103 protein-coding genes and 1 pseudogene (2 of these 104 running past the window's edge) are annotated in these 115,343 nt (G+C 48.7%); 61 read left to right on the plus strand and 43 right to left on the minus strand.

The window, feature by feature from the left end; genetic code table 11:
• The 3 genes in view from GO755_RS27850 to GO755_RS27860 are tightly spaced (at most 18 nt apart) and all read left to right on the plus strand, a layout consistent with a single transcriptional unit that may run on beyond the window.
• Window positions 1-1,020, plus strand: the 3' portion of a protein-coding gene (locus tag GO755_RS27850) for a GNAT family N-acetyltransferase (protein WP_157588596.1). It extends 54 nt beyond the left edge of the window; 1,020 of the gene's 1,074 nt are visible here — the last part of the coding sequence; its start codon lies off the left edge, out of view; it ends in the stop codon at window positions 1,018-1,020.
• Entirely contained in the window at window positions 1,013-2,479 is a 1,467-nt protein-coding gene (locus tag GO755_RS27855) for a sensor histidine kinase (RefSeq protein ID WP_227687112.1), read from the plus strand. Before GO755_RS27850 ends, GO755_RS27855 begins: the two co-directional genes overlap by 8 nt.
• A gap of 18 nt (window positions 2,480-2,497) precedes the next feature.
• Window positions 2,498-3,220 (plus strand): LytR/AlgR family response regulator transcription factor, encoded by a 723-nt coding sequence (locus GO755_RS27860; RefSeq protein WP_157588597.1) that lies wholly within the window; start codon window positions 2,498-2,500, stop codon window positions 3,218-3,220.
• Window positions 3,221-3,364: 144 nt separating this feature from the next.
• Here GO755_RS27860 and GO755_RS27865 read toward each other — a convergent pair whose 3' ends face one another.
• The 8 genes from GO755_RS27865 to GO755_RS27900 all read right to left on the minus strand — a co-directional run bounded on the left by GO755_RS27865 (window position 3,365) and on the right by GO755_RS27900 (window position 10,997).
• Window positions 3,365-3,568: a hypothetical protein gene (locus GO755_RS27865; protein ID WP_157588598.1), complete on the minus strand. Its 204-nt coding sequence runs from the start codon at window positions 3,566-3,568 to the stop codon at window positions 3,365-3,367.
• 52 nt (window positions 3,569-3,620) lie between these two features.
• Window positions 3,621-3,857 (minus strand): hypothetical protein, encoded by a 237-nt coding sequence (locus tag GO755_RS27870; RefSeq protein ID WP_157588599.1) that lies wholly within the window; start codon window positions 3,855-3,857, stop codon window positions 3,621-3,623.
• Between the two features lie 56 nt (window positions 3,858-3,913).
• Window positions 3,914-5,626 (minus strand): toprim domain-containing protein, encoded by a 1,713-nt coding sequence (locus GO755_RS27875; RefSeq protein WP_157588600.1) that lies wholly within the window; start codon window positions 5,624-5,626, stop codon window positions 3,914-3,916.
• Window positions 5,627-5,648: 22 nt separating this feature from the next.
• Window positions 5,649-6,581, minus strand: coding sequence for a DUF3945 domain-containing protein (locus GO755_RS27880; protein ID WP_157588601.1), 933 nt, complete (start codon window positions 6,579-6,581; stop codon window positions 5,649-5,651).
• 225 nt (window positions 6,582-6,806) lie between these two features.
• Complete coding sequence (locus tag GO755_RS27885; RefSeq protein WP_157588602.1) at window positions 6,807-7,238, minus strand: hypothetical protein; 432 nt, start codon at window positions 7,236-7,238, stop codon at window positions 6,807-6,809.
• Window positions 7,222-9,249, minus strand: coding sequence for a YWFCY domain-containing protein (locus GO755_RS27890; RefSeq protein WP_157588603.1), 2,028 nt, complete (start codon window positions 9,247-9,249; stop codon window positions 7,222-7,224). Before GO755_RS27890 ends, GO755_RS27885 begins: the two co-directional genes overlap by 17 nt.
• A gap of 34 nt (window positions 9,250-9,283) precedes the next feature.
• Window positions 9,284-10,570, minus strand: coding sequence for a relaxase/mobilization nuclease domain-containing protein (locus tag GO755_RS27895; protein WP_157588604.1), 1,287 nt, complete (start codon window positions 10,568-10,570; stop codon window positions 9,284-9,286).
• A gap of 7 nt (window positions 10,571-10,577) precedes the next feature.
• Complete coding sequence (locus GO755_RS27900) at window positions 10,578-10,997, minus strand: hypothetical protein (protein ID WP_157588605.1); 420 nt, start codon at window positions 10,995-10,997, stop codon at window positions 10,578-10,580.
• A gap of 482 nt (window positions 10,998-11,479) precedes the next feature.
• Between GO755_RS27900 and GO755_RS27905 the strand changes: the two genes are divergently transcribed.
• The 15 genes from GO755_RS27905 (at window position 11,480) to GO755_RS27975 (ending at window position 24,055) form a co-directional block, all read left to right on the plus strand.
• Window positions 11,480-12,256, plus strand: a complete 777-nt coding sequence (locus GO755_RS27905; RefSeq protein WP_157588606.1) for a ParA family protein — start codon at window positions 11,480-11,482, stop codon at window positions 12,254-12,256.
• The gene (locus GO755_RS27910; RefSeq protein WP_157588607.1) at window positions 12,246-12,701 is read left to right on the plus strand and encodes a hypothetical protein; all 456 of its coding nucleotides are present in this window, start codon (window positions 12,246-12,248) and stop codon (window positions 12,699-12,701) included. Before GO755_RS27905 ends, GO755_RS27910 begins: the two co-directional genes overlap by 11 nt.
• A complete protein-coding gene (locus GO755_RS27915) occupies window positions 12,694-13,227 on the plus strand; it encodes a hypothetical protein (RefSeq protein ID WP_157588608.1) in 534 nt (177 codons plus the stop codon). The genes GO755_RS27910 and GO755_RS27915 overlap by 8 nt, the downstream gene beginning before the upstream one ends.
• A gap of 456 nt (window positions 13,228-13,683) precedes the next feature.
• Entirely contained in the window at window positions 13,684-14,007 is a 324-nt protein-coding gene (locus GO755_RS27920) for a DUF4134 family protein (protein WP_198174955.1), read from the plus strand.
• Window positions 14,007-14,363: a DUF4133 domain-containing protein gene (locus tag GO755_RS27925; RefSeq protein ID WP_157588609.1), complete on the plus strand. Its 357-nt coding sequence runs from the start codon at window positions 14,007-14,009 to the stop codon at window positions 14,361-14,363. Before GO755_RS27920 ends, GO755_RS27925 begins: the two co-directional genes overlap by 1 nt.
• Window positions 14,311-16,812 (plus strand): TraG family conjugative transposon ATPase, encoded by a 2,502-nt coding sequence (locus tag GO755_RS27930; RefSeq protein WP_317165970.1) that lies wholly within the window; start codon window positions 14,311-14,313, stop codon window positions 16,810-16,812. The genes GO755_RS27925 and GO755_RS27930 overlap by 53 nt, the downstream gene beginning before the upstream one ends.
• A 172-nt stretch (window positions 16,813-16,984) precedes the next feature.
• Window positions 16,985-18,142 (plus strand): hypothetical protein, encoded by a 1,158-nt coding sequence (locus tag GO755_RS27935; protein ID WP_157588610.1) that lies wholly within the window; start codon window positions 16,985-16,987, stop codon window positions 18,140-18,142.
• A 2-nt stretch (window positions 18,143-18,144) separates the two neighbouring features.
• The gene (traK, locus tag GO755_RS27940; protein ID WP_157588611.1) at window positions 18,145-18,789 is read left to right on the plus strand and encodes a conjugative transposon protein TraK; all 645 of its coding nucleotides are present in this window, start codon (window positions 18,145-18,147) and stop codon (window positions 18,787-18,789) included.
• Complete coding sequence (locus tag GO755_RS27945; RefSeq protein ID WP_157588612.1) at window positions 18,786-19,103, plus strand: hypothetical protein; 318 nt, start codon at window positions 18,786-18,788, stop codon at window positions 19,101-19,103. Before traK ends, GO755_RS27945 begins: the two co-directional genes overlap by 4 nt.
• Complete coding sequence (gene traM / locus GO755_RS27950) at window positions 19,100-20,350, plus strand: conjugative transposon protein TraM (RefSeq protein ID WP_157588613.1); 1,251 nt, start codon at window positions 19,100-19,102, stop codon at window positions 20,348-20,350. The genes GO755_RS27945 and traM overlap by 4 nt, the downstream gene beginning before the upstream one ends.
• Window positions 20,351-20,402: 52 nt before the next feature.
• On the plus strand, window positions 20,403-21,263 hold the full coding sequence (gene traN, locus GO755_RS27955; protein WP_157588614.1) for a conjugative transposon protein TraN: 861 nt from the start codon (window positions 20,403-20,405) through the stop codon (window positions 21,261-21,263).
• A gap of 39 nt (window positions 21,264-21,302) precedes the next feature.
• Window positions 21,303-21,923: a conjugal transfer protein TraO gene (locus GO755_RS27960; protein ID WP_157588615.1), complete on the plus strand. Its 621-nt coding sequence runs from the start codon at window positions 21,303-21,305 to the stop codon at window positions 21,921-21,923.
• Window positions 21,920-22,336: a hypothetical protein gene (locus GO755_RS27965; RefSeq protein WP_157588616.1), complete on the plus strand. Its 417-nt coding sequence runs from the start codon at window positions 21,920-21,922 to the stop codon at window positions 22,334-22,336. The genes GO755_RS27960 and GO755_RS27965 overlap by 4 nt, the downstream gene beginning before the upstream one ends.
• 18 nt (window positions 22,337-22,354) lie before the next feature.
• Complete coding sequence (locus GO755_RS27970; protein WP_157588617.1) at window positions 22,355-23,374, plus strand: hypothetical protein; 1,020 nt, start codon at window positions 22,355-22,357, stop codon at window positions 23,372-23,374.
• A 51-nt stretch (window positions 23,375-23,425) separates the two neighbouring features.
• Window positions 23,426-24,055 carry a hypothetical protein gene (locus GO755_RS27975; protein WP_157588618.1) on the plus strand — a complete coding sequence of 210 codons (630 nt, stop codon included), beginning with the start codon at window positions 23,426-23,428 and terminating at the stop codon, window positions 24,053-24,055.
• 196 nt (window positions 24,056-24,251) lie between these two features.
• On the opposite strand, the gene GO755_RS27980 is transcribed toward GO755_RS27975, so the two are convergent.
• Window positions 24,252-25,346, minus strand: a complete 1,095-nt coding sequence (locus GO755_RS27980; RefSeq protein WP_157588619.1) for a Fic family protein — start codon at window positions 25,344-25,346, stop codon at window positions 24,252-24,254.
• Window positions 25,347-25,765: 419 nt separating this feature from the next.
• Between GO755_RS27980 and GO755_RS27985 the strand changes: the two genes are divergently transcribed.
• The 5 genes from GO755_RS27985 to GO755_RS28005 are packed head-to-tail and all read left to right on the plus strand — an operon-like array spanning window position 25,766 to window position 34,767.
• The gene (locus GO755_RS27985; RefSeq protein WP_157588620.1) at window positions 25,766-26,092 is read left to right on the plus strand and encodes a PadR family transcriptional regulator; all 327 of its coding nucleotides are present in this window, start codon (window positions 25,766-25,768) and stop codon (window positions 26,090-26,092) included.
• A 3-nt stretch (window positions 26,093-26,095) separates the two neighbouring features.
• A complete protein-coding gene (locus GO755_RS27990; protein ID WP_227687113.1) occupies window positions 26,096-28,816 on the plus strand; it encodes an ABC transporter permease in 2,721 nt (906 codons plus the stop codon).
• Window positions 28,817-28,820: 4 nt separating this feature from the next.
• The gene (locus GO755_RS27995; protein ID WP_157588621.1) at window positions 28,821-31,571 is read left to right on the plus strand and encodes an ABC transporter permease; all 2,751 of its coding nucleotides are present in this window, start codon (window positions 28,821-28,823) and stop codon (window positions 31,569-31,571) included.
• Window positions 31,572-31,585: 14 nt separating this feature from the next.
• Window positions 31,586-32,113 (plus strand): hypothetical protein, encoded by a 528-nt coding sequence (locus tag GO755_RS28000; RefSeq protein ID WP_157588622.1) that lies wholly within the window; start codon window positions 31,586-31,588, stop codon window positions 32,111-32,113.
• A 23-nt stretch (window positions 32,114-32,136) separates the two neighbouring features.
• Window positions 32,137-34,767: an ABC transporter permease gene (locus GO755_RS28005; RefSeq protein ID WP_227687114.1), complete on the plus strand. Its 2,631-nt coding sequence runs from the start codon at window positions 32,137-32,139 to the stop codon at window positions 34,765-34,767.
• A 320-nt stretch (window positions 34,768-35,087) separates the two neighbouring features.
• Here GO755_RS28005 and GO755_RS28010 read toward each other — a convergent pair whose 3' ends face one another.
• Window positions 35,088-35,381, minus strand: coding sequence for a cupin domain-containing protein (locus GO755_RS28010; protein WP_157588623.1), 294 nt, complete (start codon window positions 35,379-35,381; stop codon window positions 35,088-35,090).
• 116 nt (window positions 35,382-35,497) lie between these two features.
• Here GO755_RS28010 and GO755_RS41010 point away from each other — a divergent pair, with 116 nt between their 5' ends.
• Window positions 35,498-35,770, plus strand: coding sequence for a hypothetical protein (locus GO755_RS41010; RefSeq protein WP_198174956.1), 273 nt, complete (start codon window positions 35,498-35,500; stop codon window positions 35,768-35,770).
• Here the strand turns inward: GO755_RS41010 and GO755_RS28020 are convergent.
• Both GO755_RS28020 and GO755_RS28025 read right to left on the minus strand, forming a co-directional pair.
• A complete protein-coding gene (locus GO755_RS28020) occupies window positions 35,746-37,215 on the minus strand; it encodes a hypothetical protein (protein ID WP_157588625.1) in 1,470 nt (489 codons plus the stop codon). The genes GO755_RS41010 and GO755_RS28020 overlap by 25 nt on opposite strands.
• A 45-nt stretch (window positions 37,216-37,260) precedes the next feature.
• Window positions 37,261-38,241 (minus strand): alpha/beta hydrolase, encoded by a 981-nt coding sequence (locus GO755_RS28025; RefSeq protein ID WP_157588626.1) that lies wholly within the window; start codon window positions 38,239-38,241, stop codon window positions 37,261-37,263.
• Between the two features lie 236 nt (window positions 38,242-38,477).
• On the opposite strand from GO755_RS28025, the gene GO755_RS28030 reads away from it, so the two are divergent.
• Window positions 38,478-39,329 carry a helix-turn-helix domain-containing protein gene (locus GO755_RS28030; protein ID WP_157588627.1) on the plus strand — a complete coding sequence of 284 codons (852 nt, stop codon included), beginning with the start codon at window positions 38,478-38,480 and terminating at the stop codon, window positions 39,327-39,329.
• 584 nt (window positions 39,330-39,913) lie between these two features.
• Here the strand turns inward: GO755_RS28030 and GO755_RS28035 are convergent.
• The 3 genes and pseudogenes from GO755_RS28035 to GO755_RS28045 all read right to left on the minus strand — a co-directional run bounded on the left by GO755_RS28035 (window position 39,914) and on the right by GO755_RS28045 (window position 43,876).
• Window positions 39,914-40,976, minus strand: a pseudogene (locus tag GO755_RS28035) (acetate/propionate family kinase).
• A 32-nt stretch (window positions 40,977-41,008) separates the two neighbouring features.
• Window positions 41,009-43,390: a phosphoketolase family protein gene (locus GO755_RS28040; RefSeq protein ID WP_157588628.1), complete on the minus strand. Its 2,382-nt coding sequence runs from the start codon at window positions 43,388-43,390 to the stop codon at window positions 41,009-41,011.
• 36 nt (window positions 43,391-43,426) lie between these two features.
• Window positions 43,427-43,876, minus strand: a complete 450-nt coding sequence (locus GO755_RS28045; protein WP_157588629.1) for a pyridoxamine 5'-phosphate oxidase family protein — start codon at window positions 43,874-43,876, stop codon at window positions 43,427-43,429.
• Between the two features lie 204 nt (window positions 43,877-44,080).
• Between GO755_RS28045 and GO755_RS28050 the strand changes: the two genes are divergently transcribed.
• From GO755_RS28050 to mgtA, 3 genes are all read left to right on the plus strand, one after another.
• Window positions 44,081-44,899, plus strand: a complete 819-nt coding sequence (locus GO755_RS28050; protein ID WP_157588630.1) for a universal stress protein — start codon at window positions 44,081-44,083, stop codon at window positions 44,897-44,899.
• Window positions 44,900-44,921: 22 nt separating this feature from the next.
• On the plus strand, window positions 44,922-45,917 hold the full coding sequence (locus GO755_RS28055) for a 2-hydroxyacid dehydrogenase (protein ID WP_157588631.1): 996 nt from the start codon (window positions 44,922-44,924) through the stop codon (window positions 45,915-45,917).
• Window positions 45,918-45,996: 79 nt separating this feature from the next.
• Entirely contained in the window at window positions 45,997-48,555 is a 2,559-nt protein-coding gene (gene mgtA / locus GO755_RS28060) for a magnesium-translocating P-type ATPase (protein ID WP_157588632.1), read from the plus strand.
• A gap of 13 nt (window positions 48,556-48,568) precedes the next feature.
• Here mgtA and glgP read toward each other — a convergent pair whose 3' ends face one another.
• Complete coding sequence (gene glgP / locus GO755_RS28065; RefSeq protein WP_157588633.1) at window positions 48,569-50,242, minus strand: alpha-glucan family phosphorylase; 1,674 nt, start codon at window positions 50,240-50,242, stop codon at window positions 48,569-48,571.
• A 321-nt stretch (window positions 50,243-50,563) separates the two neighbouring features.
• Here glgP and GO755_RS28070 point away from each other — a divergent pair, with 321 nt between their 5' ends.
• Window positions 50,564-52,687 carry a heavy metal translocating P-type ATPase gene (locus GO755_RS28070; RefSeq protein ID WP_157588634.1) on the plus strand — a complete coding sequence of 708 codons (2,124 nt, stop codon included), beginning with the start codon at window positions 50,564-50,566 and terminating at the stop codon, window positions 52,685-52,687.
• Between the two features lie 43 nt (window positions 52,688-52,730).
• Here the strand turns inward: GO755_RS28070 and GO755_RS28075 are convergent, their stop codons facing one another.
• The 3 genes from GO755_RS28075 to GO755_RS28085 all read right to left on the minus strand — a co-directional run bounded on the left by GO755_RS28075 (window position 52,731) and on the right by GO755_RS28085 (window position 57,242).
• Entirely contained in the window at window positions 52,731-53,375 is a 645-nt protein-coding gene (locus GO755_RS28075) for a hypothetical protein (protein ID WP_157588635.1), read from the minus strand.
• Window positions 53,376-53,461: 86 nt separating this feature from the next.
• Window positions 53,462-56,098 (minus strand): cation-translocating P-type ATPase, encoded by a 2,637-nt coding sequence (locus tag GO755_RS28080; RefSeq protein ID WP_157588636.1) that lies wholly within the window; start codon window positions 56,096-56,098, stop codon window positions 53,462-53,464.
• Between the two features lie 22 nt (window positions 56,099-56,120).
• A complete protein-coding gene (locus GO755_RS28085) occupies window positions 56,121-57,242 on the minus strand; it encodes a L,D-transpeptidase family protein (RefSeq protein ID WP_157588637.1) in 1,122 nt (373 codons plus the stop codon).
• Window positions 57,243-57,443: 201 nt separating this feature from the next.
• On the opposite strand from GO755_RS28085, the gene GO755_RS28090 reads away from it, so the two are divergent.
• From GO755_RS28090 to adhP, 5 genes are all read left to right on the plus strand, one after another.
• The gene (locus GO755_RS28090; protein ID WP_157588638.1) at window positions 57,444-57,689 is read left to right on the plus strand and encodes a hypothetical protein; all 246 of its coding nucleotides are present in this window, start codon (window positions 57,444-57,446) and stop codon (window positions 57,687-57,689) included.
• A 30-nt stretch (window positions 57,690-57,719) separates the two neighbouring features.
• Window positions 57,720-58,238: a hypothetical protein gene (locus GO755_RS28095; RefSeq protein WP_157588639.1), complete on the plus strand. Its 519-nt coding sequence runs from the start codon at window positions 57,720-57,722 to the stop codon at window positions 58,236-58,238.
• 19 nt (window positions 58,239-58,257) lie between these two features.
• Window positions 58,258-58,599 (plus strand): hypothetical protein, encoded by a 342-nt coding sequence (locus GO755_RS28100; RefSeq protein WP_227687115.1) that lies wholly within the window; start codon window positions 58,258-58,260, stop codon window positions 58,597-58,599.
• Between the two features lie 10 nt (window positions 58,600-58,609).
• Complete coding sequence (locus GO755_RS28105; RefSeq protein WP_157588641.1) at window positions 58,610-59,491, plus strand: universal stress protein; 882 nt, start codon at window positions 58,610-58,612, stop codon at window positions 59,489-59,491.
• Window positions 59,492-59,557: 66 nt separating this feature from the next.
• Window positions 59,558-60,571, plus strand: coding sequence for an alcohol dehydrogenase AdhP (gene adhP, locus GO755_RS28110; protein ID WP_227687116.1), 1,014 nt, complete (start codon window positions 59,558-59,560; stop codon window positions 60,569-60,571).
• Window positions 60,572-60,574: 3 nt separating this feature from the next.
• On the opposite strand, the gene GO755_RS28115 is transcribed toward adhP, so the two are convergent.
• From GO755_RS28115 to GO755_RS28125, 3 genes are read right to left on the minus strand one after another with little or no spacing between them, the layout of a single operon-like run.
• Entirely contained in the window at window positions 60,575-61,078 is a 504-nt protein-coding gene (locus tag GO755_RS28115) for a hypothetical protein (protein ID WP_157588643.1), read from the minus strand.
• 14 nt (window positions 61,079-61,092) lie between these two features.
• Window positions 61,093-62,199, minus strand: a complete 1,107-nt coding sequence (locus GO755_RS28120; protein WP_157588644.1) for an Acg family FMN-binding oxidoreductase — start codon at window positions 62,197-62,199, stop codon at window positions 61,093-61,095.
• 10 nt (window positions 62,200-62,209) lie between these two features.
• A complete protein-coding gene (locus GO755_RS28125; RefSeq protein ID WP_157588645.1) occupies window positions 62,210-63,031 on the minus strand; it encodes a universal stress protein in 822 nt (273 codons plus the stop codon).
• Window positions 63,032-63,270: 239 nt separating this feature from the next.
• On the opposite strand from GO755_RS28125, the gene GO755_RS28130 reads away from it, so the two are divergent.
• From GO755_RS28130 to GO755_RS28140, 3 genes are all read left to right on the plus strand, one after another.
• Window positions 63,271-63,726 carry a 5-fold beta-flower protein gene (locus GO755_RS28130; RefSeq protein WP_157588646.1) on the plus strand — a complete coding sequence of 152 codons (456 nt, stop codon included), beginning with the start codon at window positions 63,271-63,273 and terminating at the stop codon, window positions 63,724-63,726.
• A gap of 409 nt (window positions 63,727-64,135) precedes the next feature.
• Window positions 64,136-64,534, plus strand: coding sequence for a DUF1016 N-terminal domain-containing protein (locus GO755_RS28135; protein WP_157588647.1), 399 nt, complete (start codon window positions 64,136-64,138; stop codon window positions 64,532-64,534).
• Window positions 64,518-64,754 carry a PDDEXK nuclease domain-containing protein gene (locus GO755_RS28140; RefSeq protein ID WP_198174957.1) on the plus strand — a complete coding sequence of 79 codons (237 nt, stop codon included), beginning with the start codon at window positions 64,518-64,520 and terminating at the stop codon, window positions 64,752-64,754. Before GO755_RS28135 ends, GO755_RS28140 begins: the two co-directional genes overlap by 17 nt.
• Window positions 64,755-64,985: 231 nt before the next feature.
• Here GO755_RS28140 and GO755_RS28145 read toward each other — a convergent pair whose 3' ends face one another.
• From GO755_RS28145 to GO755_RS28200, 13 genes are all read right to left on the minus strand, one after another.
• Window positions 64,986-66,167: an FAD-dependent monooxygenase gene (locus tag GO755_RS28145; protein ID WP_157588649.1), complete on the minus strand. Its 1,182-nt coding sequence runs from the start codon at window positions 66,165-66,167 to the stop codon at window positions 64,986-64,988.
• A gap of 80 nt (window positions 66,168-66,247) precedes the next feature.
• Window positions 66,248-67,129: a helix-turn-helix domain-containing protein gene (locus GO755_RS28150; RefSeq protein ID WP_157588650.1), complete on the minus strand. Its 882-nt coding sequence runs from the start codon at window positions 67,127-67,129 to the stop codon at window positions 66,248-66,250.
• Window positions 67,130-67,577: 448 nt separating this feature from the next.
• Complete coding sequence (locus tag GO755_RS28155) at window positions 67,578-67,847, minus strand: transcriptional repressor (protein ID WP_157588651.1); 270 nt, start codon at window positions 67,845-67,847, stop codon at window positions 67,578-67,580.
• A 477-nt stretch (window positions 67,848-68,324) separates the two neighbouring features.
• The gene (locus tag GO755_RS28160) at window positions 68,325-69,224 is read right to left on the minus strand and encodes an AraC family transcriptional regulator (RefSeq protein WP_157588652.1); all 900 of its coding nucleotides are present in this window, start codon (window positions 69,222-69,224) and stop codon (window positions 68,325-68,327) included.
• On the minus strand, window positions 69,202-69,510 hold the full coding sequence (locus GO755_RS41015) for a hypothetical protein (protein WP_198174958.1): 309 nt from the start codon (window positions 69,508-69,510) through the stop codon (window positions 69,202-69,204). Before GO755_RS41015 ends, GO755_RS28160 begins: the two co-directional genes overlap by 23 nt.
• Before the next feature lie 180 nt (window positions 69,511-69,690).
• Window positions 69,691-69,906: a hypothetical protein gene (locus GO755_RS41020; RefSeq protein ID WP_198174959.1), complete on the minus strand. Its 216-nt coding sequence runs from the start codon at window positions 69,904-69,906 to the stop codon at window positions 69,691-69,693.
• A gap of 231 nt (window positions 69,907-70,137) precedes the next feature.
• Complete coding sequence (locus tag GO755_RS28170; protein WP_157588653.1) at window positions 70,138-70,542, minus strand: carboxypeptidase-like regulatory domain-containing protein; 405 nt, start codon at window positions 70,540-70,542, stop codon at window positions 70,138-70,140.
• A gap of 64 nt (window positions 70,543-70,606) precedes the next feature.
• On the minus strand, window positions 70,607-71,317 hold the full coding sequence (locus GO755_RS28175) for a DUF4198 domain-containing protein (RefSeq protein WP_157588654.1): 711 nt from the start codon (window positions 71,315-71,317) through the stop codon (window positions 70,607-70,609).
• Between the two features lie 72 nt (window positions 71,318-71,389).
• On the minus strand, window positions 71,390-73,075 hold the full coding sequence (locus tag GO755_RS28180; RefSeq protein WP_157588655.1) for a PepSY-associated TM helix domain-containing protein: 1,686 nt from the start codon (window positions 73,073-73,075) through the stop codon (window positions 71,390-71,392).
• Between the two features lie 14 nt (window positions 73,076-73,089).
• Complete coding sequence (locus tag GO755_RS28185) at window positions 73,090-73,365, minus strand: hypothetical protein (RefSeq protein ID WP_157588656.1); 276 nt, start codon at window positions 73,363-73,365, stop codon at window positions 73,090-73,092.
• Between the two features lie 2 nt (window positions 73,366-73,367).
• Entirely contained in the window at window positions 73,368-73,691 is a 324-nt protein-coding gene (locus GO755_RS28190; protein ID WP_157588657.1) for a hypothetical protein, read from the minus strand.
• An 89-nt stretch (window positions 73,692-73,780) separates the two neighbouring features.
• Window positions 73,781-74,989, minus strand: a complete 1,209-nt coding sequence (locus GO755_RS28195) for a DUF4374 domain-containing protein (protein ID WP_157588658.1) — start codon at window positions 74,987-74,989, stop codon at window positions 73,781-73,783.
• Window positions 74,990-74,994: 5 nt separating this feature from the next.
• Window positions 74,995-77,328: a TonB-dependent receptor gene (locus GO755_RS28200; RefSeq protein ID WP_157588659.1), complete on the minus strand. Its 2,334-nt coding sequence runs from the start codon at window positions 77,326-77,328 to the stop codon at window positions 74,995-74,997.
• 710 nt (window positions 77,329-78,038) lie between these two features.
• Here GO755_RS28200 and GO755_RS28205 point away from each other — a divergent pair.
• The 8 genes from GO755_RS28205 to GO755_RS28240 all read left to right on the plus strand — a co-directional run bounded on the left by GO755_RS28205 (window position 78,039) and on the right by GO755_RS28240 (window position 83,315).
• A complete protein-coding gene (locus tag GO755_RS28205; RefSeq protein ID WP_157588660.1) occupies window positions 78,039-78,392 on the plus strand; it encodes a hypothetical protein in 354 nt (117 codons plus the stop codon).
• A 6-nt stretch (window positions 78,393-78,398) separates the two neighbouring features.
• Complete coding sequence (locus tag GO755_RS28210; RefSeq protein WP_157588661.1) at window positions 78,399-78,620, plus strand: hypothetical protein; 222 nt, start codon at window positions 78,399-78,401, stop codon at window positions 78,618-78,620.
• A 33-nt stretch (window positions 78,621-78,653) separates the two neighbouring features.
• Complete coding sequence (locus GO755_RS28215; RefSeq protein WP_157588662.1) at window positions 78,654-79,007, plus strand: hypothetical protein; 354 nt, start codon at window positions 78,654-78,656, stop codon at window positions 79,005-79,007.
• Complete coding sequence (locus GO755_RS28220; protein ID WP_198174960.1) at window positions 78,974-79,243, plus strand: isoprenylcysteine carboxylmethyltransferase family protein; 270 nt, start codon at window positions 78,974-78,976, stop codon at window positions 79,241-79,243. Before GO755_RS28215 ends, GO755_RS28220 begins: the two co-directional genes overlap by 34 nt.
• A 77-nt stretch (window positions 79,244-79,320) precedes the next feature.
• Entirely contained in the window at window positions 79,321-80,310 is a 990-nt protein-coding gene (locus tag GO755_RS28225; protein ID WP_157588664.1) for an alpha/beta fold hydrolase, read from the plus strand.
• 94 nt (window positions 80,311-80,404) lie between these two features.
• The gene (locus GO755_RS28230) at window positions 80,405-82,759 is read left to right on the plus strand and encodes an outer membrane beta-barrel protein (protein WP_198174961.1); all 2,355 of its coding nucleotides are present in this window, start codon (window positions 80,405-80,407) and stop codon (window positions 82,757-82,759) included.
• A 62-nt stretch (window positions 82,760-82,821) separates the two neighbouring features.
• On the plus strand, window positions 82,822-83,025 hold the full coding sequence (locus GO755_RS28235; RefSeq protein ID WP_157588666.1) for a hypothetical protein: 204 nt from the start codon (window positions 82,822-82,824) through the stop codon (window positions 83,023-83,025).
• 23 nt (window positions 83,026-83,048) lie between these two features.
• Window positions 83,049-83,315: a class I SAM-dependent methyltransferase gene (locus GO755_RS28240; RefSeq protein ID WP_157588667.1), complete on the plus strand. Its 267-nt coding sequence runs from the start codon at window positions 83,049-83,051 to the stop codon at window positions 83,313-83,315.
• Window positions 83,316-83,320: 5 nt separating this feature from the next.
• Here GO755_RS28240 and GO755_RS28245 read toward each other — a convergent pair whose 3' ends face one another.
• Both GO755_RS28245 and GO755_RS28250 read right to left on the minus strand, forming a co-directional pair.
• Window positions 83,321-83,836 (minus strand): transposase, encoded by a 516-nt coding sequence (locus GO755_RS28245; RefSeq protein WP_157588668.1) that lies wholly within the window; start codon window positions 83,834-83,836, stop codon window positions 83,321-83,323.
• Window positions 83,837-83,845: 9 nt separating this feature from the next.
• The gene (locus tag GO755_RS28250; RefSeq protein WP_157588669.1) at window positions 83,846-84,328 is read right to left on the minus strand and encodes a helix-turn-helix domain-containing protein; all 483 of its coding nucleotides are present in this window, start codon (window positions 84,326-84,328) and stop codon (window positions 83,846-83,848) included.
• A 501-nt stretch (window positions 84,329-84,829) separates the two neighbouring features.
• On the opposite strand from GO755_RS28250, the gene GO755_RS28255 reads away from it, so the two are divergent.
• From GO755_RS28255 to GO755_RS28285, 7 genes are all read left to right on the plus strand, one after another.
• Entirely contained in the window at window positions 84,830-85,555 is a 726-nt protein-coding gene (locus tag GO755_RS28255) for a Fe(II)-2OG oxygenase family protein (RefSeq protein ID WP_157588670.1), read from the plus strand.
• Between the two features lie 339 nt (window positions 85,556-85,894).
• Entirely contained in the window at window positions 85,895-86,443 is a 549-nt protein-coding gene (locus tag GO755_RS28260) for a hypothetical protein (RefSeq protein WP_157588671.1), read from the plus strand.
• 126 nt (window positions 86,444-86,569) lie between these two features.
• Complete coding sequence (gene chrA, locus GO755_RS28265; protein ID WP_157588672.1) at window positions 86,570-87,694, plus strand: chromate efflux transporter; 1,125 nt, start codon at window positions 86,570-86,572, stop codon at window positions 87,692-87,694.
• A gap of 150 nt (window positions 87,695-87,844) precedes the next feature.
• Complete coding sequence (locus GO755_RS28270) at window positions 87,845-90,115, plus strand: TonB-dependent receptor (protein ID WP_198174963.1); 2,271 nt, start codon at window positions 87,845-87,847, stop codon at window positions 90,113-90,115.
• 70 nt (window positions 90,116-90,185) lie between these two features.
• The gene (locus GO755_RS28275; protein ID WP_157588674.1) at window positions 90,186-91,265 is read left to right on the plus strand and encodes a FecCD family ABC transporter permease; all 1,080 of its coding nucleotides are present in this window, start codon (window positions 90,186-90,188) and stop codon (window positions 91,263-91,265) included.
• Window positions 91,265-92,047 carry an ABC transporter ATP-binding protein gene (locus GO755_RS28280; protein ID WP_157588675.1) on the plus strand — a complete coding sequence of 261 codons (783 nt, stop codon included), beginning with the start codon at window positions 91,265-91,267 and terminating at the stop codon, window positions 92,045-92,047. The genes GO755_RS28275 and GO755_RS28280 overlap by 1 nt, the downstream gene beginning before the upstream one ends.
• 7 nt (window positions 92,048-92,054) lie before the next feature.
• Window positions 92,055-93,008 (plus strand): sucrase ferredoxin, encoded by a 954-nt coding sequence (locus GO755_RS28285; RefSeq protein WP_157588676.1) that lies wholly within the window; start codon window positions 92,055-92,057, stop codon window positions 93,006-93,008.
• On the opposite strand, the gene GO755_RS28290 is transcribed toward GO755_RS28285, so the two are convergent.
• The gene (locus GO755_RS28290) at window positions 92,962-94,125 is read right to left on the minus strand and encodes an ABC transporter substrate-binding protein (RefSeq protein WP_157588677.1); all 1,164 of its coding nucleotides are present in this window, start codon (window positions 94,123-94,125) and stop codon (window positions 92,962-92,964) included. The two genes, GO755_RS28285 and GO755_RS28290, sit on opposite strands and share 47 nt — an antisense overlap.
• A gap of 161 nt (window positions 94,126-94,286) precedes the next feature.
• Window positions 94,287-95,276: a helix-turn-helix transcriptional regulator gene (locus tag GO755_RS42055; protein WP_157588678.1), complete on the minus strand. Its 990-nt coding sequence runs from the start codon at window positions 95,274-95,276 to the stop codon at window positions 94,287-94,289.
• A gap of 379 nt (window positions 95,277-95,655) precedes the next feature.
• Here GO755_RS42055 and GO755_RS28300 point away from each other — a divergent pair, with 379 nt between their 5' ends.
• Window positions 95,656-97,959: a TonB-dependent receptor gene (locus GO755_RS28300; protein WP_227687117.1), complete on the plus strand. Its 2,304-nt coding sequence runs from the start codon at window positions 95,656-95,658 to the stop codon at window positions 97,957-97,959.
• Between the two features lie 93 nt (window positions 97,960-98,052).
• A complete protein-coding gene (locus GO755_RS28305; protein ID WP_157588680.1) occupies window positions 98,053-99,270 on the plus strand; it encodes a PepSY-associated TM helix domain-containing protein in 1,218 nt (405 codons plus the stop codon).
• 450 nt (window positions 99,271-99,720) lie between these two features.
• Here the strand turns inward: GO755_RS28305 and GO755_RS28310 are convergent, their stop codons facing one another.
• The 3 genes from GO755_RS28310 to GO755_RS28320 are packed head-to-tail and all read right to left on the minus strand — an operon-like array spanning window position 99,721 to window position 102,814.
• The gene (locus GO755_RS28310; protein WP_157588681.1) at window positions 99,721-100,896 is read right to left on the minus strand and encodes an AGE family epimerase/isomerase; all 1,176 of its coding nucleotides are present in this window, start codon (window positions 100,894-100,896) and stop codon (window positions 99,721-99,723) included.
• Window positions 100,897-100,908: 12 nt separating this feature from the next.
• Window positions 100,909-102,102, minus strand: a complete 1,194-nt coding sequence (locus GO755_RS28315; RefSeq protein ID WP_157588682.1) for a sialidase family protein — start codon at window positions 102,100-102,102, stop codon at window positions 100,909-100,911.
• Window positions 102,103-102,109: 7 nt separating this feature from the next.
• On the minus strand, window positions 102,110-102,814 hold the full coding sequence (locus GO755_RS28320; protein ID WP_157588683.1) for a FadR/GntR family transcriptional regulator: 705 nt from the start codon (window positions 102,812-102,814) through the stop codon (window positions 102,110-102,112).
• Window positions 102,815-102,970: 156 nt separating this feature from the next.
• On the opposite strand from GO755_RS28320, the gene GO755_RS28325 reads away from it, so the two are divergent.
• The 7 genes from GO755_RS28325 to GO755_RS28355 all read left to right on the plus strand — a co-directional run bounded on the left by GO755_RS28325 (window position 102,971) and on the right by GO755_RS28355 (window position 114,975).
• The gene (locus GO755_RS28325) at window positions 102,971-106,324 is read left to right on the plus strand and encodes a SusC/RagA family TonB-linked outer membrane protein (protein WP_157588684.1); all 3,354 of its coding nucleotides are present in this window, start codon (window positions 102,971-102,973) and stop codon (window positions 106,322-106,324) included.
• 17 nt (window positions 106,325-106,341) lie between these two features.
• A complete protein-coding gene (locus tag GO755_RS28330; protein ID WP_157588685.1) occupies window positions 106,342-107,865 on the plus strand; it encodes a RagB/SusD family nutrient uptake outer membrane protein in 1,524 nt (507 codons plus the stop codon).
• Window positions 107,866-107,988: 123 nt separating this feature from the next.
• The gene (locus tag GO755_RS28335) at window positions 107,989-108,936 is read left to right on the plus strand and encodes a dihydrodipicolinate synthase family protein (RefSeq protein ID WP_157588686.1); all 948 of its coding nucleotides are present in this window, start codon (window positions 107,989-107,991) and stop codon (window positions 108,934-108,936) included.
• Window positions 108,893-110,059 (plus strand): Kelch repeat-containing protein, encoded by a 1,167-nt coding sequence (locus GO755_RS28340; RefSeq protein WP_227687118.1) that lies wholly within the window; start codon window positions 108,893-108,895, stop codon window positions 110,057-110,059. Before GO755_RS28335 ends, GO755_RS28340 begins: the two co-directional genes overlap by 44 nt.
• 104 nt (window positions 110,060-110,163) lie before the next feature.
• The gene (locus GO755_RS28345) at window positions 110,164-111,432 is read left to right on the plus strand and encodes an MFS transporter (protein WP_157588687.1); all 1,269 of its coding nucleotides are present in this window, start codon (window positions 110,164-110,166) and stop codon (window positions 111,430-111,432) included.
• Window positions 111,407-112,972 carry a sialate O-acetylesterase gene (locus tag GO755_RS28350; RefSeq protein WP_157588688.1) on the plus strand — a complete coding sequence of 522 codons (1,566 nt, stop codon included), beginning with the start codon at window positions 111,407-111,409 and terminating at the stop codon, window positions 112,970-112,972. The genes GO755_RS28345 and GO755_RS28350 overlap by 26 nt, the downstream gene beginning before the upstream one ends.
• On the plus strand, window positions 112,969-114,975 hold the full coding sequence (locus GO755_RS28355) for a family 20 glycosylhydrolase (RefSeq protein ID WP_157588689.1): 2,007 nt from the start codon (window positions 112,969-112,971) through the stop codon (window positions 114,973-114,975). The genes GO755_RS28350 and GO755_RS28355 overlap by 4 nt, the downstream gene beginning before the upstream one ends.
• Before the next feature lie 297 nt (window positions 114,976-115,272).
• On the opposite strand, the gene GO755_RS42220 is transcribed toward GO755_RS28355, so the two are convergent.
• Window positions 115,273-115,343 carry the final stretch of an integrase core domain-containing protein gene (locus GO755_RS42220; protein ID WP_394351049.1) on the minus strand. 100 nt of this gene lie beyond the right edge of the window, so 71 of the gene's 171 nt are visible here — the last part of the coding sequence; the start codon falls outside the window, past its right edge; it ends in the stop codon at window positions 115,273-115,275.

Here is a 115,343-nt window from a genome sequence, read left to right on the forward strand (position 1 = left end):
GGGGATTTGGTCCTGACTGTGGGGCATAGGATCGATCCAGCGGCTGTTGATCTGCTAAAGCGTACCATTTATGGTACACGTGGGGTCCGATATCAGCACACCAACCAGGAAACCAAAATCAATGATTTAGTGAAGCCCCTGTTCTTTCACTTGCGTCAGGCTGATCGGCTGATTGGCACGTACTGCCTGGATGAACGAACGCTTGAGATGGGATCGGTACAAACAACCGGTTTCTATGGGCGTTACCTGGCTGTTGAGGAGACCTATTCTGGTAAAGGGTATGGCAGGTTGCTTAAGCAACAGGCAATGACCTATGTGGAACAGCAAACCCCCTCCCCTTTCCTATTTTATTCCTATATCGAAGCTAAAAATGTTCGTTCGGTAGCAATTTCTCAAAAGGAAGGATTTCAGTCAGTGGCCACGCTGAAAACCTACTTTTTTCGACGCTATTCACCTGTGCAGGATAAGCGATTCAGTGTGGCCACTGCTAATGATCTCCATCATATTCAACCGGTACTGAATCAAGTTTACCGATCCTACCGGTTTAAGACATTTGCCCACATTGGCTATCAGAATCAGTATTTTGTACTAAAGGAACAAGGCCAGATTGTGGCTGGCGTTCAGGCCAATCCCGTTTGCTGGCGATTTTATCAGATGCCTGGCGTAATGGGCTGGGTATTAATGAACCTGGTTCCCCTAGTTTCGGCAACCCGGCGCTTTTTTAATCCAGCCCGGAACGAGTTTGTGGTCATGGAAGGCCTGTATTATCAGAAAGGTCGACCTGAGTTGCTTCGAATCCTACTCGAAAGTGTGCTGGCTCATTTTGGCCTTCATTCGGCCATGTGTGAAATCGATCAGAGCGATCCGCTGGTGCCGCAGCTGCTGCACTCATCCATGGGCGCCTTAAGTGGCTTTGAAAAGGGTGTCAACACGTATGTTCTGGTAAAAGCTACAGGCTTATCCGAGCATCACGTGCAGGCAAAATCACCTGTCTACGTTTCCTGCTTCGACTATGCCTAAATCCACAGACCAAATGAGAACGGATGAGATTGGCCTTCAGGCCTTACTGGAGAGCTCCCGGCAGAAGCTGACCAAACCGTTTGCCCGAACGCAGCGAACGTTGCTGGTGATGCTCAATGCCAGCTATATCATACTGACGCCCATTTTTCTGATCATGGAGAAGCTGGCCAGCGGCCACTTTGTTCCGCACCCGATTTTAGGTTATATCTACGCAGCCGTCGGATTGGCTAACCTGGCTTCTTTTCTCTACAATGGCTTACTCTTGATGGGTATTCAGTCCATAAACCTGTTGGGCTGGAAAGGATCAATAACTAATGATCGTAAGCTGGATATTATTCTGAGGTGGGCAAGTCTACTTTCAATTATGCTGATGAGCGTCTGCCATATGTTGGGTGTTGGCAATCCAAGTAGCGACGCGATTTTAACCGACTTTGCCCTGGCTCATTCGCTCATTGTACTGTCAGCTATGCTGATTGGTCGTCAGGCCTCGTTCGTTTGGTTCCTGCTGGTGATCGGTCTGCTCGTTTACGTATCATTCGTACAAAAAGGCTATTCGTACCAATTTAATTATCTGACTCCCCGTGAATCGGTGCGTTATGAACTAGCCCTCAAGCAGCGTCAGCCCTGGGCTTTGGCCCGGCAGCAGGAGCTTAAAGTCAATGCGCTTAATCCGCCAACCGTCTCCCGTTATTTTAATACCTGGCTGGTTTTTATTCTGATTGCTTTTTTTACGGCCTATTTCTTCATGAGTATCACGCTCGACGTGTTCAACGTGATTCCGACCGTAACGGAAGATATCAAAGAGGCTATCAACGCTTCCAAACGACAGGAGATGGCTATCGAGCGGGAACGGAGTCAGGCCGAAGAGCAGCGGCTTCAGCTCAGGGAGCAGACTCTTCAGGCAGAGTTAAGAGCACTAAAATCTCAGATCAACCCGCATTTCCTCTACAACACCCTTTATCACTTCTACATTAAAAGTTCGGATGCATTACCCGATCTGAGCCAGGCTATTCTGAAACTATCGGACATTATGCGCTACAGCATGCAGGATGATTTGCACCTAGTCAATCTGGATGGTGAAATCAATTACATGAATCACTTCATTGCTCTTCACCAGGAGCGCAATAACAACAAACTTTATATTGATTTTACAGTCAAGGGCATGACGGCCGAGAAAATGATTCCACCCTTTGTGTTCATTAGCTTGGTGGAGAATGCCTTTAAACATGGTAAAATGAATGAAGCTGCTCACCCGCTAATTATTCGCATTGAGACGACCGAAACCAGCATACTTTTTTATTGTAGCAATCGGAAGAATCAAAAAAACCGGCCAGAATCCAATAACATCGGCCTAACGAACCTGATTCGTCGACTGGAGTTAACCTATGAGGGTCGATACGAATACTCCGTTAATCAGGATGAGCTTCAGTACAGTTGTCAGTTAATTATACATACCTAACCATTTATTCCCTTTTTTATGGCAGCGCTCTCCTGCATTGTTGTCGATGATGAAGAAATGGCCATCGAGCACCTAAAAGGCTACATTGCCAAAGTCCCCTTTTTAATAGTCGAGGGATCGTTTACGGATCCGACCCAGGCCCTTGCCTTTCTGGAGAACCACGCCGTCGAACTGGTATTTCTGGACATTGAGATGCCTAATTTTGCTATTGATGGCCTGGATTTCATGAAGATCAGGGGCAATAAACTGAATTACATCCTCACAACCTCCTACCCCAAATACGCGCTCCCCAGCTATGATTATGATGTGGTTGACTTTCTCTGTAAGCCCTACCCGTTTGATCGGTTTTTGAAGGCCGTCAACAAGGCCCGTGCACTGAATGAAGTCTCGTCAGAGGTGTCCGAATCAGAGGACCATACGTATGTTCGGGTTGATGGCAAGCTGCAACGCATCGACTTTACCGAAATACTCTGGATTGAAAGTGAGCGAACGTACGTTTCCATTTATACGCTGACCGATCGCATCAACCTACATCTTTCGATGAGTGAATTGGAGGTCATACTACCTACCAAGCTTTTTGTCCGGGTTCATAAATCATACATCGTCGCCAAAAAGAAAATTGACTTGGTAGAGAAAGAGCAGCTGGGCATCAAAAAAGAAAGCCAGACTAAGCTCATACCGATCGGAGAGGCTTACAGAAAAAACCTGATGAAGGCGATTTTCCCGAATCGTAAGAAGTAGGGTAAAGACAAAGAAATAAGTGATTATATCAACTTAATCACGTTAAAAATTAAAAGGGCCTATAAATCAAGACCAGCGAAACAGAAACATAGAGTAGTGGTAATACCCACCTCTTTAGCATATGCAAAGTATCTTGTGAGCCTCTTAACCGACCACTGATAAAAAAGCAATGGCTGTTACAATAATCAACGAACCCATTACCCAATCAGCCCATCGAATAGCCTGGTTAATGGTTTCAACTTGAAAGTTGACCAAAACTATTGTAACAAAAAGCAAAAACATCGTTATCACTTTTGCAACTACCTGAATCTTAAATTCTGTACTGACTTCTGACTGATTAGCATTCATGCTATTAAAATCTAAAGATTACTACCTAGCTAGGTGGAGGTTCCATTTAGGATTACGTCTTTTGAAGGATCTGACGACGATTATTAAATTCACCAATTTCCAGTGCATAAATCCGGCAGATTGGTGGATACTTGGGACGTAATTCCTCTCGTTTTTTGAGTGCTTGCCTAAGTATTTTGAACTCCTGGGGTTGTTCATTACCCGGATCCGTTAGACCAATAAGCTTGCCATCTGCCGATAAGAAGAACTCTTTCCCGCCACCGTCTTCAAGGTTAATTACGTAATTCATTTCTGTAGTGAGCCAATGTATAGTGGATATAAATGGGGTGTTAGCGTCGAACAAAACTAGCTATTTCTCTTTGATTGGCCGTTACCTTTCGCCTGATCGTCTCCAGCTAACCGCTGGACCCGGGCGTTCTCCTTTTCCTTTTGAATCAAATCTTTTAGAGCAGGCAGTTGGCTCGCTTCCAGACAAATTCCATTTTCTAGCTTCACCTGGGCTAAGGGGTTTAAAAAACCATATTGACCTCGTTGATTGAGGGTTAGTGACATTGTAGCGCCCTGTTCTTCGGCCTGTTGACGAAACTGCTGTAAGGAGCGGTTCATCTGGGTTGCAGAGTTGCCATAAAGTAGCTCCACACCCTGTTCATCCTTGATGGTGAAGCCAAACTTCTCCCCTAGCTTTACTTCTCGAACCAGCTCCTGATTAAAATCCTTGCTATTCGACTTTTTAATTTGAATCCGTTGGTCTAATTGCGTTAACTCCAAAAGCGTCTGACTAACCAGTTGAAGCGAGCCCGAAGCTTCCGGAATATTCAGAACAAACTGCTTCTGATTGTGCCCCACTGTAATCAGTTGACCATTCAACTCCTTTTTTTCCAGCGGATCGGCATCAGTTGAAAACTGAGCTTGTACGCTTTTGTTGAAGGCTTCTATTCGGTCCAGTAACGCTTCCCACATCGATCGGTATTCCTCTTGCTCTGGCAAGAGGTAGCCAATCCGGTTAATACCCGCTACCGTTGGCGTTAATGGGAATTTCGTAGCTGATAGCTGCTGAATGAATTGCAGATCAAACAAATGACCTTTCGAGTCATTATCAAACGCTAAGTTGATTTTCCAGTCGACCGCTTTGTCAAATGAAGCGATATACCGACTAATCGTATTCACTTGTTGAGCCGTAAGCTGGCCACCGGTGGAAAAGTAAACGGCATCAAAATTCTCATCTCCTCGAATGGTCCGCAGCTGCTTATGTGAAAGCGCATCAATGCCACTTTCCAGAATAAAGAATCGCGCTGGTTTCGGTGGTGGATTGGAAATAAATACACTGCTGTAGCGATCACTGCCCGGCGCGTGCAACTTCACATTTTCGTTACGAAGCTCCAGACCTGTCACTTCAGTTGACAACCCGTTGTAATAGGGGAAGGCTACGTTGTTAAAGGTGATGTATTTACGCTCCGGGTGTTCCTTGGCCACTAAAAAGCTTTCCGACTCTCCTTTTTGCGGATCAAAATACGATACCTGAGAAACGACCTTGTTGGCAAATTCAGGGCTCAAAATCGTCTGGGGAGCAATTTCACGTTTGTTCAGGTAATTATCAGCTTCGAGGGGCCTGATATCAAAGATATCTTTAGCAAAGGCTTGCTTTGGCTTATCGTCGGTTAGTCTGGCCGTTGCCTGGCGATTCTGTGAAACAACTGATGGATCCACCCGCAGGTAATCATAGATCACGTTGGTTATGTTCTTGAATTCATGCTCCGAAGGCCGATTAAAAGTGGAAAAAACGGTCGTCAGTCGGTTACGAATGAAATCAATGATGGTACCCGAGTCAGTAAAATCACCAGCGCGCTGGTACACTTGCTGAGCGGCATCCTGAGGGTTTTTGATGATAATGGTATCATCATATAAGGCGTTCTCTAGTACCGGTCGACTCTTGCCTTTGCGCAGCTGGATTTCATAGCCATACTGCACAGCCAACTCACCAATGGAGACGTTAGCCCGTAATTCCTGAACTGGGATCAAGTTGGGAAAGCGCTCCTTGAGTTCATCAAACTTTGTCATTTTATGTAGTGGTAGGTAAGAATTAGCTAATCTTTTTAGCCTGCCGCTTTATTGGTTCTCCCGATGTTGGCTCAGGCAGATCTTTGATCGTTTCTAGCTGCTTGTGGGTGGGAATTGTTGTCCCCGCAGTCGTTTCCTGATTGAGGGTTTGATCGGTCTTGGCACCTTCGTTATTGTGGGCAATCTGCTGATGAAATTGCCGATCAGGTGTTATCTGAACATCTAACCGGTTAACATCAGAAAATTGTAGGGCTTGGCGCGCGGCCGATACAGATACCGTCGCGGTGAACGGTTCCCCCTGTTGATCGAGTAGGCCAGCTAATTGTACCGAATGGCCACTAATCAACTGTAACTGCTGCTCTTTGGTCAGATCAATCCCCAGAAGATTTGTCGGTAGCTGCTCGGTTCGAACCTGCCACAATTCAACCGTATTGGTCTGATCATCCACCCGTAGAAAGGTTGGAACTAAACTACCATTCTCAGCCATCAGTAAAGGCCTCGCCAAAGCGCCCTCCTGCAGGAGTTGATTCCGTTCGTCGGAGCTTAAGCGAATACCGCCGATTTCTTCGGGGATGGTTAGGGATTGTAGAATCGGAGTTACCCGAATGTCCGGTCCGGCCTCCGTCATCACAATGCGTAAACTACCTTCCAGTTTCAAATCGGGGGTTAGATAAATAATCAGAGGTACGGTCTGTTTGCCGGAAAAGAGTGCTTCAGCTACCTGAGGCCAGGCTGATAGCCGCTCGGGACCCCATCCGATCTGTTCCAGATTTTTCTCCAGCTGCAACTGGTAAGGCTCAAGTTGCTTTCGTAGCACAGCCGATTGCTCCTCAGGGCTTAAAAAATTATCGGTTAAAGCGTATTGCCAGGCCGCTTGTCCCTGACTAAGACTGGGAGCAATATTGTCGAGGCCATCTGCTTGTGTACGCGCATAATTGATGGATTCGGCTTCCATAAAATGGGCGTTTTGAAGGTTTTAAGATTGATATTTTAGTAAAGGTATAAATTATACCTATGGCAAAAATAGAATCTGTAAAATAGTAAGGGGAAAGTTACACTATCTGTAATGGGCTAGTTTTCTTTTGAATCGTTTCACCAGAAAATGAACCTTATTTTAAACCAACAAGACATAAAAAAACGGGTCATTTTAACCCGTTTTCGTTGATTGGCTGAAATAACCTTATAAGCTCAGCAGTTCAGCAGCCTGGGGTAATTCAGTTTCCGAACCGTAAAGGTCTTTATCTTCCAGAGGCTCATACCCTAGCTGGCGCAACTGATTCGTCAAATCCTCATACCCTTTGTTCAGCAACCGGCTTAACTGGTGAATCTGATTACTGATCTTCAGAAGTTCATTCCCCGATGAAAGCATCATGGGTATTCGGCTATTGTCCTCAAACAGAATCCAATCCAGGTTATAGCCGTATCCCCGGTAAAATAGAAGTAAGGCAACCAGGGCGTGCGTTGTGCCTCCTAAGCCATTTTCGAGCCGGTAAACCTTATGTTTTTCCAGTCCGCATTTATCCCCCACATCCTGCGTGTTGAGCTTAGTACCCAGCCGATCGCTGAGGTGTTTCCGTAGGCTGACCAGTCGGTCGCTAATTACGTCTGTCATTCGTAGTTTGCAGTTTGGGCGTTTTGGGTAGGAATTTAGTTTTTTCTACGAGTCTGGAAAGTTCCGTCTCGACCAATGCCCCGATATCAGCTTTGATCTGTTTGTAATTTTCCAACACACTGTCTTCAGGACTCTGCTGAGCAAAAATAGAAAAGTCCGGTAATTCCTTTGCTTTTTGTTCTTTCTCAAACTCAGCCACATCAATCGCCAGTCGGGCATGAAACGCTTTTTTATCGCTTTCCTGACCAACGTTATCCGAGAGAACCCCCGCAAACCAGCCCTGACTGAGCTGAGCCATTTTAGCGGCTGGTACCATCCAGTTCAACTCGGTTGAAAAACCGTGTGTGGTATCCTCCGACTGAACATTGATATTTTCTTTTCGCTGCACGTTTTTACCAATCCGGTTCTGCATGGCCTCCGCCGTTTTGTCAAACACTTGCCCCGAAATGATATTACCACAGGTGTTTTTTATCGACTCCGCTTCTTTGGTACCATAATCTTTCTCCAACTGCGAAAAGTCCTGCATCCCAATCGTAACAGCTACCCGGTTACTACGTGCCGTTTGGATAAGCTCACCGATGCCTTTAAAATAAATGGTGGGTAGTTCGTCGACGACGAGTGAGGACGGATGTTGACCCGATTTGTTGATCAGGCTCATAATCCTGTAGTTATACAAACCCAATGCCGCTCCGTAGGTATCTTTCACGGTCTGATTGTTGCCTAAACATACGATTTTGGGTTCGTCCGGATCATTTATTTCGAGCGAGAAATCATGCGCGCTCATCGTCCAGTAAAGCGCCGGGCTGGCCACCCTGGCTAATGCGATCTGCGCGGTTGATATCTGGCCTTCCAACTGATCGACCGCCCCCCCTTGTGCTGCCGACGCAAACGGAACTGTCAGGGTGGCCAGGTCAGGATGGTCCATCAGAATGGGGATGATTTCCCGGTAGTTGCGCGTAGCCAGCTCGATCAGGTGCGGAAATGTGCAGTACTGGCCCTGATCATAGGTGCGCAGATACCAGATCAGCGTAGCCACGTAGTTGATGGGGGATTCAACAAAGTACTCCCCTTGCCGCTCGACCCACTTTCGGTTGAGATTCATCAGCATCATACGAGCGGTTTCAACCGCATGCGATATCGTGGGTATATAGCCGGGATGGATTGGATTGCTGCGGTGCGACTTTCGGGGATCATCAAAATTGATGCAATAGAATCTCATCTTTTTAGGGAGCACCTTTCTGTGCTTAATCATCGCATTATAGGTGACCATGGTAAGCGACGGGTATTTGAAATCATAGACGTACATCGACAGCCCTTTCTCGATGTGCTGCCGGATGACCGAATGAATAACCCCATAGGTTTTACCGGATCCGGGCGATCCCATCAGCAGCAAGGCCCGGAAGGCCGCTGATATATTGAGCCAGCCTTTTCGCTTTCCCTCAAATTCGTACTCAGTTGGAATGTTAACCGAATAAGGATTCGTTAGTAACCTTTCTTCCTGGGGAAAGGTCTCATTGGCTTTGTTGAATTTATCCTTTCCCAGCGTCGAGCCTAATAACCGGTTAATGCCCTGCGTCCCTTTGAGCAGGTAAAGCACTCCAACTATGGTCGTTACCAGGTAGACAATACTGAGTGTAGGTACATCCAGCCGCCGAAGGATCCAGTCACTATTTTCCCGAAGCAGAAACGTAGAGCCGATGTAAAGCAGAATGCCAAAAAGTATCGTTTTAACAACCTGGCTGACCTGTAGCGTAGCGGACTTGACGCCACGACTGCTAATTCCGTAGCCGCCAATGCACAAACCAGCTGCCATCTTACACGGCCACGGACTTCCGAACAAAGTAGGATTAGCGGCAAATTTTCCAATAATGGTATCGACTAAGGGATTGGATACGCCAAGCTCCACAAAGAAATTATGCAGCTCTACGTACAAATGGATGGCTAAGGCACCTAACCCAAACCATAGTACGATTTCGGCATTGTGATTGAGTTGTTTTCGGTCTTCTCTCATTGGATTGACGAGTAAATGTTAATATTAGGTCCATTCAGGATAATCGGGGTTTGTGGGCTCGTTTAAGCATTTTCTTTAATTCATATTCACTGGTTTGCTCATCACCACCTCTGCCGATGGCGTTCAGCAACTGCCGTATTAATTCTACATTTTGCATGGATTCCTGGTCTTGAATTTGATTGGTTGGCGTGCTGGTAAAATCGGTTTCCTCCGGCTTGGGAGTAAGCTTAGGGGTAAGTTTAGGAGTGAGTTCGGAGTCAGTCTCACGGATATTGGGAGGCCTGTATGTTTCCCCCAGCGAAGCTTTTAAAGCCCCTGCGGTAAATTGCTTTCCTAATTCACTACCGGTGTATATGGCTCGCTGCTGAACATCGATAAATGAGATACCAAACAGGATACCATCTTTACCCACATGGGGAAGTACTTCAACGCCAGCTTTGGAGAGATTCTGTTGAAAGCTATCCCATGATCGACTTTCGTTCAGCAGGGGTTCGGTTTTGGCCCTGAGCCTCGCAACCCGGTCCCCTTTCACTTTCTTACCGACTTTCATTCGACGGTTAACCGTGTCCATAGTTGGCTGATAGGGGAGGCTACTGGCTTTAAATGCAGTTCCCTGGGTGATTTTATGGCTGTCGATGGCTGAATACACCAGACCAGGACTTTTACCCTTCAGCTTTACTTCTGTGGCTTTGACGTTGTAGATACTGAGCAGCTGGTTGAACTGCGAAAAGCTACTGAAGGTAAAGTCCCTCAAAATACCATTGACTATGGTAGATACATCCCGTTTTAGGTCCCCCCTCCCATAGTCAATCGGCTCAAGTTTGGTCCGCTCTGGACGCAACGCTGTCCGTTCTGCGATTTGTAAGCCAAATTCGATTTCGATGGACTGACGGAGTTTATTCGACCGCTCCCGTTCAAAGTTGTCAGGTAATTTTTTGCCCGTATCGTCGACCCGGACCGAAACGATATGAATATGGGTATGGTCCGTGTCGTAATGCTGATAAACAACGTAAGGCTGCCGGTCGTAACCCATACCAGCCATATACCGGTCAGCAATCGCGAGCAGATCGTCTTCAGATGGATTTTCGCCTGGCGCAAACGAGAGACTCACGTGAAAGGTTGGCTTTTTGATCAGCTCATTTCCCGCAGCTTGGTCTTCCAGCTGTTCGGCAATGGTCGACAACCTTAATTCCTGCACATTCTGATTAATGCCTTCGTAATTGCGGACGGCTAACCGTTGTGCTTCACCTCTCCCAACTTTCTCCTCGTTGTAATAAACGGCACCGGTGGGACTTGCTCCGCTACTAATTCGTGCCACCATTTGCCTTCTATTTAAAGGGGTCTTCCTGACTAAGTAAAACTATTAATCGCCCAAATTCCGAATCGAAGCCATTCACCCTTTGCACCATTTTTTCCACTTCACGCTGGAGATTCTGGTAGTCTGTGGTACTATTGATTCGCTTCCTCGATTGATTGATACTGACACCAATTCGTAATAGATCAGCTCTCATTTCCCGCAATAGTGACAAGGCTGACTCCTGATAGGTACTATGTTGAGGCTTCATTCGCATGGGTTTATCTAGGCAAATTGTGCGAATAAACTTGGATAAATCAGCTGATTTTGTGGTTGCTTTACGATCCATTAGGCGGATGAATTCCTGCTCATTAAAGAGCACTTTAACCGCTCGCGTTTTCGATTCTGATGACTGTTTCTTGGGCGCTCCTCCCTTGTTTATTTTAGTTTCCATAAGGTTATTGGTTATTTCTGACCGACTTTGAATACTTCTCAACTCCTGCTTGCACGGCGATAGCAAGATGTGTTTTTATGGCCATAAAAACACATCTTGCTATCGCCGTGCAAGCAGGATAATAGCCGAGTAATTCTATGTTATTGACGTGACAAGGTGATTCGTCATTCAGATAACTAGGTGACCAATCTTCCTGGAGACTTGTCTCTTACCAACCACATTCTAAAGATCTAATAAAGTGACTCGTCTTATCTGCACGTATGCCCATAATCGCCTTGTCACGTCGTCACTTAATCTCCTAGTTATTTGGTCTCTTACATGACTTGTCTTAATGATGATTATACTATACACAATTGCGATGATGTGACAAAGAGACTAATCGCATAAGTGATTTGTCACTCACGTGCGTGATCACGCACGTTACATTTGGTATTTTAATTTTTTTCGTTTTGCTTTAGGGCATTAATCAAATAAGATAATTCATGACCTCTTCAAATTCGCAGTTTCAAACTGAGACTACTGACGGGGCTCTAGGCTCACCTGCTGTTATTGCATTTGCTACCCAAAAAGGAGGTATGGGCAAAACCACACTTTCCGTTTTAGTTGCTTCCTGGCTTCATTACAAGCGAAGAATAAAGGTGGCTATACTAGATGTTGACGGTGCTCAGCTATCTGTCTACAATCAGCGCATTCGGGAGAGCCAGCAGATTCAGGACGATTCGCACGCCAGTGCTAAATTGGAAGAGCAGAACATTGAGCCCTACCCAATTCTTTCCGGCAATCCTGCCGATGTTCCTGAGCTACTGGCTGATATGCCTGAGGGAATACAGGTGGTATTTATCGATATGCCCGGTAACATCGATGTAGCTGGCTACGAAACGGCTCTCAAGACTGTGGACTACCTGATCGTGCCAATGGAAACCTCTGAGTATTCCGTAACCACAGGCATCAACTACCTGAATGCAATTCAGGAAATTAACCTGCTTCCCGTTGAGCGCTGTCGAATCGTTTGGAACAAATACAAGCCTTCACGAGATGGCGAATTAGCAGATCTGCTGGAGGAGCGTTTTAAAACCATTGGCCTGGAATGTCTGAAGAGCCGCATACCGCAGCGAGATTCCTATCAGGACTCGGCAAACCGGTCGACGCTATTCCCCATGCCTGTTAACTACCTACGTAACAGTGGCCTCAAGGATCTATTTCCTGAAATCGAAATGCTCCTAAACTTAACAGCAAAACCGATCAGCGATGAAGAATGAGAATAAACGCCTGAGCGATGTAACCCGTCAGAACTCAACCGATCGGGTCAATAAGTTCGCCAACTCGTTAATGCCAATGGCGCCCAAACCAAAGGTTGATCAACCGAAGGAGGAAGCAACTGCATCGCCGGTTGAGTCAACACCGGAACATGAGCCTATTCAACCTACGCAAGTTGCTCTGGGTAGCGAACCGCCTAAAGCGCTCGTAAAAGCGGAAAGAGTCCGTAAAACGGTAAGCTTTTCAGTCGACGATGTGGTAAGCATAGCTACGAAAGAAGGGGATGTATTCAACAAGATGGTCCGGATTACCGATGATCATCACGAACTGCTTCGAGAGCTTTCTTATAAATACCGTAAGAACATGAATACCATTGTCCGCAATTTGATTGACCTGTTGGATCAGGCTTATCAAAAAGAAAAGAAAGGAGGGGAGGGCCATGCTTAATCAGTACACCTGGTGGGACTTTGCCAAAGTGGTTGGAGTCGCCGTTGTCGTTTACTACATCTACGTATTTTGGAAGTATTACCGGGAAGATATCCGGGAGTGGATCGCCAATCGGGGGACCAAACCCGCTAAATCCGATTCGGGCGCAGTGGAGGAAGAGGATAGCTCAGGACTATATTCCGTAAAAAACTACGAGAATAGACCCTATGAAACCCTACAAATGAATCCGGCGACTGCGCCTGATGAAGTATTTCCGTCAACAAGCAGCTTGAATGAAACCGAACTAACTGGAATAGCCATTTACCAGGATGCTGAATTTACCCTTCCCCTTCAGGGCACGGTTCAACGTTCGACTGAACGTTCATTATCCGAACTGTTGAACACAGCACAGCGCATAATGCTTACTGAAACAGGTAAGCTTTCCTCAAAAGACCCCAGTGATACCGAAGCGGATAAGCTGGCCACCGTTATCAATCAGCAAAAGGAGAGCAAGGGCCTATTGACCGGTATCCCGTTCACTCGTTAAGTAAGATGTCAAAGAACATTGGTTACCGCGTCAACATGTCGTACTGATAGGTACGTTTCTTTCATGCTATAGAGCACTATTAGGGTCAGACACTCCGTCTGGCCTTTTTTATTGCCAAGTTATAACATCATTTCGAAAAATACATATTATGTTATTTTTCTATAAATAAAGTTCATAAAAAGACATTATATACTATAATAGATCGTTAATAAGGCCAGTCAGTCTGTTAAGCAAGTCATGAAAAGCCGCACAGTTAAGATTATATATTGTCATTTCTAAGGAATATTAAAATATTTTTGATTTTTATTTAACTGATTTATAGTTTATTAAACATAAATTTTAAATTTTAGCTTTAAAAATTATACATCAATGTATTACATATTTTAAAATACAATATTAATTTAGTTTCATAATTTAAATTATTTCCCCTAATTCTTTCGTCAAAAACCTCTTCCCATGTTCAAACGGACAAAATTTCTAGCTATGCAGGTTGCGCTGCTCGTGGACCTGCTGTTTATGACCACACTGGCCAATTCGCAGGCAACCGGTAATGGAGCCGCTGCCTTAAGCACGACCGCTACAACGATCCGCAGTTACGCAACAGCAGCCCAAACCATCATCCTGGCATTGGGTGTAGTCATTGGATTAATCGGGGCTGTGCGTGTGTACTCCAAGTTTCACAATGGCGATCCTGACACGCAGAAAGCAGTAATGAGTTGGTTTGGGGCTGCGCTATTTCTAGTCGCTGTCGGTACGATTCTAACGGCCTTCTTCGGATAATGCTGGAGATCAACAAAGGCATCGGTAAGCCCGTCGAGTTTCGAGGCCTAAAGGGTACTTATTTGTATCTATCTGTCGGCATCGTCATTGGTAGCTTACTACTTGCCCTGACGCTTTACGGACTATTCGGCTTAAACACTTACATGGCCACGCTCATTGTCGTGGGCAGCGCCCTGGGGGGCATTTGGTTCTGCATTCGGCTTTCCGCAAAATACGGTGTATCGGGTCTACTCAAACTGGAAGCAACCCGCAATCAACCTAAGGCCATTTTGATTTCGTCGGCTAACCCATTTTCTCAGCTCCGTGAAACTAAACGCTCGAAGTCTCGAAACCGCGCTGCCACTGCTAGCCGTTGAAAATAACTGTCTGATCAGTAAGATGGCGGACATTACGGTGGGTTTCCGGCTTCATCTGCCCGAAATCTTTACGCTCTCCGGAGAGGATTATCGCACGCTCCACAGCGCCCTGGTAAAAGCCATCAAGCTAATGCCCGTTGGCACCATGATTCATAAACAGGATTGGTTTACCGAGGAACGTTACCAGCCCGATCTGGAGCAAGGCGATGATAGTTTTCTGACTCAGGCATTCCACCGACATTTCGTCGAGCGGCCCTTCCTGAATCATTATTGCTACCTCTACATTTCCAAACTGCCCAAACATCGCCAGAAGCAAAAAAGCAATGGCCATAGTTTGACCCGGCGTCGTCTGGTTCCAAAAGAACAGATGAGTGCACGCGAACTACAGCCATTCTTTGATGCCGTATCGCAATTCGAGCGGATCCTGTTGGATGGTGGAATTACGGCTCAGCGATTGACCGATGAGGAGCTGGTAAGTGGGAAAGGGGATAAAGGCATTGTGCCTAATTATTTCCGTCTTCAGCCTGATGGAAACCGGAAAGTGATTCTGGAAGATTGGGACATTGACGGCCGGGTCCGGATCGGATCTAAAGATGTGCTCTGTTTTACGCTATCGGATGCCGAGACGCTACCTCAAGCGGTCGATATCATGGCCAACTATGGACCGCTCTCATCAGATAGCACCCAGTTTGCTGTTGGTAATGTACTGCCTGTTGGGCTCATGCTTCCCTGCAACCACGTCTATAACCAGTATATCTGTTTAGATGATGCACAGGCCGCTTTACGGAAATTTGAGCAAACCGCCCGAAATCTGAATTCCCTTTCCCAGTTCTCTTCAGAAAACGCCATTAACCGGGATTGGACAACGCGGTACATTCAGGAAGCCATTCAGCATCAGCGAACGGTTTGTCGATCGCACTTCAATGTGATGGTCTGGACCGAAAAGCCAGAGCAGCTGGATTACCTTCGGGCCCGTACCTCTTCAGCCATTGCTCAGCTGGACTGTTTGCCCAAACAGAACACAATGGATGCGGCCAGGCTGCTCTGGGCGGGTATACCTGGCAATGCGGGGGATCTGCCACTCGACGAAACGTTTTACACCTTCGTTGAGCAGGCCGTTTGCTTTTTCAATCTGGAGTCAGTTTACCAGTCTTCCTTATCACCTTTTGGTATTCGACTCTGTGATCGGCAGGGCAAACCGGTTTGGGTTGATCTGTCGGATGAACCCATGCAGAAAGGTTGGGTGACTAATCGCAACAAGTTCGTAATCGGGCCATCTGGATCGGGTAAATCCTTTTTCATGAATCACCTGGTACGTCAGTATTATGAGCAGGATACACACATCTTACTAGTCGACGTCGGCCATTCGTACCGGGGCTTATGTGAACTCGTTCGCCGGAAAACAAGGGGGAAAGATGGCATCTATCTGGCCTATGAAGAGGATAAACCCATTACGTTCAATCCCTTCTACGTTGAAGATGGGTTTTATTCGATTGATAAAGTAACGTCTATCAACACACTACTTAAAACGCTCTGGAAGAATGAAACCGAAAGCTTCTCCAGAACCGAGGAAGTAGCGCTTTCGGATGCCGTGGAAGAATTTATCAAACAGGTTAAGAAAGGTAGGGCAGAGGCCTCGTTTAACGGCTTTTACGAGTACTGTAACGATGAGCAGGGGTTTCGGGCCTTCCTGAAGGAAAAGAAGTATACGGACAAGTATTTCGACATTGAGCAGTTCATCATCACCATGCAGCCATTTTACAAGGGTGGTAAGTATGACTATCTGCTCAACTCGACGATGAACGTGGATCTTCTCAATAAACGGTTCATTGTCTTCGAGCTGGACAACATTAAGGATCATCCAATTCTATTCCCCATTGTGACGCTGATTATTATGGAAACCTTCGTCACCAAAATGCGCCGGTTGGATCTGGCAACCCGGAAAATGATGGTGATCGAGGAGGCCTGGAAAGCGATCGCTAAAGAGTCGATGGCTGATTACATCAAGTATCTGTTCAAGACAGTACGGAAACACTTTGGTGAAGCGCTGGTGGTCACTCAGGAAATTGATGATATCATCGGTAACAATATTGTTAAAGACGCCATTATCAACAACTCCGATTGTAAGATTCTGCTCGATCAGAGTAAGTATCAGCACCGGTTCGAAGAGATACGTCAGTTGCTGGGTCTGTCGGAGAAACAGAAGCAATTGATCCTTTCGGTCAATAAAGACAATGATCAACGCCGGAAATATAAGGAGGTCTTCATTGCACTGGGAGCCAGGGCCAAAGTCTACGCTACCGAAGTTAGCCTGGAGGAATATGCGGCCTATACGACGGAGTCTCCTGAAAAAGCTGAGGTCATTCGTCGAACTTCTCAGAACGGTGGCGATATCCAGGTGGCCATCATTGACTTTGCCGATGCCAGGCGAAAACCAGAATTAGCCTGACGGATTCGAGGCAAGTAAAAACGGGCTGCTAGTCAGCGAATTACATGCCTTGTCGGTTTGTGAGTTAAGCAAACAGCCGATCAAAAACACCAGCTGTAGGCCCAAATAACAAGACCTGTTTACTCAATCGACACGAGGTCTTTATCGGTTCATTTTTATCCATTCTATCGACATGATCTTACTCCAGCTACCCGGTGGGAGCACCTACATCGACTATGGATTCTATCAGAAGTTTTCGTCGATGGAGGCTGCCATTACCACGGCTTACTCCGAAGTGCAGCAGGGTATGGGCAACCTGGGAGCAGTAGCCTCTTCCATTGCTGCAATTGCAGCAACTTTCTACATAGGTATGCGCGTTCTGGGCCATTTCGCCCGGGCGGAAAGCATCGATGTGTTCCCGCTGCTGCGGCCGTTCGCCATTGGCTTTCTCGTCCTCAATTTCACCATGGTTACCGACTTTTTAGACGCGCTCATGAAACCGGTTGAAGTCGTCACTCAAAATATGGTCGACGTGCAGACAACCCGTATTCAGCAGCTAGAAGAGATGCGTCAGGATAAACTAGCTGAAAAGATGAACCAGCTGGATAAAAAGCTGGAAGAAACCAGTATGTGGTCCGCAACGGGGCAGTACTTGGCACTCATCACGGAGAAATTCAAAGTATACCTCGACGAGGGGTTTCAGCAGGTGCTCAAAAACCTGTTTTACGCCTTGTTCCTGGCCGCTCGCCTGGTTATTCTGACCACCCGAGCCTTCTTTTTAATTGTCCTAACGATCGTTGGTCCGCTGTCTTTTGCCCTGGCTATCTTCACTGGCTTTCAGGATTCACATTTGATGTGGATTGCCCGATATGTACAGATTTCGTTATGGTTTCCACTGGCCAACATTCTGGGTACTATTGTCACCTATCTGCAAGGCAAGGTCATTGCGCTTCAGTATCTGGAGCTAACTAACAACGTTCCTGACGAAGCGCAAAGTGGCGATATCATCTACATGGTCTTTATGATCATTGCCACGATGGCCTATTTCACCATTCCAACGATTGCCTCCTACATCATTTCTTCCTCGGGTGTGGGTAACGCGTTACAGCGGATGACGAACATGACTTCCGCTATGGTCATGGGCACGGTTATGCCAGCTGCGGGTATGGTGGGGGCTGCTGCAGTAGCGGGTGGAAACGGTGTCGCCAGGGGAGTAGGGGCCGCAGCTGGCTTAGGCTGGGAGGTCGCTGCGGGTGTAGGGCAGACGGCCGCTAATTATGCCCAATACTACGGCACAGCAGCTAAACAGGAATTTCAAAACATGCGAAATATTTCTAAAAGCTCCGATTAACTATGGCTGCTCAAGATCAAACCTTTTTTAAGTCGCTGCGCAATCTGGAGACCTCCTACCGCAACATTCGTATACTGGCCTTTGTCAGCGTAGCCATCTTTGGACTAATTACCCTGGGAAGCCTGGTCTTCGCTTACCAAGTGAAAACTGATTCGGAGAGTCGAATCTATGTGGTGGAGCAGGGTAAGTCGCTCATTGCGGCCCTACGCAACGATGTGCGGGAAAACAGGCCAGTAGAGGGTCGGGATCACATTCGACGATTCCATGAGCTGTTTTTTACGCTCGATCCTGACGCTAAAAGCATTGAGGAAAACATCCGGGAGGCCATTCCCTACGCCGATGATAGTGCCGCCCGTCTTTACACAGATACCAAAGAGAAAGGCTATTATACTCAGCTTATTCAGGCCTCCGCTTCGCAGGAAATTCAGGTCGACAGCATCCAGCTGGATTTAAATCAGTACCCATACGCTTTTCGAACGTTTGCCCGGCAGCAGATCATTCGCCTGACAAACATCACCACGCGCCGGTTGATTACAACCGGTTATCTACGTAATGTCAGCCGCTCGGATATTAACCCCCACGGGTTTCTGATTGAAAAGTTTACAGTTGTTGATAACACGGACCTGGAGGAACGGATACGCCTATGAGACGAATTCTGAGTTTACTAACCGGTTTCGGAGATTTCCTGCTTAGTCTTTCCGATCGGACCCGAAAAGTGCTGGTACTTGGCGCACTGCTGTTGCTGGGTGGGGGAGGGGTTTATAAACTAGTTGTCAATCTTAAGCGGTTGACGAATCCCCTGCCGATGGCTTCGCCGGAACAGATCCTTCGACCTATGGAGAAGCTGGTTCGTCAAACCTCCTCTGAGGTTACTGATTACCAATCGGCCAAGCAAGCGAACCTAAGTCGACTGGATAGCATCAGTCGAAAGCTTACCAACTTCAAACCTGCCAACCCATGAATACCGCATTTTCTGAAGCTGCTTTCCTGCGCGAACGTAAAGCCATGCTTATGTATCCAGTTATCGTGCTCCCTTTTTTAGTGGCCCTATTTTATCTGCTTGGTGGAGGAAAGGGCGAACGGTACCTGTCTCAACAATCTTTAGTTGATCAGCAAGGCAAAGATGGTTTTAACGCCAGTGTTCCCAAGGCGAAGCGGGGGTCAATTGATGGCCGAAACGTGGAAACGCCCGGCTACGGAAAATCCGTTGCTGGCCAGGTGCTCTCCAGTTTTACCAATACCCGGCTGGATTCAACGGGTAATCACTTGAAGTCAATTCCAGAAGCCGCGACTAGCCAGCCCGTTCATACTTCATCACTCGCCTGGCAGCCGGTGCAAACGCCAACCGTTTCTTCACCATCACCGCGTGTTCAAAGACAGCGCACAAGGGTTAGTCAGCCAAAAACGAGCAGCGTTTATTCCTATCAGCCACCAGGCTTTCAACCTGGTGGCGCTGATCGAGGACCTACGCCAAAAGCAGAAACCATACCGTTTCGAAACAACCCTCCACCAACGACAGGGGATAAAGCCAGCCTGTCAGCTACTGGGTTTAATTCTTACCCAGGTATGAGTTTACCATCAACCAATAGCCAGGCCAATGAAACAGGTCGAACAGCTTCCGTGAAGGTGAGCGATAATCTGACAGCGACCCGGTTATCGGATCCTATAAACCCCGCTGACGCCTTCAATACAGCCCCGACAATGGGTTCTCGTCGACAAGCCGAACAAGCAGTCCTCAGCGGAAGTAATTCGTACGGGTCTAAAAAAAACATCGTCTGGATGATTCCAGTTGTCGTGCACGAAGATCAGTCGTTCAAAAGTGGCAATGTGGTGAAGTTGCGACTGACAAAAGAGATTTCCGCTGACGGCGTTACGATCCCAGTCAATACCATTTTGCACGCCGTCTGTCAAACCAGCGATGATCGGCTGCGGATGGCCGTTCGGAATCTTCAACTCGGTGGCCAGCTGATCCCCCTCGATCTGGAGGTTTATGATATCGACGGAATTGCGGGTGTGAACATGCCTGGTCTTTCTAATCAGGTGGGCGGCCAAATGCAGGCCTCGGCTATTCAGGGATTACAGATACCTGGTGCTGGTGGACTGGTGAACACCGTGGCCAGTCAGGCCCGCATGAGTGCCTCTAATGCGGCCAGACAGCCAACTGTGAAGCTGAAAGCAGGCTATAATCTTTTTCTCAAAGCGCAGTGATCATAATGCAATTCTGGATTGCATTTAACTAACCAAGTCAACTAAACTAAACATGAAACAGATACTTTTCTTACTTCTCAGCCTGGGCTCGCTATCCAGTCAGGCGCAACTGGCCTTCGTCCTGCCGATGACCAATTCAACAATTCGACCTTCCTACGCCCTGCAAGTGAGCACCAACAAAACGACGCACATCATTTTCCCCTATGAGATTCGCTACGCCGATCTGGGCAGTAAGGATATTGCCGGGGAAGCCGTTGAGAAAGCAGGCAACGTATTTCGCTTAAAAGCCATTGCTCAGAATCCCTTTATGGAAACCAACCTGACGGTTGTAACGGCCGACGGGCGGCTGTTCAGTTTTCTGGTTTCCTACAAAGAGCATCCGGATGCAGTCACCTACGACCTGACCAAAGTACTACTCGATAGGGATGTAAGTAAGTCCGCCAAAGTTAGTAGTGGCTCGCAGGCCCGGTTAGCCGATAACCTGAATCGGCAGGGAGAGATGGCCATGCATAGCCGCCGAAAGATTCGCCACATCGGCTATAAATCGCAGGGTGTCAATTTATACCTAAAGAATATTCTCTACAAAGATGATGTCATGTACCTGGTTTTGGGCATGGAAAACAGCTCTAAACTCAATTACGATATCGATTACCTGCGCACCTACGTCATGCAGCAGAAACAGGCGGGTGAAAGCTCAGCCACCCAGGATGTTCCGGTTGACCCAATCAAAGTCTTCGATGCTAGTGAAAACGTGATTCCTCGTCATGATGAATTAACAAAGGTCATCGCCATCGAACGGTTAACGCTGGAGCGTGATCGGCGCCTAGTCGTGCAGATGGGGGAGGAGAGTGGAGGCCGTCAGCTGACCATTGCCATCGGTCCCGAGGAACTGGCCACCGCACGGCCTCTATAAATCCAGTCGATCAATTCACCTGTAACTAAATTATCCATCATGCATAAGTACAAGTCAACCTTATCCATTATGTGTAAGCGAAGTGTACTGTTGATCAGCGCACTCCTCTGTTGGCAATCCGTCACGGCTCAAATTCACCAAGCTGGTCAAACAACGATTGAATTATCCGCTGGCCTGGTCGATGGTTTCAAGCTACCTGGTAAAGATAATTTTGGTGTGTTTTGTGGATTATCCTACAGTCGATACAAAACTCTGAATGCCTATTGGAAAGGCACAGTGCATCTCAATCAGAAATTTTATGCCTATGACCGATCGCTGGTACCCGTATCCCAGTGGCTTCTCGAAGGGACGTATTTTACCCGGGTTATGGGACTGATCAACCGCTCCTGGGTAATTAACGTTGGTGGTGGCGTAGCTGGCGGGTACGAATCAATTAATCAGGACCGGGGAGAAGTACAGGGTGCTAGCCTAATGAACCGATCGGAATGGGTTTTTGGCCCAACGCTGGCGATTGAATGCGAGTACATATTAACCGGGCGCACCATTTTAGTAGTACGGGCTCAGGAATATTACCTCTTCCGCTCGAACATCATTCCTACCCGGTTCAATGTGGGTGTTGGCATCAAATTCATCCTTGACACAGATTCGGAGTATAAATGAAAAATCTACTTTCCCTCATTCTTATTTGGCTGGCCATGGGCTGTCAGTCGGAGTCGCTGGACATTCGGGCGAATTATCGAATCCGGCTTAATGCGACCTTACCTGGTACCGCCCTGAAAGCGCACCAACGCTATGCACTTCCTTTGGTGTTGCTGACCGATTCCTATTATTCGGAATATGGATATAAACTTCAGTTTTATCAGCAAACAGGCTTGGGCAGACTGGAGCAGGGCAGTATCAATGAGCATACACCCGTACTGCAGAAAGTCGCCGTGAACCTCCCTTTAGGAATGTCTAGCTGGGTGTATATTCCTGAGGCTGTAGGAGCTAGTCAGGTGATTCTCATTGCTCAGCAGGAGCGGGGCTACACTCAGCCCGACACCCTACGCCTAAACTTTCAGGTTGAACCTTAAGTCCTTCCACTGATCGCTATGAAATTCTACTTTATTCCCATTCTCACCCTGTTTATACTGAACGGTTCAGCCGCCGGTGCTCAGAGTACTGGGGACGTGCTCAACATTGCCCTAAAAGGAGATGCCAATACCGAGCAGTCGGCCAAACTGGAGTTGATTCGTATCCTTCAGGAACGATTGAATAAACTCACCGTCGCTCAGCTCAATTCCCGCATTCTGGTCTCGACGGGCGTAAAGAACTACTACAAAGTAGCTGAGATCTTTAAAATGCACGATCAGATGTGGGGCTTTCGGGCTCAGCTGACCACGGAATCCCAGGCGTTAGCCACTGCGAATCCCGGCTTTGGTGAAGCTGGAAATAATTTCATCTGGAAATATCAAATGCAATTCAATGAAGCTATGAGCACAGCCGGCGTGATCAAGAACCAAACCAAAGTACTGATTACCGATGGTAAGCCAATTGCCTTGCCGCCGATGCCTACGTTCAGCATCTCACCACCAGCATCGGTGGACGATATGGCCAATTCCTTTGTCGGTACCATGAACAGCATCATGAGCCAATACGGTATCAAGTCACAGGAAGATATTGATAAGCTCCCGGCAGATCAGAAAGCGGCCTTCCAGGCTGCTGTCGATGCGGCCAAGGCAGATTTTGAAAAAGCGTTGAAAGCCTCGGCCAGCGCTACGACCAAGTCCTCGCTGACGCTACTTGGCAATGTAATTGGCACATTAGTTGGCGTACCCGGTGCTGGCTCAATCATCGCAGGCCTGGCCAGTGGAGACAAGGGAGCGATTTCAGGTCTGGTTGGCTCTATCGTCGACCGGTTTGACATTCCGGATGAGTACTTTGACTCGGAAACGCTGAAGCTGACTGATGCCGAACGAATAAAAATGATCGACGAACTGCACTCCCGGATGTCGGAAATGTTTCAAAAGGGCATTGCGTTGCGGGCTAACATGAACGCAGAGGTCAAAAAACGCTATGATACCATTAGCCAGCCAAGAAACGAACAAATCTTGTACGGCCCGAAAAAGTGAGAGAAACGATATTTGAAGCAAGGTGTGTAAATCGCAAATCACAGTAAGCCTATGAATCGCAATGTCAATATCCTTTTTGGAATGATCATTCTGCTGTTGGTAGGATCCTGCAGCAAAAAAAACGATCCTGATACGCAGCTGCCGTCTTATTTACGTATACCTACTGATTTGACGGGCTATGGCGGTTCAGGTAAAATTACCATCGATGGCGATCTGACGTTACGGGCAGAAGGGGAAGAAACGCTCGATCCGACGACCAAAACCTATTCAGGTGTGTTAGGGCGAATTACGATCGCTGACATAACGGCTCAGTTTACCGCTGGCCAGCCACTGCCCTATAAACAGACTTCCTCCGTTCCACCAGCCTATTATACAAACGGACAACTCTCAGTGATCAACACGTTGGCGGTGGGAATCTATCCGATGGGCTATCAGAGCAAGCCAACTCCCACCGGTGCCAATGCCGATCTCATTCTGAATCTGCCAGGCCCGCAGCTGTACTCTGCCCGCCTTGGCACGTTGTCAATTAGCGAATCAACCGTAATTAAAGTGCAGAATGGTCGAACTCTCTACCGCATTCAGGGTACTCTCCTGTGTGCACTAACGGCCGTTGGTACCGGTACCAAAGCTGGCCAGGATTATACCATTACCGGCTCATTTGATTTGCTGTTGGTCAATTAAAAAACGATTAAGAATAGTCCTAAAACTTCCAAGAGGATAAAGACTTATTCGGACGTTTTTCTGAACGGTTTTGACAGTTGATTGTGACTCGTTCATTTAATGATGTGACATGACCTTTTTGTGAACGATCACAAATGAACTAATTTATACGACTTACCTAATATAAGTTACACCATAAAACTGATTGGTAGCGTAGCTAATGCCGCAATAAATTGAAGAGGTCAACATTAATAAAAAGTGTTTCTTTCCACTTCTTTTCGGCTCGTAGCACGCCTATCTGCTCCAGGCTACGCAAATATTTTGACGCCGTCCGACGGTCGATTCCTAAGCGATCCACCAGGTATTCAATCTTACTGTAGGGGTATTCAAATAAGACCTCAACTAACTCTTTGCTGTATACTTTGGGTGCTTGGCCGCGAACTTGCTCAACCGTCTGGTCAAATAGCCCTTGAATACGAGTAATCTGATCAATCGTCTGCCGAGCTGTTACTTCGACGGCCTCTAATATGAATAGGATCCAATCCGACCAGTTCTGCTCAGTCCGCACTGCCTGTAAAAGCCGGTAATAGTCTGCTTTGTGCTCAATGATGTAGCCACTTAAGTAAAGAATAGGCTCTGCTAATAAGTCGTGAAGGATAAGATAAAGTACATTGATAATTCGGCCCGTACGCCCATTACCATCATAAAAGGGGTGAATACTCTCAAACTGATAATGTTGTATAGCCAGCTTGATGAGTGTAGAAACCTCGTTAGGCTCATTTGTATTGAGATATTCTTCCAGGTTATGCATTAACTCCTTGAGCACAGAAGGATCATCGGGAGGTGTGTAGATCACTTGGTTGGTTCGATCATTCCGTAGGCTGGTACCGGGAAGCCGACGCATACCTGCTTGGTTTTGCTCCAGTTCCTGCTGAATCTGAAGGATACCATTGATGCTTAAAAATCCCTTCTGTTTAATAAATCGATAGCCTGTGTAGAGGGCTTGTCGGTAGCGCAGTACTTCTTTGGTAGCTGTATCAACATCTTGTCCTTTGATGGTCAAGGCCTGGTAGAGCTTGTCATCGGTGGTAATAATATTTTCAATTTCAGAGGAAGCTTTCGCTTCTTTTAGGACCAGCGCATTGATTAAGATAGCGGGATTGGGTAATAATCGGCTCAACCCTTTTAATTCAGCTAGCGCTGAAGCAGCCCGGCTTTCCTGCCGCAGGATCGGTATGGTTTCAACGAGTTCACGCGCAGGCGGTAAGAGGGGTAGCTTATTGTAAGGAAGTTCGGCTCGAAATTGATTCATGTACAAATATGGTAAAAAAACGTACACGATAAAGCAATCATGTACACAGAATGTACATGATTGCTTTGACAAACCTGAACGAGATTTCGTCTGTCAAACCGTTTAAGTTGCTGAAGCTTGGATCGAAATGCTGAGGTCTTTTCTAAAACAAGCTGGAGGTTTTCGTTATCGATTTCCTAGATATGTTGTCCTGAAAATTTACCGACGTTTTCATTGACGATTTTCATTGACGATTAATCTTAACCAAAACTTTCATTGTGAGTAGTTGAGTATGTCCGCTATTGGCCGAATTCTGTACGATTTCGGACACGTGATTACGTACAATACCCGTCAAACAGTTGCTAAGGCCTGTTTTACACACTGGCACTCCATTTGTTTAGCAAATAACAAGCAAATGAGAAAACCGACTACGAACCATCATGGACCGGGCTTACTTAGGAGAATTTGAAGAACTGGTTTTATTAACAGCAGCCGTGCTGGAAGGTACTGCTTACGGCGTAACGATTGCAGCCGAACTTAAGCAACGCACCAGTCGAACCATCAGCTTAAGCGGGGTGCACGTCGCCCTATATCGGTTGGAAGAAAAAGGCTTTGTCCGCTCGGAACTCGGTGGCGCAACGGCGGCCCGGGGTGGTCGGCGAAAGCGGCTGTTCACCATTACCGCAGCTGGTAAGCGTACCCTGGCTGAAATGCGTGAGCTTCGGAATGAACTCTGGGACGCTATGCCAAACCCTTCGCTGTCGTGATTCATGCCGTACTCTCAACCCAATTCTCCTCCGCCAGTCCCACCGAATCGCCGGCCGCCCCGTTGGGCCGACCGTCTGCTAACCTGGTTTTGCCCACCGGAATTACGGGAAGAGCTGCTAGGCGATCTGCATGAACAGTTTGAGCAACAGGTGGCGGAATTGGGCGCAGCAAAAGCGCGTCGGCTGTACGTCTGGGAGGTCATCCGATTCTGCCGCCCGTATTTTATTCGGCGACGGGTAAAGGCTGTTACCGCTCAATCAACCGATTATTCGTCCATCTCTTTATTTAGTCAAACCATGTCTATATCACGAAATTATTTGACGGTTGCCTGGCGAAAGCTTCAGCAAAACAGGACGTTCTCGATTATTAACGTACTGGGATTAGCCATCGGCATGGCGACCTGCCTGCTCATCAGTCTGTACATACTGGATGAGTTGCGTTTCGACCGATTTAACATAAAGGCCGACCGAATTTATCGGGTGAACACCGACCTGAAAATCGGCGAAGCTGAGCACCAGTTAGCCACCGTGCCTGACCCGTTCGGACCTACGTTTGCCCACGATTTTCCGCAAGTTGAACGGCAGGTTCGGTTCCGCAACTACGGCGGTTATCTGGTCAGAAAGGGAGCTGAAAGCTTGAAAGAAGAAGGAGTTGTTTTTGTGGATTCAACCCTCTTTGATGTCTTTACGCTGCCTTTGGTCGCGGGTAATCCCCGAACAGCCCTGACGGAACCAAATACCGTGGTTATTACGGAAAGTATTGCCCGGAAATACTTCGGTACAACGCAGGTGCTGGGTAAAACGCTGACATTCAATCGTACTGAACAGGACAAAATTACGGGTGTCATACGCGATATACCCACTACTTCCCATTTCCGGTTCGACTTTTTCCGCTCGATGCTATCCATTGATGAGGCCAAGCAGGGTAATTGGCTGGGTTTCAACTTTACTACCTATCTCTTGCTGAAAAAAGGCACTCAGCCCAGTAGCTTGGTCGCTCAACTACGCACGTTTACAGATCGTTATGCATCGCCCGCCTTACAGAAATGGGGGGGTACTGACCTCAAGGGATTTGAGAAAACAGGCGGCTACATCCGCTACAGCCTGATGCCGCTGACGGATATTCATCTCCGATCGGATCGCATTTCCGAACTGGCGCCCAACAGCGATATCCGCTACGTACTGATGTTCGGCGCGATGGCCCTCTTTATTCTCCTGATCGCCTGCGTGAACTTCATGAACCTCTCAACAGCTCAGTCGGCGGGGCGGGCCAAAGAAGTGGGGATGCGAAAAGTGTTGGGGTCAATGCACTGGCAGTTAATCGGTCAATTCCTAATTGAATCCATGCTGATGAGTGGGCTGGCCCTGGTAGTGGCTATTGGGTTAGGGGTTGTTTTGCTCCCTTACTTCAACACATTAGCGAATAAAACGATCCACCTAGTAGCACCTGATCAGCTCATGCTGCTACCAGCCCTGCTGGGTTTTGCCTTACTTGTTGGGTTGCTGGCGGGTAGCTATCCGGCCTTTTTTCTGGCTCGTTTTCAGCCGATCAAAGTATTAAAAGGGGCGGTGCAATCGGGTGCTCGAAAGAGTCGTTTACGGAACGGTCTGGTTGTTTTTCAGTTCGCAACCTCCCTCGTTATCATCATCGGTACGTTTGTCATCTATGCACAACTTAACTTTATCCGTTCCCAAAAGGTTGGCTTTGACAAGGACCAGGTCCTGCTCATCAAAGATGCCAATGCATTGGGTACTCAGGTGGCTGCTTTCCGCAACGAAGTAGGGCAATTACCCGGTGTCGTGACGGGTACGACTACCGGCTTTTTCCCGGTTGATGGATGGGGGCAGAATAGTGAAGCCTTTTTTCCGGAGGGCGTCAAAGAAGCCGAGAAAGCGTTAAAGATGGAAATCTGGAACGTCGATGCGGACTACCTGCCTACATTGGGTATTAAGCTGACCGAAGGTCGAAATTTTTCAAAGCAGCTCTCCACGGATTCATCCGCCATTCTGATTAATGAGGCTGCAGCCCGGCTACTGGGCTATCGTAGCCCGATTAACCATACAATCGAACGAAAACGCTCAGCCAAACGAACCGATACGTACACCATTATCGGCGTGGTCAAGGACTTTAATTTTCAGTCGCTTCGGCAGTCGGTAGGGCCGTTGATTCTCCATTTGGATAAATCAGAACAAGGTATTGGGTTCAAATTAGCCACCCGCGACGTCGCGGGTGTGGTTGCCAATATTGAAGCAAAATGGAAAACTATGGCCGGGGGGCAGCCTTTCAGCTACTCGTTTCTGGATGAGTCCTTCGACCGGATGTACCGTTCTGAACAGCGCGTTGGGCAGGTCTTTGTTTCGTTTGCTGCGCTGGCCATTCTGATTGCCTGTCTGGGACTATTTGGCCTGTCTGCTTTTACAGCCGAACGACGCACCAAGGAGATTGGCGTTCGTAAGGTATTGGGTGCCAGTACGGGCAGCATCGTTGGCCTGCTCTCTAAAGATTTCCTAAAACTAGTGCTGATCGCTATCGGGATTGCTTCGCCAGTTGCCTGGTACGCCATGAACCGGTGGCTCCAAAATTTCGCCTATAAAATCGACATTGGGTGGTGGATATTCGTTCTGGCTGGCTTACTAACCCTGGCGATCGCTTTGCTAACCGTCAGCTTCCAAAGTATCAAAGCCGCCCTGGTGAATCCGGTAAAGAGTTTGCGTAGCGAATAAGCCAATGAAACCAAGCGGACCATCTGAAGACGCCACTCGGCCAGCCCCACCCGCCTGGGCCGACCGCTTATTGGTTTGGTTTTGCCCGTTAGAATTACGGGAAGAACTGCTGGGTGATTTGCATGAGCAATTTGATCAGCAAGTAGAGGAGTTTGGTCAAGCAAAGGCCCAACGACTGTATGTCTGGGAGATCATCCGGTTTTGCCGGCCTTATTTCCTCAAACGACGCGTCAGCGATGCCTTCAAGCCGCAGGCCCATCCAACCAATAAACCAGTGGTTTTAGGCCGTCAACCTGCTTACCAGTATACATCCAGTAATTACCCAACCCCAGCTATAACCGATATGCTACGCAACTATCTTAAAATCGCATTACGTAATCTCTGGCGAAATCGGGGCTTAACGAGCATCAACCTACTGGGGCTTTCAACAGGCATAGCCTGCAGCCTGCTCATCCTGTTATTTGTCCGCCACGAACTGAGCTACGACCGGTTCCATACTGATGCCGACCGAATCTACCGGGTCGTTAAGGATTTTGTTAACGACGATGGCAGCCGGTTGCCCGATGCCACTACGCCACCAGCGCTGGCCCCGGCCCTCCAACGCGAAATGCCGGAAGTCGAACGTGTGACACGGGTGTTTCCCAACTGGGGAGCTAATTATCTGATCCGATACGATGATAAGCAGTTTTACGAAGAAGGACTTTACCGGGTGGATAGCAGTTTCTTCGACGTATTTACCTTCCCGTTTGTGCAGGGCGCCCCTAAAGAAGCTTTCCGGCAGCTTAACTCGATTGTGCTGACCGAGACTATGGCGCACAAGTATTTCGGTGCTCAGAACCCGATGGGTAAAGTTTTGAAGGTGGGAAATCTGGGTGATTTGATGGTATCGGGTGTTCTGGGCGATGTGCCAGAGACGTCGCATTTCCACTTCGATTTTCTGATTTCAACCCGCAAAATCGGCGGCAATATCGATACCGACTGGGGCTTCTATAATTTCTATACGTACATTAAGCTAAAAGCTGGTGCGCGTATTGCCGAACTGGAACCCAAAATTCAGGCGCTCTACAAACGCAACAACCGGGAAGCGACGAACCAGTTTTATACCCAGGCGCTGATCGACATTCACCTCACCTCCAACCTGAAATGGGAACTCGCTCCCAACAGCGACCGGCTTTATATCTACGTTTTCACGGTTCTCGGACTCTTTATTCTCTTGATTGCCGCCATCAATTACGTCAATTTAGCCACGGCCAAATCCTCCCTTCGGGCCAAAGAAGTTGGTGTGCGCAAAGTGAGCGGGGCGGTCAAATCGTCGTTGATTCAGCAATTTCTGATTGAATCCATTATCATTTGCCTGTTGTCGGCTGTGGTGGCGGTTCTATTCGCGCAGGTGTTTCTGCCTCTTGTCAATGAGCTAACTCAGAAGCACCTTCAGTTACTGAATACAGCGAATGTAACCCTCTTTGGCTGGATTCTGCTGACAGCCATGCTGATCGGTACAATCGCTGGGTTGTTTCCCGCCTTATACCTATCTTCCTTTAAGCCGGTCATTGTTCTCAAAGGGTTAAAGCTGAAGGAAAAAGGCATTCTGACTATTCGAAAAGGGCTGGTGGTCGTTCAGTTTACCATCTCTATTGTTCTGGTGGCAGGTGCGCTGATTATTTCTAAACAGATGCGCTTTATCCAGTCGGCCCGGTTGGGACTCAATAAAGAGCAGGTGCTGATTATTCGCGACGCGGGTCAGATGCCGAATGCAACCCGTTCGGCACTACAACAGGCCATACGTCAACTGAGCGGAGTGGGCAAAGTAGCCACATCCGATGGTATTGTAGGGGGCCAGAACTGGACGAATGGCATGCGCGCTAAAGGGTCGGACAAAGAGCAACTCGTTAACTTTTTAAGTGTCGGCTATGATTTCCTCGATGTCATGGGTATGCAGATTAAAGAAGGCCGCAATTTTTCGGCGGCCTTCCCGGCTGATACGCTGACCAACGGTGCTGGGAAGACCCTGGACCAAACCATTGGGAGCACTATACTCAATGAGCGAGCCGTTAAGGAACTGGGCGTTGCCAAACCTCTTATCGGGCAGAAAATCGTCTGGGGACGAGACGGCGACACGACCTATTACCTCAATCTGGTTGGGGTCGTCAAGGATTTTCATTTCACCTCCCTACGGAGCGAAATTAAACCGTTTGCCTTTGTCAATAGCCCCCGGCGGCAATTGTATTTCACGGTTAAGTTAGCTACTGACAAGGTGAGCACTACGTTGGCTCAGCTTGAAAACCAGTGGCAGACGTTCGTACCGGATCGGCCGATTCAGTACTCGTTTTTAGACGAGACCTTTGCTAAGCTTTACATGGCCGAACGGCGTTTCCAGGCCGTGTTTACGATACTGGTAGGGCTGGGTATTTTCATTGCTTGTATGGGATTATTTGCTCTGTCGGCCTTTACGGCTGAACAACGCACCAAGGAAATCGGCATCCGCAAAGTACTGGGCGCGTCCGTAGGCAGTATTGTAACGCTGCTTGCTCAGGATTTTTTGAAACTTGTTCTCATCGCCGTTCTACTAGCCAGTCCGCTAGCCTGGTGGACCATGAGCCGTTGGTTACAGGACTTTGCTTACAAAATTACGATCGAGTGGTGGGTGTTTGCCCTGGCAGGCTTGCTTGCGGTTGGTATTGCCCTACTGACGGTGAGTTTCCAAAGCATCAAAGCTGCGTTGGTGAATCCAGTGAAATCATTAAAAGCAGAATAATCAGACCAAACGTCATGAAACACAACGCCTTTTGTCTCCTCCTGTTCCTGACCACCGGAACGTGTATTCATGCGCAGCAGCGAAGCGCTGAAAATCACGCTATTGACATAGCCAAAAATGACTTTAGCAAAACTAAATTCATGCGGAAAGAAAAATTTGGCGTCGTCAAAGAAAAACACAAGGTGATCGAATCCACACCGGTGGTGGAGAGAAATCCTGAGTTTTATTCGGGTAACTATTGGTATGAATCCTTGCAGTACAAACTGGAAATCCGAACGGATGAGCAGCATAAGCTGATGGCTACGCTTAGTATACCTGGCCAGCCGGACATACGCCTAAAAAATGTGACGGTCACCGACGCTTATTTTATCGGCTTTAAACCAAACCAGGACGGTACGGAAGAGAAATGGGAAGGTGTCTTCATCAACAAGACTGATGATAGCCATACCACGTTTGGTCTGGGCATCAAGCTCGCAACGCCTATTGCATTAACGCAAGGGCTAAAAATAACTAAGCTGTTCTTTGCAAAGGTTTCTCCGTAAAGCAGATAACCTACTGACAACTAATGAGCTCCAACGTAACTCCTCATCATCCGACTCCGCCGGCCTGGGCTGACCGCCTGCTGGCCTGGTTCTGCCCGCCTGAATTACGGGAAGAACTATTAGGCGATCTGCACGAGCAGTTTGATCAGCAGGTAGCGGAATTTGGTGAGGCGAAAGCCCGACGGCTATACGTTTGGGAAGTCATCCGATTCTGTCGCCCCTATTTTATCGAGCGTCGAATGACTGCCACGCCCCGAACGTCCTATGAATATCCCCGACCGCTTCCTACAAATCCAGTCATGATTCAAAACTACCTCAAAATCGCCTGGCGCAACCTGATTCGCCACAAAACCTTTTCAGCCATCAATATCCTGGGCCTGGTGCTGGGGATGGCCAGCAGCCTACTGATTCTGTTGTGGGTACAGCACGAACGTAGCATCGATCACTTCCACGCCAACGGATCACGACTGTATCAGGTGTTTGAGAATCAGCAGACTACGGGTAACGACCTGAACACGACCATGACCACGCCCCAATTGATGGCCCCGGCTTTGGTGGCCGAAGTGCCCCAGGTTGAGCGTAGCGTGCACATGACACCAGGAAGTAGGCTCCTGCTGACGGTGGGTAACCAGGCCTACAAGGAAATAGGCATCTATGCCAGCACGGATTTATTTCAGCTATTCTCCTTTCCCCTAGTGCAGGGTAATCCCAAAACGGCGCTGGTTGGCCCGGCCTCCATTGTTATTTCCGAAACCGTAGCGCGAAAACTCTTTGGCCGTACGGATGTGGTAGGCCGGTCGGTGCGGGTAGGCGACAATGACGACCGACAGATAACAGGCGTAGTTCAGGACATCCCCGAAACGGCGTCGCTCAAATTCGATTTTGTTTTACCCGCTGCACCCTACATCAGGAAGACCCAACCCAATCCCCGCTGGGGGAGAAACGGCTGGCGAACGTTTGCCCTGCTGCATCCCAACACCGACGTGAATGCCCTCAATGCGAAACTGCTGAACTTTGTCCAACGGCATGATTCGACGATGACCAAGTTTACTACGTTTTTATTTCCGTATCAGGACATCTACCTGTATTCCAAATTTACCAACGGCCAGCCCGACGGTGGCCGCATTGAGTACGTGCGGCTATTTACCATCGTCGCCATTTTCCTGCTGCTCATCGCCTGTATCAATTTTATGAACTTAGCCACGGCCCGTTCAGCGAAACGAGCCAGGGAGGTAGGCATCCGCAAGGTGGTAGGCGCCGGGCGGTCATACTTACTGAGTCAATTCGTGGGGGAGGCCGTGTTGATGGCCCTGTTGTCGCTCCTGATCGCGGTGGTACTTGTACAAGTGCTCCTGCCACTATTTAATCAACTGACCGAAAAGCACCTGGTTATCCAGTATGGCAATCCGGTCTACTGGGCGGTGTTGCTCAGTTTAGCTCTGGCAACGGGACTGATTGCAGGTAGTTATCCAGCCCTGTTTCTTTCGTCCTTCCAACCCGTGAAGGTGTTAAAAAACACCCTACAGTTAACGGCGAGTGCCGTCATCTTTCGTCAGGGATTGGTGGTCTTTCAGTTTGCCCTCTCGCTGCTGCTGATTATCGGTACGTTGATTGTTAGTCAACAAATGGCCTACATTCGGGGCAAAAATCTGGGTATCAACCGGGAAAACGTCATCTATATGCGGGTGGAAGGCGAATTGGCGAAGCACTTTGAACCATTTCGGCAGGCGCTGTTGCAGGCACCCGGTATCCAGTCAGTGTCCTCGTCTGATGAAGATCCGTTGTATATTGGTAATTCAACCACGGGCGTAGAATGGCGCGGGAAGCCAGACACGGACAACACCCTGTTTTACCAGCTGCCGGTGAGTTATGATTTTATCAAAACGATGAAGATCGGCCTGGTGGCAGGCCGGGATTTTTCCAAGGCGTTCCCGGCCGATAGCAGTAATTATATCATCAACGAAGAAGCCGCCCGGCGCATGGGTATGCGGCAGCCTCTTGGTCAGGAATTAACCAATGAGGGCGTACCGGGGACAATTGTGGGGTTAGTCAAAAATTTTCATCTCAACTCCCTTCGGGTAGCTATCGAACCGCTGGTTATCTATTTAGGTCCATCAAATTCCACCCTGCTGGTACGCACTCAACCCGGCCAAACGGAACAGGCGCTGGCCAGTATGGAGCGCCTTGCCAAGCAGTTCAACCCAGCTTATCCATTCGCTTACACGTTTGCTGATGACAATTTTGAGCGACAGTACAAGAGCGAGATGCTGGTGGGGCAACTAACCCGTTACTTTGCCGGAATCGCCATTGTCATTGCCTGTCTGGGTCTGTTCGGGCTGGCCCTATTTATGGCTGAACAACGCACTAAAGAAATTGGCGTGCGCAAAGTACTGGGAGCCAGTGTCAGCAGTATTGTGGCCTTACTCTCCGGCAGCTTTTTGAAATTAGTGCTGGTGGCCATTGGAATTGCTTCGCCGATTGCTTGGTGGGTCATGCATGAGTGGTTGCAGGCATTCGCTTACCGTATCGACATCGCCTGGTGGATGTTTGCTTTGGCGGGCGGACTGGTTATAGGCATTGCGCTACTAACAGTGAGTTTTCAGAGCATCAAAGCCGCTTTGGTGAATCCGGTAAAGAGCTTACGGAGTGAGTAAGAACTCGTTTTTGCGAGAATCACTATAGAATTTTCTAGCGGCCTTGGCGTATCGTACCCAGAAAGCTCTCCGTGATGCATACGGTAGTAATCTGCTGACTAATCCTTGATGCTGTCGAATGAGCGCGGTAAATGTCTGCTGCTCGCCGAATAGGACCTGATGAATGAAGATTTGCTCATCAACAGACCAAAGTACCGGTTTCATTGATTGATCAGACTGATTTATACTGCATAATGTAGCACACGATTAGGAATGAATCATTTTCCTGCCGTAGGTAGGAATGGCCTTTTAGCCGAAAAACGTGTCGTGTATAGGATTAATCAAGATAACTGCCAACCATTGTCTATATCAGCAAGAAAAAGCATTGCTATAACTGCCTGAAACGATTTTCCAATTGACCTCACCTCAGGACGAATGAAATCATACTGCTGTTGAATCTGAGCCATTCGGGCCTGATCAATGGGTTGACCGACAGGAAACGCCTGCCCCAACTCTTCGAAGTATGCCTGAAAATTGCCCGGTGTATCGATTTCCATCATGCGGGCCCGCTGCTGGCCTGGATTGGAAAACCGATGAACGACGCCTGCCGGAATATAGACCGAGTTGCCGACCATAGCTCTACGGATTTACCATCGACGACAATCCTGACCGTTCCTTCGATCACATAAAAGGTGTGGGTAGTGATCCGGTGCGCATGGGGTGGTGGGCCGGGGAAACCTGCGGGCAAATCATGCTCAAAGACACAATAGAGACCATTGGTAGCGGTTTGACTGACGAGAAAGGTGGTTTTGCAGTCGCCGATCTGAATGCTTCGGCCTGTCTGAGCCGTAGTAATAATGGTTATGTTAGTGGAGGGAGTCATAGCAATGTTCGATTAGATGACTGGTGGAACGCGATACCAAGTGGCCTCGGTATCGCGTTTGAAAATGGATTTTCTATTGATCTTGACAACAACCCGGGTCTCCAAACCCGAGAAGGTTATTTGAGCTTAACGGCCCAGTAATCACCCTCAGCTCCAAAGTTTCGCTGAGTTTTTTCCCCACTGATAGACGAGTTGGAACTGCCAGCCGCCAGGATACCACCATCGGCAGTAATAATCAACTTATACAGATAATCATCATCAGCCCCACCGATCGTTTTGTCCCACAAAATCTCGCCCTGAGCGTTTACTTTAACGACCCAATAATCCCCATAGCCTCGGCTTGTTTCCGTTTTATCCCCATTGATCGATCCACCGCTTGATCCACCTATAAGATACCCTCCATCGGTGGTAGCAGCCAGGGAAGTTATCAAATCGGTGCTTGACGTGCCGATGGTTTTATCCCATACTTTATTGCCCTGACTATCCAGTTTAATAACCCAATAATCCATCGTTACCCTGCCTTTTGCCGCCTGGCTTTTATCTCCGCCCGCACCGGCGTTGGTACTAGCTCCCAGTAAAAACCCGCCATCGCTGGTAGCAATCGCATCCTCAAGGGTATTGTCTCCAATGAGCGTCTGCAAGGTCTTTTCCCACACTTTATTCCCATTGCCATCAATTTTGACTAGCCAAGAAGTACTTACCAAGGTAGTCTTACCGGGCTCATATACATAACCGCTTTTGTTGCCAGCCAATAGAAAGCCGCCATCGGCTGTGCGCACAATCGCTTTTAACTCCTCTTTGTCCGCCGTTCCGTAACTTTTATCCCATTGCTTTTTGCCATTGGCATCAATCTTCATGATCCAGTAATCAGTACCTCCCTTCGTTCCATTCTCAATGCCATACTTCATAAAACGGGTATCGGCACTTGAATTGGTGCTGCCCCCTAACAGATAGCCACCATCAGCCGTTGGCACCATCGCAGTTAGTCTCTCATCGCCCGTACCGCCCGCTGTAATATCCCATTGCCGGTTGCCTGGCTTGCCCAGCTTAACAACCCAGAAATCATAGCCCCGTGAGTCGCTACTTTTAGTCCCCGTCCCTATCACGGCAAACAAAGGATCCTTGGGCGAGTTGGAGTATCCTCCCAGCAGATAACCGCCGTCGCTGGTCTGCAGCATGGAGGTTAGTTTATCAACGCCCGAACCGCCAACGGTTTGCATGGCCCGTCTGGCCCCATTTGGATCCATGTTGACCAGCCAGAAATCATAGCCCCCCAGATTAAGGGTAGTCTTGTTGCCGCTGGTGGGGGAATCAGAAGAGCCTCCCAGCACCACTCCTCCATCAGCCAGCGCTATGGCAGCAGTAAGGTCATCCGTACCAGCGACGTATTGTCCTCCATTTGCGGTAGGGATTACCTTGGTATCTCCGCCAAACGTGGCGTCCCAAAGTTTAATGGGAGCCGGTTGAATGGCAACCCGGGCACCGGACGAAGTGGGCTTAACCACCTCGTCCGTCAATTCATCTGGTTTACAATTCCAAACCAGTATCGAAGCCGTCATGACGGCCATAAGTGTGTACTTTTTCATGTTCTTGTGTTGTGAAAATTGTTGTGAATGGTAGATTAAACTTGATTAAAGTGTCAGGGTCTGCTTGAGCGTAGCGGCTGCCTGGAGAATGGCTTGCTGAATAGCCGGGATGTGCGCAATCGGATTCAATAGACCGTAGTCGTGAATTTGGCCGACATATCGAGCCAGAGTGACCGGCACACCGGCCGCATCCAACTTACGGGCGTAGGCTTCTCCTTCATCCCGTAGCACATCATTCTCCGCCGTTTGCACCAGGGCAGGAGGTAAGCCTTGCAATTGTTCCAACGAAGCCTGCAAGGGCGAGGCATATATCTGCTGACGTTGCGCTGTATCGGGTAGATAATTATCCCAGAACCAGATCATCATGTCCCGCGTCAAAAAACGCCCTTCGCTGAACTGGTGGTACGAGTCTGTGTCAAAGTTGGCATCGGTAACGGGCCACAGCAAAACTTGTAATTTGATTTTTGGGCCGTTTTTATCTTTAGCCATCAGGGCAATGACCGCCGACATGTTTCCACCGACACTGTTGCCCACGACGGCCAGGTTCGTCCCGTCTACGCCAATCTCAGCGCCATGCTCGGCCACCCATTGTGTAGCGGCATAAATCTCGTTGATGGCCGTTGGGTACTGCGCTTCCGGCGACGGGGTGTAATCGGGGAAAACCGCTACGGCCCCACTGGCTACCACCAAATCCCGAACCAGTCGGCGGTGAGTCGGATAATCGCCCAACACCCAGCCACCGCCGTGGATAAAGATGAAGACAGGTGCATCGGCTTTGGCGTGTTGGGGTTTGGCAATATGGATATTGACGGTATAGCCGTTCTGAATAATGGTCCGCTCGGATTCGTCAATACCGGAATAATCGACTTCGACCGACTGTTGGGCCCCAACCAGCACCTGGCGGGCCTCTGCCGGTGTGAGTTGTTGGAGGGGTTTGCCATCCCCTGCATTGAGAGCGACTAAAAAGGTTCTCACCTGGGTGAAGATCTGGGGATCCTGTTCGCCGTTGATTTGTGAGGTTGCCATGATAAATGTAGTGTAAGTGAATGAATGATTTGTAAAAACTGAATTGACATGGCAAAATTATATCCCTTAAAGGCCTGGATAAAGGTTAAAATGGGCCTATAAATTGCATATTTTTCCCTGTGTGGTATATTTGTCCAACTTTAGCTCACTGACTGAGAGATGCATTGACCTGTTACGGTAACCCGACGAGTCGGATCGCTTCGCTTTGGGCCATCACCGATCTATTGTTCGAAACCATGGAGCCTATCTATTTTGAATCAAACTATAAGAAACTGGGTCTACTGCCCCTGAATCAAACGACTTTCCTGCAGGCCAATCAGGAGAAGTATAAACCGTATATCAAGATTCTGTACTTGCCGGAGGAGTACTGCCTGACGGTGGATTTCAACCAGTTTCGTACCAGGCAGCCCAGCCTGTTTTTTATTAATAGTAATCAGTTCGTTCAACTCCAGTCCGCCGGGCCAGCCGCCGGTTTTCTGATTTATTACAATCGGGATTTCTACTGCATTCAGATGCACGATGAGGAAGTAGCCTGCGATGGATTGTTGTTCAACAACGTCTATCAAATGCCGATGACCGTACTGTCGGGTGATGAGTGCCTGGTGATTGGGCAGGCTTTTGCGCAGATTCAGCGGGAGCTGAGTCAGCAGGAATCGGCGCATGAAGAAATGATTCGGACCTATCTTAAACAGGTCATTATTCGGGCTACGCGCTTGTGGAAGCAGCAACAGGCAGGCACATTGACCGTAGCGGCTGATCTGGATCTGTTTCGTGATTTCAGCCGGTTGGTGGACATTCACTACCGGGACAAACACAATGTAGCCGACTATGCCCAGTTGCTGGCCGTAGCCCCCAAAACCCTTTCGAACAAGTTCAACCGATTGAATCTGACGCCACCCAATGAGATCATCAAAGATCGGATTCTATTGGAGGCCAAACGGTTGCTGATGTACTCTTCGCTGAGTATCAAAGAGATTGCCTATCAGTTAGGCTACGAAGACCCGGCTTATTTCAACCGGCTGTTTACGGGCAAAACCGGCGAAACGCCAGCCATCTACAAGAAGAAAATCCGGCAACTGGCAGATTAATCTCTCCGGTGAGTGGTCATTCACCGGGTTTAGGAATGTTTCGTGAGCGAGTCAGCGTTATGGTCGTCGTGCATCCAATCAATTCAATGGGAGTTATACCTTCGTTCTGATTTGGTCCAAGGGCATGGAAGGAATCGTATGCTACTAAATGCGTTTGACAGTAATTAAAATTGCCAAGCCGGTTCAGATCCGAATCGGACAGTTTTCTGTACAGTTTTACCTTAATAGTCGATTGTAATGCAATGGATTGACTTCCAGACTAATACGCGTTCGGTTAATTAGAATTAATGCCCTTTAATTGAACGAAATTGTTCTGTTAAGTTCTATACTTTGGTTCTGTAAAGGCCAAAACCGGACAGTTGAAACAGCGAGTACGTAAACATATAAAGATGATTCTGATGCTTTGTTCGCTTTTTAGTCATGTGCGTGGCTGAATGCTTTAGGGTTTATTAACTCCTACGCAATAGGGCATAACTCTGATCGGCAATTTACAACTCTTCGTTAGTCGGGATCACTAAAATTTTAACCGCTGCATCGACACGGCTAATGTCCCGAATCTCACCCGAAGGCATGCTATTTTTCTCCTAATTGAGGTGGATGTTCAGAAAGTCCAGGTCGGTACAAATCTGTTGGCGCATGGCGCTGTCATTTTCGCCCACGCCTGCCGTGAAAATCAGGGCATCCAATCCATTCAGTACAGCAGCATAAGCCCCAATGTATTTCCGGATTCGATACGCATAGATCTCCAGAGCAAGGGCTGCTATACGATCACCGGCTTGCTGGGCTTTTTGAATAGCACGCATATCATGTAGACCCGTAAGCCCCATCATACCCGATTGTTTTTCAAGCAGATTCGTAATCTCATCCAAGCTATAGCCATTACGAACTAAATGGAAAATTATGAAGGGATCAATATCGCCTGAGCGGGTTCCCATGACCAGGCCAGAGTGGACTAAAACCCATACTCGTATCTAATGACTTGCCGGCCTCTACCGCGGTAATACTACAGCCATTCCCCAGATGGATGCTGATGAGTTTAGCATTGGGGTTTCCTAACCAGGCCAAAGCCTTTTCACTGACGTATTGATGGCTGGTACCAGGAAAACCATACACCCGAATGGCATGTTTTTCGTATAAGGCATTCGGGATCGCATACCGGAACGCGTATTCCGGTATCGTCTGATGAAAGGCCGTGGCGAAAACCGCGATTTGACGGGCGTGAGGAAACGTCTTCTCGGCCATTTCAATGCACTGATAATCGATGGGATTATGAAGCGGTGCCAACGGAAACAGGGCTTTTATTGTTTCTTTAACCCCTGGTATAATCAGGGTAGCACGGGTAAAGTAGTTGCCCCCGTGTACAACCCGATGTCCGACGACCTGGATCGAATCAGGTGATTGTCCTACGCCGGTTTCATAATCCAATAATAGTTGAATCATTTGCTGAAAGCCAGCAGCATAGTCAGCAATAGGCTCCTTCAGTTCAATAACTTTTACCGGTTCGACAGTACCGATTGAATGGCGAATGATGGTTTCAGCGGTACCAATCCGTTCAATTACGCCTGTACACAGTGGGTTATCAGACGGCATATCGAAGAGTTGGTACTTCAACGAACTGCTTCCCAAATTGATCACAAGAATATGCATAGGCTATAAGTAACTATCTGCCGAGAATTTTATCAACTTTCCCAAGTCCAGTTGCGTACCTCGGGCATATCCTGGCCGTACCTATTGATGTACTCCCTGTGTTCAATCAGCTTGTCCTGCATCGCCTGCTTGAGATACCCCAGCCGGTTTCTGAGTTGAGGGAGTCGGTCAATCACATCCTGAACCAGATGATAGCGATCCAACTCATTGAGCACGGTCATGTCGAACGGGGTAGTGATGGTCCCTTCCTCCTTGTAGCCCCGAACGTGGATGTTCCGGTGATTGGTTCGTTTATACGTCAGCCGGTGAATCAACCACGGATAGCCGTGAAAAGCAAAAATGACGGGTTTATTTTCGGTAAACAATAAGTCAAATGCCGTATCGTCCAGACCATGCGGGTGCTCACTGGCCGATTGGAGCCGCATCAGATCGACCACATTCACCACCCGGATTTTTAAATCAGGTAGGGTCTGGCGCAGAATGGAAACGGCGGCCAGGGTTTCCAGTGTCGGCACATCCCCCGCGCAGGCCATGACTACGTCTGGTTCGCAGCCGGTATCGTTGCTGGCCCAGGTCCAGATGCCGATGCCCCGGCTACAATGCGTGACGGCCGAGGGCATATCCAGCCATTGCGGAGCGGGATGCTTACCGGCCACCACCACATTGACATAATGCCGGGAGCGCAGGCAGTGATCCATCACCGATAGCAGGCAATTAGCATCGGGCGGTAAATAGACCCGAACCACTTCCGCTTTTTTATTGACCACTACGTCAAGAAAACCGGGATCCTGATGGGTAAATCCATTATGGTCCTGCCGCCACACGTGCGACGCCAGCAGGTAATTAAGCGAAGCGATTTTACGGCGCCAGGGAATAGTTAGGGTAACCTTCAGCCACTTGGCATGTTGGTTGAACATCGAATCCACGATATGGATAAAGGCTTCGTAGCTATTGAACAAACCATGTCGGCCCGTTAGCAGATAGCCTTCCAGCCAGCCTTCGCACTGGTGTTCGCTGAGCATCTCCATCACCCGGCCGTCGGGAGCCAGCAATTCATCGGATGGAAGCTGGTCGCCTTCCCACTGTCGGGTAGTAGCCTCAAAAACCGCGTTTAGTTTGTTCGACAAGGTTTCGTCGGGCCCGAAAATCCGGAAATTCCGTTGCGATTCGTTGAACCGGATAATATCCCGCAGAAACCTGCCCACAATCGCCGTGTCAGATTCGTTTATACTACCGGAGCTTGTAATCGGAACGGCATAATCCCGAAAATCAGGAATACGCAAGTCTTTGAGGAGCAGGCCGCCATTGGCGTGTGGGTTGGCGCCCATTCGCCGGTTTCCCGCTGGGGCTAGCGCCTGTAGTTCGGGAATTAACCGACCAGCATTGTCAAACAGTTCGTCAGGGCGGTAGCTTTTCAGCCAGGTTTCCAGTTCCGTAAGGTGTGCCGAATTGGTAGCAGGGTCGGTAATGGGTACCTGATGCGCCCGGAATGTGCCTTCTATGGGCAGGCCGTTCACCATTTTGGGGCCAGTCCAGCCTTTAGGTGATCGTAGAAGGATCATGGGCCAGCGTGGCCGCTCGGTTTTCCCCTGCTCACGTGCTTCCTGCTGAATAGATTGAATTGTCTGAATAACCTCATCGAGTACGGTGGACATTGTTTGGTGCATAACCATCGGGTCATCGCCCTCGACAAAATACGGTGTCCAGCCATAGCCGTAGAATAACTGCTGGAGTTCTTCATGACTGATTCGAGCCAGGACGGTTGGATTCGCAATTTTATATCCGTTCAGGTGCAGGATAGGTAGTACTACCCCATCCGTAGCCGGATTCAGAAACTTGTTTGAGTGCCAGGCCGTTGCCAGTGGGCCAGTTTCAGCTTCCCCATCACCCACCACGCAGGTCGCAATCAAATCCGGATTGTCAAACACGGCCCCAAAAGCATGACTAAGGGAATAGCCTAACTCACCGCCTTCGTGGATGGAGCCCGGACACTCCGGTGAAACGTGGCTGGGAATACCGCCCGGAAACGAAAACTGGGTAAATAATTTTTTTAGGCCTGCTTCGTCCTGGGTGATATTGGAATACACCTCGCTGTAGGTGCCTTCCAGATAGGTGTTGGCCACCAACGACGGACCGCCATGCCCAGGGCCAGATAGGTAAATCATATTCAGGTCATGTTCCCGAATTAATCGGTTCAGGTGGGCATAAATAAAATTCTGACCGGGCGAAGTGCCCCAGTGGCCCAGCAGCATCGCTTTAATATGCTCCGGCTTGAGCGGTTCCCGTAGCAATGGATTGTCGCGTAGGTACATTTGGCCCACCGACAGGTAGTTAGCCGCCCGCCAATAGGCATCAATGGCCTGTAACGTTTCGGCAGACGGTTTGGGGAATGGCTCGGTTCGATTGATTGTCATTGCCTTGTTAGCGAAAAAGAAGATTTGTTGGACGGGTTACCTAATGCTGGATGTACCGACCCGTTTTCGATTGAATATGAATTCGATATAATACAGTCGGGGGGGCGTAGGCGGCTCTGTCGTTTCGGATGGGCTCCATTCAGCTACCGGTGTTTCATCGTCAAATAGGGGAGGCTGGCGGATTCCCAATCGTTGCAACATCCACAACCGCTCGTCGCCGGTTAGCTCTTCGGCAGTTCCCTGAATAACCACACTGCGCCATAGCGTTGAGGATACTATCTCATCAACCTCAAAACATACAGTTGGATTTTGGCCAATCAAGCGTGTTTTAGTTCCCTCACGCGTGTGCATATACACAAACTGGCCATCATACAGATAAGTGACCGGAACCAGCGAAATTTCATCATTGGCTGCACAAGCTAACCGACCAAACCACTGACTTGTAAGCAGGTGCTGAATCACTTCATCGGTTAAATAGCCAAGCATCGATTACCAGATACGGTAGCGGTTTTTGAAAAAAGCAGGGCTATATAGCCATGTCCTGTATCGGCTGCCACCGTATAAGCAAAGATGGGGGCCAGGGCTGATCCTGGCTCTGAGTAAGGTCAGCTTTTTGGATGATGAATGTCAGGGAACAATCCCAGGTGCCCGGCTAACTTGTGGGCAAATTCCATCATAGACTTACCCACCATGAAAACCCTTGTTTTTGCGACTGATTTTTCCGCCAATGCGCACCGAGCCGCTCGATTTGCGGGTCAGTTAGCCTACGACCTGAAGGCAACCCTGATTTTAGTCCATGCCTATCATCTCTGGCCGGATAATCCAGCCAAAACGGGTGATTTCCCGCTATCCGTAAAGGCCATGCACGATAACAGCGAAACGAAATTACATAAGTTAGCAGGCGAACTCCGCGAACTAGTAGGCCCAACGGTCGCCATCCGCTGTCAGGCGCAGGAAGGCCATACCATGAATGCCATCCGTTTGGTGACGAAAACCGAGCAGGCCGATCTGCTGATTATGTCGACGGTAGGCACTGCACCGCAGAGTGCGCAACGATTCGGGAGTATGGCTACGGGCATGGTTGCCGAGACGGAGGTACCGCTATTGCTTATTCCGCCGGGCATTAGCTATGCAGGCTTAAAAAATGCCGTGCTATGTATTGACCTGACTGAGCCACCCAATGCTTTGACTCTTGATCAGACGTTGCAGTTCGCCAAATCGGTTGGCTGCGTACTGAACATATTGTGTATCAACGACAAACCCGGCGATGCCAACATCCATGAGCAGGCTGAACACCTGCGTCGGCTGCTGAGCCAGCAACCGCATACGCTCACCATCGAAACCGGCAGGGAGCTTTATGATACGATTCTGACCTTTGCGCACACCAATAAAGCAGACCTGATTATGATGCTGCCCCAAACCCGAAGCTGGTTCTGGAAACTACTTCATGAGGGCGAAACCCAGCGCCTGGCTCGCCTGACTGATATTCCGTTACTGGCCATAGTCTGAAATCTGTTGCTGCTTATCTACTATGACCATCGCGTTTTTTAGTTGCCATCCTTACGAACAGCCTTTTCTTGAAGCGGCTAATGCCAATCACCGCCACCAGCTAACCTTTTTGCCCCAGCTACTCACGCCCGAAACGGTACACCTGGCAGCCAGTCATGATGCCATTTGTGTATTTGTCAACGACCAGCTTACTGGCCCCACGCTGCAACGGCTGGCCAGTGAGGGTATTCGGCTGGTGGCTCTACGCTGTACGGGTTATAATCAGGTCGATATTCCGACGGCCAGGCAGTTAGGTATTCGTATTCTGCGCGTACCGACTTACTCGCCCCATTCGGTGGCCGAGCACGCCGTGGCGCTGCTGATGGCGCTGAACCGGAAAACGCATCTGGCGTATCAGCGCACCCGAAAAAATAATTTTACGCTCGATGGGTTGATGGGGTTTGACCTTTACGGCAAGCGGGTAGGCGTTATTGGTACCGGCAAAATCGGGATGATGTTTTCCCGGATTATGCTGGGTTTTGGTTGTCACGTATTGGCGTACGATAAAGTTCGCTCGGCCATCCTGCAACAGCTTGGGGTAGAATATCTGCCGATGGAGGATGTACTGGCCTCGTCGGATATTATTTCGTTGCATTGTCCGCTGACGCCCGAAACCCATCATCTTATCAATGAGGCTTCGTTGGCCCAGATGAAACCAGGTGCCTATTTGATCAATACCAGTCGGGGCGGATTAATGGATGCCCGCGCCGTAGTAGAAGCCCTGAAAAGCGGTCAGCTGGGCGCCCTGGGTATGGATGTATACGAGCTGGAAGACGATTTCTTTTTTGCCGACTGGTCCGGTCAGGAACTTCCCGACGCCGAGCTGAATACACTGACACATCTACCAAACGTACTGGTCACCTCGCACCAGTTTTTTTTCACCGCCGAGGCTATGGAGCAAATTGCTCACACGACACTCAATAACCTAACCTATCTGGAACAGCAACGCTTACCGGACGATTGCCTGGTAGTTGGTTAAGTAAGGGGGTAGTGCGTTGTCGATAACCAGTCTGGGTTACCTGGGCTGGTTATTTATCTTTTCCCGAATAGACGGCCCGATGAATACAACTCTATTGACCCAGACAGAACCCGATTTATCTACCTTTTGGGCCTTATCGGCTGATCAGGTACTGGTGCGGCTACAGACAACCGAATCAGGATTGAGCACTCCACAAGCGGAGCTGGTTCGGCAAATTGCAGGACCGAATCAACTCCAGGCCCCGCAAAAAGGCTCGGCCATTGGTTTGTTCTTGAGTCAGTTCAAAAGCCCGATTTCGATCATTCTGCTGGCGGCTGAAACACTCTCGTTCTTTCTCCACGATACGACCGATGCCGTCATTATTTTCGTCATTATCTTGCTGAGTGGCCTGCTTGGTTTCTGGCAGGAAAAAGGGGCGTCTGACGCTATGCAGCGGTTGCTTTCCCTGGTGGGGGTGAAAGCAACGGTCTGGCGCAATGGGCAGGAAACCGATCTTCCCGTTGAAGACGTTGTTGCAGGCGATGTGGTGAGCCTGCGAGCGGGCGACCTAGTGCCTGCCGACAGCTATCTGCTAGCGTCCAATGAACTGTTTGTCAATGAAGCAACCCTGACGGGGGAAACCTATCCGGTTGATAAACAACCCAGCGTACTGGCAACCGATACGCCCATTGCCAAACGGCAGAATGCCCTGTTCATGGGTTCGCACGTAGTGAGTGGTAGTGGCCGGGTTGTGGTCGTGCAAACGGGCGCACGTACAGAGCTGGGACGGATCGCGCAACGGATCAGCCAGACTCCGCCCGAAACCGATTTTGAGCGGGGTATCCGGCAGTTTGGTTATCTGCTCATGGAAATTACGCTGGTGCTGGTCATCCTGATTTTCGCCATCAATGTTGGCTTGCACAAACCCGTTTTAACCGCGTTTCTGTTTTCACTGGCTATTGCCGTTGGCCTGACGCCCCAGTTACTACCGGCTATTATCAGCATTAATCTGGCTAAAGGAGCTAGTCGCATGGCACAGCAGCAGGTGATTGTTAAACGATTATCGGCCATTGAAAACATCGGCAGCATGAACGTGCTCTGTTCCGACAAAACGGGTACGCTCACCGAAGGTAGTGTCCGGGTGGATCGTATTATGGACGTTTGGGAAAAGCCTTCCGGGCAGGCGCAATTGCTGGCTAAACTAAACGCGCAGCTTCAGCAGGGGTTTCGGAATGCCATCGATGAGGCTATTCTGGCGTTTGACACCACCGATGTATCGGCTTATCCGCGTGTAGACGAAATACCGTACGATTTCATTCGTAAACGGCTGACCATCCTGACCGAAATTGATGGACAGACAGTCATGAGTACGAAAGGTGCTGTTCAGAACATACTGGAAATCTGTACGTTTGTGGATCGGGGAACGGAAGCGCCGATTCCGCTGACCGAGGTGCGGGCGCAGATTGAGCAAACCTATCAAACGCTCAGTAGTCAGGGATTCCGAACGCTGGGGCTGGCCACCAAAAACACCAACGGCAAACGGGACATTGATAAGAGTGATGAATCCGACATGACGTTTCTGGGATTCATTACGCTGTTCGACCCGCCTAAAGCGGGTATCTCCGAAACCCTGGCGACGCTGACAGGATTGGGAATTCAACTCAAAATGATTACGGGCGATAATGCGCTTGTGGCCAGTTGCATAGCCGAACGCATGGGCATCGACTGCCCCGACGTGCTGACAGGTGCTGCGCTGCGACAACTCTCTCCCGAAGCACTCCGCCAAAAAGTAGTGGATACGCCTGTGTTCGCCGAGGTCGAACCCAATCAGAAAGAAAGCATCATTCTGGCTTTACAGAAAGCGGGTTTCGTGGTGGGTTACATGGGCGACGGTATTAACGACGCCAGTGCCCTGCATGCATCCGACGTAGGCATTTCGGTCGATTCGGCGGTGGATGTCGCCAAAGAATCGGCTGATATTGTTCTGCTGCAACAAAACCTGAATGTGCTGATCGACGGCATTCGCGAAGGTCGCCGGACGTTTGCCAATACGCTCAAGTACATCTTTATGGCCACCAGCGCCAACTTCGGCAATATGTTCAGCATGGCGGGGGCATCGCTGTTTTTACCGTTTCTTCCGTTGTTGCCCACCCAGATTCTGCTCACCAATTTACTGACCGATCTGCCCGAAATGACCATTGGTTCGGACAACGTCGAGCCTGAAGCCATAGCCAAACCTGCCCGTTGGGATCTGCCCTTTATTCGGCACTTTATGCTGACGTTCGGGCCGCTCAGTTCGGTTTTTGATTACCTGAGTTTCGGACTCTTGCTCTGGGTATTCCATGCCAACGAACACTTGTTTCAAACGGGTTGGTTTGTCGAGTCGGTTCTTTCAGCTTCCATCATCGTGCTGGTCGTTCGTACCCGTCAGGCGTTTTATCGGACCAGGCCGAGTAAGTGGCTGATGATGGCTACCGGCTTCGTTGTACTGGTGGTGTTGCTGTTGCCGCTCTCACCACTGGCTTCCGTTTTTGGTTTTAGCCCATTACCTCTATCTCTGTATGGAGCCATCCTGGGTATTGTGGGTACCTATGTCGTAGCGGCAGAGGGGCTTAAGCACTGGTTTTACCGAACGTACGCAAGCGGACCAGCGCGATAGGTAGTTAAGGCCATCAGACAGATATAGCTTCGGTCGATAAGGGTATCGTCTGGGGTAGCGAATACAGTTTCTCATAGTATTCTATCGCCATCCGGTCCGAGTCAAATTGGGGTGATACGTTGAGAATACCAGCTTTCTGGATGCGTAACCACTGCGCGGGTTGCTCGTAGTACATCGGTAAAATAACCGTTTCCAATAGCGTAAACAGATTGTCGGCGTCAAAAGCATCCTGCTCATGGGCGGGCCAGGTGGGGTCGGCTTCGGGCAGGACAAAGCTGTTGAGGCCGGGACGAGCGAACTCTGGTATCCAGCCGTCGTTGGTTGAACAGTTGATGGCTCCGTTCATGGCCGCTGTCATACCACTGGTACCAGAGGCTTCGCGGGTGAGCCGGGGCGTATTCAGCCACAGATCGGCCCCCTGTTTCAGCAGTTTCGACAGGTGCATCTCGTAGCCCACCAGCACTGAGCTGTTGACATAGTTTTTGGACACATGCACCAGCCGGTCGAAGGTGCCGATGCTGGCATAATCGAAGGGGTAGGGTTTCCCCGCCCAGATAAGCTGCACCGGATAGCGGGAGTTGGTCATTAACCGGTCGAAGCGGGCTGAGTCTGACAGTAGCAGATCGGCGCGTTTATAGCCCGCAAACCGACGCGCCCACACCATCGTAAACACGGCCGGGTCGTAGAGATCGCCGGTCTGGTTGGCTACTTCGTCAAACAGGCATTGCTTCGCCGTTTTTTTATGAGCGATCAGTGTGGCATCATCGTCGTTAGCCGCTGCCGTATACAAGGCCGAATTTCCCCAGAATGCCTGATTCTGCGCGTTAGTAATGGCAATAATAGGCGCCAGATCAGGGTAACCCTGCCAGAGCTGTTTGCTCACCTCCTGATGTTTTTTCGAAACGGCATTGGCACGGCCAGACAGGCGCAAGGCACCCAGCGCCCAGTTGAACGTATCGTCAGCTATACCCGTCAGTTGCCGTACTTCGGTTAGGGGCAGGTAATTAAAAAAGCCCATTCGGTCCAGTAATCGAATGTCGCTTCGGGGGTTACCCGCTTCCTCAGGCGTATGCGTCGTGAACACCAGCCGCTGCCGAACGGCCTCCCGACTTCCCAATTGCTGGTACAGATAAAACGCCAGGGGCAACGGGTGACTTTCGTTCATGTGGTATACATCCGGCGTCAGATTCAATTGCTCCAGGAGTTTGGCCCCACCAATACCCAGCAGAATGCTCGACGCAATGCGGGTTTCGGGGTTGGCATCGTAAAGTTTATGGCAGATGGTCTGAGCCAGGTAATCGTTCTCCGGTAAGTCAGTTGACAGGAAATACATCGGTACCGTCCCGAAAACGGTCGGTGGCAGGTAGTAAGCCGTCACCCAGACGGGTGCATAATTGACCTGAATTTGAAATTTCAGCTGAGTAGGCTGAAGAAAACTGTACTGCTTTTCCAGAAAAAGCACGTCCATGGTCTGATCTGCCTTGCGGACCTGATCGTAATAACCGTATTTCCATAGAATTCCGATGGCTGTAATTGGCTGTTGCAAGTGGTAAGCACTGCGCATATGTGAACCGGCCAGAAAACCCAGCCCACCCGAATAGGTTTTAAGCGGCTGGGCTACGGCAAATTCCATCGAAAAATAAGCTACCTGACGGGTTGGTGGGGTTTTAGAAACAAGAGGAGTCATCAAGTGAGTGGTCGTAGATGGTCGTCGTTCAAAAATCGGTCATTCGCTCGATTAAGAATCTGAGTGCCCTCAGCCTTTTCATTGATTTTTGTTGGATGAATTGATTGGTAACGGTTTTTTGGCAGAATTTTCTCCATTGAATCAACTCGATTATGATAAGTTTTTGTGAAGAACGAATTCCGGCGGCTTACAAAATTCGGGGGGAGTCGTGCAGAATTTCTGGTCTGCACTGTTTTTATTGTCTTTAAACGTTCCGTTTGTTTAATTTCATCTATCCGGTCGTCAGCCTCAGGCGTATCCGTCACGAGCAAACTCAATCACATGGAACACCATCCAGCAGGTAACCACTCAAAACCAGCCTTTACCGACCCTAAAGAAGCCCACGATAGCCAGCAACATCATGCAAATATGGCCCATATGCATCACGAACATATGGCTACAGGGCTATCAAGGCATAATAGGCATGGAGAACATGAGCACCAAGCCATGATTACCGATTTTCTGCGCCGGTTCTGGGTATGTGTTGTTTTATCATTGCCTGTTGTGGCTTTGTCAATGATGTTTCAACAGCTGGTTGGTTATCATCTTGATTTTGCCTATCGGGAGTGGATCGTTCTGGTACTGGCAACAATCATTTATGGATACGGTGGTTGGCCATTCCTGACCGGACTGGTGAGTGAACTGCGTCCTCATCAGGCCGGCCCTCCCCGACCGGGTATGATGACTCTAGTTGCTGTCGCCATCACGACTGCCTACGTGTATAGTGTCGTTGTATCGCTCGGGTGGTTACGCGGTACCGAACGCGGCCCGATGGATTTCTTTTGGGAACTGGCCACCCTGATCGACATCATGCTGCTGGGCCATTACCTGGAAATGAAGTCGGTGGCTGGGGCCTCGCACTCACTGGAGTTGATTGTACAAATGCTTCCCTCCATGGCTCATAAGGTTGATGGCAATACGCTAAACGATTCAAATGTCAGTATGTTAGTTACCGGTGATAGGGTATTGATTCGGCCCGGCGAGCGCATCCCTGTCGATGGAGAGGTTATGGAGGGAAGTAGTGCCGTAAATGAGAGTATGCTAACGGGCGAGAGTGTACCCGTACAAAAATCTGCGCGAAGTACGGTCATTGCCGGGTCGGTCAACGGAGAAGGGTCGCTTACCGTTCGAGTCACCCGTAAAGGTGAGGATAGCTATCTCCATAAAGTGATCCACATGGTACAGGAAGCACAGAACACTAAATCACAAACCCAAACGCTGGCCGACCGGGCAGCGGGTTGGTTAACCATTCTGTCGCTTTCCGGTGGTTTTTTTACCCTAATAGCCTGGCTCTGGACTGGTCATGATGTCGCTTTTGCGGTTGAACGGATGGTTACGGTCATGGTCACAGCCTGTCCGCACGCGCTGGGCGTAGCTATCCCCCTGGTGGTAGCCATATCAACGGCTATTTCCGCCCAGAAAGGCTTGCTCATTCGGAATCGTACCGCTTTCGAAGAAGCCCGAAAAATTACAGCAATCGTTTTTGATAAAACGGGGACACTAACCAAAGGCGAGTTTGGGGTTACCCGCATTAAGGCGCTAACGAACACCACCGATGAAGCCACGTTACTCCGTATGACGGCTGCTGTAGAGCAACACTCTCAACATCCCATTGCGCAAGGCATCGTTCGCGAAGCCCGAAAACGCGGAGCCATTATACCTGCTGTCCAGCACTTTCAGTCTATAACCGGCAAGGGCGTTTCGGCCACCGTAAATGATCGACAGGTTGTGGTTGTCAGTCCCGGTTATCTGAAAGAAAAAAACATTGGCCTACCTTCCGATGCGTTCACGAGTGGAGCCGAAACGGTTGTGTTTGTGTTGATCGATAACCAACTCATGGGTTATATCGCCCTAGCCGATGCGATTCGTGAGGATGCTAAAGGGGCTGTCCAGCGGTTGCAGTCCTCAGGGATCAACGTGTACATGGCTACCGGCGATAATCAGAAAGTAGCCGAGGCCGTTGCCCAGGAATTGGGTTTGGATAAGGTTTATGCCAACGTACTGCCCGATCAGAAAGTAAACCTTGTGAAAGACCTGCAGCAGCAGGGGCAGTTTGTCGCCATGACAGGCGACGGTGTTAACGACGCCCCAGCCCTAGCCCAGGCGGACGTGGGCATTGCCGTCGGATCAGGTACCGACGTAGCCGCCGAAACGGCCGATATCATTTTGGTCACCAGCAACCCAACTGACATCACCAACCTGGTTGATTTTGGAAAAGCGACCTATAGTAAGATGATTCAGAACTTACTTTGGGCAACGGGCTACAATGTAGTGACTATTCCGTTGGCGGCTGGCGTACTGTATCCGAACTTCCTATTAAGTCCGACCATCGGGGCACTATTGATGAGCGTTAGTACCGTTGTTGTCGCCTTCAATGCCCAGTTGTTACGTCGGCAACTTACCTAAAAGCCGAATCAGTCTTATTTTCAGTATAGGAGATAGTCCCGCATCAATAGTTCACGACATGGTTACTCCGTAATCGTAGGCCAATAAAAATGAACCAGGCTGCAAACAGACAGTCTGAAACAAAACCAATAGTTGGTCCAACCAACCAGGGGTAGGCATTCAGGAAATCAAATACGCCAGTGATAAATCCCAGATACGTGGCTGGCTGGCCGATGCTCGTGTTTTTCAGGCCAAAACTTACCAGTATGGTGGCGATACCCAGTAGAATAAACGCGGCATGCATTCCACCATAGTAGATACTGAGGATTAGTTTTTGACTTTCAGCCGACAGCGAAATATCGTAAACTGGATAAACCAATCGTCCCTGAATAACAACCAGAAAAATAAACAGGGGGATAACTGTAGCCAACAGTCCACAGCCTACTATGGCTTTGATTGGATCCGACTCGTTTAGCAGTTTAAACAAGACAATGAGCGCCGGAATAAGCGAGATTGTTGCAAAAAACAATAACTCATTGGATAAGGCTATCTTAAATCGGCCGTCAGCTAACCAGTTGAGAAGGGCACTAGTCGATGAAGGCACATTGGGCAGTGAGAATAGAAAGAGACATCGGATAAAGAAGAGGACACCGGCGATGATGAACGCAAGTCCCCCGAACCGGAAAAGCTTTAGTGTTCGTTGATCCACAGGTTTTGCGTTTAGTAATCTATCAACTGAGTTTGAAATTGCCAATCAGTACCATTTATGCCGTTATAATAGCTTTGACTACCTTGTTAACTTGACCAGATCCGAATCAGTCGAACCATTAGTAGTGGCAAAAACCCGGCTCCCACAATCAGCAGCAACGCCTTGGGATCGAGTGGTTGAATGGCCAGCACATCATGAATCAATGGTACGTAATAGGTAAATAACAGAATACCGATGCACAGCAACAGAGCGAGCCAGACGTATCGGTTTCGGGTAATCTCATTGACAAAAAACGACGCCTGTTTGCCCGAATACATGTTAAATACGTGCAGCAGTTGCACCCACGATACCATGTAGAACGTCAGTGTACGACTTTGCGCTTCTGTATACCCCCACTGCCAGCGTGAATAGACGTACGTACCCAAGACTGCCAATGTCATGAGCAGGGCGTAACGCACCACTCGGCCCCAGTCGGAGCGGCTGAGCAGTGGATGGTTCGGCGAACGCGGGGGGCGTTGCATCAGCACCCGATTCTCCCGACCAATACCCAGCGCCAGCGCCGGAAAGACATCGGTAACGATATTGACGAACAGAATTTGCAAGGGGAGAAGCGGACTGGACAGACCGGCCAGTTCGGCCAAAGCCATCACAAAAATTTCGCTCAGGTTACAGGATAGCAGAAAGATGACGAACTTACGGATGTTCTCGAAAATCACCCGGCCTTGACCGATGGCCCGCACGATGGACGCAAACGAATCGTCCTTGAGAACCAGGTCGGCGGCTTCGGCGGCTACGGGTGTACCCCGCAGGCCCATCGCGATGCCGATATCCGCTTTTTTGAGGGCGGGAGCGTCATTGACCCCATCGCCGGTCATGCCGACGACATTGCCCTGCCGTTGGTAGAAGTCGATAAGCGCCAGTTTTTGAGCTGGGCTAACCCGGGCAAACACCCGGCAGGTCAGTAGTCGGGTCTGCTCATCGGGCGTAAACTGATCGAAGGCACCGAGGTCTTTACCCGTCATCACCAGCGAATCATCCGGCTCAATAAGGGCTACCTGCCGGGCAATCGTCAGCGCCGTGGCGGGATGGTCGCCCGTGGCCATTATGACCCGAATGCCCGCCTTTCGGCATGCTATCAGCGCATCCGTAACGGACAATCGGGGTGGGTCCAGAAAGCCGATTAGGCCAACAAAAAGAAGCTCTTGCTGGGCGAAGGTATCCAGGTCGGGCTGATCGGTTGTTTCGTAGTACGCAAATGCCAGCGTTCGTAACCCTGCCTGCGCCATCGTTTCGGCGCGTTGGTGCTGACGTTTTCGCTGCTCGATGGTCAGCGCAACGCAGCGATCCAGTACCTCTTCCAGTGCTCCTTTGACCACTACCAGATACCCGTTCTCCGACCGGTGCAGGGTTGCCATCATACGGGTGTCGGAACTGAATGCCTGTTCGGCCAGACGCGGATTCTGGTTACGAATTAAATCGGTCTGATAACCAGTTTGATGAGCAAATTTTAACAAGGCTACCTCAACCGGATCACCCAACTCACGGCTTTCCTCGTCCTGAATAGTTACCTCGGCATTGTTGCAGAGGACGCCCAACAGAATCAGTTGCTCGAAGGCATCAGTTTGATAGATAGAATTATCTGTTGACTGGCGAGGTGTTTTTTCTGTATTTTTGTCAATTTCAGCGTAGAGATCGGTTTGGTCGCCCAAAAGCTGAAGACTGAAAACATCAATGCGATTTTCGGTGAGTGTACCCGTTTTGTCGGTAAAAATAACATTGGTTCCCCCCAGCGTTTCAACGGCGGATAGTCGCTTGACCAGAACCTTTTTACGTGCCAGCCGTAGCATGCCGTAGGCGAGAGCCATCGTCGCCACTACCGACAGCCCCTCGGGAATGGCCGCGATAGCCAGCGCAACCGATGTTTCGAGCAGGGGGAGTAGCGCTTCCTGACGGAGCAGCCCAACCAGCACAAACAAGGCGGTAAGCCCCAGCGTAACGCCGATAAGGACTTTGGATAAGGCGTCGAGCTTTGCCTCCAGGGGCGTTGCTGTTTGCCGGGCCTTGCCCACCAGCTGTGCGATCTTGCCCAGTTCTGTTTGGCCGCCGATGGCCGTCACCACGGCTCGGCCGGTGCCGGCCGTAACGGCTGTGCCTTTGAAAAGCCGATTTGTCTGATCACTCAGGGGTGCGTCGGCGGGGGCAGATGTCGTTGTTTTGGCGACGGGTGACGATTCGCCCGTCAGCGTCGACTCGTCCAGTTCAAGCTGATGCACATCCAGCAGTTCCGCATCCGCCACAATAACGTCGCCGGCTTCAACCAGCAGCAGGTCGCCCATCGTAATTAGATCGGAGCGAATTTCCTGTACCTGCCCATCGCGGATCACACGGACTGGCGCTATGTCCAACTGGCGCAGGGCCTGCATCGACCGTCCCGCATGCCATTCCAGGATAAAACCGGTCAGCGTATTTATGACCAATACCGCCAGAATTGCCCAGCCTTCAGCCACATCGCCGAGGGCAAACGATAACCCGGCCGCTACAGCCAGCACCCAGACAATAAGGCTCCTGAATTGCCGAAGCAATACCGTCAACCAGCTTTCCGTCTTCTGTGTTTCCAGACGATTGGGTCCATGTTCCGCCAGGCGTTGCGCGGCTTCGGCTGTAGTCAGCCCCCGCTTCAGGTCTATATTGGGAAACTGTTGGGACAGGGTGGCGTTGAGCATAAACGAATATATCTAGAAGAAACTACAGCGGCATCTGCCACCAGTTGTACACATCCCGATAGACGCGTATGGCACCCGTTTCGTCTATATCCAGCACGTTATAGGTAATGATTATCGGAACCGGTTTAGGCAATGGAATCGTCTTCGGACTGGCCTGTTTGAGGCAACTGGTCAGGAAAGAAGCCTCGAAACGGGCTGTTACTAAGAGCTGATTGGCTAGTTCGACGGGTTTCTCTACGCGGATGCAACCGTGGCTCAACGCCCGGTTTCCGTTTGCAAATAACCCTCGCTGATTGGTATCGTGCAGGTAGATGTCGTATGGACTATTGACGCCAAATTTCATCACCCCCAGGGCATTGTCGCAGCCAGTCGATTGCCGCAACCAGTAAGGGAACGTTTGGGTGATACTGCCTGACCAGTTCACCGAATCGGGTGGTACGATACGTCCCCGCGCATCAATTACCTGTAAGTTCATATCGGCCAGCACAACTGCCGGATTCTTTCGAATTTTAGGAAGCAATTCCTTAACAGCAATTGAACGGGGCACATTCCAGTAGGGATAGGTAACGATGTTCGTAAGCTGTGCCGTGAAACTGGGCGTAGGCGTTTGGGCTTTACCGACAATCACTCGGCTCGTAAGCCGTGTAACGCCCTGCCGATCAACAACCCGCAAGGTTGCCGAAGGAATATTAACCAGTACGCGCTTATCTGCCGGAAAGCGGTTGAGCCAGCGGTAGGTGTTCAACGTCGTTTTCACCTGCTCGATGGTGAGTGAATCGGCCATGTAATCATCGATTAGGCAGCGCATACAGTACTCCTTTAATTGACGATAGTTGGGGTCGTGCGATTCCAGCGAATCCAGCAGCGGGCACCAGTCGGCACCATTCAGAAACTGCCGCATGAGCCGCCGAAGGCGGGTTGTATCCATCTGTTCGACCAGTCCCTGATAGCTGAGCCGCCGACTGGGCTTTCCGTAAATGATCTGGGTAAAATAGGCCTTCAGGCAGGTCGAATCAGGCGTATAACATAGACTATCGACACCAATCTCGCCCGCATACTGGCGTAAACGCACCCAGTCATCGCTGGACTGGCCGAGGCTTAAAAGAGGGAGTAGTAGAAACGCAATAAGCAAGTGACGCAGCATGCTGGTATGGGAATGAATAGCGTTGTAGGATCGCTCAAAATTGCTAACTATAAGATCATTTTTGACTGATAATCATCAGCTTATTAGCTGAACTCAATCAAGCCAGCGATTGATCAGCCTCATGGACTGGTGAGCCAGAGTAAGCCAACTTTGTTGTGCCAATCAGCTTCTAGTGGCTGTTCTACCATTCCTCTTAACGCTATGACTTTCGAACCTGCTTCCCAATTACTGGCCTTTGTGCTGCCAATGTCATTCCTGAAAGGTGATTTACTCTTCAGGCGAATCAACAACGAGCCAGAAGAGATTCGCCTGCCGGTAAAACCGACAGCTAAACCGCGCCATGTGGTTTCAACGGCTCAGCTTGCCAAAGGACTTTGGCGCGTGTACCTGAACTGGTCGGACAGTCGTGGGCAATACCACGACGAGAAAGAAATTCAGATTACCTGATTCGGTCTACTCCCTTTTTCGGCGGAAATTATGAGTACGTTCTTCTTCAACTACCTGTTCTGGATTGCCTATGGTGTTTCCAATCTGGCGGCTGTCCTGCTAATGATCGCCTGTTACAAACGGCCCGTCGTAGCTCGATTAGGCTTCGCTGTTCTGTTCGGCTGGGCCAGTTGGTTCAATGTCTCTACGGTTCTGGAAACGCCCTGGGTTTATACCGATTTTGCCGACTACGCCCTGCTAGGCTATCGCTGGTTTATTCTGGGGCCATTCCAGAAACTAGTTGCTCCAGTTGTGCTGGCCATTGCGCTGGGGCAGCTAATGATTGCGGCTTCGATGCCGCTGATGGGGCGATTTTTTAAGCTAGGCTGTTTGGGCGGATTGCTTTTCTCGGCTGCGATTTTGCCACTAGGTCTGGGTTCTGCCTTTCCGGCGATGGTGTTTATAGCTGTTGGTTTCTACCGACTGTATCAACATCCTGCCGATCGTCTACTCTGGAAGCGATCCTCTGGCCGGTCAACCCGTCAACTGAACCTTACATTGCATAACTAATTGAATCATACCGATGAGGATGAAAGCAAGGTTGACGTTCATTAAAATCATCCATACAGCTATATGGCTTTTTTTCAATGTCGTGATTTTCTATCTGCTGTATGCCGTGATCTGGGGTAAAATTGATGCATGGGTCTGGATTTGTATCGGTCTGATTGGGCTGGAAATGCTGACCTTACTTGGTTTTGGCTGGGTTTGTCCGGTCACTCTGCTGGCCAAACGCTATTCCACGTCCAGGCAGGAAAATTTCGACATCTATCTACCAAACTGGCTAGCCCGCTATAACAAGGAAATCTACTCGGTTCTTATGTTGATCGCCCTGATCATCCTCGGGTACCGGTTCATTCAGTCTCATTTTTAACTACACAACCATGAAAAAAATCCTCTTATTAACCGACTTTTCAGCAGCTTCCGAGCACGCTATTCATTTTGCCCAGGCGCTTTTTAGCGATGCGACCGCCCAGTTTTGTCTGGTCAACGCCTATCCGCTGGAGGCCGATACAACCTATAATACCGAGGTATTGGCGGAAACCTACCGGCAGTACGCGGAGGAAAATCTGAAGAAATTACTCCACACCATCCGCGGGGAATGTGTTCCCGCTTATCATTCGTACCGGGGCGAGATCATTCCGGGCTGGCCTGTAGGAGCGGTGGAGGCTATTCTGGCGAGTGAATCGTTTGATCTGGTTGTTGTAGGAGCTACTGGCAAAGGAAACAGCGAATGGATCGGTAGTGTAGCTACTGGGCTGATTCGACAGCTAAAAACGGCTGTGCTAGTCGTGCCTGCTACCGCTCCGATTCGGCCCCTTAGCAACATTGTACTGGCCAGCGATTATCAGCTTCGAGGGGAAACGGCAGTGCTCAAACCGCTGAATGAACTGGCGACATTTAAAAACACTCAATTAACCCTGCTAACGATTGAAGACCCAGATAATCGGGCCGCCTGGCCTTCCGTCAACGAGCAGGCTGAACTCCTGAGTTATTTCGATACAATAGAAACAGATGTCTATTGCATTCACGACGACGATGTGCTACATGGTATCAATTCGTATCTGGATACGCATACGGTGGATTTACTGGTTACTGTACCGCATCAGAAAGGCTGGCTGGAAGCACTGACGGGGCAGAGTGTAAGCCGCCATTTGGCGTATCGGCCCCGTGTGCCCCTACTAACGCTGTACGATGGTGTAGCAATCTACCCCGAGCCGGAAACAGAAACCAGTACACGAGGTGCCTGGCAGGAAGAATCCTAGACGGCCACAACGAATCGTTTTATTACCCACTTAAAAGTAATCCACTTTATAATGTTACCCACTACCATGAAAGCGGCCGTGGCCCGTGCCTATGGGCAGCCGCTGCAACTGGAGCAGGTTCCGGTTCCTACGGTTGTACCTGGACGAATTCTGGTCAAAGTCGCGGCCTGTGGCGTATGTCATACCGACCTGCACGCCATCAACGGCGACTGGCCCGTTAAAGCCACACTACCCCTGATTCCGGGGCATGAGGGCGTCGGCACGGTTGTCGCTGTCGGTGCAGGGGTAACCAGCGTGAAAGAAGGCGATCGCGTCGGTGTTCCCTGGCTGTACACGGCCTGCGGCCACTGCGAGCACTGTTTTTCGGGCTGGGAAACTCTCTGCGAAAACCAGCAGAATACTAGTTATTCGGTGCAGGGAAGCTACGCCGAATACGTACTCGCCGATCCAAATTACGTGGGTCATCTGCCCGATAACCTGCCCTTTGCCGAAGCCGCTCCCATTCTTTGTGCGGGTGTTACGGTCTACAAAGGCTTGAAAGAAACCGATACGAAACCGGGTGAATGGGTGGCTATTTCAGGCATTGGCGGGCTGGGTCACCTGGCGGTACAATACGCCAAAGCGATGGGCCTGCACGTAGCTGCGGTGGATATCAGCGAGGATAAGCTGGCGCTGGCCAAATCAGTGGGCGCTGAGTTAACCATCAATGCAGCTACCGAAGACCCGGTGGCCCGAATTCAGCAGGCGATTCACGGCGCTCATGGCGTACTGGTGACGGCCGTTTCGCGCCCGGCCTTTGCGCAGGCGGTGGGTATGCTACGTCGTCATGGCACATTGTCGCTGGTTGGGCTGCCACCCGGTGATTTTGACCTGAATATTTTCGATGTGGTGCTGGCTCGTAAAACCGTTCGGGGCTCGATTGTGGGTACCCGCCTGGATCTGGCCGAAAGTCTGGCGTTTGCCGCCGATGGGAAAGTGAAGGTGCACTACCACACCGACCGGCTGGAGAATATCAATCAGGTACTTACTGACATGGCCGCTGGACAGGTCAACGGGCGGGTGGTGCTGGAAGTCGCCTGACGATTAGCCATGAAGGCGGTTATAAATCAAATACGTGTGAATCGTATGAAACACGACAAAGACAAAGGCTATCGACAGAAAATACCAGCGATGAAACGGAATATTGCGGTAAAATGATTGACCAATCAGCCCAATACCAATTAACCAGATTAAGGGTGTATACGCTGGAGCCATAAATCCCCAAAGACTATGGCTCCAGCTACTTGTTGGGTAGTAGATCAAGGGTAACCAGGAAGCGAAATAGACCAGCAGCCCCGCCACATAGACAAACAGCCCCCTTTTTTGTATACCTGACACCATCCGAATGGGCATCAATAGGGTCAGTAGGAAAACAAGGGTCCGCGAGCTGTTTTCTCCATACGATAGCCAGGCTGGAAGGTTATGCCAGAATACGTCTGGCTGATAGGCTCCCGGCAGTTTATCGGTCAACAATGTATCCCAGATTAGTACAGGGATGGTTAGCAGAAAGCAATTTACCAAATAGGGTTTAATCGAAGCTAGGCTCATAGGTAAAAGGCTTGCTAACTACGATGATCGGTTAAAAAGTCGTCTACGGATCTTCGTAAGGAAACGGGCTTCGGATAATCCCTGACATAACCAATTCGGAGCAGGAACTGAATGGGTTGACTAATGCCTAGTTCGCCAGGTAACTGCTGACAGTAAGGGCCTTCTTCCAGCAACTGGGTCATTGGATGAAGGGCAATGCTCCGTTCCCGAAGCTGTACCCAAAGGCGTTGCAACCGCCTGCCCGCTTCCAGCAGCGCGGTCGGCGTTGAATCGGGACTGGTCAGTAACAGCCAGCCACCAGAATGGGCAACCTGCTCACTGACTCGCTTCAGCCCCTGCTCCCGAAAGCTTTTTTTGAGGACCGTTGCCGGGGTGAAAAAGTGACTGACCACCCAGCCACTAATGCCGGTTAGCTCAAGACCTGCCGTCGTTAATCCATCGCGATGGCTCTTGGCATCGGTCTCGCTGAACCGGATCCAGTTGGCTAATTCCTGCTGAGCCTGGTTCCGATAGGTCTGCTGTCGATTGGCGTCCAGGGTTTGTTCATTCAGCCTCCTCCAGTGCGGGTCATTTCGAGGTATATAAACGAAATGCTCTTTTTCGGAGGCCGTCAACGCCAGCATATCCTGGCCGGAAATCGCTTTGTCCAGAAAAGGAGCGCGCATGGTGCGCCTTTCCTGAAGTTTAGTAATGTCAAAATTAGCTACCTGTCCAGATTTAATGAGTTTCACGTCTAATACCTCCTCGTCTTGGTTCGACGTGGCCAGTAACGTCCATTGGCAATGATAGCCATAATAACCGGCGGCATAGTCCAGACTCTGACTGAAAGCACCTAGCGATAACATCGTTTCGCGTTGATTGGGATCGACGACGGGCAACCACCGGGAGGAATCATTCCCAATAATCCAGTGGTAGGGTTCGATGTACTCGATTTGCCAGGGCTGGGTATTGTGCCCGCTGGGCGCCAGCGCAGCCAGCGTTAATATGTCCCGTTCGTTTGGCTGAAGTACAATAGGATTTTTCTTGCTGATTGAAAAAAGGTTCGTATTCATCGGTCTGGATAGGGTGGTTTTCATGAATAGCAAACCGCCCGTAGCTGACAGAAAGGTTCTCCGATTCATGATGAGCCGTTTACAGTCGCATAATCAGGACCGACATCGATGCGTGATTCAGCACATCTTCGGCCACGCTGCCTTCAATCCAATGTCGCAGGCCGGTATGTCCGTGAGTAAATAGCACCACCAGATCGGCCTTCACTTTCTCGGCATACTGCAGAATACCATCGGGTACAGTTTTGTCGTGCTTAATTGTTAACTGATAGGGTGAAATTCCCTGCACCTGAGCGTAGTCTGCCATCCATTGCTGAATACCTTCCGGCTCACGGCTATCGGTGGGCGTTAGTACGTAGACAAACTGCTGGACTTGTTGGCTGGTGAGCAGAAACGGATAGGTATGAGGCTGCATTAGCTTTTCATCCAGGTCAATGCCGCAAATACTATGCTGGGGGTTGAAATGCATCAGCGGTTGCTTAACGACCAGCACGGGACAGCTAGCATGTCGGACAATCAGTTCTGCGTGGGACCCTTCCAGCCATTCCCGCAGGCCCGATGCGCCTTTTGATGCGAGCACGATCAGGTCAGCAGGTTGTTCAGTAATGCAACGAATTAACCCTTCGATATTGCTGCCTAACTTCTTTTTGATCGTGACGCCTGCATAGGCAGGATTAGCGGCCATTGTGCACAGGGCTTCTTTGGCCTCATTCCAAGCCTCCTGGTAGACAGGGTTCAGGTCATAGGTGAAACCGCCGACTGGATCGGGTATAGGGGCTAGCTCATTCAGTACAGTGTGCAGGAGAATAATTTCGGCCTGATAGGTACGTGCCAGACCGACAGCTACATCCAGCGCATAAGGGGTCATCGGGCTTAAATCGGTGGGAACCAGAATCGTTTTCATGAAGAGTAGTAGAGGTTTACTTGTTTCCTCAAAGGAAGCGGAAAGTCAGTTACTCATCCATGAGCCAATGCAGTTGGTAACCTGATAGAAATCAGGACAATAGCTGACCTGACTTCTTATTCCCCACCCGGCTTACCGCTAACTTTGAATTCAGCTGCGTAATAGGCCTCTTACTTATATACGAATCACCCTGGAACAGCTAGCTGACTCTTGTTAACCTCATTAACTTAATAAACACTATGAAAAAGTTAACGTATTTCCTCATTCTCCTAAGTTTATCGATCTCTCCTTTGTTTGCCCAGCAGGCCCAGGATTACAAAGGGCATTATATCAACGCGAAGGGCGATGTGTATTTTCAGGACGAAAAGGTTGGTTTGGTCACTAAACAGGGCATTATTCAGGATGCCAAAGGGAAAAAAGTAGCGTTTTTAAACTCTGATGGCACATTATCAGACGCTCAGGGAAAGAAACTGGGCAAAGTAGCCAAAAATGGAGAAGCCTATTATAACGCGAACGGAGAACTCATATTCACCGTCAAAGACAGAAAAGGGGAGACCTGCGACATTCTGGATGCGAAAGGGAACAAGATAGGTTCAGTTGATGATGGTCTAAAAGGATCAGCCTGTGCTTTGCATTGTCTGAGCAACGGATTGGATGTGCGCACCCACCAAAAACCAGTGGCGAAGAAAAAATAACCAGGTAATGTCTTGTCCTGATTGGTATCGGACCTTTTTCTGAACTATTTTGAAGGCTAGTTTCCACTAGTTCAGTTATTGTTGGCAGTTACCCTTTTCGTGAACGATAACGACTGAACTAGTTTATACGATTCTTCAACATACGTTACATCTTAAAGTCAGTTGAGTGCTTGGTTATTGGCGCAACAAATTGAATAGCTCAACATTAATAAAATGGGCTCCTAAGATGGCTTTAACGGTTACCCTTGTTTGTACTTGCCTAAGATCTGAATGTCCTGTAAAAATAGGATAAAATTTCAGGCAGGCCTATACATTTATTCAGAGGGTATTCTCCTAGGGTGGTAATTTTCATAAGGATTGCCGATCTCTATCTAGTAGGATAGAAGCCTGATCATCGGTAAATTTCATAATGGAAGAGTTTAAGCAATACCCAGAACTACTTAAACGGGTTAAACAACAGATTCAACAGGCTCAAGTTAAAGTAGCTACATCTGCCAATCAACAACTCTTACTGTCCTATTGGCAGGTGGGTAGTTTAATCCTGTTTTTTCAGCAACAACAAGGCTGGGGAGCCAAGTTAATTGATCGTCTTTCAGTTGACATTCACCAGGCGTTTCCGAGGGTTGATGGCTTTTCAACTCGTAACTTGGGCTACATGAAGAAATTTGTGTTGGCTAATCTGCCCTTAATTTTGCAACACCTTGTTGCAAAATTACATGAAACCTCTCAGGATACCGTAGATGCAGTCCCGATGTTAGACAATGCAGAAAACTTCGAGCAATTATTCTTATGTGACTGTAATCAATGACTATCTCCGAACCAAAGAGGATAATCCAACAATTGGTTTGCTCTTGTGCAAGGGCAACAACCAAGCCTTGGCTAAGTATGCTCTGGCAGGCATCACCAATCCCTTAAGTGTGGCCGATTATCAATTAACCAGAGCAGTCCCTGAGGATTTGAAATCGCAACTGCCTTCCATTGAAGATCTTGAACAGGAGTTGAAAAATAAAGGTGAGCGTCTGGATTAACAGACTCAAAATCTGGCTCTGAATCTATCCCGAGGGTTTTGTGAACGATTTTTGAGTAAAAAGGAAATATAGTTTTTTTAATGCTGTCAATCTTGAAAACGTGCTTCCTTAATAGCGGGCCTACTGTAAGCAGATTCTAAAACTGCCAGCCTTAGGCTGGTAGCGCTTTCCAGTAAATCGCCTATCCACTTTAGAACGCCTGATAGTATGACTGCTATTTTTAATTAGAAATTATGAATAGTGTTTGAATGTAAATGGAATTACTGAGAGTCCGAAATCCGGTAGATCAGCCGTTTCAACAGCAGTTCCTTCTTCTGTTGGAAGTGTCAATTGCGGTTCAGTACTCGTTTTAAACGCTAGTTTTTGATTACTTAGCACGTAGTCGCGCAATTCAACTTCATAATTAGCAAAGGCTGTTGGTAGATTTTCCTTATGTGAGGCCAATTCGCTAGATAGTACACACGCACCAACCATAGCTACTGAAGTGCTTTGACCAAGCGACAGCGATACGCTGTAACCCGCATCGCCAACTAACACGACGCGCCCTTTAGACCAGGTATCCATTATCGTTTGGTTCACCGAGTCGAAGTAGAAATTAGTTGAGGTCTGCATGAACTCTTTTAGTTTCAACATCATTCCCCCGACGTTAGCCGCCCGTTCTGCGATCAGCCGCTTTTGGGCATTAAGGTCCCTGTGATCATAGTCCAGTGGCTCACTGGAACTGAATCCTAAATACGCTCTGGCTTCACGGTCTCTCTCTTTAGCGATGCACACGGCTAGCGGAGTGCCTTCGTGTTGAAAAATCATTTCCCAATGGTCGAGCTCAAAATAATTCGGCATTGTAAATATCGCGACATAATGGCCAAGGTAACGGATGAACTGTTCGTCACTACCAAACACAATCTTTCGTACGTTTGACCGTATACCGTCGGCACCAATAACCAGATCAAAGCGCTGTGAAGCCGCATGGGAAAAGGTTACATCGACGCCTGTTTCATCCTGATCAAGCGTTACAATGGTGTCATCAAACATATAAGTTACCTGATCGCCAACGGCTTCAAAGAGGACATGACACAGGTCATCACGCAATATCTCAACATCAGGGCTGTCATGCCTGCCTCCAGTAAATGTTTGCTCGTAGTTGCTATATATCTCTTTCCCTGATATAGCCTCAACCACTGACATACCTTTCAGCTTAGTACTGTTGTTGCGAATCGAATCCAGTATTCCCATCCGTTCGGCTACTTCTAAGGCGGGCCCACGTACATCAACGGCCTGCCCCCCTGGACGGATATGGGAAGCGCGTTCTACAATCGTAACGGTAAAGCCATAGTTTGTTAGCCAATAAGCGGTGCTAAGTCCGGCAATACTTGCCCCCGAAATGAGCACATTGATTTTGTTTGCTGATTCCATGTTGTATACGAGTTTTTTGTCAATGCAAAGCAACATCGTATATGGGGGGGCAACAATAGCAATAACGGGCAAGTAGTGGACTATTCAGGGTTTCTGTTTCGAAACGTCAAGGCCGTTATTCCTGTGACCTTGGTAAAGAACCGTGAAAAATAAGGATAATCATCATAGCCCAATTCAGCTGCAATTTCTTTTACCGATCTATCAGAATGATATAATAAACGCTTGGCTTCTAAGATTACCCGTTGTTGGATGTGATATGAAACAGAATGACCCGTTGTGTTTTTGACACATTCGTTCAAATAATCTGTAGATATATTTAGTTTTTGAGCGTACGCAGTCGGTTTCTTGACGGTGGCATATTCACGTTCCAATGCTGATTTGAAGGCTTTGGTGATGAGTTCAAACCGTGAAAGTTTGTCTGCTGGCTTCGAGGTTTCTACGTATTGAGAAGCGACTAAAGCGACTAATGTGTTACAGCTGTCTTTTAGTAAGGAATGATATAATTTATCGTTGGTTCTTTCCGAGAGTTTTAGGCATAGAGATGCCGCTTCGGAGATAATGGAAAACGTTTCTTTCGTTAACGATAGGGGTTTTGCCGGTGCAATGTCAGCCAATACGTTAAGGTATTCAGGGTGTAGATTTTCAGTATTAATTACCCAAAAGCTGACCGTCACCTGTTCAAAAGTGATTACCCGATGCACTTGATGGGGATGAATATAGATAACCGACGATTGCTTTATGTCATATTTTTGAAAATCAATTTCTATCGAAATAGTCCCTTTTTCGGGCAAGAAGAATAAATGATAGTCATCCCGGTGTGATTGCTTGGCCTGCTTAAGAGTTCTTAATTCGGCTTGCCCGAAGGTACTTAACTCGTTAACCGAGGCTTTTCCAATGGCAATACCTGGACCGAACATGTCCGCCATTGGGTTTAAAGGAATGTGTTTGATTTTCTGACGCATCGTTTATCAATTCACGACACAATGATACTCTTTTTAAGGGGGTATACGGTCTTGCCCATGTTTGGAAGACCCAGTAGCTGAATTGCATTTCGATTTGCGGACATTCTGTCAAAAACAGGAAATACACCCAGCACTCCAGCTATACTGTCTAGTAAGAATCATAGTGCTGGTTAACTCCTACTGATGGTTGTATTTAAAGGTAATCTGGAGAAACAAACAACCCTTTATTGTCACAAGGCCCAAAGGACTTTCAGGCTATTCCCATAACTTCGATCAATCAACATTAATTATCTGTCAGTGACTATAAGATGCCTTTTAGATAGCTTGTTCCAAAACGAATCGGACGTCTAAATGAATGATTTTTGAGTATAATGGTGTATTGTTATAATAAATTAATAACTGTCAACTTTAGCCACTAGCATGTGGCTCGTTTAGGCCAATGGACTGATTACATGGGCTGGAGGGAAAAAATATAAACCCGGTCATCACGAACTTTACGGGTAATAATACCAGATTCTGTCAGCCACTTTAAGGATGAGTATACAGTGCCTCGACTAATGCTTGGATGTTCATTTCGCAGAAAACTCCAAAGAGAATCACCATCTATTCCATGTTCAAACTGACTAAGTGACAAAGCCACCACCTCTCGTTTTTTGGCCGGTCGGAAGCCATTCTGCCGGGCATAATCTCTAATTTTATCTACCAATTCTTGATCCATACGGGATTAAATATATGTGAAGGGGAGTACAACGCGTTCCTCTTCGAAAAATACCAATATCGATATGATGCCTGGGCTTCGCAACTTGGCCCCTATAAAGTCCCCTGGCGTTTTAGCGAGTTAAATGTCATCCTGCATCTGTAGCAGTCATACAGGTAATAACCACCCTTGCCGACCAATGAGGGTAAAACTTCACAAGTGTTAAGCGTAAGCAAGCGAAGCTCACTATATAGTCTGTCAACTATCGGATAGTCTATAAATCACGATTAGTTACCCTAGTCTACGTTAATCAAAAATAAGAGCAATGTTCATCTCTGTCTCAACAAATCGACGGTTGGCGGTCTTTTACCGACGAACGATAAGGGTTTTGGCTAAGTCTATTTCTGTAAACATTGTTACAAGTCGCTCAAAGTGAACGCGAGCTAAATCCATGATTACTTTTTCGAAGCCTATTCTCCAAGCCAAGGGGACCACTTGTCATGTGTTATTCTTCCTAAATTTAGCTGGCGATAAACCTTTCCCTTTCCCAAATAGACGGATAAAATATTTGGGATCTTCGAAACCCAGCCGAGTGGAAATCTCCTGAACGCTTAGATCGGTATAAACCAGTAAACGTTGGGCTTCGGTCAAAATCGACTGTTGGATATGGTAGGTAACTGAAAAGCCCGTCACGGACTTAACTGTATCATTCAGGTGGCTGGTCGACACATTCAACTGTTGGGCATAGGACGAAGGCTGCTTGCAAATTAGCACCTGCTGATTCAGTAATTGACGGAATTTTCGGGTCATTTCTAGATTTCGGGAGGAATAGTCCCGAATTCGGTCATTGAGTTGCACCTGGAAAATAGCGGCCACTCGGTAGATAAACCCATTGAGCAATGTCTGAACGAGCTTATGATGAAAAATGACCGTTTTGTTCTTATGCAGGGACTCATCAATTAGTATTAGCATGTTTCTGAACCATTCCTGCTCTCGTTCATCCAACGTTAATAAAGTTACGCTTGAGAGTGACTGTTCAAGTAAATTTCGAACTGTTTCATCAATCAGTTTGGCATCAAATCCCAGTATCCAGCCCTTACAGGGGGGAGCAGAGCCAACCTGATGAATTTGACCTGGATACGATAACAGGAAAGACGTTTTATTAATTGTTACGGGCTGAAAATCAATGCAAGTGGTTATGGTGCCCTCTTCGAGAAAAAAACAGGTGTAATGATCATGCCGGTGCGGATGAGCCAATTCGTCCTGATACTGTTGAAGCATCGGAAGCGGCAACTTGAACAGGGCTATCCCTTCCGAATGTTCATCCATTTGATAGACCAGTATCGGGTCTTTGGCCACAGATCGTAGTGGGTGATTATCGCCAAAATCCGTGTGCATAGATAGTCGTGTTATAATGAGTTCTGGTTTTCAGCTTTTTCCGCAATTCCCGAACCATGGGTATATAGCCCGCAATATAAATCGAACTGTACTCAATTAAATCTTTGTTACGTGTCCAGTTTTCTAAGGTATCCAAACTACTACTACTCCCTTCAGGTTGGCGAATAAACTCAAATTCCGGATTTTCATGGCGTAACTCAATTGGAATTTGGTAGTCATGTTGGAGAAATACGCCTATTTCCAGAGGATGCTCAACTGGGTCGGTCAACTGCTTTAATCCCAGCATATGGCCAAGCGCACTCCCATCAACCAGACCTAAAATCTTACCTGGTTTTGCGGGTAGGAGGGCGGCATGAGCAGGGCCTACAATGACCTGATCACCCGGCTGAACACGTTGAGCCCAGCGGCTACCCGCCCCGTTATGTCCGGTTTCAACATACAGCGTGCAGATTCCCTTTTCCGCTTCCTACCAGGCAGGGGTGTAATCGCGGTATTCAAATTCATCCACTTTGCACTTCAGCCGGGGTATCGTTTTCCATTTATCCATATCCACGGTCGGAAGGGATAAGTCAATTTCAACCATTGAAGCGGGATTCCATGTTCTGACGTCCAATACGTTGGCGTGTTCGGCCAATGTTTTTTCCATCAGCTTAAAGGCGGCTCTTTTTATGATATTTGCCATAGCTATTCATTAATTTGCCTGGCAAAAGTAACTGGCGAAGATCGGTGATTTGTCCGACAAATGACGGATTATGGTGGACGATTCGCGTTTTGGGTGATCGTGCTTTAATGAATCTATTTATAACTCCCAGCCATGAGCTAGCTGAGAGTGAGGTTGGTATGCTCATTAGGTATCATTAGGCTATCAAAGCCTAACCAGGGTACGTAATAAGGCTAGTGAGCGTAGCATTAGCTAGTTTTTAAGCGACCATCCCTGAGACAACGGTTTTAGCTGGTACGTTTGGGCATCTACCCAAACCGGTTCATCAGCTGATATTGATTTCAATTTGGGGGTAACTACTAGCAGAAACTGGGTCGACTGATCACCAACAACAGTCACAACTTCGCGCTGAGATTCCAGTTCCGGCTCGTCAATTCGGATTATGTATTGACCGGGAGGCAACTGACCGAACGTAAACTGTCCATACTGGTTGGTAACGGTTCGTCGGCACCCGTTCCGAATTAATACACGGACAAAGGCGGCAGGCTGATGATCGGGCTTAAGCAATTGCCCCTGAATGTCGCCGGGTAAATCGATTTGTGCCCACGCCGGATTAATCAGGCTAATTAATAAAATTAACTCTAGTACATATTTCATTAACAGATCGTTAGGGTAGTTGCAGGACCTGCAACTACCGGTCAATTTACACGACTCAATCTGATTACTTTACATCCACTACGTAGGTTGCACATCGCCAGACCGACTGGTACGTTTTGCCATTTTGTTCACCAGTTTGTTTTTCGGTTTTTGACGCTTCAATCCAGTAGCGACCCGGCCAAAGGGGGGTAAATTCGGCTATACCATTGGCTTTGGTCTGGATTTCCCGGATCCAGCCACTAGGTGAAGAAACCGTTACATGAAGTTTTTCGGATGGTTTTTCCTTAAAATAGCCCGCCAGTGAAATTGTCTGTCCAACTTTAGGAGTCTTGTCTGCCTGGGTCAGGGCTACGTTCAGTTCGTTTGGCGTGGCTTGGGATGCCGTGCTGACCTTACCCACACTTACGGTAGCGGTAGCATTAAATTGATATTTGGTTGTGCCACCCAGTTCCTTAGCAACATGGCCTACCGCTAGGGTATAAACACCATCCTGCTCGGGGGTAAATTCGGCGATAAAATGGTCCTGAACTGAGGTGACGGGGAGTTTGGTTTTCTGCCCATCGGGACTAATAAGCCACAGGTCAAACTGGCTGACATCCGAATACCAATCAGCTACTTTTTCGGGCGTTTCGCCGGGTTCGGCGTAGAGAATGGTAACTGTTTGTTTCTGACTCTTTTTACCAATTGAGTTGGTTTGTATCCATAACGCATGAGCATATACGTCTGTGAAATTAAGAAGTGAAATTAGCAGAATAAGCAAGCTGAATCGGTTCATGACAGGGCAGTTTAAATAGACGATTAATTAGATTGGATGTACTGGTGTGGTATCAGTTAAGGATAAAGCGTATCAAGCATTGCCTAACTGCCCAACTTTCTCCGTTACCAGTACTGAACTTGGCTGAGCAGGCTTTTTCTGCTCGATCTTCCACAGAATTGCCCCGCTACATATCGATAGAGAAAGAAAAAGCACATCGATAAACAGGATGTCATAAGCGCCATGGGTAAAGGTGTTCCAAAACCAGTTACCGCGAAGGACACCATCAGCTAGCGGCAGTAGAAAACAGGTTACCACGGATAAGAATAGCGATTGCCGATTCACCAGGGCGAGATCTTTCCGAACCAGGAAATAAACGCCCAGAGCGAGCCATGAATAAAAGTACCAATGATAGAGGGTCGATTGTCCCGGTTTATTAAGAAACAGTAGGGCAGTCATCGTGAACGCCGTAACTGGCAACAGGCTTAAGCTGGAAGAGATATACACATTAGCCGTCCAGAAATTGAATGTCCGTTTACGGGCGGGTATATTCTTGTTGTCCCTGGCTACCAGCCAGATCATTACCCCTGAGTTAATGACGATACAGCCTAGAATCCCCAACACAAAATAGATTACGCGCAGAGGTCTGCCCCCAAAATCACCAAAATGCAGGTGTAAAATAAGTCCTCGGACTGTGTGTATATACGAAGACGTTGACAGTGGAGTCCGTTCCGAAAGGATCTTCTGATCGCGTATCCGGTAAATCAGTTCTCCCTGTCCAGTAAGCTGGGCATCCGTATGGGGCTTTCCCTGGATCACTACGTGCATGTTTTCATCCCCGTAGTTTCGGATGGCGATCAAACTGATATCGCTTTGTTGCCATTTCTGTTCGGTGTGCGTAACCAGTTGATTAATATCGAATTTGGTGGTCAATGCCTTATTCGCATATGCAAATTCCGATTTTACGCCGTACCCCAGATCCTGATAAATTTTTTCTTCATCGCCCTTGTAAAATAACTTCGTGTAGGGAATAATGAGGAAGGAATTAAAGATCAGGATCACGCCCGTAACCGCGAACACGAGTTGATACGGAAAACCGATCACCCCCAGAACCGTATGCAGATCGGTCCATAGCGTTTTGCGTTTACTCCAGGGTCGGAACGTAAAGAAATTCGATACGATCTTGTCCCAGTGCAGCAGCAGCCCCGTGATCAAGGCGAATAGAAAGATAAACGAGACAATACCGGCCAGCAGGTAGCCAAAAGGTACGCCAATGCTAAAAGGGAAAACCTGGTTTACCTGCGCTAAAAAATGCAACCGGTACAAAAATTCACCGATGGTATAGCTGGATGCGTAATCAGCTTCCTGCTGTTTGCTGAAATCATAGGTAAAGAACGCCGAATCATCATCTCCGCCCCGGCCTCTGCCCCGCCCGCGTTTGCCTTCCGGTTTCTTTTTCGGCTTCTTCAGTTTTTGTACGATCGGATCGTGCGAGGCCGTCATGGACACGTATACGCCCGACTGATGCCGTTGCATCGTCAAATCAAAATCGCGCCCTTTTAGGTTATGATGTTTAGCGAGTGAATCAAGGATGTAGTTGAAATCCTTTTTTACTCCCGCTTTGTGGCTCAGATAGGACTCATTTTTTTGCCACGAGGCCAGGTCGTCCTTAAAGAACGAGAACGAACCGGCAAAGAACATGACATACAAAATCGCGCAGATAATGATGCCACTGACCGTATGCGTGTTGAAATAGATATTGTATTTCCTGTTATCCATAATTGGAACCGATTCTAACTAAAGTAAATGCCTGAACAGACTCCTATTACTAGTGCATAAATGGCCCAGGTTTTCCAGGCTTGCGGGATCAGGAAAGCAACCAATAAAAGCGTTGCCCAAAGCAGATAACCTGTTATGAACGAGGTTACCATGATGTATTCTTTAGGGAATACACGGGTCAGGGCTACGTGAAAACTGATGGTTACTAAATAGCCGCCCAGTGAACCCGCCAGGATTTTAGACAATTTTATCCAGGGCGATTTTGTTAGGTATTTTTTATTGGCTGGCATAGCTAAAGGATTATTTCTAGGATCACACAACTAACATAGATCGCGGCAACACTCGGTACACGGAGGTAATTGAACGGCTCGATAACCACCGAAAGGCAACCAACGGCCATCAGTCCCACAACAAAGCCAAACAGACCGCTCGCCAAACCCCATTGCATGACGAAGCCCACGCAGGCAATCAGCGCCAAGGCCGCTCCGATAAGACGCGTTTGCGATTTATTCGTTTGCGCGTAGGCCCATAAACCGCCTATGGGCTGACGTTTGGGAGCCGTAATTTGCCACAGGTAAAAGGCGACAAACTGGATGAAGTACAAGGTGGTAATCATAAGCAATTAGGCATGATTTGCCCGATGTGTTGTATAAACTGTAGAACCGGAAGAACACAGCGCCTTCCGGTTCTACAGCATTGGGTATCTTATTTCAGGTTTTGTACGGCGGTAACGGATCCACCCTCCACTTTCAGACCGCGGGTAGCGGTTTGCGTGCTGGCATCAATTTTATAGATGTAGCTGGTGCCATCCGTTAAGTTGACGCCGATATAGCCCGTTTTACCATCTTTAGGAGAATAGTTGGTTTTGGTCAGGTTGGAGATGCTGGCTACGTCGGGCATGCCTGTAACGGCTTTGTAGGTTTTATCCACTACGTTTACGATACCTACTCGCTTTCCAGCCGGGAATCCAGACGTTTTTTCCGCCTTTGCCGCAGCGTTTACGACATACGTATTGTTGCCTAGATACAGCCACGACGTAATGTTCATTCCACCGCTGGCGGCTTCCACGTCGAAAAAATAGCTTTGGTCAAACTCGGTAGTCCCTGAAGTGATTTTTAAGATTGCCGAGGGTTTGGTGGTAGAAATCGTTCCGCCGGTGGTAGCAGCCGCCGGAGAATAGCCATAGATATCCCCATTTTCCTGAACGGAAAGGCCGTCTGTGAAATACGCACCAATAAAACTAGTCCGCTTATCGGTGATCACCTTGTCAAGTTTCATGTCGGCGTAGTTATAAATCGCAATGGAAGCTTGATTGGGATAAGCGGTGTTGAAGCTCCGATCGTTGATCGTTTGATAGGGAGCAAATAGCTTCGTACCCACTTGTTTGATCCAGGTGAAATGAGCCAGTTCGCCCAGCCCGGTCACATCGAGGGTATTCACAGTTCCTTCCGAAGAGATGGTCAGGCTGTTCGTATTGACCTTATACCAGCTAGAGGTAGGTGCAGTCAGGCTTCGTGAAATTTTAAACAGCAACAGATCATCGTTAACTGGCGCAAAAGCCTGTACGGTTTCGGTCTGAAAATTGGTCAGTTTGGTCAGCTTGCCATTCTGGATGTTGTAGGCAGTAACGGCACCGGGGTTGCCCTGACCGTACAGCATACTGAAGAATTTTCCGTTGTGGGTTACGTAATAGCGGTATGTGCCATCCTGCTCAACCCCGTTACCTGCCGTTGAAATGGTGCCTGTATCCAGATTTTGAGCTGTTAGCAGATAATCAGCCACACCTGTAGAAGCGGCCGGACTAACCGCCAATATAAAATTACCTGGGTTATCGAGTGCAGGGTCATTCTTGTCACTACACGATGCTATAATTCCCGCAGCAACAGCTAGCGCGAGAGTCGATTTAAATTTCATAGAGATTATATGTTAAACGAATTGAAGAAATAGCGAAGGTTAATGTAGAAGCCGCGACCGGGCTTTTGTAAGCTGAAGTTGTCGTACAGGCGATTATCGGTGATGTTGCGAACTTCCAGTCCGATATTGTACTTACCATTTTTCAGGCTATAGACCGCATTCAGGTCATGACTAACCTGCTGGGGAATACTCAGTTTATCACCCCCGCGGCTGGGCCAGTACAACCAGAATTTGTGCACATACAGCATATTGTAGCCGATGTTCAGCACGCTTCCCTTTTGTCCGAGATCCCGAAGCGTTACCGAGGCATCTGCGTTACCGAAGAAATACGGGATATTGGGCATTTGATCCTTGTAAACTGGACTCAGGACAAGGTTGCCATTGCTGTCAAACACATACTGTTGTCGATTCTCCAGCTTCTGATACGTGAGGGTTGCTCCAGCCGATACGAATTTTTTGTAAGAGTATCTGACCTCACCTTCACCGCCAAGGGTAAACACGCCGTCGAGGTTATCCAGCACCAAAGAGGATTGATTCTGATTGAATCGGGAATAGATGTAATTATCGGAATAGCGGTAAATAGCGTTTGCATTAATCAGAAAACGGTGGACATCTTTAGCCGTAAAACTGTAGTTGAACCCCACGTTTATGTTCTGACTTTGCTCGGGTTTTAGGGAAAGATTACCCTGCACTAATTCCACATCCCCAAACAGTTCGTTGGCTTCAGGTAACCGATTGGCCTGCTCGTAAGATGCTTTCAACTGCAAACCGGGTGTCGGGAAATAACTGGCAGCTACTCCAAAGCCAAGTTTATTGAAAGAAGGCTGTCCGGGCGTATTCTGGTATAAATATTTCCCGAAGATAGAGGTGATCCATTTATCTTTTTCATCGTAGGTATAGCCGACACCCAATACATTTTTAGCCAGTCGGGGTCGTACATCGCCCTGCGTGAAACTTTCGTTAAATGCATCCGTACCTTTTCGGTAAAACGTACTGAATACGTTACTCACCGCAATGGCTTGCCGATCCGATAGTTTGTAGTTGGCCGTAGCCGTGACAAGTCCATTGTTGTTGCCGTATTTCGACAGACTGCGGCCGCGACCTTCTCCATTCGGATTCGGTTTTGAATTCCCGTACCAGTCAAATCGTGCCGACAGCGTATCGATGTTCTGTTCTTTGCCCAGGTTATAATTCGCGTTCAGCGTCACATCGAGACCTTTGATAAGGTCTGTTTTGCGGTACTTTAGTGTAGGCATCACAATGTTGCCCCGTCTGTGCCAGCCACCGAAAACCGCCACCATGCGAGCGCCCGTTTGCAACTCCTTATAATTTTTCCCCAGCGTGATACCGAAGAGCAATTGGTCCGCGAATTTTTTGCCCACCACACCCACACTGGCAATAACCGTTTCGTTGTGGTAGGTGTCGTGAAAACGCCTGACTACGGCATTCGGCGTATATGCCCCGGTATAGATATCGGCGGCATCAACCGTTACTTTGTAGTTGTTATTCGAATAATTCTGGAAGGCATTTAGCCGCACGGTAAAGCCACTCTTGCTCGTAACAGCCGCGTTTACTACGCTACGATGTGTGTTGAATGAGCCAAAGGAATACGAAGCATCCACATAATTCCGAAACCTGTCGCCGGTAACAATGTTGATCGCCCCGCCCAACGCATCTGAACCCAGCCAGATCGGAACAACCCCTTTATAGACTTCAACCCGTTCAGCAATATTGATCGGAATGTTATTGATCTGAAACGACGAACCAAAATTGTCCATTGGTACTCCGTCAATAAAATAACGGATACGACTGCCAGAAAAACCGTTTAGAGAAAGATTGAAATTGGAGCCGACACCTCCTGATTCGCGAACCCGTACACCAGAAACCCGGTCCAGAGCGCTACTAAGATCAAGCGTAGAATTGTAGAGTTGCTTGGCATCAATGGCCGTAACATTGAACGATTGCCGGTTCACCTCCTGGACTTCGGTACGACCGACTATCGTTACCACATCTAAATCATTGGATTCTGGCTTAAGATTGACGTCCAGCCGCGTCGGCTTACCATCTTGTAGGTAAACCACCTGGCTAATTTTCTGATAGCCAACAAACGAGATGACAACCGTGTGTTTTCCAGCGCTTATGTTATCTAGCCGGTATGTTCCCTCTGAACTAGCGAACGTTCCCCGGCTTCGGCCGGCCAGACTAACCGAGGCTCCCGGTAGTGCCTGACCCTCAGCGTTCCGAATAGTTCCTATTAGACTGCCGCCCGTTTGTTGGGCCCAGCTACAAAATGTAAGAAGACATAGAAGTCCTACATGCAGAATTTTGTTAATTTGCATTTGCTTTATGATGTTACCCCATTGTACAGCACCTGTCTAGCGACAGGCCGAGCCGGATGGTTGCAGCCCTCCGGCTCTTTCTATTTATACAGACCGCTTAAAGCTGCCCCAAGGCTTTCTTTAAACTGGTCAACTCTTGATCTGTAGTTGCAGCTACAGGCCAAGATTTTATAAACAGTGGCACAAAACTAAGTCATTATTTATATTCATTCCAAATAGCATTAATGCCTTTTTAATATTGCTTCTAAAAGTGCAATAGATTATTCTTATTGATATATAAAAATGCATTGGTCTTTTTGAGCTACCTCTTTTCGGTATCTCGCTACCTAGCGGTGGTCTTATCTTATCTAAAGATTTTTCCACATACTGGACACACCTCTTTTCGTCATTAAGAAATTAAAGGTGTTGTGTCTGAAAGGCGCATTACTAAACCGGCATTCGATTCCCTACTCAGCTGGCAGTTAACATTTTAAAGCGCTTCTTTTTCGGAAACAACCTTCTTTAACCAAGGCTGTATGTATTCAATTGGGTGGATAGGTATCAAATCCATACACTTTATGAATCGATTCGTCTAAGCTAATTGTCGAGCCAAAAATTTACATCCATTATTTAGAATAATTATAAATAGTGTCTACTTTTGCCGAGTGTTATGCCCAAGTTGGTTGGGTAAGTTAAGCATCAGGTAGTCTAAAAGACGTTAGAAATATCCAATGGATCAGGTAAGTTACCCTCTATTTTGCAGCGTTTATGGCCAGATTACCTATTGCTGTTACAGTGCCGAATACAGCATTGATTTTGGCGCATTGCAGATTTGGGTTTGTCAGGAGCGGTTAAGACAATTCGCCTGTCGGATTAATCAACTGGTACAAGTCAAAAGCCCGCTTCACCAATCACCATTCTCTCACACAGTTGACATTTGTCCACCCAACTGCGACGGCGAAGCCTTTCGGTTCGCCGTCGACGAATTGATAGATCTACAAACACTGCTCAATGGAGCATTAGTGATGATTGATTTTTACCAGTTTCTAGATGCAAATCTGTTTCGGATCGAGACTAGCTCATAATGAACGATGAAAACGCTCCGATTTAGAACCAACATTGACTGCATGGGCAGATTTCAACAGGCTGTTTGCGGTTTAGCTTGTCTGCATGGTCGGTATTGCCAACTTAACGTTGATCTACTGGAAGCAACTCATTTGCTGACGCTTACTAGCGATTCACTGACGACCAACGAAGTAATCGACGCGCTTCAGCGGGAAGGAATTAGCTGCCAGCAGGTAAGTGAAGAGTAAGTCTTATTCGTCGTCAATTAGAATGAATACCTCATGAATGAATTAATCTATAAAATAAGTTTGGGGTTACTGGTGATCGCCATGAATGGCATCCGATTCTATTTTCAGCAACGCTATAAAACGACTCATGCTCATAGAATACCTGAACGTGAACCTATTCGGGAACGGGTACTAGTGGGGATCGTAACCCTTTCGCTAGCTCCTCCAGGGCTGCTTTGGCTCTTTACCGATTGGCTCTCATTTGGGCAACTATCCCTGCCTGATGGAGTGAGAGTGGTAGGGTTTCTGATAGGTGCTTATGCCATGTGGCTTTTTTATAGAGTTCATAGGCAACTAGGTGATAACTGGAGCCTGTGCTGGAAATCCGACCTCAGCATCAACTCGTAGTATCGGGGCTTTACCGCTACGTACGCCATCCGATGTATGCCGACATGCTACTCTGGGTCGTTTCCTTCGGACTGCTCACGGCCAACTGGTTCTACAGCCTCACGATGTCTGTCGGTATGACCATTCTGTTTGTAGTGCGCATTCCGGATGAGGAAAAACTCATGATCGACCAGTTTGGCGACCAGTATCGGCACTATATGAAAACCACTAAACGACTTATTCCTTACCTGTTTTAGGGCAGTTCAACGAATAAGCAAGTCTAAGGAAGCCATTATACTCCTCAGCTTAGGATTTTAGTATTCTGAAATTTAGCATGGTACGATTGATTGGCAAATTGGTTAAATGGATCGGTATCGTACTGCTTACGTTATTGGCAGGTAGTAGTTTGTTTGAGTACTATACCCGTTGGAAACTTGAGCAGACTTTGCTGGATGGTAAAACGTTCGTCGAAATCGATGGGCACCTTGTTCACTACGTCCAAAAAGGGCAGGGACCATGCACCGTCGTGTTTGTCTGCGGGCTGGGAAGCGATCATACCATGTGGCAACCGATTCAGGATAGCGTCGCCAAACAGGCCGTAACGATCTCCTACGACTGTAGTGGTTTATTTCTAAGTGAAGCTAGTCAGCGCCCTATTACGAACGAGACCGTTTCGACCGAACTGGCCCAGCTTCTGGAAAAAACGGCCTGTCCCAAGCCCTACATCATGATTGCCCATTCGATGGGGGGCATTTATATGAGACCCTTTATTCAGCAGCACCGTGACGATATTAGCGGCATCGTGCTAGCCGAATCCGCTCATCCGTTGCAACTGAAAAAAGCCTCGCCTGAGCTGTTGAAAACCTTGGGAGCTCCTCCACGCTGGCTGGTCAAATTGCTGGTAAACACAGGTATTTACCGTATTCTATTTACGTTCGTTCCGCTGTCAAACGAGTTACCAATCGATCAATGGTTTAATCGGAATGCCCGCGATTATTTTTACCGATCGGTTAATACCCTTTTTGATGAGGTCGCCAATGATGACCGGAATTTTGCCGATGCTGAGCAATACACGTCTTTCGGAACAATCCCACTAACAGTAATTACGGGAACTTCGTCGATACGAACCCAGGGATTTCCGCGAAAAGAAGGACAAGAATACCGACAAATCGTGGCCACTCTCCACCGCGATCTATTAAACCTATCCACGAACAGTCGGTTGGTAAAAGCCAGCCAAAGTGGCCATATGATTCAGGCAGAACAACCCGATCTGGTCACGGCCGAGATTCAGGCGCTGATCAACCTCTTGCCAAACCCTCAGTAATATGCATTTGACGAAAATATACGTATTGTTTATCCTAATTTTTGGAGTAATTCAAGTTGATCGAACGGTTGTGGCTCAAGTCCACCCGTTAGCAGTGACCTCCCATTCCCTGAAAGGAACCGTCATCGACTCGTTAACCCAAAGGCCCATTGAGTATGCGACGGTTAGTGTCCAGGATAGCGCGCAAAAGACCCTCGCTATTACCTATACCAACAGCGAGGGGGTATTCACCCTACCCATTGCACAGGCGGGAAATTATGTTTTGTTCGCATCGTTTGTTGGCTATGGGACCAGGCGGATTCCCTGTATCGTCCAGCCGTCAGTAACGAGTCAGGAATTACGCCCAATCTTTTTGGCTGCCGATGTACAGGTTCTGGAAAGCATCACGGTGCGGGGGCAACGCCAACTGGTAGAACAGAAGCCAGGCATGTTGGTTTATCATGCCGAGGACGACGTGACTAATCTGGGTGGAACGGCTGCCGATGTGCTGCGGAAAGCCCCTGTTCTGAGCGTTGATGCGGACGGGAATGTACGGATGCGGGGAAGTCAAAATCTGAAAATTCTAATCAATGGCCGTTATTCCGGGCAGATGGCCCGTAACCCCGCCGACGCGCTGAACATGATTCCCTCTGACATCATCAAATCGGTTGAAGTAATCACCAGCCCTTCATCCCGCTACGAAGCCGAAGGGGCCGCTGGAGTAATCAATATCATTACCAAGAAAAGCCTGTCGCAGCTTAGTGGTGCAATGGAAGCCGGTTTTAGTAATCTGGAAGCTGTATTTAATCCACGGGTGGCCTTCTCGACAGGGAAATGGGACATCAACGCCTATGCGCACCTGCACCGTTCTCGCGTAAAAACGGAAAGTAATCTTACTCGCCAATCAATCGACGGTACGTATCAGCTAAATCAGCAATTGATTATGAATAATGCCCGGCCACACGGTTCGGGAGACGTGTCGGCTAATTACGAAGCTGACTCCAGCCAGGTAATTAGTATGTCGGCGGCCTGGTGGTTTGGCAATTGGCCCGCCAGCAGCAACCAGCAATACCAGATTCAGCAGGGCACTCAGCAACAGGCGTTTCTTCAGCAAACCCAGACCCAAGGGGCTCCCAATGAAGGACTGGAGGTAAGTCTGAGTTACCTGAAGCGACTCCGCAAACCCGAACAGTCGTTTTTTATCATTGGCCAGTACAACAATAATTTCCGGGATGATTTTAATTACTACGCCCGCCAAGTCGATCTGGAAAACAGGCTCTTGTATCAGGAGCAGAATAACAATCACATGCATACCAACGAGTGGACGTTTCAGACCGATTACGCCCACCCACTTGCCCGAGACGGCAAAAAAATATTGGAAATTGGTCTGAAAACGGTGTTGCGGGACGTAACGAGTGGCTATACTACCCTGATCAGTTCATCCACCGATCCGGCTCAGCTTCAAATCAGTGCGGCCCGGACGAATGTGTTCGATTATAGCCAGAATGTGTTGGCTGCCTACGCACAAGCCAAATGGACAGCCTCGGGAGGCTGGTTTGCCCAGGCCGGTATACGACTGGAAGAAACCTATCTGAATGGCCATTTTCAAACTACACTGTTACCATTTACTAATCAGTTTACCAACTGGGTACCGAGTGCAACACTGGTCAAAAAATGGCGAGATAGTAATAGCTTGACGTTGAGTTATACGCAACGGATTTCACGTCCGTCGATCATTGACCTAAATCCCAATATAGACGCCCGTGATGCCCGTAATCTGGTGACAGGGAATCACGATCTTCGTCCGGAAGTCATGCATCAGGGGGAGCTTTCCTATAGCCTGTCGGCCCCTTCAGGCTTATTTCTGAATACAACTCTGTTTGGTAAGCAAACGGCTAACTCCATTGAAGATGTGATCCAAGTTAATACGTCAGGCGTGTCAACGACCACCAAACAGAATGTGGCTGCCAACAAGCAGTACGGCATGAATGTATCTACTTCGTTTTCGCTCTTACCTGACTGGAGCCTGGGCAGCAATGCCCGCTTAAGCTATCTCAATTTTCAGAGTCGTTATCTGGGAATACAAAGTGAAGGCTGGAGCGCAGGGATTAACGTAAATACTACGTATAAACTGGCTGGGCATTACACATTACAAGCTTTTGGTGATTACGATTCGCGGGCGATAACCTTGCAGGGTTACCAAACAAGTTGGCTGTATTATAGTTTGGCCGTGAAAAAAGAGTTTCCGAAAACCAAGGTCACGATTGGATTCTCGGCTGTCAATCCGTTTCAGGCGTTTGCCAGCCGCAGTGATGTAATAATCGCTTCCAGTTTTGAATCCACAACGGCCAATCGCTATTATAACCGAGCCTTTAAAGTCACCCTAAACTGGAAATTCGGAGAGGCTGGCAACCAGCGCAGTCGCCGGGGTGTCGACAACGACGATGTGAAGAGCAGTGGTGAGCGATAGAGCTGTTAAGGCAAATAAGAAATCATCGATAGGAAAAACGTTAACCGTCCACTTATTATAATATGAACAACGTAGAACTATTTGAGAATGAACGGGCAACTGGCTACAATCAGTTTGTAGAAATCTGGATACCGAATTATCATTATTTCTTATACTGCTTGCCCAAGCTATTGAGCGAAACGACCGCTAAAGATTTGCTGGTAGTCGGCTGTGGAACAGGCAAGAAATTGAACGATTTATCCACGTGCCTAAGGATTGGGACATAACCGGAATAGACCCTTCGCCTGATATGATTAAACAGGCACGGGAAAAACTACGAGATTACAAGAACGTAACCCTGATTGAAGGGCTATTGACTGATCTTGACCCGGCAAGAAAATATGGAGCCGCTACCCTCTTACTAGTTCTCCATTTTCTTGATGATCAGGGTGCCAAACTGAACTTGCTCAAAGCCATTTCCCAACGATTAGCACCGGGTGCGCCCTTTGTCATGCTGGATATTACTAGCGATAAGGTCCACATTAAACAAAATTTAGGCATCCTAATACTAATTTGAAATGTCTATGACGTATTTCTGATATAGGGGTAAGCCGCCAATTCAATGACGCGCTCTGGCTCTGCAAAGTAGGTCTGTAAAACTAGCTCAACACAAGTCTGGGCTTGGTCGAGCGTCTCAAAAACCCGACTCTTCAACTGCCGACGCACTTCTTCAAAGAAACGTTCTACTGGATTTAATTCTGGACAGGCTGTGGGTAGATGGGCCAGCATCAGTTGAGTATCGGCCACCAAGGAGGCTTGGTGAGCAGTGGCTCGATCAACAACTAGCAGCGTCGGGTGGCTCAGTTCCTGATTTAACTGTTGGCTAAATAAGCGGAAACAGGCTTTATTGAGGGCGGGTAGAAACATGGCGAAAACGTATCCAGTTAAGGGAGCTAAAGCCACAAACAGGTGAACAAAAGAATAGCCAATGTGAATGGGAGCTAGCGGGCGATGCCCTTGTGGCCCCCATTTACGACCCAGCTCAGTACGGGTGCCCACGCGCATTTCATCTTCAAATAAAATGGGCTTGTTGTGCATACGGATGGGCTAATTGGCTAAAGTTTTTTTGAACGTTTGCAGGGCAGCGGGATCTTGTCGCCGATTAACGGGACGGCCTGTTTTCGCTTTGATTTTCAAGCGTTGGCAGAGTTTACAAAGGCCACTCAGGGTATAGTCAATGGCCCATCGTTGCTGGATGTAGCCTTGAATCTGTTCTAGGGTTTGGGCTTCATCGAGTCGCAGCCAGTTCTGAAGTTGACTAAGTTGGTAAGCGGATAGTTTACCAAAGCCAGGCTGGTAAGTTGGCTCAACGAGCGCAGTAAGTCCACTTTGGCAGTAAGTCTGCCACAAGCGTTGGCTTTGCCGAAGGGCCAGCCCAATGGCTTCGCCCGCTTGTCGTTGATTCGCTGCCTTTCCTTCTTTAAGCAGGCGCAGGAAACGGATTCGATCTCGATTTCGAGCGAGTTTTTGGCGAGCTTCAGCTAGACGTAATTCGTCAACCGATTGGGTGATGTGGCTACTATAATCCATGTGTGAATATACGTCATAGACATTTCAAATTAGTATAAGATTGCTTTTGCCAGATGGCTTGGACGATGAGCAAGTAACGAATCGCCTAAATCGGATAGAGCATGAACTTTATCCGGTTTCCGAGACAAGATTGGCAGAATTATGTGTTGAAGCAGGATTTGAAGCTCCCCTGCGCTTTTTTCAAACATCCATCTACATGGGTTGGCTGACTAAAAAGCAATAACTAAACGAATAAGAAACAGTGACTATCCAACTTTGGGATCTTGGCTTTGAACTTATAGATGTACTGTACAACAGGATGGACCTGCTACGTTTGACTGGACAGTAAGTTAAACTTCATCTACCTTAGTGAACTGGCTCAGCTACTTTTAACTGGAAACAAAATTAAGCATGCTCTTACTGTCCAGAAAAAGCTAACAATTAGTTTATATTATTGGAAATTACAGCCTCGGACTATCTCTACAGCCATTCAAAGAAAAAAGCAAGAAAACAATGTATACGTTGGAATTAGTTAAAAAATGGCTCGAGGGATTTAATGACTGTGTGGATTCGCTCCAGCACCACAATGTCATAACAACAGACACCCTGAAAAAATATGGTAACACGATTTCTGTTACCAATACCGCAGTTACGAAAGTTGAGTTCGACCTACTCGTACAGAGCCTTCGTGGTTCCGCACCAGTTAACCCGCCTTTTGGCACCATTCGCACCATTGAGGTTAAACAAAATGTCAGCGGGATCGGGGATACAGAGTTGGAACTTGATTGGCACACAGATGGGAATTTGCTTCCAGTTCCACCACAGTTTTTTCTGCTGTATTTCAAGCAGATTGACCAGGCAGGGGGTGGCATCAGTTGGTTTTATCCAATTCATCAGTTGTTGGTAGACCTACCCTGGTGGGTAATCGAGGCTCTTACGATTAGCCACATAAGGCTTGCGCGTGATGAATGGGAATGGGTAGGGCCGCTCTTAGGGTTTGATGAAAAGGGTATTTGTTTTCGTTGGCGTTGGGATAAAGAACTACAGCCAGAAGTTGTTGACAGTCGTGGTCTAAAAGCCAGGCAAGCCCTTGACTATTTGGCTGTTACCTTAGCTAAAAAGAAACCTATAGCGTATAGAGCTCAACAGAATGATCTTGTCCTTGTACCCAACCGCCTGTTTTTACACGGACGAAGTCAATTGGCAGCTAAATCGAGTCGATGCGTGTACAGGGGATGGATTGAATGAGTGTACCACAATGGCAACTGGATAAACTGAATTAACTTGACAATTAGTAAGCATTTCGGCATACTACAGCTTTTTGTTTGTCATGATTCCGAAGCCTACAGCCATAAACTGCTGCCATTGACTAGAAAATAAAATATAGATCGTTAAACGTGTTTTCCGGGAAAAGGAAGAAAGTCTACATAACCTAGTTTAGGATTATCTTAGTCTTTCACAGGATGACTACGTGTTTTTAGCCTTGAAACAGTCATAGGGATACAGATTTTAATTTAGATTTAGTCTAGAAAGTCAATTCGTTTGGAAATTTAATGCCATTTTTGGAATTGGTTGACGTCAAATGGTATGAAGAAAGCGGTCTCAATAGCTCTGTTTGTCCTGTTTCTTTACCACACACTGGCTTATGTGCTGGTGTGTGTAGGACTCTGGTGGCAGGCCGAGACCGATTTATCGAAACGACTTTTAGTCTACCGGGCAACCGATAGTCTGATTGAGTTTCAGATTCCACTAGTCAACAAGTCTGATGTGCATACGATGGCTCGGACAACATCCGATGGTTTCCGGTATCACGGACATTTCTATGATGTGGTCAGTCTGGAAATTCGGGGCGATACCTTGTTCATGGCTGGTTTAGAGATCAAACGAAAGCAACGAAGCTCGTTCTGGCAAAGTGATTTGCTGGCTTTTCTGAATGATCATATCAAAGGCGCGACGGATTCTCACCGCAAGAATAATCAACTCCTTAAACTGCTGCTTAAAGAATTCTCGCCTAGTCCACGATTAACTTTTTGTTTTCGTTCTTCCAACTGGCGCGACGTCATTCGTATTCCCGAAGGGTTGTCAGTCTTCTCCTCCCGTTCGCTACCCATCCATTCACCCCCGCCCGAAGTCTGAGCGCACGTTTTGCTGGTAGCTGCATAGCACGCTTTTAAAAGCAGGTCGCTATGGCTATGTGCCTTTTCGCTGAAAAAGGCAACTGGTAACCTATTCCCCTATGGCTAACCAATAAATTTTATCCTCATGCGTCAAATTCATGACTTAGCCGAAATTGCGCGGCTTTTCTTTAGAATGGGGTGCATTGCCTTCGGCGGACCAGCGGCTCACATTGCCTTAATGGAGGTCGAAGTGGTTCGAAAACGAAACTGGATCAGTCACGCCCATTTCCTCGATCTGATCGGGGCTACGAACCTGATCCCCGGCCCTAATTCGACCGAAATGGCCATGCACTGTGGTCAGGAGCGAGCGGGCTGGAAAGGACTAGTAGTGGCAGGAGTCTGTTTTATTTTCCCGTCCGTCGTTATCACATCCGGCTTTGCCTGGCTTTATCAGCTCTATGGCAACCTGCCGCAGGTACAGCCTTTTCTGTATGGGATAAATGCCGCTGTTGTTGCCCTGATCGTATCGGCCCTCATTCCGCTAGCGAAAAAAGCGGTCAAAAGCACCGAATTAGCTATGCTTGGCGTCGCAACCATCGTCGCCTGCCTGTCCGGTGTCAATGAGTTGGCCGCTCTGTTTGGGTGTGGATTTGTCGGGGTGCTCCTCTATCTGGTCAAAACCTATGGCCGCAATCGGACGAACCTTTTTTCGGGCGTTCTGATGCAAATACTGGCGATGACGGCATCGGAAATGAACCTAGCCATCTTTCGGGTCTTTTTCAAAGTTGGCTGTTTACTGTATGGAAGTGGGTATGTGCTATTTGCCTTTCTGGATGCCGAACTGGTACAAACGCATGTTCTGTCACGTACGGTACTGACCGATGCGATTGCCGTGGGGCAGTTTACGCCCGGCCCCGTACTGTCTTCAGCCACCTTCATTGGCTGGCAGTTGAATAGTCTGAGCGGTGCACTAACGGCTACGGTTGGTGTGTTTTTACCCTCGTTCCTATTCGTAGCACTGCTGAATCCACTGCTGCCCAGACTCCGAAAGTCGAAGCTGATGTCGGCCTTTCTGGATGCGGTCAATGTAGCGTCTGTGGCCGTCATCGTGGTTGTTTGCCTACGCATGGGCCAAATTGCGATTGTCGATTGGCGAACAGGGCTCATTTTGGCCCTGAGTTTGGTGTTTGTACTTCGATTTAAGTCGGTCAATGCCATGTGGATCGTGGTGGGTAGTTCCTTACTCGGGTATCTGCTCACGCTAGTGTAACGCTCCATGAGTAGCCAATGGGGACTCGGGCATGTCGCATGGCCTGTAGGAGACTATTGGCTCTATTTTTCAACAATTCTTTCCGTGAATGTTTCAATGAAATCAGCTATATATTTCTGCTTACTCGTCGGCTTTATCCCCTGTACGACGATGGCACAAACGGTCCTTTCAGGAACCGTGACCGATAAATCGAGTGGAAGGCCACTGGCCAGGGCTACCATCCAGCTCGTCGACTTAAAACGCAGTACCCTGACCGATGAGAAAGGGGGGTACCAGTTGGATAATCTACCTCAACAGCGATTTGTGATCCGGCTCTCCCACGTTGGGTATACGACCGTAACCGACTCGGTTGATCTGGCCCAAAACGCGGTTCGTAACTATGCACTCGAACCAGCCAGTCGTACGCTGGAGGAGGTGCTGGTGATGGGGAATGCACAGGATGGCTACCGATTCGAACAGGCGCAGACGGGCCCCTTAGGCAATATTCCACTAAAGGATACGCCTTATTCGGTCAACGTTACGTCGGGTGATTTGATCGAGAATCGGAGTGCGCACACGCTGGCCGATGCGCTTCAAACGAATCCCACCGTGGCACTGCTGGCCTCATCGAATGCCTATTCGTCGCTCTCTCGGATGATGATCCGGGGCTTTACGGCTGCCGATCAAAGTGAGCTTCGGGATGGCATGACGGATCGTAGTTTTACGTTTCCCCATTTAGAAAATGTCGCCCGTATCGAAGTGTTAAATGGGCTCTCCAGTTTTCTTTACGGGTTTTCCTCGATTGGCGGCACCATCAACTATGTCAGCAAACAACCCACGGCCACGCCTTTGGCCTCACTTGCGTTAGGCTCGTATGGAAACGGAACGAAGTATATCCATGCTGATCTGGGTGGCTATACGATGGCAAACGATCGACTGGGCTACCGGGTCAATGCCTACCGAGAGGAAGGACCAACCTATATTCAGGGCGGTCAGCAACGAAGAACATTGTTCTCCGGCGTTTTCGATTATCGACTCTGGGCTAATACCCACCTAAAGCTCGATATAACCCAGCAGGACTACCTGGTGCAGGGGCTTCAAACTTATTTCCTTCCCCTTTCAACTGCGACGGAACTACCAGCGGCCTTTGATCCCAGCAAACAGTATGGACAGCCCTGGACCTATAATGAGTCCCAAAAAACGCAGCTTGGGATTGGCCTTGAATCGAAACTCAATTCGGTTTTTAGTCTACGAACGGCTTTTCGGTACAATGATATGTGGCGAAAGTATTCCTATGTAGCGGCTAAACTCACCAGCAATGAGGGGAACACATACCAGGAAATCTACTGGGATTCCCCACGCCAGTATCAGGCTACCCATTCCGGCTATGCCTATCTGGACGCTAATCTGAAAACGGGCTCCGTACAGCATGCCCTGACAGCGGGTTATTCCGTGGCCCAGTATTTCTACCAACGAGGAGTCGATATTAATGTCTTACTCGGTACATCGACCGTCGATGCGCCTAGTTCGTTTACCGTACCGGCTTACGCGACGACGCAAACGACCTATCAGGGGCAGGTGCTTAGCAACATTCAGCTTAGCGACCGAATTAGTTTTAGTCCATCCTGGCAGGCCTTGATCGGGCTCAATTATTCATCGATTCAGCAGACGGCCGGGGGAGTAGCCACCAGTATCAGCACCAGCAACTATTCCCAATCTCAGGTTACCCCCAGTGCATCGCTCGTCTTTAAACCCATCTCGGCCGTGTCGATTTACGGCTCCTACATGCAGGGGTTAGCCGCCGGTGGATTCGCTCCCGCTACGGCCACGAATGCTAATCAGCAACTAGCTCCTAGTATGAGCGACCAATACGAAGTGGGTGCCAAAGCAACCATCGGTGCACTGGATCTGACGACGGCCTTGTTTCGGATCAACAAGATCAATGAATATACGGATCCAACCGACCAGGTCTATAAGCAGGATGGCCGTCAGGTACATCAGGGGATCGAGCTGACGGCAACGGGTAAACTGACCCAGCGACTGACCCTGATTGGCGGATTTACATTTCTGAAAGCTCGGATGCAGAAGGCAGCGAACAACACGGCCATCGAGGGTAAGATTCCGATCAATGTACCTCAGCAGCAGGTCCGACTTTATCTGGAATATGCAATTCCTGGCCTAACGGGGCTGACCTGGACGGCGGCAGTTAATTATTTTGGAAAACGACCGACCAACGCGCTCAACACCCTGTTTCTACCCGACGTGACGACGATCGATACAGGTCTTCGCTATCAACTTGCCATCAAAGAGCATAAACTAGGTCTTCACCTCAATATCGGCAATCTGCTCAATAAAGCGTACTGGGCCAATTACCGCGATGGCGATGGGTTGCAACTGGGATCACCCCGCATGACTTCGTTCGGAATAAAATATACCCTCTAAGCTCGTGGCTACTATTCTGGATTTTATGGTGTCAGGTTTTGAACCTGACACCATAAAAAAAATCGCTAAAATGAACCAACAAAAACAAGTTCGTCGAGAAAATGGACGGGTACTAGCCACTCGACAGGTCTATAAAAAGCTAACGAAACGGAGGATGTACTGGCTCGTGCTAGCCTTACTGGCAGTCGTTAGTTTACTGTTTATTGATATTCTAACGGGGCCAGCCTGGCTAACGCCCAAAGAGGTATTCGCGGGACTATTTCAGCCTACGGCGGTACCCGCCAACACGCAGATAATTGTGCGGCTCATGCGGCTGCCGATTGCCTTGATGGCCGTTGTCGTGGGGGCTTCCTTAGGTGTCGCCGGGGCCGAAATGCAAACCATTCTGAACAATCCACTGGCCAGCCCCTATACGCTGGGCGTATCCTCGGCAGCCTCGTTTGGGGCCGCTTTAGCCATTGTACTGGGAAGAGGGATAGGCCCGGTCAGTGAGCTATGGCTCGTACCGACCAATGCCTTTGTGTTCGCCATCCTGTCGTCCTTGTTGATCAATCTCATTGCCAAAACCCGCTATGGAGCAGTCCATACCATCATTCTAACGGGAGTAGCGTTCAGTTTCCTCTTTACCTCCCTGCTTTCGTTTCTGCAATACGTAGCCCATGAAAATGAACTACAGGCCATTGTGTTCTGGATGTTTGGCAGTCTTCAGGGAGCTACCTGGAATCAGATCGCCATCGTGAGCCTGGTGTTGCTGCTGACTCTACCACTATTGATTCGGAATGCTTGGCGATTAACCGCCTTAAAATTGGGCGATGGCAAGGTGAAAAGTATGGGGATTAACGTCGAGCAGCTTCGGTTAAACGTGCTCATTCTGATCGCCGTTCTCACAGCGGTGTCCGTCTGCTTTGTGGGCTCGATCGGGTTTGTGGGACTAGTGGCTCCGCATCTGGCCCGTTGGCTAGTGGGTGACGATCAACGGTTTTTGCTGCCCGGCTCTGCACTTCTGGGCGCTATTATGCTTTCCGTGTCGTCTATTGCTAGCAAACTGTTGATTCCAGGGGCTATTTTCCCGGTTGGCATCACGACCTCGATTATTGGCATCCCGTTTCTGCTCGTAATTATTCTTTCGGCCAAACGACCTTATTCTTGATGCTCCAGCTAACGAATGTATCCTATCAGTATACCCATCGTTTTGTCCTACAAGGGGTTTCACTACAGTTTGGCGCGGGTATAACGGCGATCATCGGCCCAAATGGAGCGGGTAAATCAACGCTGATTAAATGCCTGGCCGGGGTATTGACGCCGAGTGGCCAGATTCAGGTCAATGGGCGGCAAGTGGGGGCTGCCTATCCGGAATTCTATACGGAGGTGATTAGTTATTTGCCCCAAGCGGTGGCGACCGATGCCGCCATCACCGTTTTTGAAATGGTGCTCCTGGGCCTGTTAAATTCCCTGTCGCTGTACGTGAGTGATGAGCAGATTGAACACGTTTATACAACACTGGACGAACTGGGAATCGGTGAGCTAGCCTCGGCCTATATCCATGAACTCAGCGGAGGTCAGCAGCAATTAGTGGCGATTGCTCAGGCTCTGGTGAAAGAACCGGCTATTCTCTTACTTGATGAGCCCCTCAACAGCCTGGATATTCAGCATCAGTTTGAGATGCTCAACCTGATTCGGTCCGTTACCGATCAAAAAGGATTAACCACACTGATCGCGCTGCATGATCTGAATCTGGCGATGCGCTATGCTGACCAAGTTGTGGTGCTCCATCAGGGCCATGTCTACGCCTATGGAGCACCCGAAGACGTGATTACGCCCAGCATGATTCAAGCGGTTTATGGCGTTGACGCTCAGGTTGACGCTAACCAGGATGGCACACTTTTTGTCAATTTGAAAGGGCTGTTACCCGCCAGCCCTAACCAACCGTAAATGCATTATGACTCTTTTACAGCGTAATTTTTGTTCGATTACGGCCGTCCAATTGGCCGAAAATCTATTTGCGACGACGCCCGTCATGCACCGGTTTCTGCTGATTGAATATAATTACGCCTGGGAGGAGAAAGTCCTGGAAACCAGTACGATTATCCCGGATGAAGTCAAGGCTTTTTTAGATACCGGCGTGGAGAACGGTGATTTTTCCAGAATTTTCCTGGTTAAAAATGGGCAGAGCAATCGGGATTCCATTCACCTATTTCTGGTTAACAATCGACCGGAAGATCCATTTGCTAAACAACTCTGTATCAATAACTATCAGGACTTGTTAGCGATTGATTTTCGGCAGGAATTTGCTAATGAAACGGATCGTTTACCCGAGCCGATGTATCTGGTTTGTACGCACGGGAAGGTCGATATGTGCTGTTCTAAGTTCGGTCTGCCCATCTATAAACGATTGATCGAACTGGGAGCCGATGTCTGGCAATGTACGCATGTCACCGGCGACCGGTTTGCGCCCAATGTGGTTCAGGTTCCTTCCGGTCATTATTACGGCCATCTTCAGTTAGATGAGATCGAGCCGTTTTACGACACGCTGCAAAGCAATCAGCTTTACTTTACGAAGTATCGCGGCCAAAGCTGGTATTCGAAACCCCAGCAGGCGGCTGACTATTTTCTACGCAAGCACCTGGCTGATTTTCAAGTCGATAGTTTAACGCTCGTCAAAAGCGAGGTGCTCTCAGATGATAGCCAGAAGTTTATCTTCAGCCACCGGGATCGTCAGGCAGACTACGCACTCGTAATCCAGTACACGCTTTCCGAGCCCGTATATGTTATGAATTGTAAAGCGACTGAGAAGAAACCCGTTGACCTATTCAACCTGCTCTCGCTGACGAAGTTAACGCAACTGCCTAGTGAAGAGAAACCATCCAGGTACCACTATACGCAATTGGCATAAATCGGCGATAAAACTCGCGTAGATTCTGTTCCGGAGTCAGATCGGCGAATGCTTGTGGATAGATATCTTTAGCCAGTGCCTGAACAGCGGCAAAACAGGAAATAATGGCCGTGTTATGGAAAACGCTATAAACCCGTTTGGTTTTTACCGCTTTCAGATTCGCCCAGCCCGGACGCTGGGTATACCTTTGGAGCAACGCTTCCGATTCGGCTGGTGTGGCATAATAACCTAATCGCATGGACCCTGCTGTCGTCGTCCAGTTTTGACCCGTAATCACAATTATATCGGGATTGACGGTCAACACGTATTCGGGGTTGATAGGCTCCTGTTTGGCGACGACCCCATCGGCAATATTTTTAACGCGGAGTTGGTGCAAGACCATGCCCCAGGAGGTATATACTTTAGGATTCCCGATACTGCCGTACGTAGCGCCAAATTTGGTTGGCCCAGTGACGCCCTGCTCGAGATAGACCGACGGAACAGGCTCCTTAATAGTTTTGAGTCGAGTCACCACCTTATTCAATTGGTCGTTTACGTAGCTGACGATTTCATTCGCTTTTTGCTCTTTCCCTAGTAGCTTCCCTAATAACCCAATACCTTTCTGTGAACCAGTTAATGGATCATTGGAGCCATCCAAGTAAACAACGGGTAAGCCAGACGCTTCCAGTTTGGCGACGTATTTATACCCTCGTTCGATTAGAAATTTATCGGCAATGACTAGATCAGGGGCCAACGTAATAAGCTGCTCAACGCTAAGGGCATCGGTATAGACACTGCCGGTTAGCGGTAAATTTTTCAGCGAAGGGTATTTCTGGGTAAACTTCTCGAAGGCTTCTTCATCATCCGTTTTCAGATCGGGTCCCCAGGCAATTACTTTTTGTGGCAGTTCATCCCCTAATAGGGGTGCTAGTTCATAAATATCCTTACTCCGCAAAAGAATGATCCGCTCAATCTTCTTTTTCAGCGTAACCCTATGCCCCGCTAAATCGGTAATTGTCTGCTGATCCGATCCATCAACGACATTCTGTCCGGCTGGTTGCTGATGCGTGTAAAAATAGAAGCCTGCAACACCCAGTAAGGCCACTACGATAAGAAGAACGATTCGATTTTTAAACATATTGATCTAGTGAAATGCGCTCTATTTGCTTAGGAAAGGGTGCATACGTCGACGGTCAGGTAAAGTTATGCGGTCTTTAGTCGAAATCAACGTATGGGTTTCGTTAGGCTATATCTCTGGTTAATTTGTAACAGACGAACCCGTCGATTTCTGCACCTTACCTATAATTCTCTTCGGATATCGCGAGGCAATGTGCCAAATCGGTCTTTAAACGCCTTACTAAAATGCTGCTGATTTTTATAACCGGTTAGCAGGGAGATTTCGCCGATGGATTGATTCGTTCGTTGAAGTAGTTCCTTTGCCTTCTGCATACGTAGCTCATGCACATGGCCAAAAATGGTTTGATTAAATAGTTGCTTATAACCCTTTTTTAGTTTGTCGATATTGAGGCCGAACTCAGAAGCTAGTTCAGGAAGCGAATAGGTAAGTTCGCCTGTTGTTTGGATCAATTCGTTTAGTTGATACAACTTTTGTTTATCATCTGGGTGCAGTTTTACGGAATGCGATTCCTCTTCATTGAACTGTTTTACCTGTAATAAAAACAGTTCCTGAACTTTGGTTTCCAAATACAGCTGTCGAAGCGGATCAGGAAACTGACAGGACAGGATCGCCTGAATGATCTGATGCATTTCGGACGTAATCGGCCTGCTTTCCTTGCCCAGCAGGGTGGCATTACCTGCTTCCATCCTTCGGTAAAATTCGGCGATTAACGAAACCTCATCATTCAACAATTTGGACAAATAGGTAGGATGGAAGTTGACTTCGAACGTTATGTAATTGGCGCAACGCTCATGGAGTAAGAAATCTTTTTGGTGAGTAGGTAAATAAAACAGATTATGTTGATTCCGCTGAATCTGTAGTACATAGGCATTACTGCCCAGCGTGGCAGACTCATAGCCGGTGAGGCCAAAATGCATTTGTAGAAGGGGCTGATCGACCATGACATTGAGACCCAGCTGATAAGGGAGACTGGCCATAGAATGCACAATTTGCATATCAGGAAGATCGATCATTTTAAATTTCCCACGCATACCAAGCCCCTCCGTCTGGTAATGACGGATGCGGAGCCCCCCAGCCTGGTAATCGTCAAGGCAGTGCTCACCAATAACCTCAAGCAAGTCGGCTTCATCCAGAATAATTCGTTGTTTCACGACATTGATTGTTTCGTTTTCAGTAGCCCAATAAGAGCTGGGTTAAACTAATTTTAAGCGCAACACATCTAAAGATCTTACACCCTTTCAAAACGCTTTCCAGTTTACACGTAATGTTGTCCATTTCTTAGCTATTTACTGCTTCCTGAGTTGGGTGATAATTTTTGTTGATAAAATCATGGATCAACGATAGAGAGCCTCGTCGCGAGTAAAATCTCTTCCTATTGCGGTAATCAAACTTCTTTTTGCGTCAATCCGGTTGGCAAACTACGACTAATTTTGTCTCAATTTAAACTAATTCTAAATAAGAACGACAAAATTCATGTCAATACCTATACAACGAACAGTACTTTTTCTTAAAAGGGCAGTATTGTTTTTTATGATTTTATCCGGAGTAAGTGCAGTTGCTCAGACTGGACGAGGAACGATTCGGGGAACGGTGACGACGGCCGACAGTAAGCCAGCCGCTTTTGTGACAATTTTGATTAAGGGAACTAATCGAGGAAGCCTGACTGATGAAACGGGCCAGTTTACGATCAAAAATGTGCCGACTGGCCCACAGAGTCTGCTTATTTTCCTGATCGGTTACCAGCCTGAAGAGCACACCCTCCAAGTGCAGGCGGGAGAGATCGTAGCTGCCAATGTACAACTGGCGGAGACGGCTCAGCAGCTAGATGAAATTGTGGTGTCTGGCTTGGCCACCAACCGATTTGCCCAGAAAGAAACCGACTATATCGCCCGGATGCCACTTAAGAACCTGGAAAACCCCCAGGTATATACAGTTATTCCCAAAGAGCTACTGAAAGAACAGGTGGCGGTTAGTATTAATAATGCGCTTAGCAATGCCACAGGGGCGGCTCCGGTAACCTATCCTGCCGGTGGATTTGGGATTACGTCACGAGGTTTTTCGACCGGTATTAATGCGCGTAACGGCCTGGAAACCGCAGCTTCCCGTTCATCGGTCGATATTGGCAATGTCGAACGAATTGAAGTCATTAAAGGCCCATCAGGTACGCTGTTTGGTTCGTCAATTTCTTCGTTTGGCGGTGTTGTCAATCTGGTTACGAAAAAGCCCTTCGAAACGGCTCAGACCGAAGTGGGCTACACGTTTGGTAGCTACGGCCTCAACCGATTTACAGTGGATGTGAATACGCCGGTGAATGCCGAAAAGACAGCGTTATTCAGGATCAATGCGGCTGTAAATCGGCAGAATAGTTTTCTCAACTACGGCTATAACAATACTTTGCTGATTGCCCCTAGTTTCTCGTATAAAGTGAGTGATCGGTTGACGGTACTAGCCGATGCCGAATATTTAGGTGTCAACCAGACCCGGTCGACATATACGCGAGTGACGGCCGCTTCAGGGATCGATAATCCGGCTGCCATTCCGTTGGATTACCGTAAATCCTTATATCTCGACGATGCCAATGCCATTACAACGGCCAGTAAATTTTTCTTACAAGCCAACTACAAGCTTTCCAGCAGTTGGACATCGTCAACGCTATTTTCGTTCGTTAGTGAGAATGCCAAACAAAGTTACCAGTACTACCCGACCTGGATTTCGCCGACGAGCGTTGCCCGGAATATCCTGATCTATGGACCTATTTATAACAACTATACCAATCTTCAGCAGAATTTCACGGGAACGCTGACCACAGGCCCTATCGACCACAAGATCCTGTTGGGGGTAAACTATCGGTTCTATAACGGTGAATTTAATTATGCTTCCAGCGGTAGTCGGTTCGTGGATACGGTGAACGTAACGAAAACGTTTACGGCGCTTAACAAAGCGAAAATCGATCAGTTTATGCTGACCTATGGCAGTGTCATTCCCTTCGGCGTGTCTGATCAGTCAACATATAGTGTCTATGGGAGCGACGTACTGACCTTTTCTGATCGGTTATCAGCAATGCTCAGTCTGCGTCTTGATCGATACGACTACAAAGGTGTGTCAGGCACGGATGCGTACGGACAAACGTCGCTGGCACCAAAGCTGGGACTTGTTTATCAACTGGTTAAAGATCAGGTGTCGATCTTTGGAAACTACATGAGTGGTTTTCAGAACAGTGCTCCTGTTAATCAGCCCGATGGTAGTTTACTAGTATTAAGGCCTATTTACGCCAATCAGTCCGAAGGTGGCATAAAAGCCGAAGCCTTTGGGCGCAAGCTGAACCTGTCGTTAAGTTACTACTATATTGCTATCAAGAATGCCACCCGCACCGATGCCAAAAGCTTCACCTATCAGGATGGCGAACAGGTCAGCAAGGGGTTCGAAGTTGAATTAATCGCTAACCCTGTCCGAGGATTGAATTTGGTACTAGGGTATGCTTATAATGATAACCGAATTGTGAAAGCCAGTGACGCGTCTATATCGGGCAACAAAGCCGCCAATGCCCCTACAAACGTATTTAATGGCTGGCTGAGCTACAAATTTCAGGGAAAAGTGCTGAAAGGCCTCGGGCTTGGGTTCGGTGGCAACTATGTAGACAAAAACTTCCTGACCACCGCCAATACGTATTATTTACCTGCTTATACGGCGCTCAACGGAACGCTCTTCTACGAGCAGCCCCGCTGGCGCTTTGGCCTCAAGCTGAACAATCTGGGCGATCAATGCTACTGGGACCTCTACGGATCGCCCCAGGCCCCTCGTAACCTGGCGGCTAATCTGACGGTACGTTTCTAACCCAGAAGATTCGCTTTATAAAGGTGTTACAAGAGTCTACGACGGATTGCAGTCAGGCAATCCGTCGTCCTTTTTTCGCTAATTATCTATCTTATGAGTAAGAAAAAACGAAGCTTATTTCGGCGTGTGAACGAATGGCTGCATTTATGGCTGGGATTGACATCCGGCCTTGTTGTTTTTGTGGTGTGTTTTTGCGCCTGTTTGTGGGTGTTTCGCTACGAAGTCTGGTATTTTACGGAGACCTACCAGCGGGTGGAGCCGCAGCAGAAGCCTTTTCTGGCCCCATCGGTTTTGATGAAGAAGGCCCAGGATTTTGCACAAAAAACCGAAGGAAAGCCGGTTACACTGACGGGTATTACCTATGGAAGAACGGATAAATCAGCTTTTGTCAGTTATCAACCATCGAAAGAGGCTTATTATGCGATCTATCTAAATCCATATACGGGCGAAATCATTCACCGTAAAACAGGGCCATCAACCGCTGAAGCGTTTTTTATTTTTGCCCGAAGTGGCCACCGGTTCTTCTTTCTGCCTCCAGCTATCGGTAGCCCCATTGTCGGCAGCGCCTGTATCATTTTCGTCATTCTAATGATTACCGGACTTATTTGGTGGTATCCCCAGAAATGGACAAAATCAACGCGAGCCAAAAGTTTCACCATCAAATGGGGGGCTACCTGGAAGCGTATTAATCTGGACCTACATAACGTATTAGGGTTCTATGCACTACTAGTTTGCATGGCGTTAACCATTTCAGGCATTGTGTATAGCTTCCATTGGTTTGATAAATCCTATCACTGGTTGCTTACGGGGAATACCCAGTCCAACGCACATGGTGATGAGATGCCTCCACCCCATTCAGATACAACGCTGACAGCACGTGTTTACGCTAATCCGGAAGATAGAATCTGGCAGGAAGTTGGTGGTCAACACCCGGATGAGGTAGGCAAAGTAAGTATTTCTTTTCCCAAGACGCTGAGCGATCCTTATGAAGTACTTATCAACCCGGAAGACCCCAACATTTATAAAATGTATCACCGCTTTTTTGATCGGAACAGTCTGGCTGAATTGCCTTCCGAGGAATCACGACGTTACGAAGATGCTTCCACGGGTGAAAAAATATATCGACTGAATTTTGATATTCATGTGGGTCAAATTGGGGGATTATCCACCCGAATTTTAGCGTTCTTTGTTAGTTTAATCGGGGCAAGCCTCCCGATTACTGGCTTTATCATCTGGTGGAATCGCGGAAAAAAATCAAGCCGAAGATCGGGCTCAATCCCTGACACGTCAACTGCCCTGGGAATGAGCTAATCATCTACTCTGGGTTCAATGATTTCCATGCTAATGTATATCTTCTAGTCGCTCTGCATACTACAAGGCGACTTGCTGCTATATCTCTATCCGTCAGATACTCTTCCACATTTGGTAAACTATGTCTTGTCCTGATTGGTATCGGAGGTTTTTCTGAACGGTTTTGATCACTAATCATGGGGAGTTCAGTTAATGATGATAACTGCCCTTTTTATGAACGATCAAAAATGAACTACTCTATACAAATCAACTTACATAAGATACATCCTAAAGCCTACTCGTAATATGGCCTTTGGTACAGCGGAAAGTATATTGGGCATTTTTTTACCAGAGACAACTCTAATTAATCTGAACGTATTGTCCGATAAATAGAACATCTCTAATAGTTAGATCGTATTTAGCAAGCTCACATCGTAAAAATAGGCTATATAGCGTTATTACTAAGTCAGCTTATTCAGCTAAATAAAGGCTGTTTAATGTTAGCCAGCACTGATACAAGCCCCGCGGTACATGGAAACACCCTTTCCATTTCCCGCCTTTTAACGGTAAAAGCACATCGCCCTGACGGTTCAGATAGCCATACCATTCGCCATTAATCGGATCGGGAAAATGCGCCCAGGTATAGGCATGTACGCGTTCAAACCAGGTCCAGCATACCTGATTCCCCGTTTTCTGATAGCCTTTCAGCAACGTGACGAGCGTTTCAACATGCACCCACCACAGCTTCTGGTCCCATTCCAATTGCTGGGGCGGATGTCCCTGACTATCCATAAAATAAAAGAGACCACCGTATTGAGTATCCCAGGCGTAGTCCAGTGTGTCGAGCGTAATGCGAACGGCCTTTTCGAGCAGCGCCCGGTCATTTCGCCGGGTGGCCAGGTCCATAATGAACCACATCGCTTCGATAGCATGACCGGGGTTCAACAATCGACCTTCATAACTGTCCGAGAACTGACCATCGGGCGTAACGTTTTCCCGAATGAGTCCGGATTCCGGATCGTAGAAAACGTCCATCACTTCATGAATGCATTCGTCAATGGTTTGTTCCACCAACTGACGATCGAGCAGGTGTTCAATTTCCAGTGAAAGGTTGCACAGAATCATGGGCAGCGCGAAATTCTTGAGCGGCCGCGTGCCCGCAATCGCTTTGTTCCACTGTCCTTTCGGGTTATCGCGACGACGTAGAATCTGCTCAAACGTCAATTTGGCGATCTGGGCGTATTCGTCATTAACCGTAGCTAAGGATAACTGCCCGAACGCCATCGTCGCGAAACAATCCGAAAAAATATTATAGGGCTGTACCAGCGGACGACCGTCGCGGGTCAGTGAAAAATACCAGCTTCCGTCGTCGGCGCGCCCATATTTTTTTAGAAAATCGGCTCCATGCTGAGCCGCCTTCAGCCAGTCACTACGTTGCTCAACTTTGTTGTACAGCATCGAGAAGGTCCAGACCTGCCGCGCCTGAAGCCAGATGAATTTATCAGTGTCGTAAACATTGCCCTGCTGGTCGAGACAAGTGAAAAATCCGCCATCCTGCTGATCAATAGAATGGATCTGCCAGAATGGAATGACATCATTCAGCAACGCGTCACGGTAAAGTTGCGTGTAAGTTTGGGTTATAATCATGTCAAAGATCCGTTAATTAATCAGCCAGTCGTAGCGAAAGCGAGCGTAGGAGATTTTGGTGTATTTGTCTTTTTCGTAGAGCACGCCAATGGTGGAGTCCTGCTGAATGACCAGATCTGAGTAGGCGGACGAGCCCGCGTAAATAGATTTTCCCGCCGACCAGCTTTTGCCCTCATCTTTGCTTACCCGAATTGTTAAATTCGTGCGACTGGTCTGGCTATTGGCATTCGAAAATAGAAGTACTTTCTGACCGCTACGTGGCTGATAATCGATCATACTCCCCTGGCAAACAGGGTCAGGTAAATCGTTGGCGACTACCGCCGGCTCCCAGCTTTCGCCCCCGTTCACGGATGCTGCCAGCAACCTGTTTTTGACATCGCCCGACTGGTTGCGGGCATTCAGCAACAGACCCCCGCTGGCCATTTCAGCAGCTGTACTTTCATTGCCACCTGGATAGGGTATGGTGGGCGATAGTTTCCAGGTTTTTCCATGATCATCCGAATAAAATCCGTGCGCCCGGTAATCGCGAAACTGCGGTTGTGGCTGACCTTCGGAGTGATTGGCCGCCACAAAAATTCGTCCTTTGTACCGACCTTTCTGCAGTTGCAGCGCGTGACCGGGCGTGTTGGCATATGAGCGCCAATCTTCGGTAAACGCATACTTCGGGTTCATGTCCGGTTTATTGGGCCGGGATACCTGGGTCGTAATGTTTATGGGTTCCGACCAGCTTTGACCGCCGTCTGCACTGGTTTTATACCAAACCTCCCGAACGGCCAATCCTTTTCGAACATCAGCTTCAGAAGCAGTGCCTGTATTATACAATAAAAATAGTCGGCCAGCGGGAAAGCGAGGGTCGGTTAAATCGAACACGGGCGCAGCGTTACCGGCTTGCATCATGCCAAAATCAACAACTGCCTGAATTGGGCTCCATGATTGCCCCTTGTCGTTACTGGTTCGCAGGACGATATCGACATCGCCAAAATCCCCGCAATCGGTTCGGCGCCCTTCGGCAAACGCCAGCAGCGTTCCATTCGGCGCTTTTACAATAGCCGGTATCCGGTAGCAGAGATAGCCCCCTTCGCCATTTTGAAAGACCGTCGTTTCCTGAACGGCCTGATTTACCGAATCAGCAGCCAGAGCGCCCTGTTTCGGTACGTTGGGTTGGCAAGTTGCAAGGCCAACTGCCAATAGAAATGAATACAACATACCTGCGTCAGAATAACCGTTGAAAATGATTCTCGAAGTGGTTACGCATCGCATTTCGAAGGGCTTCGGGCGTGCCATGCTGGATAACGTCGACAATGCCCCGGTGCGAGACAAACTTTTTCTGTTGTACCTGCTTTTTCAGGATGCCGCTTTCGTGTACGTACTTGAAAATGGGCAGCAGCATCCGCTGAAACCGCCGTAGCGTTTCGTTGCCGGTAATGTCGTACAACTTACCGTGGAAGCGGATTTCCTGCTCCGAGTCGAAAATCATGTCTTCGGTATTGATGGGTTCATTAGCGACAATTGCGTAGAGTTCGTCGATGTCATTCTGGGTCACCCGTTCGAAAATCAGATCGCCCATCCCGATCTCCATAACCATGCGTAACTCGAAAATATCGCGCAGGGTGGCGTTGTCCAGAATGCCGGGATACAGTGTTTTTTCAATTAGCGACAGCAGATCCGGATTGGTGATCACCGTTCCGCGCTTTTTCTTGGTATCGAGCATTCCCCGCATCCGCAACCGTAATAAAGCTTCGCGCAGCACCGTCCGGCTGACACCCAATTGGGCCGCTAATTCGATCTCCTTTGGAATCACATCCCCCGCTTTAAACTGCTTGTCGTTGAAAAATTCGAGCAGGTCGGTCTCCACTTTGTCGACCAGTGTTGCATTCTCATTCAACTTAAAATCATTCTGGCTATGTACGTACTCCATGTATTATGTATAATATAAAAAGTCAGTTTCTTCGATTATGTATGACAATATTCGGGAATCTATGGGGTAAAAAAAAATATTTCCTCATTTTTTGACTTTTATGTATAACATAATACCTTTGTCAAGTCATACTTATTCCTTAGTCTACTGAAAACTATGTCAATACGTTCTATTTATCCTTACAAATGCAGTCGATATGTATTACATATTGTTTGCTGGCTGGTCGCCTTTAGTGCCTGGGCTCAGCCGACTCCGCTCTCCGGCACGGTTCGAGATGCCCGCACTAACGAGACGCTGCCGGGCGTAAACATTACCATTAAAGGAACGACCCGCGGGACGGTAACCAATCAGGATGGTCAGTTCACGCTACCCGTTCGCAAAGGCGACATTATAGTGGCCTCGCTCATCAGCATGAGCACGCAGGAAGTCGTGATCGATAACCAGGCAGCTCTCGACATCAAGCTGGCTGAAAGTGCCAAAAGTCTGGACGAAGTGGTGGTGGTCGGCTACGGTCAGCAGAGCCGAAAAACGCTAACCGGGTCCGTGTCGACCATCGATCAGACGGTTTTTAAATCCGTACCACGAACCAACGTGGGCACCGCCCTGCAGGGAACAGCCCCAGGTTTGCGCGTGCAGCAAACAACGGGTCAGCCCGGCTCGACACCAACAATTGTTTTCCGAGGAGGCACTGACTTTAACGGTTCTGGTTCGCCACTAGTCGTGCTTGATGGCGTTATTGTTCCCTCTCTCTTTGGTATCAATATGGAAGATGTGGAGAGCATTGACCTGCTCAAGGATGCGGCATCGGCGGCTATTTACGGAGCGAGGGCCTCGAACGGGGTAATCCTGGTGACGACCAAAAAAGGCAAGAAAGGCCGCACGTCCGTGACCTATAGCTACAAACGAGCCAACAATTATATCCGGCGAAATCCACTCCAGTATATGAGTGCGGAAGACTATATCGTCTGGAACCGACGAGGCTTGGCTAGTCGATTTGCCGCAGCACAGGCTGATAACAACACCGCCGAAATGAACAACGCCCGAAACCAGTTAACGGGTGCCTGGGGCTGGGGCGTCAATTCGGGCTGGACAGCACCCGATGGAAAATACTCGACCCAACTGGTGTCAAACAGCAACCGGAATCTGCTCACTGACCCACAGTATCATTTATTGCTCGATAAAAATCCGTTCAACGCCAACCTGACGGACAGTCTGTTGTACCGCTCTATTTCGCAACGCCAACTGGAAGACCTGATTCTGCAACAAGGCACGCTCAATGAGCATTACCTGAACGTATCGGGCGGTAACGATCAGGGTAATTTTTCGCTGGGTGTGGGCAGTATCAGCGACGTGGGAACCCTGATCGGTTCGTCACTGAGCCGGATGAACATGAATTTCAACGGTGGCTTAAACGTCGGCAAAAATTTGGTCGTGAACCTGAATATGTCAGGCTACAGTGCAAAAACGACACCGTCGTACCTGTCTGCCGATGGCGGAGGGGGCGTTGGGGGCGGGATCGTTCAGCGGTTTACGGGCATTGCCCCCACCGTTCGATTAACGAATGACTTAACTGGCGCTGAGCTTCCCGGCGTTGATGGCAGTACGCTCGGTAACCCGACGTATTTCCGGGATAAATTTTACAACCAAACCCTCGAACAACGCTATTCAGGCGGCCTGAATCTGGAATATACTATCCTGCCGGGGTTGAAAGCGCTGGCGTCGGCGTCAGGATTTTATCGGTACACCACAAACGACAGTTTTACCAAAGCGTACATCAACGGAACCGGTGGTGCGTTGGTCAACACACGCAATGCTTCCTTTACGAACCAGCGGGCCAGTCAGTATACGTACAATGCGTTCCTTCAGTATACCAAAGATGTTGGCAAGCATACGGTATCGGCTTTAGCAGGCGGGGAGTTTTTTGAATCCCGGGTGTATGATTATGGGGCGACGGCCAACCTGGCCGCTACCGATTTTATTCCCTGGTTATCGGCCTCAATAGCCGCGGTAGGCGTGCCAACCTCTTCATTTTCAAGCTGGCAACGGCTGGCCTCGGTCATTGGGCGATTTAATTACACCTTCGCCAATACGTACCTGCTGAACATCAATATGCGGTACGATGGCACCTCGAAGCTCATCACGAATCAGTATGGTTTCTTCCCCGGCGTTTCATTAGGCTGGAACATGCACTATGCAGATTTCTTCGCCAATTCGTTCCTCCGACGCTACGTGTCCACGCTCAAACCGCGGATCAGTTTTGGCGAAAACGGCAGCATCAACCCACTCAACAGCGCGGGTCAGCCGTTGATTGGCGATTACGCAACAATTCCGCAGTATGGCAGCGTTGGTACGTATAACGGACAGCCTGGTTTTGCGGTCGGTGGTATTACGAACACCAACCTCAAATGGGAGCGGGCCAATACGCTCAATTTCGGTCTGGATGTGGGTCTGCTGAACAACCGCGTCACCGTGATTGCCGATTACTTCATCCGCAACGTGTACGATAAGATTACGTCACTGACCATACCGGCCTGGAATGGCTATAATTCATACGTAACCAACCTGGGTCAACTTCAGAACCGGGGCATTGAGCTGGAAATCAGAGCAAATGTGTTGAAGCCTTCGAGCGCCAACGGGGTATCCTGGACCGTCAGTGCCAACGTATTCCATGTGAAGAACTTTGCCAAAAAGCTTCCCAATAATGGCCTGGACCTGAATCGGCAGGGCGCTGTTCAGATTTTTGATCCCGGCCAGAACAAACTAGTGTGGGTAGGCGGTTTGCAGGAAGGCAAACGCGTTGGACTGGACGAAATTTATGCGCCGATCTATGACGGTATCTATACATCGCAGGCCCAACTGGATGAGCGCGCCAACCTCTGGAACTCGTATCTGCCCTATACGAATAAGCGAATTAAATTGCTGGGCGATGCCCGCTGGCGGGATACCGACAAAAACGATACGCTGGACTACCGCGATAATGTCTACGTCGGTCGCACGACGCCAACGATCCAAGGCGGGTTTTCGTCGAACCTGTCCTGGAAAGGCTTTAATCTGTATGGTCAATTCGATTATTCGCTGGGCTTTATCATCGCCAATCAGTCGTACCTGCGGGGCATGTCGCAGGTACAGGGCTCGCAGAATGGGCCAATTGACGTAACGAATACCTGGTCACCCGAGAATCCGACGGGTACGTTGCCCCGCTATTACTGGGCCAACTACGGCCGGAACTACTTCACCGATGCCGGTGGCAGTACGACTCCACCCGCCAATTTCTGGCAAAAGGGCGATTACTTAGCGATGCGCGAAGTAACGCTAAGCTACGATATGCCCGCTAAGTTGCTCGAACGGGTAGCCCGTAATCGGGTCAAGAGTCTTCGGGTATTCCTGACGGGCTCAAACCTGGTGTATTTCACGGGCTATAACGGGACGTTCCCCGAAGTGGGTGGCAACGATGTGGGTCGCTTCCCGTTGCCCCGAACCGCCACATTGGGGGCCACGATCAGTCTTTAATCTCCAAGCCGAACATCATGAAAACGTACAAACTAACGATTGCATTCGTCGGCTGTCTGGTTGCCAGTTCCGGCCTGTTTTCCTGCCAGGATCAACTTCGGGAAGTCATTCCCCAAACCTCACTCAACCAGAGCCTGGTCTTATCGGATGCCAACGCGGCCCTGACCCTGTATACGGGTGTCTATTCTTCCTTCCGAACGTATCACAGTACGTTATTCACGCTGGGGGAGATGCGTTCCGATATCTGGGCGGATGGTCTCTTTACCGAATCGGAGGATACGGGACTAAAACAATACTGGTCGCATAACATCAGTGCCACGAATGTGCCCATCGACAACTGGGGGGGGCTCTACAACCTGATCGACCGCATCAATACGGTTATTAAACTGTTTCCGGCGGCACCCCTCGACGAAGCCAAACGGAAAACCTGCCTCGCCGAAATGTACGGCATGCGGGCTTACGTGTACTATACACTCCTGCAAACCTGGGGAGGTGTTCCCATCAGCACAGACCCCGTTACGTCCGTGGATAATCTGACTGATTTGTACAAAGCCCGGTCAACACCCGACGAGGTGATGAAACTGATCAAAAGCGATCTGGAGCAGTCGCTGACGCTTTTCGCGGGTAACAATGCGTTTGCGACCAAGCGCGTCAACTGGAGTCGGGCGGCTACGCTGACCCTGAAAGGCGATGTATTTATCTGGTCGGGTACGCACATGGGTGGTGGAAACGCCGATTTCACGACGGCTAAATCGGCGTTGGACGAGGTAAAAGCGTTGCCAACGCTGGGGCTACAGGGTACGTTTGCCGACATCTTTGACCCGACCAAAAAGAGTAATAACAAGGAGATCATTTTTGCCATTAACTATGAGAAAAATGAAGCGACCCAGGGCGTGTATGGTAATTTTCTGGTGAACACAACGCAGGCTGGTACGTTGTTTTTCGATCCGGTTCCGGGCCCGGCCGTAGCGGTGAATGCAACCTATCCCCTCGTGAGTGGAGCCAGCCGGGTGGGCATGTCCAGCGCCACCCTAACCAAACTAAGTAACGCCAAAGATCAGCGCATCCGCCCTTCTTTTCGCGTGATGTACCGCAATACCGCGGGCTTTCCCATTGCCGGTGTCATGCTGACAAAATTCATTGGCCGGGTTGATTCGGGTATACAGCTTTACGACAATGACTTTCCCATTTATCGCTACGCCGATGTGTTGCTGTTGCTGTCCGAAGCGAATACGAAATTGGGCAACGATCCATCTGCCGACATCAATGCCATTCGGGCACGAGCCTATGGGACAGGCTTTACCGTATACACCAATGGAAGTCAGGAAGCCAACATGAATGCAATTCTGGATGAATACCTGCGGGAGTTTATTGGGGAAGGGAAGCGTTGGTGGGCCTTGCGCCGGGCAGGGAATGCGTATGTATTCGCGGCCGTAAACCCTGTTTATCTGCCCGCCACGCAGGTTTATAAACTGCTTCTACCCATTTCCATTTCCATGCTTAACACCGATCCGAAACTAGTTCAGACGCCTGGGTACTAAATCAAGTAAAGGTCTTTGTGTTGTTTGCCAGTAGAGACCGTATACACTCACATCAAGTATAGGTTAGGTTTGTTCGCAGTTCCTTCGGATTATGTCCGAAGGAACTCTTCTTCCTCCATTTTTATGTCATATATTCCAAAAACCGAAGGGCTGGTGGCCGCTCCGTTCACCCCCATGCACGCTAATGGTAGCCTGAATCTGGCCACCATTCCTGAGTATGCTCATTTTCTCGTTCAAAACGGTATCAAAGGCGCTTTTATCGGCGGCTCAACCGGTGAGGGCGTATCGCTTTCCTTTCCTGAAAAACTGGAACTGCTCCAGGCCTGGGGCCAGGTCGATGAACCCAGCTTGGCTAAAATCATGCTGGTTGGCGGTACATCTCTGGAAGAAAGCAAGCTACTTGCCAAGGAGGCCTCCCGTGCTGGTTTTCAGGCGGTAGCTGTACTGGCTCCGTTTTATTTCAAACCAGCGAATGTAGAACTCCTGGCTCAGTTTTGCATTCAGATTGGCGAAGCTGCACCCGATCTGGGCCTTTATTTCTATCATATTCCCGCTCTGACGGGAGCCAATCTGTCGATGATTGATTTTCTGGCCTGCATCGACGGGCGACTGCCCAACTTTTACGGCATCAAATACACCCACAATGACCTGATGGATTTTCGGCAATGTGTATTATTCGAAAAGCAGAAGTACGATATTCTGTGGGGTTGGGATGAAATTTACCTGGCGGCCATGGCAATGGGCGCTCGTGGGGCGGTGGGTAGTACATTCAATTACGCAGCTCCGTTGTATTATGACCTCATGGCTGCCTTCAACGCAGGTGATTTGGAAAAGGCCCGGCAGTTGCAGGATAAATCCATCGCCATTGTCCGTATCTTAGGCAAATACGGCGGTATTGCCACTGGGAAAGCCTTCATGCGGGCGGTGGGCATCGACTGTGGTGGTTTTCGGCTTCCTATAGCCAACATGTCGGCTGTACAGTATCCACGTTTTCTGGAGGATTTACACGCCATCGACTTTTACGCCTATGCCTCACAAATGCCCGTATCGACGGTTGTCAACGCGGATTAAACGGACTGGCATTGGACTCCTTATGACTTATCTGTCGGTACTTTCAGCCAGTGCGCAGGCTCAGTTGCGTTATACCCTACTCCCGGATTTGCCTGCCTTGACCGGTCAGCCAAATCCGGGAGTAGCCGGGGCGTTTGCCGGTGCCAGTCATGACGCCTTACTCATAGCGGGCGGAGCCAATTTTCCGAATGGCTTTCCCTGGCAGGGTGGCACAAAAGTCTGGCATTCGACCGTTTATGTGCTAGTTCGCGAAGGAAATAGGTATCGATGGCAAGCCACGCACCAGCTGGATCGGCCACGGGCATATGGCGCTTCGGTGGTCTGGAATGAGCAACTGATTTGCGTGGGTGGCAATGACGAAAAGCAACGATTCGCCGATGTGTTTAGTCTCCAGTGGAATCCATTGACGGCTACACTCAACCAGCAGTCGCTTCCTGCACTTCCCTTGCCTCTGGCGAATCTGGCCGCTGCTATTTCAGGCAATAGCCTATATGTGTTTGGTGGTGAATCGGATCGGGGAACAGAAACGGGCTTATACGTACTCGACCTGAAAGCGCTGACCCGCGGCTGGCAAAAACTGGCTGATCTGCCCGGTCCGGCAAGAGCGTATACGGCCATGACAGCGCAGTCAGACGGAACCGATCAGTCGCTATACGTAGTGGGTGGTCGGCAGACGGTAAATGGCGTAACTACGATTTATTCCGATGTCTACGCCTATCAAATCAATCGGAAACAGTGGAAACGGTTACCCGATATGCGTCAACCGCTGGCGGCCCATCAGGTCATTGCCTTTGGTTCACAGTCATTGGTTGTGTTTGGCGGTGACGATGGAAAACGACTTCGACAAATTGAAGCCCTGACAAATCAGGTAAAGGTATTGCCCGAAGGCGTTGACAAGGAAAAACGCACGACGGAACGGAACAACCTTCAGATCGATCATCCGGGCTTTATCAAAACGGTCTGGCAGTTGCGAACGGATACAAAAATCTGGTCAGTGGTGGACACATTACCGTTCCCGTCGCCCGTAACAACTCCGCTGGTCCGCTGGGGCAATAGCGTTATTATACCCAGCGGTGAAATTACGCCCGGCATCCGAACGCCTGCTATCTGGAAAATCGACTAAATTTTTTTGAGAGGATTTACAGAATAAATCAGGATTGAGGAATGAAAAATTTCTGATTTATCCTGTAAATCCTCTCAAAAAAATACCATTATGACATCTGGCAAATGAACGACAAGGCAGTAAGTCAACCGGGGAGGCTGTATCCATGGGTGGTGGTGGGCCTCTTATGGGTGGTAGCCATGCTGAATTATATGGACCGGCAGATGCTGGCGACCATGCGACCATCCATGCAGCTGGATATCAGCGAATTGCAGTCGGCCACTAATTTCGGTCGGCTGATGGCTATTTTTCTCTGGATTTATGGCTGCATGAGTCCGGTATCGGGGATCGTTGCCGATCGGTTCAACCGGAAATGGCTGATTGTGGGCAGTTTATTTGTCTGGTCGGGGGTTACGTTCTCAATGGGATACGCCACGACCTTTGATCAGCTCTACTGGCTACGGGCCATTATGGGTGTCAGTGAAGCCCTTTATATTCCGGCGGGTCTGGCGCTTATTGCCGATTTTCACACGACCAAAACCCGGTCGCTGGCTATCGGTATTCACATGACGGGCCTCTACATGGGCCAGGCGCTAGGGGGATTCGGCGCAACTGTGGCAGAGTCATATTCCTGGCCAACGGCCTTTCAGGGATTTGGAATTGCCGGATTGCTGTATGCCGTTATGCTCAGCTTTTTCTTGCGGGAAACCAACCGGGGCGCGTCAGCCCAGTCCCTGATTACGGATAAATTTAAACCCCAAAGCATACCCTTGACGAAAGGCCTGAGTTTGCTGCTGGCGAATACGTCGTTCTGGATCATTCTCTTCTATTACGCTATCCCTAGTCTACCCGGTTGGGCAACCAAAAACTGGCTTCCCACGCTCTTTGCCACGAACCTAAACATCGATATGGGTACGGCCGGGCCTCTTTCCACGATCACGATTGCTATGTCTTCCTTTCTAGGTGTGATTTTTGGCGGCATCTTGTCTGATCGGTGGGTGCAAACAAATCATCGGGGACGGATTTATACTAGCGCTATCGGCTTATCCCTGACGATCCCCTCGCTACTGCTCATTGGCTTTGGCGACTCCCTTTTTCATGTAGTGGGGGCAGCCCTGTGTTTTGGGTTTGGTTACGGCATGTTCGATGCCAACAATATGCCGATTCTGTGCCAGTTCGTTCCCGCCCGCCATCGCGCAACGGCCTACGGTATTATGAACATGACGGGGGTCTTTGCGGGGGCACTGGTGACTAACTGGCTGGGAAAATCGATGGATTCGGGTCAACTGGGTTCTGATTTCGCCATGCTATCGGGTATCGTACTGGTGGCGTTGTTGGTGCAGTTATATTTTTTAAGACCGACCGTCAATGATATTGTCGCAGGCGAAAGTTAACGTATTCAAGTGGCTGACGTATGCTCTCATTTTCTGCGTAGCAGTTTGTCCGGCTTACGGGCAGCTTCGTCTGGCGGATGTCTGGCAAAGCGGGATGGTCATCCAACGCGATAAACCCATACCGATATGGGGATGGGCCAGGCCCGGTCAGACGGTGCGAGTCCAGTTTGAAAATGAACAACGGCAGACAGTGGTAAAGGCTGACTCAAGTTGGTCGCTTCACTTACAATCCCGTGCTGCATCGGCAACACCTACCCGCCTGACGATCAGAACGGATCAGGATATGCTCCAGCTAACTAACCTGCTGATTGGCGATGTCTGGATTTGTGCGGGTCAGTCGAATATGGCCTTCCCGGTAATCAATAACCAGTTTGCGGCTCAAACGTTACGTCAACCGAAGAACCGGAGCCTTCGGCTTTTCAATAAAATTCCGGCGCTGTCAACCTATAACGTAGCGTATGAACCGGCCGACCTGCCGCACCTGAATCCGACCGGGTTTTATCAATCGGCAAGTTGGCAGGAAGCTGATTCAGTAGCTGTCCGGTTGTTTTCGGCGATCGGGTACTACTTTGGCCAGACGGTTCAGCAATCACTTAATATCCCCATCGGATTGATTAATCTGGCGGTTGGCGGCTCGCCAACGGAAGCCTGGATGCGCCCGGCTAGTGTCATCGCTGATCCAATAACCCAACCGATAATTAAGGGCGATTGGTGGCAAAATTCCGCCTTGGAACCCTGGTGTAGTCAACGAGGGCAGGAAAATCTGGATAAACTAATTCAGGCAGGCTATAAGTTGCCTGCTGATTCGCTGGGGTATGAGCACCCATTCAAACCCGGTTTCCTGTATCAGTCTGCCATCGAGCCGTTGCTCCGGTTCCCAATCAAAGGCATCATCTGGTATCAGGGGGAGAGCAACGCCTTAAGCCTTGCGAGGGCTAAGCAGCATGAGCGCCTGTTTCCACTTTTAGTTGAGGATTGGCGGAAGCAGTGGCAACAGGGCGATATGCCGTTTTACTTCTGTCAGCTTTCCTCTATAGGTACCGAAAAAGGCTATAAATCCGAGAACTGGCCGTGGTTTCGGGATAGTCAGCGTCGATTAGCTGAGCGGCTGCCCAACGTCGGTATGGTTATTACCAGCGATGTTGGCAATCCCACAGACGTTCACCCTATCCACAAACGGGTCGTCGGGGAACGACTGGCCCGGGAAGCGTTAATCAAAACCTACGGTCAGCAGGCTATAGGAACACCTGAGCTTGTGTCCGTCTCTCGGGTCAGGAACGGAATCAGATTACGCTTTCGGCAAACGGGGGCGGGACTTCGAACTGCCGATACCCAAGCGATTCGCGGTTTTTCGGTTGGGGATTCTAGTGGCCCTCAACAGGACGTATCAGCGCACTATCGGGCTAATCAAGTCTTTCTTAGCTTTCCCAAAGGGAAATCGTACTCCCATATTTATTATGGCTGGAAACCGTATACCACGGCCAATCTCGTCAACAGCGCCGGTCTACCGGTCTCTACATTTACCTGTTCCATTTTATGAGAATACTCATTTGTTTTCTAATTTTTGGCATCACACTTGATGGCTGGGCTGCTCATCCGCCTTTGCTTCCCGCTCCTCAGCAAGTTGCCTGGACGGGAAAATCGGTAGCGATAAAAGGGATGATTAATGTAGTGGCCCACTCGTCTGGAAGTAAGTCTATTGCCGACTCCATTCAGCACTTTATAAAAACGGTTGGTGGTAGGAGCGTACAGCTGACATCGCAATCGGCCTCGAAGAGCGCCTTTGTTATTACAGTTGCACTGGATACCGATTTACCGGCACTTCGGCAGAACCAGGAAAGCTATCAGTTGCTTGTGTCACCTACTCGAATTGAACTGAAAGCGCTGACAACGACTGGCCTTTTCTGGGGCTATCGAACCCTTCAGCAATTAACAGATGTGGAGAGTAAGTCAATTGCAGGCTGCACCATTGTCGATTTTCCGGCCTTCCCCATTCGGGGGTTCATGCACGATGTGGGCCGTAGTTTTATTTCGATTGAAACGCTCAAACGGCACATTGATCGGCTTTCCCATTATAAAATCAATACGTTTCACTGGCACCTGACCGAAGATCTGGCCTGGCGATTACAGAGTGACGTTGTCCCCCGTTTAACCGATTCATCGGTAACGGTCCGGTTTCCGGGACAGTTCTATACCAAACAGCAGGCCCGCGATTTGGTCGATTATTGTAAACAGCGCCACGTATTGCTTATCCCCGAAATCGACATGCCGGGCCACAGTGCCGCTTTTCGTCGGGCTACCGGATATGACATGCAGTCCAGCGAGGGCAAGGCGCTTGTAAAGCAGTTGTTGCGCGAGGTATGCGACCTTTTCGACGTTCCTTATCTTCACATTGGCACGGATGAGGTGGCGTTTAACGATTCACTCTTCGTCCCCGAAATGGCAACCGTCGTGCGTGACTGTGGCAAAGAAGTGATTGGCTGGCTGCCCGGTGCCCGGCTGGACAAAAAGATGATCCGGCAACTATGGATGAGTACCGTAAAGCCAGCCGCTGGACAACACGTGATTGATTCGCGGAATCTATATCTGAATCATTTTAGCACACTGGCCGACTTGATCAGTGTGTATCAGCGCACGATCTGCGATACCACCTGGGGCTCATCGGAACGCCTGGGGGCTATTGCCTGCGTGTGGAATGACCGAAAGCAGCCGAATGAAACTGAAATCGAACGGCTGAACGGGTTTTACCCGATCATGCTGGCCGTTGCCGAACGGTCCTGGCGCGGGGGCGGCTTACCCGAAACCGAAGCAGGAACCGTCATCCAGAATCAACCTGATTTTGCCGAATTTGAAGACCGATTACTCACCCATAAACGGCACTATTTCAATTCATTGGAGTTTCCCTACGTTCGCCAAAGTACTATAAACTGGCGAATTAGTGAGCCGTTTGCCAATCAGGGAAAACTGGAAGCTGTTTTTCCTCCCGAGACGGAGAACCTTGATTTGCAGGGTATAGAGGCAACGGGGGGTACAATTTATCTGCGTCACGTTTGGGGGCCAACTGTCGTGCGGGCGTACCTGACCAACCCACAGCCGAATCACACCGTTTATGCCTATACCTATGTGTTTTCGCCCCGAGCCCAGACAGTAGGTGCCTGGGTTAATTTTCACAACTATGGACGATCGGAGAAAGATGCCAGCCCGCCCCAAGGCCAGTGGGATTACAAAGGAAGTAAAATCTGGGTCAATGATCAGGAGCTAATACCACCGACTTGGACGAATGCTGGTTTACATCCGTTGGGCAATGAGCAGCCCTATACAGACGAACCCTACGAAAATCGTCAACCGAAGTCAGTTTCGCTCAAAAAAGGCTGGAATAAAGTGCTGATAAAATTGCCAATCGGTGAGTTTCGGACGGATACGTATCGATTAGGAAAATGGATGTTCACCTGCGTTTTCGTTAAGCCAGTAAACAATCAACTAGAAGCCGTTGATGGATTGATTTATTCTCCAGATAAAATGAAAAGGTTGCGATTAAGATAACGTGCTTAATTTGTCTTATCCAAGGATACATCGGACGTTTTTCTGAACGGTTTTGATTTCTGAATACGATAAGTTCAGTTAATGATGGAAACTATCCTTTTTGTGAACGATTACAAATGAACTAATTTAAACGAACCAATCAACATAAGTTACATCTTGAAAGCCTAAGGGTAGCCTGCTTATTAACGTAGCAAACCGAAGAGGTCACCCTGAATTAAGAGCTCCCCTTTCCACTTCTTTGCGGTTTGTAGTTCCCCTGTGCTATTCCCTACTAAGTGATCAGGGTTTGATTAGAGCCTATCCCGCTTGTTTGAACTCAACTGGTGTCATAAAACCTAGCGCCTGGTGAGGCCGTTCTGTGTTATAGA

The sequence above is a fragment of the Spirosoma arboris genome (genome assembly GCF_009754945.1).
Taxonomy (GTDB): domain Bacteria; phylum Bacteroidota; class Bacteroidia; order Cytophagales; family Spirosomataceae; genus Spirosoma; species Spirosoma arboris.

Coding starts and splice junctions, on each gene's coding strand:
- GO755_RS27855 (WP_227687112.1), top strand. CDS start 1,013: ATGCCTAAATCCACAGACCAAATGAGAACGGATGAGATTGGCCTTCAG.
- GO755_RS27860 (WP_157588597.1), top strand. CDS start 2,498: ATGGCAGCGCTCTCCTGCATTGTTGTCGATGATGAAGAAATGGCCATC.
- GO755_RS27865 (WP_157588598.1), bottom strand. CDS start 3,568: ATGAATGCTAATCAGTCAGAAGTCAGTACAGAATTTAAGATTCAGGTA.
- GO755_RS27870 (WP_157588599.1), bottom strand. CDS start 3,857: ATGAATTACGTAATTAACCTTGAAGACGGTGGCGGGAAAGAGTTCTTC.
- GO755_RS27875 (WP_157588600.1), bottom strand. CDS start 5,626: ATGACAAAGTTTGATGAACTCAAGGAGCGCTTTCCCAACTTGATCCCA.
- GO755_RS27880 (WP_157588601.1), bottom strand. CDS start 6,581: ATGGAAGCCGAATCCATCAATTATGCGCGTACACAAGCAGATGGCCTC.
- GO755_RS27885 (WP_157588602.1), bottom strand. CDS start 7,238: ATGACAGACGTAATTAGCGACCGACTGGTCAGCCTACGGAAACACCTC.
- GO755_RS27890 (WP_157588603.1), bottom strand. CDS start 9,249: ATGAGAGAAGACCGAAAACAACTCAATCACAATGCCGAAATCGTACTA.
- GO755_RS27895 (WP_157588604.1), bottom strand. CDS start 10,570: ATGGTGGCACGAATTAGTAGCGGAGCAAGTCCCACCGGTGCCGTTTAT.
- GO755_RS27900 (WP_157588605.1), bottom strand. CDS start 10,997: ATGGAAACTAAAATAAACAAGGGAGGAGCGCCCAAGAAACAGTCATCA.
- GO755_RS27905 (WP_157588606.1), top strand. CDS start 11,480: ATGACCTCTTCAAATTCGCAGTTTCAAACTGAGACTACTGACGGGGCT.
- GO755_RS27910 (WP_157588607.1), top strand. CDS start 12,246: ATGAAGAATGAGAATAAACGCCTGAGCGATGTAACCCGTCAGAACTCA.
- GO755_RS27915 (WP_157588608.1), top strand. CDS start 12,694: ATGCTTAATCAGTACACCTGGTGGGACTTTGCCAAAGTGGTTGGAGTC.
- GO755_RS27920 (WP_198174955.1), top strand. CDS start 13,684: ATGTTCAAACGGACAAAATTTCTAGCTATGCAGGTTGCGCTGCTCGTG.
- GO755_RS27925 (WP_157588609.1), top strand. CDS start 14,007: ATGCTGGAGATCAACAAAGGCATCGGTAAGCCCGTCGAGTTTCGAGGC.
- GO755_RS27935 (WP_157588610.1), top strand. CDS start 16,985: ATGATCTTACTCCAGCTACCCGGTGGGAGCACCTACATCGACTATGGA.
- traK (WP_157588611.1), top strand. CDS start 18,145: ATGGCTGCTCAAGATCAAACCTTTTTTAAGTCGCTGCGCAATCTGGAG.
- GO755_RS27945 (WP_157588612.1), top strand. CDS start 18,786: ATGAGACGAATTCTGAGTTTACTAACCGGTTTCGGAGATTTCCTGCTT.
- traM (WP_157588613.1), top strand. CDS start 19,100: ATGAATACCGCATTTTCTGAAGCTGCTTTCCTGCGCGAACGTAAAGCC.
- traN (WP_157588614.1), top strand. CDS start 20,403: ATGAAACAGATACTTTTCTTACTTCTCAGCCTGGGCTCGCTATCCAGT.
- GO755_RS27960 (WP_157588615.1), top strand. CDS start 21,303: ATGCATAAGTACAAGTCAACCTTATCCATTATGTGTAAGCGAAGTGTA.
- GO755_RS27965 (WP_157588616.1), top strand. CDS start 21,920: ATGAAAAATCTACTTTCCCTCATTCTTATTTGGCTGGCCATGGGCTGT.
- GO755_RS27970 (WP_157588617.1), top strand. CDS start 22,355: ATGAAATTCTACTTTATTCCCATTCTCACCCTGTTTATACTGAACGGT.
- GO755_RS27975 (WP_157588618.1), top strand. CDS start 23,426: ATGAATCGCAATGTCAATATCCTTTTTGGAATGATCATTCTGCTGTTG.
- GO755_RS27980 (WP_157588619.1), bottom strand. CDS start 25,346: ATGAATCAATTTCGAGCCGAACTTCCTTACAATAAGCTACCCCTCTTA.
- GO755_RS27985 (WP_157588620.1), top strand. CDS start 25,766: ATGGACCGGGCTTACTTAGGAGAATTTGAAGAACTGGTTTTATTAACA.
- GO755_RS27990 (WP_227687113.1), top strand. CDS start 26,096: ATGCCGTACTCTCAACCCAATTCTCCTCCGCCAGTCCCACCGAATCGC.
- GO755_RS27995 (WP_157588621.1), top strand. CDS start 28,821: ATGAAACCAAGCGGACCATCTGAAGACGCCACTCGGCCAGCCCCACCC.
- GO755_RS28000 (WP_157588622.1), top strand. CDS start 31,586: ATGAAACACAACGCCTTTTGTCTCCTCCTGTTCCTGACCACCGGAACG.
- GO755_RS28005 (WP_227687114.1), top strand. CDS start 32,137: ATGAGCTCCAACGTAACTCCTCATCATCCGACTCCGCCGGCCTGGGCT.
- GO755_RS28010 (WP_157588623.1), bottom strand. CDS start 35,381: ATGGTCGGCAACTCGGTCTATATTCCGGCAGGCGTCGTTCATCGGTTT.
- GO755_RS41010 (WP_198174956.1), top strand. CDS start 35,498: ATGCTCAAAGACACAATAGAGACCATTGGTAGCGGTTTGACTGACGAG.
- GO755_RS28020 (WP_157588625.1), bottom strand. CDS start 37,215: ATGAAAAAGTACACACTTATGGCCGTCATGACGGCTTCGATACTGGTT.
- GO755_RS28025 (WP_157588626.1), bottom strand. CDS start 38,241: ATGGCAACCTCACAAATCAACGGCGAACAGGATCCCCAGATCTTCACC.
- GO755_RS28030 (WP_157588627.1), top strand. CDS start 38,478: ATGGAGCCTATCTATTTTGAATCAAACTATAAGAAACTGGGTCTACTG.
- GO755_RS28040 (WP_157588628.1), bottom strand. CDS start 43,390: ATGACAATCAATCGAACCGAGCCATTCCCCAAACCGTCTGCCGAAACG.
- GO755_RS28045 (WP_157588629.1), bottom strand. CDS start 43,876: ATGCTTGGCTATTTAACCGATGAAGTGATTCAGCACCTGCTTACAAGT.
- GO755_RS28050 (WP_157588630.1), top strand. CDS start 44,081: ATGAAAACCCTTGTTTTTGCGACTGATTTTTCCGCCAATGCGCACCGA.
- GO755_RS28055 (WP_157588631.1), top strand. CDS start 44,922: ATGACCATCGCGTTTTTTAGTTGCCATCCTTACGAACAGCCTTTTCTT.
- mgtA (WP_157588632.1), top strand. CDS start 45,997: ATGAATACAACTCTATTGACCCAGACAGAACCCGATTTATCTACCTTT.
- glgP (WP_157588633.1), bottom strand. CDS start 50,242: ATGACTCCTCTTGTTTCTAAAACCCCACCAACCCGTCAGGTAGCTTAT.
- GO755_RS28070 (WP_157588634.1), top strand. CDS start 50,564: ATGGAACACCATCCAGCAGGTAACCACTCAAAACCAGCCTTTACCGAC.
- GO755_RS28080 (WP_157588636.1), bottom strand. CDS start 56,098: ATGCTCAACGCCACCCTGTCCCAACAGTTTCCCAATATAGACCTGAAG.
- GO755_RS28085 (WP_157588637.1), bottom strand. CDS start 57,242: ATGCTGCGTCACTTGCTTATTGCGTTTCTACTACTCCCTCTTTTAAGC.
- GO755_RS28090 (WP_157588638.1), top strand. CDS start 57,444: ATGACTTTCGAACCTGCTTCCCAATTACTGGCCTTTGTGCTGCCAATG.
- GO755_RS28095 (WP_157588639.1), top strand. CDS start 57,720: ATGAGTACGTTCTTCTTCAACTACCTGTTCTGGATTGCCTATGGTGTT.
- GO755_RS28100 (WP_227687115.1), top strand. CDS start 58,258: ATGAAAGCAAGGTTGACGTTCATTAAAATCATCCATACAGCTATATGG.
- GO755_RS28105 (WP_157588641.1), top strand. CDS start 58,610: ATGAAAAAAATCCTCTTATTAACCGACTTTTCAGCAGCTTCCGAGCAC.
- adhP (WP_227687116.1), top strand. CDS start 59,558: ATGAAAGCGGCCGTGGCCCGTGCCTATGGGCAGCCGCTGCAACTGGAG.
- GO755_RS28115 (WP_157588643.1), bottom strand. CDS start 61,078: ATGAGCCTAGCTTCGATTAAACCCTATTTGGTAAATTGCTTTCTGCTA.
- GO755_RS28120 (WP_157588644.1), bottom strand. CDS start 62,199: ATGAATCGGAGAACCTTTCTGTCAGCTACGGGCGGTTTGCTATTCATG.
- GO755_RS28125 (WP_157588645.1), bottom strand. CDS start 63,031: ATGAAAACGATTCTGGTTCCCACCGATTTAAGCCCGATGACCCCTTAT.
- GO755_RS28130 (WP_157588646.1), top strand. CDS start 63,271: ATGAAAAAGTTAACGTATTTCCTCATTCTCCTAAGTTTATCGATCTCT.
- GO755_RS28135 (WP_157588647.1), top strand. CDS start 64,136: ATGGAAGAGTTTAAGCAATACCCAGAACTACTTAAACGGGTTAAACAA.
- GO755_RS28145 (WP_157588649.1), bottom strand. CDS start 66,167: ATGGAATCAGCAAACAAAATCAATGTGCTCATTTCGGGGGCAAGTATT.
- GO755_RS28150 (WP_157588650.1), bottom strand. CDS start 67,129: ATGCGTCAGAAAATCAAACACATTCCTTTAAACCCAATGGCGGACATG.
- GO755_RS28155 (WP_157588651.1), bottom strand. CDS start 67,847: ATGGATCAAGAATTGGTAGATAAAATTAGAGATTATGCCCGGCAGAAT.
- GO755_RS28160 (WP_157588652.1), bottom strand. CDS start 69,224: ATGCACACGGATTTTGGCGATAATCACCCACTACGATCTGTGGCCAAA.
- GO755_RS41015 (WP_198174958.1), bottom strand. CDS start 69,510: ATGCTGGGATTAAAGCAGTTGACCGACCCAGTTGAGCATCCTCTGGAA.
- GO755_RS41020 (WP_198174959.1), bottom strand. CDS start 69,906: ATGGCAAATATCATAAAAAGAGCCGCCTTTAAGCTGATGGAAAAAACA.
- GO755_RS28170 (WP_157588653.1), bottom strand. CDS start 70,542: ATGAAATATGTACTAGAGTTAATTTTATTAATTAGCCTGATTAATCCG.
- GO755_RS28175 (WP_157588654.1), bottom strand. CDS start 71,317: ATGAACCGATTCAGCTTGCTTATTCTGCTAATTTCACTTCTTAATTTC.
- GO755_RS28180 (WP_157588655.1), bottom strand. CDS start 73,075: ATGGATAACAGGAAATACAATATCTATTTCAACACGCATACGGTCAGT.
- GO755_RS28185 (WP_157588656.1), bottom strand. CDS start 73,365: ATGCCAGCCAATAAAAAATACCTAACAAAATCGCCCTGGATAAAATTG.
- GO755_RS28190 (WP_157588657.1), bottom strand. CDS start 73,691: ATGATTACCACCTTGTACTTCATCCAGTTTGTCGCCTTTTACCTGTGG.
- GO755_RS28195 (WP_157588658.1), bottom strand. CDS start 74,989: ATGAAATTTAAATCGACTCTCGCGCTAGCTGTTGCTGCGGGAATTATA.
- GO755_RS28200 (WP_157588659.1), bottom strand. CDS start 77,328: ATGCAAATTAACAAAATTCTGCATGTAGGACTTCTATGTCTTCTTACA.
- GO755_RS28205 (WP_157588660.1), top strand. CDS start 78,039: ATGGATCAGGTAAGTTACCCTCTATTTTGCAGCGTTTATGGCCAGATT.
- GO755_RS28210 (WP_157588661.1), top strand. CDS start 78,399: ATGAAAACGCTCCGATTTAGAACCAACATTGACTGCATGGGCAGATTT.
- GO755_RS28215 (WP_157588662.1), top strand. CDS start 78,654: ATGAATGAATTAATCTATAAAATAAGTTTGGGGTTACTGGTGATCGCC.
- GO755_RS28225 (WP_157588664.1), top strand. CDS start 79,321: ATGGTACGATTGATTGGCAAATTGGTTAAATGGATCGGTATCGTACTG.
- GO755_RS28235 (WP_157588666.1), top strand. CDS start 82,822: ATGAACAACGTAGAACTATTTGAGAATGAACGGGCAACTGGCTACAAT.
- GO755_RS28240 (WP_157588667.1), top strand. CDS start 83,049: ATGATTAAACAGGCACGGGAAAAACTACGAGATTACAAGAACGTAACC.
- GO755_RS28245 (WP_157588668.1), bottom strand. CDS start 83,836: ATGCACAACAAGCCCATTTTATTTGAAGATGAAATGCGCGTGGGCACC.
- GO755_RS28250 (WP_157588669.1), bottom strand. CDS start 84,328: ATGGATTATAGTAGCCACATCACCCAATCGGTTGACGAATTACGTCTA.
- GO755_RS28260 (WP_157588671.1), top strand. CDS start 85,895: ATGAAGAAAGCGGTCTCAATAGCTCTGTTTGTCCTGTTTCTTTACCAC.
- chrA (WP_157588672.1), top strand. CDS start 86,570: ATGCGTCAAATTCATGACTTAGCCGAAATTGCGCGGCTTTTCTTTAGA.
- GO755_RS28270 (WP_198174963.1), top strand. CDS start 87,845: ATGGCACAAACGGTCCTTTCAGGAACCGTGACCGATAAATCGAGTGGA.
- GO755_RS28275 (WP_157588674.1), top strand. CDS start 90,186: ATGAACCAACAAAAACAAGTTCGTCGAGAAAATGGACGGGTACTAGCC.
- GO755_RS28280 (WP_157588675.1), top strand. CDS start 91,265: ATGCTCCAGCTAACGAATGTATCCTATCAGTATACCCATCGTTTTGTC.
- GO755_RS28285 (WP_157588676.1), top strand. CDS start 92,055: ATGACTCTTTTACAGCGTAATTTTTGTTCGATTACGGCCGTCCAATTG.
- GO755_RS28290 (WP_157588677.1), bottom strand. CDS start 94,125: ATGTTTAAAAATCGAATCGTTCTTCTTATCGTAGTGGCCTTACTGGGT.
- GO755_RS28300 (WP_227687117.1), top strand. CDS start 95,656: ATGATTTTATCCGGAGTAAGTGCAGTTGCTCAGACTGGACGAGGAACG.
- GO755_RS28305 (WP_157588680.1), top strand. CDS start 98,053: ATGAGTAAGAAAAAACGAAGCTTATTTCGGCGTGTGAACGAATGGCTG.
- GO755_RS28310 (WP_157588681.1), bottom strand. CDS start 100,896: ATGATTATAACCCAAACTTACACGCAACTTTACCGTGACGCGTTGCTG.
- GO755_RS28315 (WP_157588682.1), bottom strand. CDS start 102,102: ATGTTGTATTCATTTCTATTGGCAGTTGGCCTTGCAACTTGCCAACCC.
- GO755_RS28320 (WP_157588683.1), bottom strand. CDS start 102,814: ATGGAGTACGTACATAGCCAGAATGATTTTAAGTTGAATGAGAATGCA.
- GO755_RS28325 (WP_157588684.1), top strand. CDS start 102,971: ATGTCAATACGTTCTATTTATCCTTACAAATGCAGTCGATATGTATTA.
- GO755_RS28330 (WP_157588685.1), top strand. CDS start 106,342: ATGAAAACGTACAAACTAACGATTGCATTCGTCGGCTGTCTGGTTGCC.
- GO755_RS28335 (WP_157588686.1), top strand. CDS start 107,989: ATGTCATATATTCCAAAAACCGAAGGGCTGGTGGCCGCTCCGTTCACC.
- GO755_RS28340 (WP_227687118.1), top strand. CDS start 108,893: ATGCCTCACAAATGCCCGTATCGACGGTTGTCAACGCGGATTAAACGG.
- GO755_RS28345 (WP_157588687.1), top strand. CDS start 110,164: ATGAACGACAAGGCAGTAAGTCAACCGGGGAGGCTGTATCCATGGGTG.
- GO755_RS28350 (WP_157588688.1), top strand. CDS start 111,407: ATGATATTGTCGCAGGCGAAAGTTAACGTATTCAAGTGGCTGACGTAT.
- GO755_RS28355 (WP_157588689.1), top strand. CDS start 112,969: ATGAGAATACTCATTTGTTTTCTAATTTTTGGCATCACACTTGATGGC.